Origin of the sequence: Streptomyces sp. NPDC050287 (genome assembly GCF_044459385.1) — a bacterium.
Lineage (GTDB): Bacteria > Actinomycetota > Actinomycetes > Streptomycetales > Streptomycetaceae > Streptomyces.
In genome coordinates this window covers 161,476-276,585 of sequence record NZ_JBITIY010000009.1, presented here as the reverse complement: position 1 = coordinate 276,585, position 115,110 = coordinate 161,476, and the positions used below count along the sequence as shown (strand labels likewise).

At 70.3% G+C, this 115,110-nt stretch carries 98 protein-coding genes, 5 tRNA genes and 2 pseudogenes (1 of these 105 only partly in view); 70 read left to right on the top strand and 35 right to left on the bottom strand.

The genetic code is table 11. The features are described 5' to 3' along the window. The 7 genes from ACIBK3_RS30990 to gatB all read left to right on the top strand — a co-directional run. Positions 1-1,138, top strand: partial view of a putative bifunctional diguanylate cyclase/phosphodiesterase gene (locus ACIBK3_RS30990; RefSeq protein WP_399370714.1) — the 3' portion only. It extends 1,118 nt beyond the left edge of the window; only the last 1,138 of its 2,256 coding nucleotides appear in the window; the start codon falls outside the window, past its left edge; it ends in the stop codon at positions 1,136-1,138. A gap of 607 nt (positions 1,139-1,745) precedes the next feature. Continuing rightward, the gene (locus tag ACIBK3_RS30985) at positions 1,746-2,114 is read left to right on the top strand and encodes a DUF4267 domain-containing protein (protein ID WP_399370713.1); all 369 of its coding nucleotides are present in this window, start codon (positions 1,746-1,748) and stop codon (positions 2,112-2,114) included. A 32-nt stretch (positions 2,115-2,146) separates the two neighbouring features. Next, positions 2,147-2,692 carry a cupin domain-containing protein gene (locus ACIBK3_RS30980; RefSeq protein ID WP_399370712.1) on the top strand — a complete coding sequence of 182 codons (546 nt, stop codon included), beginning with the start codon at positions 2,147-2,149 and terminating at the stop codon, positions 2,690-2,692. A gap of 68 nt (positions 2,693-2,760) precedes the next feature. Next, entirely contained in the window at positions 2,761-3,057 is a 297-nt protein-coding gene (gene gatC / locus ACIBK3_RS30975) for an Asp-tRNA(Asn)/Glu-tRNA(Gln) amidotransferase subunit GatC (protein ID WP_018531282.1), read from the top strand. 5 nt (positions 3,058-3,062) lie between these two features. Continuing rightward, entirely contained in the window at positions 3,063-4,565 is a 1,503-nt protein-coding gene (gatA, locus tag ACIBK3_RS30970) for an Asp-tRNA(Asn)/Glu-tRNA(Gln) amidotransferase subunit GatA (RefSeq protein WP_399370711.1), read from the top strand. Then, positions 4,562-4,801, top strand: coding sequence for a hypothetical protein (locus tag ACIBK3_RS30965; protein ID WP_030667463.1), 240 nt, complete (start codon positions 4,562-4,564; stop codon positions 4,799-4,801). The genes gatA and ACIBK3_RS30965 overlap by 4 nt, the downstream gene beginning before the upstream one ends. A 15-nt stretch (positions 4,802-4,816) precedes the next feature. Then, positions 4,817-6,331 (top strand): Asp-tRNA(Asn)/Glu-tRNA(Gln) amidotransferase subunit GatB, encoded by a 1,515-nt coding sequence (gene gatB, locus ACIBK3_RS30960; RefSeq protein ID WP_399370710.1) that lies wholly within the window; start codon positions 4,817-4,819, stop codon positions 6,329-6,331. 57 nt (positions 6,332-6,388) lie between these two features. Here the strand turns inward: gatB and ACIBK3_RS30955 are convergent, their stop codons facing one another. After that, positions 6,389-7,192: an SAM-dependent methyltransferase gene (locus ACIBK3_RS30955; protein ID WP_399370708.1), complete on the bottom strand. Its 804-nt coding sequence runs from the start codon at positions 7,190-7,192 to the stop codon at positions 6,389-6,391. Between the two features lie 96 nt (positions 7,193-7,288). Here ACIBK3_RS30955 and ACIBK3_RS30950 point away from each other — a divergent pair, with 96 nt between their 5' ends. The 7 genes from ACIBK3_RS30950 to ACIBK3_RS30920 all read left to right on the top strand — a co-directional run bounded on the left by ACIBK3_RS30950 (position 7,289) and on the right by ACIBK3_RS30920 (position 15,371). Beyond that, positions 7,289-7,609 (top strand): hypothetical protein, encoded by a 321-nt coding sequence (locus ACIBK3_RS30950; protein WP_399370707.1) that lies wholly within the window; start codon positions 7,289-7,291, stop codon positions 7,607-7,609. A 244-nt stretch (positions 7,610-7,853) separates the two neighbouring features. Continuing rightward, positions 7,854-10,115: an MMPL family transporter gene (locus tag ACIBK3_RS30945; RefSeq protein WP_399370706.1), complete on the top strand. Its 2,262-nt coding sequence runs from the start codon at positions 7,854-7,856 to the stop codon at positions 10,113-10,115. Next, positions 10,093-10,668, top strand: coding sequence for a GNAT family N-acetyltransferase (locus ACIBK3_RS30940; RefSeq protein WP_399370705.1), 576 nt, complete (start codon positions 10,093-10,095; stop codon positions 10,666-10,668). Before ACIBK3_RS30945 ends, ACIBK3_RS30940 begins: the two co-directional genes overlap by 23 nt. 35 nt (positions 10,669-10,703) lie before the next feature. After that, positions 10,704-11,297, top strand: a complete 594-nt coding sequence (locus ACIBK3_RS30935; RefSeq protein ID WP_399370704.1) for a hypothetical protein — start codon at positions 10,704-10,706, stop codon at positions 11,295-11,297. Positions 11,298-11,525: 228 nt separating this feature from the next. Beyond that, positions 11,526-11,711 (top strand): hypothetical protein, encoded by a 186-nt coding sequence (locus ACIBK3_RS30930; protein ID WP_399370703.1) that lies wholly within the window; start codon positions 11,526-11,528, stop codon positions 11,709-11,711. A gap of 293 nt (positions 11,712-12,004) precedes the next feature. Continuing rightward, positions 12,005-15,121 carry an AAA family ATPase gene (locus ACIBK3_RS30925; protein ID WP_399370775.1) on the top strand — a complete coding sequence of 1,039 codons (3,117 nt, stop codon included), beginning with the start codon at positions 12,005-12,007 and terminating at the stop codon, positions 15,119-15,121. Positions 15,122-15,155: 34 nt separating this feature from the next. Beyond that, complete coding sequence (locus tag ACIBK3_RS30920) at positions 15,156-15,371, top strand: DUF6191 domain-containing protein (protein WP_399370702.1); 216 nt, start codon at positions 15,156-15,158, stop codon at positions 15,369-15,371. 67 nt (positions 15,372-15,438) lie between these two features. Here ACIBK3_RS30920 and ACIBK3_RS30915 read toward each other — a convergent pair whose 3' ends face one another. Together ACIBK3_RS30915 and ACIBK3_RS30910 are read right to left on the bottom strand one after the other, a co-directional pair. After that, positions 15,439-16,656, bottom strand: a complete 1,218-nt coding sequence (locus tag ACIBK3_RS30915) for a PQQ-dependent sugar dehydrogenase (RefSeq protein ID WP_399370701.1) — start codon at positions 16,654-16,656, stop codon at positions 15,439-15,441. A gap of 112 nt (positions 16,657-16,768) precedes the next feature. Beyond that, a complete protein-coding gene (locus ACIBK3_RS30910) occupies positions 16,769-17,767 on the bottom strand; it encodes an aldo/keto reductase (protein ID WP_399370700.1) in 999 nt (332 codons plus the stop codon). 76 nt (positions 17,768-17,843) lie between these two features. Between ACIBK3_RS30910 and ACIBK3_RS30905 the strand changes: the two genes are divergently transcribed. The 6 genes from ACIBK3_RS30905 to serA all read left to right on the top strand — a co-directional run bounded on the left by ACIBK3_RS30905 (position 17,844) and on the right by serA (position 27,872). Next, positions 17,844-18,797 carry a 2-hydroxyacid dehydrogenase gene (locus ACIBK3_RS30905; RefSeq protein ID WP_399370699.1) on the top strand — a complete coding sequence of 318 codons (954 nt, stop codon included), beginning with the start codon at positions 17,844-17,846 and terminating at the stop codon, positions 18,795-18,797. Between the two features lie 464 nt (positions 18,798-19,261). After that, positions 19,262-22,264: a putative bifunctional diguanylate cyclase/phosphodiesterase gene (locus ACIBK3_RS30900; RefSeq protein WP_399370698.1), complete on the top strand. Its 3,003-nt coding sequence runs from the start codon at positions 19,262-19,264 to the stop codon at positions 22,262-22,264. Between the two features lie 279 nt (positions 22,265-22,543). Then, positions 22,544-24,391: an acetolactate synthase large subunit gene (locus ACIBK3_RS30895; RefSeq protein WP_399370697.1), complete on the top strand. Its 1,848-nt coding sequence runs from the start codon at positions 22,544-22,546 to the stop codon at positions 24,389-24,391. Between the two features lie 20 nt (positions 24,392-24,411). Beyond that, positions 24,412-24,936 carry an acetolactate synthase small subunit gene (gene ilvN / locus ACIBK3_RS30890; RefSeq protein WP_399370696.1) on the top strand — a complete coding sequence of 175 codons (525 nt, stop codon included), beginning with the start codon at positions 24,412-24,414 and terminating at the stop codon, positions 24,934-24,936. A 130-nt stretch (positions 24,937-25,066) separates the two neighbouring features. Next, positions 25,067-26,068, top strand: coding sequence for a ketol-acid reductoisomerase (ilvC, locus tag ACIBK3_RS30885; RefSeq protein WP_399370695.1), 1,002 nt, complete (start codon positions 25,067-25,069; stop codon positions 26,066-26,068). 214 nt (positions 26,069-26,282) lie between these two features. Then, positions 26,283-27,872 (top strand): phosphoglycerate dehydrogenase, encoded by a 1,590-nt coding sequence (serA, locus tag ACIBK3_RS30880; protein ID WP_399370694.1) that lies wholly within the window; start codon positions 26,283-26,285, stop codon positions 27,870-27,872. A 55-nt stretch (positions 27,873-27,927) separates the two neighbouring features. On the opposite strand, the gene ACIBK3_RS30875 is transcribed toward serA, so the two are convergent. Next, on the bottom strand, positions 27,928-29,460 hold the full coding sequence (locus ACIBK3_RS30875) for an MFS transporter (protein WP_399370693.1): 1,533 nt from the start codon (positions 29,458-29,460) through the stop codon (positions 27,928-27,930). 98 nt (positions 29,461-29,558) lie between these two features. Here ACIBK3_RS30875 and ACIBK3_RS30870 point away from each other — a divergent pair, with 98 nt between their 5' ends. Continuing rightward, positions 29,559-30,143: a TetR/AcrR family transcriptional regulator gene (locus ACIBK3_RS30870; protein WP_399370692.1), complete on the top strand. Its 585-nt coding sequence runs from the start codon at positions 29,559-29,561 to the stop codon at positions 30,141-30,143. A gap of 19 nt (positions 30,144-30,162) precedes the next feature. On the opposite strand, the gene ACIBK3_RS30865 is transcribed toward ACIBK3_RS30870, so the two are convergent. Next, a complete protein-coding gene (locus ACIBK3_RS30865) occupies positions 30,163-31,416 on the bottom strand; it encodes a PucR family transcriptional regulator (RefSeq protein ID WP_399370774.1) in 1,254 nt (417 codons plus the stop codon). A gap of 162 nt (positions 31,417-31,578) precedes the next feature. Here ACIBK3_RS30865 and ACIBK3_RS30860 point away from each other — a divergent pair, with 162 nt between their 5' ends. Both ACIBK3_RS30860 and pruA read left to right on the top strand, forming a co-directional pair. After that, on the top strand, positions 31,579-32,505 hold the full coding sequence (locus ACIBK3_RS30860; protein ID WP_399370691.1) for a proline dehydrogenase family protein: 927 nt from the start codon (positions 31,579-31,581) through the stop codon (positions 32,503-32,505). 38 nt (positions 32,506-32,543) lie between these two features. Then, positions 32,544-34,175 (top strand): L-glutamate gamma-semialdehyde dehydrogenase, encoded by a 1,632-nt coding sequence (gene pruA / locus ACIBK3_RS30855; RefSeq protein ID WP_399370690.1) that lies wholly within the window; start codon positions 32,544-32,546, stop codon positions 34,173-34,175. Between the two features lie 63 nt (positions 34,176-34,238). Here the strand turns inward: pruA and ACIBK3_RS30850 are convergent, their stop codons facing one another. After that, positions 34,239-36,167: a glycoside hydrolase family 97 catalytic domain-containing protein gene (locus tag ACIBK3_RS30850; protein WP_399370689.1), complete on the bottom strand. Its 1,929-nt coding sequence runs from the start codon at positions 36,165-36,167 to the stop codon at positions 34,239-34,241. Between the two features lie 337 nt (positions 36,168-36,504). Here ACIBK3_RS30850 and ACIBK3_RS30845 point away from each other — a divergent pair, with 337 nt between their 5' ends. Further along, on the top strand, positions 36,505-36,636 hold the full coding sequence (locus ACIBK3_RS30845; RefSeq protein WP_107056436.1) for a hypothetical protein: 132 nt from the start codon (positions 36,505-36,507) through the stop codon (positions 36,634-36,636). A 60-nt stretch (positions 36,637-36,696) separates the two neighbouring features. Here the strand turns inward: ACIBK3_RS30845 and ACIBK3_RS30840 are convergent, their stop codons facing one another. Beyond that, a complete protein-coding gene (locus ACIBK3_RS30840; RefSeq protein WP_399370688.1) occupies positions 36,697-38,268 on the bottom strand; it encodes a purple acid phosphatase family protein in 1,572 nt (523 codons plus the stop codon). A gap of 142 nt (positions 38,269-38,410) precedes the next feature. On the opposite strand from ACIBK3_RS30840, the gene ACIBK3_RS30835 reads away from it, so the two are divergent. From ACIBK3_RS30835 to cimA, 4 genes are all read left to right on the top strand, one after another. Continuing rightward, on the top strand, positions 38,411-39,454 hold the full coding sequence (locus ACIBK3_RS30835) for a 3-isopropylmalate dehydrogenase (RefSeq protein WP_399370687.1): 1,044 nt from the start codon (positions 38,411-38,413) through the stop codon (positions 39,452-39,454). Between the two features lie 240 nt (positions 39,455-39,694). Next, complete coding sequence (locus ACIBK3_RS30830) at positions 39,695-40,786, top strand: branched-chain amino acid aminotransferase (protein WP_399370686.1); 1,092 nt, start codon at positions 39,695-39,697, stop codon at positions 40,784-40,786. 288 nt (positions 40,787-41,074) lie between these two features. Continuing rightward, positions 41,075-42,346 (top strand): TolB family protein, encoded by a 1,272-nt coding sequence (locus ACIBK3_RS30825; RefSeq protein ID WP_399370685.1) that lies wholly within the window; start codon positions 41,075-41,077, stop codon positions 42,344-42,346. Positions 42,347-42,694: 348 nt separating this feature from the next. Further along, a complete protein-coding gene (gene cimA / locus ACIBK3_RS30820; RefSeq protein ID WP_399370684.1) occupies positions 42,695-44,302 on the top strand; it encodes a citramalate synthase in 1,608 nt (535 codons plus the stop codon). 19 nt (positions 44,303-44,321) lie between these two features. On the opposite strand, the gene ACIBK3_RS30815 is transcribed toward cimA, so the two are convergent. The 3 genes from ACIBK3_RS30815 to ACIBK3_RS30805 all read right to left on the bottom strand — a co-directional run bounded on the left by ACIBK3_RS30815 (position 44,322) and on the right by ACIBK3_RS30805 (position 47,041). After that, entirely contained in the window at positions 44,322-44,501 is a 180-nt protein-coding gene (locus ACIBK3_RS30815) for a DUF397 domain-containing protein (RefSeq protein WP_399370773.1), read from the bottom strand. An 18-nt stretch (positions 44,502-44,519) separates the two neighbouring features. Then, complete coding sequence (locus tag ACIBK3_RS30810) at positions 44,520-44,786, bottom strand: metal-sensitive transcriptional regulator (RefSeq protein WP_327731253.1); 267 nt, start codon at positions 44,784-44,786, stop codon at positions 44,520-44,522. A gap of 98 nt (positions 44,787-44,884) precedes the next feature. Then, a complete protein-coding gene (locus tag ACIBK3_RS30805) occupies positions 44,885-47,041 on the bottom strand; it encodes an MMPL family transporter (RefSeq protein ID WP_399370683.1) in 2,157 nt (718 codons plus the stop codon). 107 nt (positions 47,042-47,148) lie between these two features. On the opposite strand from ACIBK3_RS30805, the gene ACIBK3_RS30800 reads away from it, so the two are divergent. From ACIBK3_RS30800 to ACIBK3_RS30790, 3 genes are all read left to right on the top strand, one after another. Further along, complete coding sequence (locus ACIBK3_RS30800) at positions 47,149-47,535, top strand: DUF302 domain-containing protein (RefSeq protein ID WP_399370682.1); 387 nt, start codon at positions 47,149-47,151, stop codon at positions 47,533-47,535. A gap of 104 nt (positions 47,536-47,639) precedes the next feature. Next, on the top strand, positions 47,640-47,915 hold the full coding sequence (locus ACIBK3_RS30795; protein WP_399370681.1) for a hypothetical protein: 276 nt from the start codon (positions 47,640-47,642) through the stop codon (positions 47,913-47,915). A gap of 9 nt (positions 47,916-47,924) precedes the next feature. Continuing rightward, complete coding sequence (locus ACIBK3_RS30790; protein ID WP_399370680.1) at positions 47,925-49,307, top strand: hypothetical protein; 1,383 nt, start codon at positions 47,925-47,927, stop codon at positions 49,305-49,307. Between the two features lie 118 nt (positions 49,308-49,425). Here ACIBK3_RS30790 and ACIBK3_RS30785 read toward each other — a convergent pair whose 3' ends face one another. Both ACIBK3_RS30785 and ACIBK3_RS30780 read right to left on the bottom strand, forming a co-directional pair. Continuing rightward, complete coding sequence (locus ACIBK3_RS30785; RefSeq protein ID WP_399370772.1) at positions 49,426-50,208, bottom strand: serine protease; 783 nt, start codon at positions 50,206-50,208, stop codon at positions 49,426-49,428. A 360-nt stretch (positions 50,209-50,568) separates the two neighbouring features. Next, on the bottom strand, positions 50,569-51,174 hold the full coding sequence (locus ACIBK3_RS30780) for a YceI family protein (RefSeq protein WP_399370679.1): 606 nt from the start codon (positions 51,172-51,174) through the stop codon (positions 50,569-50,571). A 164-nt stretch (positions 51,175-51,338) separates the two neighbouring features. Between ACIBK3_RS30780 and ACIBK3_RS30775 the strand changes: the two genes are divergently transcribed. Next, the gene (locus ACIBK3_RS30775) at positions 51,339-51,572 is read left to right on the top strand and encodes a hypothetical protein (RefSeq protein ID WP_399370678.1); all 234 of its coding nucleotides are present in this window, start codon (positions 51,339-51,341) and stop codon (positions 51,570-51,572) included. Between the two features lie 123 nt (positions 51,573-51,695). Here ACIBK3_RS30775 and tnpA read toward each other — a convergent pair. Continuing rightward, positions 51,696-52,025: pseudogene (tnpA, locus tag ACIBK3_RS30770) on the bottom strand (IS200/IS605 family transposase); the annotation flags it as partial. Between tnpA and ACIBK3_RS30765 the strand changes: the two are divergent. The 3 genes and pseudogenes from ACIBK3_RS30765 to ACIBK3_RS30755 all read left to right on the top strand — a co-directional run. Beyond that, a pseudogene (locus ACIBK3_RS30765) lies at positions 51,937-52,664 on the top strand (RNA-guided endonuclease InsQ/TnpB family protein); the annotation flags it as partial. The pseudogenes tnpA and ACIBK3_RS30765 sit on opposite strands and share 89 nt — an antisense overlap. 398 nt (positions 52,665-53,062) lie before the next feature. After that, positions 53,063-54,670, top strand: coding sequence for an acyl-CoA carboxylase subunit beta (locus ACIBK3_RS30760; protein WP_399370677.1), 1,608 nt, complete (start codon positions 53,063-53,065; stop codon positions 54,668-54,670). A gap of 57 nt (positions 54,671-54,727) precedes the next feature. Further along, positions 54,728-54,919 (top strand): acyl-CoA carboxylase subunit epsilon, encoded by a 192-nt coding sequence (locus ACIBK3_RS30755; protein ID WP_399370676.1) that lies wholly within the window; start codon positions 54,728-54,730, stop codon positions 54,917-54,919. A 98-nt stretch (positions 54,920-55,017) separates the two neighbouring features. Here the strand turns inward: ACIBK3_RS30755 and ACIBK3_RS30750 are convergent, their stop codons facing one another. The 8 genes from ACIBK3_RS30750 to ACIBK3_RS30715 form a co-directional block, all read right to left on the bottom strand. Next, entirely contained in the window at positions 55,018-55,599 is a 582-nt protein-coding gene (locus ACIBK3_RS30750) for an ATP/GTP-binding protein (protein WP_043432136.1), read from the bottom strand. Further along, entirely contained in the window at positions 55,580-56,173 is a 594-nt protein-coding gene (locus ACIBK3_RS30745) for a DUF742 domain-containing protein (protein WP_399370675.1), read from the bottom strand. The genes ACIBK3_RS30750 and ACIBK3_RS30745 overlap by 20 nt, the downstream gene beginning before the upstream one ends. A gap of 96 nt (positions 56,174-56,269) precedes the next feature. Continuing rightward, complete coding sequence (locus tag ACIBK3_RS30740) at positions 56,270-56,683, bottom strand: roadblock/LC7 domain-containing protein (RefSeq protein ID WP_004983065.1); 414 nt, start codon at positions 56,681-56,683, stop codon at positions 56,270-56,272. Positions 56,684-56,693: 10 nt separating this feature from the next. Continuing rightward, positions 56,694-60,002 (bottom strand): nitrate- and nitrite sensing domain-containing protein, encoded by a 3,309-nt coding sequence (locus ACIBK3_RS30735; RefSeq protein ID WP_399370674.1) that lies wholly within the window; start codon positions 60,000-60,002, stop codon positions 56,694-56,696. Between the two features lie 377 nt (positions 60,003-60,379). Then, on the bottom strand, positions 60,380-60,955 hold the full coding sequence (locus ACIBK3_RS30730) for an ATP/GTP-binding protein (protein WP_030667332.1): 576 nt from the start codon (positions 60,953-60,955) through the stop codon (positions 60,380-60,382). Next, the gene (locus ACIBK3_RS30725; protein ID WP_399370673.1) at positions 60,936-61,331 is read right to left on the bottom strand and encodes a DUF742 domain-containing protein; all 396 of its coding nucleotides are present in this window, start codon (positions 61,329-61,331) and stop codon (positions 60,936-60,938) included. The genes ACIBK3_RS30730 and ACIBK3_RS30725 overlap by 20 nt, the downstream gene beginning before the upstream one ends. 112 nt (positions 61,332-61,443) lie before the next feature. After that, the gene (locus ACIBK3_RS30720) at positions 61,444-61,857 is read right to left on the bottom strand and encodes a roadblock/LC7 domain-containing protein (RefSeq protein ID WP_030667329.1); all 414 of its coding nucleotides are present in this window, start codon (positions 61,855-61,857) and stop codon (positions 61,444-61,446) included. 9 nt (positions 61,858-61,866) lie between these two features. After that, on the bottom strand, positions 61,867-65,724 hold the full coding sequence (locus ACIBK3_RS30715; protein ID WP_399370672.1) for a nitrate- and nitrite sensing domain-containing protein: 3,858 nt from the start codon (positions 65,722-65,724) through the stop codon (positions 61,867-61,869). 600 nt (positions 65,725-66,324) lie between these two features. On the opposite strand from ACIBK3_RS30715, the gene ACIBK3_RS30710 reads away from it, so the two are divergent. The 3 genes from ACIBK3_RS30710 to gltX all read left to right on the top strand — a co-directional run bounded on the left by ACIBK3_RS30710 (position 66,325) and on the right by gltX (position 69,017). Then, positions 66,325-66,516: a hypothetical protein gene (locus ACIBK3_RS30710; protein WP_399370671.1), complete on the top strand. Its 192-nt coding sequence runs from the start codon at positions 66,325-66,327 to the stop codon at positions 66,514-66,516. Between the two features lie 187 nt (positions 66,517-66,703). Then, positions 66,704-67,498 (top strand): fumarylacetoacetate hydrolase family protein, encoded by a 795-nt coding sequence (locus tag ACIBK3_RS30705; RefSeq protein ID WP_399370670.1) that lies wholly within the window; start codon positions 66,704-66,706, stop codon positions 67,496-67,498. After that, positions 67,491-69,017: a glutamate--tRNA ligase gene (gene gltX, locus ACIBK3_RS30700; protein WP_399370669.1), complete on the top strand. Its 1,527-nt coding sequence runs from the start codon at positions 67,491-67,493 to the stop codon at positions 69,015-69,017. The genes ACIBK3_RS30705 and gltX overlap by 8 nt, the downstream gene beginning before the upstream one ends. Positions 69,018-69,082: 65 nt before the next feature. Here gltX and ACIBK3_RS30695 read toward each other — a convergent pair whose 3' ends face one another. From ACIBK3_RS30695 to ACIBK3_RS30685, 3 genes are all read right to left on the bottom strand, one after another. Beyond that, the gene (locus ACIBK3_RS30695; RefSeq protein ID WP_399370668.1) at positions 69,083-70,021 is read right to left on the bottom strand and encodes a DUF3800 domain-containing protein; all 939 of its coding nucleotides are present in this window, start codon (positions 70,019-70,021) and stop codon (positions 69,083-69,085) included. A 163-nt stretch (positions 70,022-70,184) separates the two neighbouring features. Continuing rightward, positions 70,185-70,385 (bottom strand): DUF397 domain-containing protein, encoded by a 201-nt coding sequence (locus ACIBK3_RS30690; RefSeq protein ID WP_399370667.1) that lies wholly within the window; start codon positions 70,383-70,385, stop codon positions 70,185-70,187. After that, positions 70,382-71,227 carry a Scr1 family TA system antitoxin-like transcriptional regulator gene (locus ACIBK3_RS30685; RefSeq protein WP_399370666.1) on the bottom strand — a complete coding sequence of 282 codons (846 nt, stop codon included), beginning with the start codon at positions 71,225-71,227 and terminating at the stop codon, positions 70,382-70,384. The genes ACIBK3_RS30690 and ACIBK3_RS30685 overlap by 4 nt, the downstream gene beginning before the upstream one ends. A gap of 189 nt (positions 71,228-71,416) precedes the next feature. Between ACIBK3_RS30685 and ACIBK3_RS30680 the strand changes: the two genes are divergently transcribed. From ACIBK3_RS30680 to ACIBK3_RS30635, 10 genes are all read left to right on the top strand, one after another. Then, positions 71,417-71,815, top strand: a complete 399-nt coding sequence (locus tag ACIBK3_RS30680) for an ATP-binding protein (protein WP_399370665.1) — start codon at positions 71,417-71,419, stop codon at positions 71,813-71,815. Positions 71,816-71,884: 69 nt separating this feature from the next. Then, positions 71,885-73,405, top strand: coding sequence for an N-6 DNA methylase (locus ACIBK3_RS30675; protein WP_399370664.1), 1,521 nt, complete (start codon positions 71,885-71,887; stop codon positions 73,403-73,405). Continuing rightward, positions 73,402-74,619: a restriction endonuclease subunit S gene (locus ACIBK3_RS30670; protein WP_399370663.1), complete on the top strand. Its 1,218-nt coding sequence runs from the start codon at positions 73,402-73,404 to the stop codon at positions 74,617-74,619. Before ACIBK3_RS30675 ends, ACIBK3_RS30670 begins: the two co-directional genes overlap by 4 nt. A gap of 202 nt (positions 74,620-74,821) precedes the next feature. Continuing rightward, positions 74,822-78,427, top strand: coding sequence for a DEAD/DEAH box helicase family protein (locus ACIBK3_RS30665; protein ID WP_399370662.1), 3,606 nt, complete (start codon positions 74,822-74,824; stop codon positions 78,425-78,427). A gap of 10 nt (positions 78,428-78,437) precedes the next feature. Continuing rightward, positions 78,438-79,169: an HAD family hydrolase gene (locus ACIBK3_RS30660; protein WP_399370661.1), complete on the top strand. Its 732-nt coding sequence runs from the start codon at positions 78,438-78,440 to the stop codon at positions 79,167-79,169. Positions 79,170-79,259: 90 nt separating this feature from the next. Beyond that, positions 79,260-79,331 (top strand) — tRNA-Gln (locus tag ACIBK3_RS30655). 42 nt (positions 79,332-79,373) lie between these two features. Continuing rightward, a tRNA-Glu gene (locus ACIBK3_RS30650) sits at positions 79,374-79,446 on the top strand. 64 nt (positions 79,447-79,510) lie between these two features. Further along, positions 79,511-79,583: transfer RNA gene (locus ACIBK3_RS30645), tRNA-Glu, on the top strand. Positions 79,584-79,603: 20 nt separating this feature from the next. Then, positions 79,604-79,675: transfer RNA gene (locus tag ACIBK3_RS30640), tRNA-Gln, on the top strand. Positions 79,676-79,703: 28 nt separating this feature from the next. Then, positions 79,704-79,776 (top strand) — tRNA-Glu (locus ACIBK3_RS30635). Positions 79,777-79,838: 62 nt separating this feature from the next. Here the strand turns inward: ACIBK3_RS30635 and ACIBK3_RS30630 are convergent. Continuing rightward, positions 79,839-80,486: a MerR family transcriptional regulator gene (locus ACIBK3_RS30630; protein ID WP_399370660.1), complete on the bottom strand. Its 648-nt coding sequence runs from the start codon at positions 80,484-80,486 to the stop codon at positions 79,839-79,841. A gap of 113 nt (positions 80,487-80,599) precedes the next feature. On the opposite strand from ACIBK3_RS30630, the gene ACIBK3_RS30625 reads away from it, so the two are divergent. Beyond that, positions 80,600-81,085 carry a DUF4188 domain-containing protein gene (locus ACIBK3_RS30625; RefSeq protein ID WP_399370659.1) on the top strand — a complete coding sequence of 162 codons (486 nt, stop codon included), beginning with the start codon at positions 80,600-80,602 and terminating at the stop codon, positions 81,083-81,085. A 120-nt stretch (positions 81,086-81,205) separates the two neighbouring features. On the opposite strand, the gene ndgR is transcribed toward ACIBK3_RS30625, so the two are convergent. Further along, positions 81,206-81,922 carry an IclR family transcriptional regulator NdgR gene (gene ndgR, locus ACIBK3_RS30620; RefSeq protein ID WP_007384919.1) on the bottom strand — a complete coding sequence of 239 codons (717 nt, stop codon included), beginning with the start codon at positions 81,920-81,922 and terminating at the stop codon, positions 81,206-81,208. Between the two features lie 187 nt (positions 81,923-82,109). Between ndgR and leuC the strand changes: the two genes are divergently transcribed. From leuC to ACIBK3_RS30600, 4 genes are all read left to right on the top strand, one after another. Next, a complete protein-coding gene (leuC, locus tag ACIBK3_RS30615; RefSeq protein ID WP_399370658.1) occupies positions 82,110-83,543 on the top strand; it encodes a 3-isopropylmalate dehydratase large subunit in 1,434 nt (477 codons plus the stop codon). 2 nt (positions 83,544-83,545) lie between these two features. Next, on the top strand, positions 83,546-84,139 hold the full coding sequence (gene leuD, locus ACIBK3_RS30610; protein ID WP_399370657.1) for a 3-isopropylmalate dehydratase small subunit: 594 nt from the start codon (positions 83,546-83,548) through the stop codon (positions 84,137-84,139). A gap of 335 nt (positions 84,140-84,474) precedes the next feature. Then, positions 84,475-84,705 (top strand): hypothetical protein, encoded by a 231-nt coding sequence (locus ACIBK3_RS30605; RefSeq protein ID WP_399370656.1) that lies wholly within the window; start codon positions 84,475-84,477, stop codon positions 84,703-84,705. A 136-nt stretch (positions 84,706-84,841) separates the two neighbouring features. Continuing rightward, complete coding sequence (locus ACIBK3_RS30600) at positions 84,842-85,483, top strand: HU family DNA-binding protein (RefSeq protein WP_399370655.1); 642 nt, start codon at positions 84,842-84,844, stop codon at positions 85,481-85,483. 277 nt (positions 85,484-85,760) lie between these two features. Here the strand turns inward: ACIBK3_RS30600 and ACIBK3_RS30595 are convergent, their stop codons facing one another. Both ACIBK3_RS30595 and cofC read right to left on the bottom strand, forming a co-directional pair. Further along, on the bottom strand, positions 85,761-85,964 hold the full coding sequence (locus ACIBK3_RS30595; RefSeq protein ID WP_390820748.1) for a hypothetical protein: 204 nt from the start codon (positions 85,962-85,964) through the stop codon (positions 85,761-85,763). A 9-nt stretch (positions 85,965-85,973) separates the two neighbouring features. Next, a complete protein-coding gene (gene cofC / locus ACIBK3_RS30590) occupies positions 85,974-86,612 on the bottom strand; it encodes a 2-phospho-L-lactate guanylyltransferase (RefSeq protein WP_399370654.1) in 639 nt (212 codons plus the stop codon). A gap of 153 nt (positions 86,613-86,765) precedes the next feature. Between cofC and ACIBK3_RS30585 the strand changes: the two genes are divergently transcribed. From ACIBK3_RS30585 to ACIBK3_RS30575, 3 genes are all read left to right on the top strand, one after another. Continuing rightward, the gene (locus ACIBK3_RS30585) at positions 86,766-87,596 is read left to right on the top strand and encodes a lysophospholipid acyltransferase family protein (protein WP_399370653.1); all 831 of its coding nucleotides are present in this window, start codon (positions 86,766-86,768) and stop codon (positions 87,594-87,596) included. Then, positions 87,593-88,603 carry an NAD(P)H-dependent glycerol-3-phosphate dehydrogenase gene (locus ACIBK3_RS30580; RefSeq protein WP_399370652.1) on the top strand — a complete coding sequence of 337 codons (1,011 nt, stop codon included), beginning with the start codon at positions 87,593-87,595 and terminating at the stop codon, positions 88,601-88,603. The genes ACIBK3_RS30585 and ACIBK3_RS30580 overlap by 4 nt, the downstream gene beginning before the upstream one ends. 69 nt (positions 88,604-88,672) lie before the next feature. Beyond that, positions 88,673-89,830, top strand: a complete 1,158-nt coding sequence (locus ACIBK3_RS30575) for a D-alanine--D-alanine ligase family protein (RefSeq protein ID WP_399370651.1) — start codon at positions 88,673-88,675, stop codon at positions 89,828-89,830. A 31-nt stretch (positions 89,831-89,861) separates the two neighbouring features. Here the strand turns inward: ACIBK3_RS30575 and ACIBK3_RS30570 are convergent, their stop codons facing one another. Both ACIBK3_RS30570 and ACIBK3_RS30565 read right to left on the bottom strand, forming a co-directional pair. Then, positions 89,862-90,368 (bottom strand): DUF3515 domain-containing protein, encoded by a 507-nt coding sequence (locus ACIBK3_RS30570; protein WP_399370650.1) that lies wholly within the window; start codon positions 90,366-90,368, stop codon positions 89,862-89,864. 20 nt (positions 90,369-90,388) lie between these two features. Further along, a complete protein-coding gene (locus ACIBK3_RS30565) occupies positions 90,389-90,622 on the bottom strand; it encodes an Lrp/AsnC family transcriptional regulator (RefSeq protein ID WP_003997603.1) in 234 nt (77 codons plus the stop codon). Positions 90,623-90,828: 206 nt separating this feature from the next. Between ACIBK3_RS30565 and ACIBK3_RS30560 the strand changes: the two genes are divergently transcribed. Beyond that, positions 90,829-91,794 carry a thiamine-phosphate kinase gene (locus tag ACIBK3_RS30560; protein WP_399370649.1) on the top strand — a complete coding sequence of 322 codons (966 nt, stop codon included), beginning with the start codon at positions 90,829-90,831 and terminating at the stop codon, positions 91,792-91,794. After that, positions 91,791-92,651 carry a bifunctional hydroxymethylpyrimidine kinase/phosphomethylpyrimidine kinase gene (gene thiD, locus ACIBK3_RS30555; RefSeq protein ID WP_399370648.1) on the top strand — a complete coding sequence of 287 codons (861 nt, stop codon included), beginning with the start codon at positions 91,791-91,793 and terminating at the stop codon, positions 92,649-92,651. Before ACIBK3_RS30560 ends, thiD begins: the two co-directional genes overlap by 4 nt. A gap of 193 nt (positions 92,652-92,844) precedes the next feature. Here thiD and rpmB read toward each other — a convergent pair whose 3' ends face one another. Continuing rightward, the gene (gene rpmB, locus ACIBK3_RS30550; protein WP_004924906.1) at positions 92,845-93,030 is read right to left on the bottom strand and encodes a 50S ribosomal protein L28; all 186 of its coding nucleotides are present in this window, start codon (positions 93,028-93,030) and stop codon (positions 92,845-92,847) included. Between the two features lie 260 nt (positions 93,031-93,290). Between rpmB and ACIBK3_RS30545 the strand changes: the two genes are divergently transcribed. Next, on the top strand, positions 93,291-95,042 hold the full coding sequence (locus tag ACIBK3_RS30545; protein WP_399370646.1) for a DAK2 domain-containing protein: 1,752 nt from the start codon (positions 93,291-93,293) through the stop codon (positions 95,040-95,042). Positions 95,043-95,267: 225 nt separating this feature from the next. Here ACIBK3_RS30545 and ACIBK3_RS30540 read toward each other — a convergent pair whose 3' ends face one another. Both ACIBK3_RS30540 and ACIBK3_RS30535 read right to left on the bottom strand, forming a co-directional pair. After that, complete coding sequence (locus tag ACIBK3_RS30540; protein ID WP_399370645.1) at positions 95,268-98,621, bottom strand: tetratricopeptide repeat protein; 3,354 nt, start codon at positions 98,619-98,621, stop codon at positions 95,268-95,270. Then, on the bottom strand, positions 98,618-100,447 hold the full coding sequence (locus ACIBK3_RS30535) for an HSP90 family protein (RefSeq protein WP_399370644.1): 1,830 nt from the start codon (positions 100,445-100,447) through the stop codon (positions 98,618-98,620). The genes ACIBK3_RS30540 and ACIBK3_RS30535 overlap by 4 nt, the downstream gene beginning before the upstream one ends. Positions 100,448-100,617: 170 nt before the next feature. Here ACIBK3_RS30535 and recG point away from each other — a divergent pair, with 170 nt between their 5' ends. The 8 genes from recG (at position 100,618) to mutM (ending at position 107,964) form a co-directional block, all read left to right on the top strand. Beyond that, complete coding sequence (gene recG / locus ACIBK3_RS30530) at positions 100,618-102,852, top strand: ATP-dependent DNA helicase RecG (RefSeq protein ID WP_399370643.1); 2,235 nt, start codon at positions 100,618-100,620, stop codon at positions 102,850-102,852. A 97-nt stretch (positions 102,853-102,949) separates the two neighbouring features. Next, positions 102,950-103,534, top strand: coding sequence for a 16S rRNA (guanine(966)-N(2))-methyltransferase RsmD (rsmD, locus tag ACIBK3_RS30525; RefSeq protein WP_399370642.1), 585 nt, complete (start codon positions 102,950-102,952; stop codon positions 103,532-103,534). A 26-nt stretch (positions 103,535-103,560) separates the two neighbouring features. Beyond that, positions 103,561-104,040, top strand: coding sequence for a pantetheine-phosphate adenylyltransferase (gene coaD, locus ACIBK3_RS30520; protein WP_399370641.1), 480 nt, complete (start codon positions 103,561-103,563; stop codon positions 104,038-104,040). Between the two features lie 57 nt (positions 104,041-104,097). After that, complete coding sequence (locus ACIBK3_RS30515; protein ID WP_399370640.1) at positions 104,098-105,210, top strand: cell division initiation protein; 1,113 nt, start codon at positions 104,098-104,100, stop codon at positions 105,208-105,210. Between the two features lie 152 nt (positions 105,211-105,362). Continuing rightward, positions 105,363-106,007: a YceD family protein gene (locus tag ACIBK3_RS30510; RefSeq protein WP_399370639.1), complete on the top strand. Its 645-nt coding sequence runs from the start codon at positions 105,363-105,365 to the stop codon at positions 106,005-106,007. A gap of 2 nt (positions 106,008-106,009) precedes the next feature. Beyond that, a complete protein-coding gene (gene rpmF, locus ACIBK3_RS30505; protein WP_003951102.1) occupies positions 106,010-106,183 on the top strand; it encodes a 50S ribosomal protein L32 in 174 nt (57 codons plus the stop codon). A gap of 7 nt (positions 106,184-106,190) precedes the next feature. Then, positions 106,191-107,018, top strand: a complete 828-nt coding sequence (gene rnc, locus ACIBK3_RS30500; protein ID WP_399370638.1) for a ribonuclease III — start codon at positions 106,191-106,193, stop codon at positions 107,016-107,018. An 85-nt stretch (positions 107,019-107,103) separates the two neighbouring features. Then, positions 107,104-107,964, top strand: a complete 861-nt coding sequence (gene mutM / locus ACIBK3_RS30495; protein WP_399370637.1) for a bifunctional DNA-formamidopyrimidine glycosylase/DNA-(apurinic or apyrimidinic site) lyase — start codon at positions 107,104-107,106, stop codon at positions 107,962-107,964. Here the strand turns inward: mutM and ACIBK3_RS30490 are convergent. Beyond that, on the bottom strand, positions 107,937-108,338 hold the full coding sequence (locus ACIBK3_RS30490) for a winged helix-turn-helix transcriptional regulator (protein WP_399370636.1): 402 nt from the start codon (positions 108,336-108,338) through the stop codon (positions 107,937-107,939). The two genes, mutM and ACIBK3_RS30490, sit on opposite strands and share 28 nt — an antisense overlap. A 123-nt stretch (positions 108,339-108,461) precedes the next feature. Further along, entirely contained in the window at positions 108,462-109,682 is a 1,221-nt protein-coding gene (locus ACIBK3_RS30485; protein ID WP_399370635.1) for a CAP domain-containing protein, read from the bottom strand. Positions 109,683-109,850: 168 nt separating this feature from the next. On the opposite strand from ACIBK3_RS30485, the gene ACIBK3_RS30480 reads away from it, so the two are divergent. The 3 genes from ACIBK3_RS30480 (at position 109,851) to ACIBK3_RS30470 (ending at position 115,043) form a co-directional block, all read left to right on the top strand. Continuing rightward, the gene (locus ACIBK3_RS30480; RefSeq protein WP_399370634.1) at positions 109,851-110,132 is read left to right on the top strand and encodes an acylphosphatase; all 282 of its coding nucleotides are present in this window, start codon (positions 109,851-109,853) and stop codon (positions 110,130-110,132) included. Between the two features lie 381 nt (positions 110,133-110,513). Further along, positions 110,514-110,717 carry a hypothetical protein gene (locus ACIBK3_RS30475; protein ID WP_030667279.1) on the top strand — a complete coding sequence of 68 codons (204 nt, stop codon included), beginning with the start codon at positions 110,514-110,516 and terminating at the stop codon, positions 110,715-110,717. Between the two features lie 261 nt (positions 110,718-110,978). Further along, a complete protein-coding gene (locus ACIBK3_RS30470) occupies positions 110,979-115,043 on the top strand; it encodes an AAA family ATPase (protein ID WP_399370633.1) in 4,065 nt (1,354 codons plus the stop codon). Positions 115,044-115,110: the final 67 nt, after the last annotated feature.

Genomic DNA, 115,110 nt, shown 5'->3' with positions numbered 1-115,110 from the left:
GATAGCCGACCGGCTCCGACTGGCCCTGCCTCGCGGTGCGGAGGCCGCCCGGCTCGGGGGCGACGAGTTCGCCGTCTTACTGCCGGTCGCCGACTCCACGACCTCCGCGACCCGGGTCGCCCGCGGCCTCGTCGCCGCCCTCAGCTCCCCGCTCGACCTCGACGGCCTCACCCTCGTGCTGGAGGCCAGCGCCGGAGTCGCCGTCTTCCCGGACCACGCCCTCGACGCCGAGGGCCTGCTGCGCCGCGCGGACGTGGCGATGTACCAGGCGAAGCGGGACCGTACCGGCGTCGAGGTCTACGAGTCCAAGCGGGACTCCAACACTCCTGACCGGCTGGGCCTGCTCGGCGATCTGCGCCGGGCGCTGGACGCGCACGAGGTCCAGTTGCACTACCAGCCCAAGGTCCGCTTCGACGGCCAGGTCGCCGGCCTGGAGGCCCTGGTCCGCTGGGTGCACCCCGAACGCGGCAAGGTCCCGCCGGACGAGTTCATCGCCATCGCCGAGTCGTCCGGGCTGATGCCCCATCTCACCGAGTACGTCCTGGACACCGCTCTCGCCCAGGTCGCCCGGTGGCGCGCGCAGGGGCTGTTCGTGCCGGTGGCCGTCAATGTCTCCCCGCGCGACGTCCACACCCCCGGGTTCGCGGGCTCGGTCGCCGCCCGGCTGGCCCGGCACGGAGTCCCCGCGGGAGCGCTCCAACTGGAGATAACGGAACACGTCCTCCTGGAGGACCCGCAGCGCGCCGCCGACACCCTCGCCGGACTGACCGGACACGGCGTGAAGATGTCCCTGGACGACTTCGGCACCGGCTACTCCTCGCTGGTGCACCTGCGGCGGCTCCCGGTGAGTGAGCTGAAGATCGACCGCTCCTTCGTGGCCCGGCTGGCCGTCGACACCGAGGACGCGGAGATCGTGCGCTGCACGGTCGACCTCGCCCACTCCCTCGGCCTGCTCGTGGTCGCGGAGGGGGTCGAGGACGACGAGACCTGGGAGCGGCTGCGGGACCTGGGCTGTGACGCCGTACAGGGCTGGCTGGTCGCCGCCGCGATGCCCCCGGAGGAGACCACGGCATGGCTCCTGGCACGCGGCTCGCGAGGCTGGCAGCGCCCCCGGGCGGCTCTCCCCGCCGCCGAGTGACTCCCGCCGGCCCCACCCGTTGGGTCTCCGGTCCCACCCACCCGTTGGGTCTCCGGTCCCACCCACCCGTTGGGTCTCCGGTCCCACCCACCCGTTGGGTCTCCGGCCCCGCCCACCCGTTGGGTCTCCGGCCCCGCCCACCCGTTCGGTATTCGGCCCTCCCCGGCGCCCTGAACCCGTCGTAGAGGCCCTGCCCCCTAGGCCGGCATCGCACGCGCGCCGGCCGCACGGGGACCGGTCCCCGCTGCCCCTTCCGTCGCTGCCCTGTGCGCCGCCGCCAACTCCGTGGCCCGTTCCGCGCAGCCGTCCACCGCCACCGCCGCCATGATCGCGTCCTTGCCCTAGAAGTGGCTGTAGAGGAACCCGGCCGGCTGTACTCCATCCCGGCGGCAGCGAGTCGGCCGGCCGCCCTATGGTGACCGCGTCCCAGCCCACCGGCCTCCGAACGGCTCCCGCGCGGCCGTGACGATCAGCCGCTCGCGTTCCGCTTGTTCCCACCCCCGCGCCTCTGGATCGGTATGCAGAAATGCTAGCGCCGCTAGCTAACATGTCGTTGCTCTGCTAGCTTGGTTCCCGTCCCTAGCGCTGCTAGAAAAAGGAGCCCGGCATGACTGCCACCGCGTACACCCTCGCCGTTCTGCTCAACCTGTTCATCCTGTTCATCGGGGCGCGCTTCCTGCTCCAGCCCCGCCCCGCCGCCGCCGGCTACGGCGTGCCGGCCAAGCCGGACGGTGACGCCGCCTACCTCGCGATCAAGGGGCTGCGTGACGCCACCTTCGGTGTCCTCGGCCTGGCCCTCCTGCTGTTCGTCGGCGCGCGGGCCGAGGCCTGGTACATGCTCGTCGTGGCGCTGACCCCGCTCGGCGACACCCTGATAGTGCTGCGGCACGGCGGCACCAGGGCCGTGGCGTTCGGGATCCACTTCGCCACGGCGGTCGTTGTACTGATCAGTGCCGCGCTGCTCTTCCTCGTCTGATCAGGTCCGTACCGCAACAAGGGGGTTCAGGAATGTCGCTGTTCGTACCGAAGTTCGACCGGTCCGTGATCGTCCGCGATGCCGAGGCCGAGGTGGTCGGGCGCGCTCCCACGACGGTGAAGCTGCTTGCCGACAGCAGTGCGACGGCAGGGGCGCTGTCCACCCAGCGCGTCACCCTCGCCGACGGAGCCGACGGTGCGCGCCCGCACCGGCACAACAACTCCGCAGAGATGTTCTTCGTGCTCGACGGCGCCGCCGAGCTCCTGTCCGGAGAGGACGTCGTCACCGCCGGGCGGGGCGACCTCGTCATCGTCCCGCCCGGCCGCCCGCACGCCTTCGCGGCCGTCCCGGGCAGCGACGCCGACCTGCTCATCGTCATCACCCCGGGCGTCGAACGCTTCGAGTACTTCCGCCACCTCCAGCGCGTCGCGCTCGGCGAGGTCACCCCGGAAAGCCTCCTCGAGGTGCAGGAGCTGTACGACAACCACTTCCTGAGGAGCGAGGCGTGGGAGCGGCGCAAGGAGCACGGCGGGGGAGCGGCGGAACCGAAGAGTGAGGACCCCCGCGAATCCGTTTAACGGCCACGGCCCCCCGCCCCATAGGATTGGCCCTCACACCACACGCACTCACCCCAGAGGATCGCTGCATGCCTGGCATCACGCGCGAGGAGGTCGCCCACCTCGCACGGCTGGCGCGTCTGGAGCTGAAGCCCGAAGAGCTCGACCACTTCGCGGGACAGCTGGACGACATCATCGGCGCGGTCGCACGCGTCAGTGAGGTCGCCGACCAAGACGTACCGCCGACCTCGCACCCGCTCCCGCTGACGAACGTCATGCGGGCGGACGAGGTCCGTCCGTCGCTCACCCCCGAGCAGGCGCTCTCCGGCGCCCCGGCCCAGGAGCAGCAGCGTTTCAAGGTGCCGCAGATCCTGGGGGAGGACTAACCGCCATGACGGACAACGTCGCCATCATCAAGCTCACCGCGGCCGAGACCGCCGCGAAGATCGCCTCCGGCGAGCTCACGGCCGTCGAGGTCACCGAGGCCCACCTGGCCCGTATCGAGGCCGTCGACGAGAAGGTGCACGCCTTCCTCCACGTCGACCGCGAGGGCGCTCTCGCCCAGGCCCGTGCCGTCGACGAGAAGCGGTCCAAGGGCGAGAAGCTCGGACCTCTCGCCGGCGTCCCGCTCGCGCTCAAGGACATCTTCACCACCGAGGGCGTCCCGACGACCGTCGGCTCGAAGATCCTCGAGGGCTGGATCCCGCCGTACGACGCGACCGTCACCAGGAAGCTGAAGGCCGCCGACGTCGTCATCCTCGGCAAGACCAACATGGACGAGTTCGCCATGGGGTCCAGCACCGAGAACAGCGCGTACGGGCCGACCGGCAACCCCTGGGACCTCACCAAGATCCCCGGCGGCTCCGGCGGCGGTTCCTCCGCCGCGCTCGCCTCCTTCCAGGCGCCCCTCGCCATCGGCACCGACACCGGCGGCTCCATCCGCCAGCCGGCCGCCGTCACCGGCACGGTCGGCGTGAAGCCGACGTACGGGGCCGTCTCCCGGTACGGCATGGTCGCCTTCTCGTCCTCCCTCGACCAGGGCGGGCCCTGCGCCCGTACGGTCCTGGACGCGGCGCTCCTGCACGAGGTCATCGCCGGGCACGACCCGCTGGACTCCACGTCCATCGACGCGCCCGTCCCGCCGGTCGTCGAGGCCGCACGCAACGGCAGCGTCGCGGGCATGCGGGTCGGCGTGGTCAAGCAGTTCCGCGGCGAGGGCTACCAGGCCGGCGTCATCCAGCGCTTCGACGAGTCCGTCGCCCTCCTCAGGGAGCTGGGTGCCGAGATCGTCGAGCTGGACTGCCCGTCCTTCGACCTCGCCCTGTCGGCGTACTACCTGATCGCCCCGTCCGAGTGCTCCTCCAACCTCGCCCGCTTCGACGGCCTGCGCTACGGCCTGCGGACCGGCGACGACGGCACCCACTCGGCCGAGGAGGTCACCTCCCTGACCCGTGAGGCGGGCTTCGGCCCCGAGGTCAAGCGCCGCATCATGCTCGGTACGTACGCCCTGTCGAGCGGCTACTACGACGCGTACTACGGCAGCGCCCAGAAGGTCCGTACGCTCATCACCCGCGACTTCGAGAAGGCGTTCGAGCAGGTGGACGTCATCGTCTCGCCGACGACGCCGACCACCGCCTTCCCGATCGGCGAGCGCGCCGACGACCCGATGGCGATGTACCTCGCGGACCTGTGCACCATCCCGACCAACCTGGCGGGCAACGCGGCCATGTCGCTGCCCTGCGGTCTCGCCCCGGAGGACAACCTCCCGGTCGGCCTGCAGATCATCGCCCCGGCGCTGAAGGACGACCGGCTGTACAAGGTCGGAGCCGCCGTGGAGGCCGCCTTCGTGGAAAAGTGGGGACACCCGCTGATCGAGGAGGCTCCGTCGCTGTGAGCGCACTGACCAAGGCCAAGGGCTTCAAGAAGTCCAAGTCCGGCACGTACCTGTCCATCGCCGGGACCGCGTTCGGCGCTTTCGGCGTCGCCAAGCGGCTCAAGAAGGCCCGCGCCGAGAAGGACACGCTCGTCCTGATCGACGCCACCGTGTCCGCCGTCGCCATCGTCACCGGCCTCGCCATCCTCTACCGCGAGCTGAAGCGGCTGGGCGACGACGACGTCCTGCTGGGCTGAGAGGGAAGTTTCACCGTGACCACCACGACCGACCTGGTGTCGTACGAGGACGCGCTGGCGTCGTACGACCCCGTCATGGGCCTCGAGGTCCATGTGGAACTCGGCACCAAGACCAAGATGTTCTGCGGGTGTTCGACCGAGCTGGGCGCCGAGCCCAACTCGCAGACCTGCCCGACCTGCCTCGGCATGCCCGGCTCGCTCCCGGTCGTCAACGCGACCGGCGTGGAGTCGGCGATCAAGATCGGTCTCGCGCTGAACTGCGAGATCGCCGAGTGGTGCCGCTTCGCCCGGAAGAACTACTTCTATCCGGACATGCCGAAGAACTTCCAGACCTCCCAGTACGACGAGCCGATCGCCTTCAACGGCTACCTCGACGTCCAGCTGGAGGACGGGGAGACCTTCCGGGTGCAGATCGAGCGCGCCCACATGGAGGAGGACACCGGCAAGTCGACGCACGTCGGTGGCGCCACCGGTCGTATCCACGGGGCCTCGCACTCGCTCCTCGACTACAACCGCGCCGGCATCCCGCTCATCGAGATCGTCACCAAGCCGATCGAGGGCGCGGGCGAGCGGGCCCCCGAGGTGGCGAAGGCGTACGTCCGTGAGCTGCGCGAGGTCATCAAGGCGCTCGGCGTCTCCGAGGCCCGGATGGAGATGGGCCAGATGCGCTGCGACGTGAACCTGTCGCTGCGCCCGCACGGACGTGAGAAGTTCGGCACGCGCTCGGAGACCAAGAACGTCAACTCGCTGCGGTCCGTGGAACGCGCGGCCCGTTTCGAGATCCAGCGCCACGCGGCCGTACTGAGCAGCGGTGGGACGATCATCCAGGAGACCCGGCACTTCCACGAGGACACCGGGTCGACGACCTCGGGCCGCGTGAAGGAGGAGGCCGAGGACTACCGGTACTTCCCGGAGCCGGACCTGGTGCCGGTGGCTCCGACGCGCGAGTGGGTCGAGGAGATCCGTTCCGCGCTGCCCGAGCTGCCGCTGGTCCGCCGCAACCGGCTGCGCGAGGAGTGGGGGATCTCCGCCACCGACATGCAGGCGATCCTCAACGCCGGTGCGCTGGAGCCGATCGTCGCCACGATCGCCGCCGGTGCCGACGCGGCCTCCGCCCGCAAGTGGTGGATGGGCGAACTGGCCCGCAGCGCCAACGAGTCGGGCAGGACGCTGGACGAGCTGGCGATCACTCCGGAGCAGGTGGCCCGGGTGAGCAAGCTGGTCGCCTCCGGCGATCTGAACGACAAGCTGGCCCGCCAGGTCATCGAGGGCGTCCTCGCGGGCGAGGGCACTCCGGACGAGGTCGTCGACAAGCGCGGACTGAAGGTCGTCTCCGACGAGGGCGCGCTCACCGCCGCCGTCGACGAGGCCATCGCCGGCAACCCGGGCGTCGCGGACAAGATCCGCGGCGGCAAGGTGGCCGCGGCAGGCGCCCTGGTCGGCGCGGTCATGAAGGCCACCCGCGGCCAGGCGGACGCGGCCCGCGTCAAGGAGCTGATCCTGCAGAAGCTGGGCGTCGGCGAGGGCTGAGCACGCGACCCGGGGGGCTGTGTCGGCGTACCGACGCGGCCCCCGAGTCATGTCATCTCACAGACGGCGGCCGACGGCCCGTACGAAGCCCAGCGCGCGGCCCTCGTCGGCGCGGACCATCTCGCCGACCTGACGGGCCATGTGCCGGTGGAACTCCTCCGGACTCTCCTCGGCGACCACCTCGCACCACAGCAGCCAGTCCTTCCAGCCGTCCGGCAGCCAGTCGGCCGCCTCGACCTCGACGGCCCCACTGCGGGTCCAGTGGCGCCGCCACCAGTCGGCGGTGTGGAAGCACCAGAAGTCGGGCTCCCACCACGGCGTGAGATGCTGCGGCGGCTCGGTGCCCACCGGCTCCTCCCGCAGTGCGGGGACGACCACCCCGATCCGACCCCCGGGCTTCAGCAGCCGGGTCAGGGTGGGCAGATAGAGATCGTTCGTGCCGAAGTACTGGTACGCGTCGATCGACACGATCGCGTCGAAGCTTCCCTCGCCGAACGGCAGGTCGTGCGCCTCGGCGAAGACGGGCAGCACCTTGTCGGCGACGCCCGCCTCGGCGACGCGTACGGCGTTGTCGTCGGGCTTCACCCACAGGTCGGCGGCGACGACCTGGACGTCGTACTCCTTGGCGAGGAAGACGGAGGTCATCGCGCGGCCGCAGCCGAGGTCGAGGACGCGGGCGCCGGGGCGCAGCGAGTCGAGACCGAGGGCGGGGGCCAGCCACTCCAGCAGCCACAGGGCGTGCGGGCCCATCTGGTTGTCGATGGTCCAGCGGGCGTCGTAGCGGCTGCTGCGCGGATGGCGCGGATGGGTCAGACGCTCGGCGAGGTTTTCAGCCGGGGTCTTCGATGTGTCGTCGGACATCGGTGAACGGGCTCCTTGTGTCCTTCGTAGGGGAAAGAGATGCGTAGGAGCTCGGTCGGACCTTCATTCAATGCACCTGCTTCGGTCGGCGGCGATGTGCCTCGGACGACGGACGCCGGGACGCTAGCAGCGCCCACCCCCGCACCGCACCCGGATTCCCCGTCGACGGGGCGGGAGGCGCGGCGGGCCCGGTGGACGGCTGCCGGGACCGGGGTCCTGCTGGCCCTGGCCGGCGTGGCCGCGGCGACGCTCCGGCTCACCCGCTCCGCGCCGGCCCTCGTCCCGGCCGCCTACGCCGTCGGCGCCGCCGTGTGCGCGCTGGCCTCGGTCCTCGGCTCCCGGGGGCGTACCCGGCGGTCCCTGTGGCTGCTGGTCGCGGGGGCGATGGTGATGGCGTGGGGCGACCAGTTCGACTGAGCGGGGCTGTCAGATCCCCAGAGGTTACAGAGCCGCCGTTACTGTCCTGTGATCTGGCTCCCAATCCTGTGGTCCGGCCCACGAAAGCCATAAATGATCACTTCTTGCTGCGAGAGTGGTCCACACATTGCTCATGCGTTCTTTGCGGGCCGTTCACCTCATGAGTTGTCATGAACTGTTATGAGGTGTCATGAACGACTGTTCCCGGTCAAAGATCCCCACATAGTCACCTGGGAGCTCGTTCGTGGCAGCCCTCGCGCGCTGGTGTGTCCGGCACCGTCCGGTCGTCGTCCTGCTGTGGCTCCTCACCCTCGTCGGGGTCGGCACCGCCGCCGTCGTCACCGGAACCGCGTACTCGAACGACTACGAGGTCCCCGGCACCGAGTCGGGCCGCGCCACCCAGCTGCTGCGCGACGGCTTCCCAGGCCTCGGCGGCGACAGCGACACCGTCGTCTGGCACACCACGTCGGGCACCGTCCGGTCCGCCGACGTCGAACAGACCATGACCCGCACCCTCGACCGGATCGGGGACCTGCCCGGGGTCGCCGCCGTCGCCGGGCCCTACGACGGACAGGGCGCCGCCCGGATCAGCGCCGACGGGCACACGGCGTACGCCACGGTCACCTTCGACAAGCCGGCCGAGGACCTCGACCCGGCCCGGACACGCGCTGTGGTGAAGGCGGCCAAGGACGCCGCGGCCGACGGCCTGAGCGTGGAGCTCGGCGGCAGTGCCATAGGCCTCACCGAATCGTCCGGCGGGCACCTGGTCGAGGCGGTCGGCGTGGTCGTCGCCGCGATCGTGCTGTTCCTCGCCTTCGGCTCGCTCGCCGCCTCGCTGCTGCCCATCGCCACCGCGCTGGTGAGCGTCGGCGCCGCGTACGCCGGGATCGTGCTGCTCGGACACGTCATGACCGTCGCCGACTTCGCGCCCATGCTCGGCATGCTGATCGGGCTCGGCGTCGGCATCGACTACGCCCTCTTCATCGTCACCAGACACCGGCGCGGGTTGAAGCGGGGCCTGACCGTCACCGAGGCGGTCACCAACGCCGTCGCCACCACCGGGCGGGCGGTCGTCTTCGCGGGTGCCACCGTTTGCATCGCCCTGCTGGGAATGCTGATCCTGCGGCTCGGCTTCCTCAACGGCGTAGCGATCGCCGCCTCGCTGACCGTCGTCCTCACCGTCGCGGCCTCCGTCACCCTGCTGCCCGCCCTGCTGTCCCTGATCGGAGCCCGTGCCCTGAGCCGGCGCGAGCGGCAGCACCTTGTGGCGCACGGGCCGCAACCCGAAGTGCCGACCGGGTACGCCGCCCGCTGGTCCGCGTTCGTGGAACGCCACCCCAAGCTGCTCGGCGGCCTCGCCCTGATCGTCATCACCGTCCTGGCCCTGCCCACGCTCTCCCTCCACCTGGGCACCTCCGACCAGGGCAACAACCCGCGGGCGTCCACCACCCGGCAGGCCTACGACCTCCTCGCGGACGGTTTCGGCCCCGGGGTGAACGGCCCGCTCACCCTGGTCACCCACGTCGACGGGGCCGAGGACAGGCTCCTCCTCGACAACCTCGACGCGACCATCCGCACCACCGACGGCGTCGCGTCGGTGACCCCGGTGACGTACGACACCGGCGGCGACACGGCGTACTTCACGATCGTCCCCGAGTCGTCGCCGCAGTCCCAGAAGACCAGCGACCTCGTCGACCGACTGCGCACCGAGGTGCTGCCGCGCGCCGAGACCGGCACCTCCCTCGACATCCAGGTCGGCGGGGTGACGGCCGGCTACGACGACTTCGCCGACATCATCGTCGGCAAGCTGCCCGTGTTCGTCGGCGTGGTCATCGGCCTGGGCTGTCTGCTGCTCCTGCTCGCCTTCCGGTCCGTCGGCATCCCGCTGAAGGCCGCCGCGATGAACGTGGCCGCCGTCGCCGCCGCTTTCGGAGTCGTCGTCGCGATCTTCCAGTGGGGCTGGGGGAGCGAACTGCTGGGCCTCGGCCGCGCGGGCCCGATCGAGCCCTTCCTCCCCGTGATCATGGTGTCCGTGCTCTTCGGGCTCTCCATGGACTACCAGGTGTTCCTGGTCAGCCGGATGTACGAGGAGTGGCTGGAGACCGGCGACAACCGGCGGGCCGTCCGGGTCGGCCTCGCCGAGACCAGCCGGGTGATCAACTCCGCCGCGGTCATCATGATCTCCGTCTTCCTCGCCTTCGTCCTCAGCGGCGACCGCGTGATCGCCATGTTCGGCACAGGGCTGGCCGCCGCCGTCGCCCTCGACGCCTTCGTGCTCCGGACGCTGCTCGTGCCGGCCCTGATGCATCTGCTCGGCGGCGCCAACTGGTGGCTGCCGCACTGGCTGGACCGCCGTATGCCCCGCATCAGCATCGAGCCGCCCGAGGCCCGCGCCGCCCATGAGAGGCTGGCCGCCGCGACGGACGCCGAGGCGGCGGACGTACTGACGGCGGACGTACCGGCGAAGGGGCGGGAAGAACAGGATGTACGCGATATCCCTGGGTGACGACGGCGCCGAACTGCGGCCACTGGAGCCGTGGCACGCCGAGGAGTTCCTCGCGCATCTGGACCGGGGCCGGGAGTTCATCGGGCAGTTCATCGCCTTCGGGTCGAAGGAGACCGACGTGGCCTCCGCCCGTGCCATGCTCCAGAGGTACGCCGACCAGCGCGCCGCGGACACGGCCTCCCTGCACGGACTGTGGCTCGACGGCAAGCTCGTCGGCGGCGTGCTCTTCCTGAACTTCGACGCGGAGAAGGGCAACTGCGAGGTCGGCTGCTGGCTGGAACCCGCCGGCACCGGACGCGGTCTGGTCACCCGGGCGATGCGCGTCCTGCTCGACTTCGCCGTCGAGCAGCGCGGCATCCACCGGGTCGAGTGGATCGCGGCCGCGGAAAACCAGGCCAGCCTGAACGTGGCCCGGCGCCTGGGGATGACCCGGGAAGGGGTGCGGCGCGAGAGCCACCCGCATCACGGCGTACGACTCGACCTCGAGGTGTGGTCGATCCTCGCCCCCGAATGGCGCGCGGTACGGGCGCGTGCCGCTCACAGCGATCATTAAGAAACTTCTCAGACAGGATCCGTACGGTGCGCACCATGGGAACCAAGACAGCTGACGAGACCGGCGCCACGACGGGCGCCGAGACCACGACCGACGAGGAGAAGGTGAACGTCACCAAGACCGACGAGGTGCCTGAGGCCGAAGAGACCTCGGGGGAGGGCACCGCCGCCGACGAGCTCGACGCCGAGGACGGGGACGAGCTGCCCGAGGCGGCCAAGGAGGAGGCCCCCTCCGGGATCGGCCAGGGCGCGGGCGCCGTGGTCTCCGCCGCGCTCGGATTCGTCTCGCTCTCCGGCAGCTGGGTCGGCACCGTGGCCTCCGCGCGTCAGTCGCTCATCGGCCAGCTGCACGCGCAGACCTCGTCCTCCGGCAACGTCTCCAAGCTCCTGAAGGAGGGCTACGGCGACGCCTGGCAGGCCACCGCCTTGTGGAGCGGGATCTTCGCGCTGGTCGCGCTCGTCGTCGGCGTCGTCGTCCTGGCCCGGCCCGCGTTCGGCGCGCCCGGCAGGCCGCAGGCCGCGTGGATCAAGTCGGTCGCCTGGGGCGGTGTCGCGCTCGGCGTGATCGGCCTGTTCCTGGCCGTCCTCAAGTACACCGACGTCCTGCTGGGACTGCCGTCCGCCGGCTGACCCGCCGAGCAGCGTCACCGCAGGTCCTGAGGGGCCTTAGGCATCCGTGAGTACCTCGCGAGTCCTTCGTGAGTACCTTACGGATCGTCTGAGGCCCCTCAGGCACGTCTAAGGCCCCCTCCCGCGCGGAAGATGCGGAACTCTCCCGATGTGGCGCACCCCCCTGGGAGACGAAGGTTGAGGCATCGCAACGAGCGAAGCCGAAACCGACCTCACGAGGGACCCGCCATGTACGAGTACGAGCTCCAGCAACTCCGTTCCGCCGACCTCATCCGCCGGGCCGACCAGGAGCGCATCGCCCGCCAGGCAGCCCGCGGCACCCGCGCCGCCCGCCGCGAAGCCGCACGACGCACGGTGGGGGCCGACCCCCATACCGACCGCCCACGCCGGCACCGGTTCGCCCGCACGGCGTGAGCGGCGGGGTCCGGGCGGACGACCCCACGGGTCCGTTCGCCCCCACGGGTCCGCTCGCCCGCACGGCGAGGGACGCCCGCACGGCGAGTGCCGTCGGGGCGGCCCTCTCGGGGAACGGCGTCGCGGCGCGGGACGCCGAGGTCGTAGGCACTGCGCACCGGGGCACGGCGGCCGTGGCGCCTGCCGCTGCTGCTGCCCACCGCCCGAAACCCGCGGCGGCCGTTCCCGCCAGGACGGTCGTCGCAGGCGGTCCCGCCGGAAAAACCGGTGCCGTGGTGTCGGACCCGCGTGCGATGCTCGGGCGCGTGGAGACCAGGTCCGTCAGTCCCGTGTTCGTCGGCCGCGGCGACGAGTTGGAGATGTTGAACGACGCGCTCGCCCGTGCCGCCGCGGGTGAGCCGCAGGCGTTGCTGCTCGGCGGCGAGGCCGGGGTCGGCAAGACCCGCCTGGTCGAGGAGTTCGCCACCGCCGCCTGCCGCGGCGGAGCCGTCGTCGCACTGGGCGGCTGCGTCGAGATCGGCGCCGACGGACTGCCGTTCGCCCCCTTCTCCACCGCCCTGCGCGCCCTGCGCCGCGAACTTCCCGGGGAACTCGCCGCCGCGGCCGCCGGTCAGGAGGAGGAACTGGCCCGGCTGCTGCCCGAACTCGGCGAGGCGTCCCTCGGCCGGCACGAAGAGGAAGGCATGGCCCGCCTCTTCGAACTCACCGCCCGGCTGCTGGAACGCGTCGCCGCGGACCGTACGGTCGTCCTCGTCCTGGAGGACCTGCACTGGGCCGACGCCTCCACCCGTCACCTCCTCTCCTACCTGTTCCGAACCCTGCGCACCGGCCGTCTGGTCGTCCTCGCCACCTACCGCGCCGACGACATCCACCGCCGCCACCCGCTGCGCCCCCTGCTCGCCGAACTCGACCGGCTGCGCACCATCCGCCGCATCGAACTCGGCCGCTTCAGCCGCGCCGAGGTCGGCCGGCAGATCGCCGGCATCCTCGCCGCCGAACCCGACCCGGCCCAGGTCGACGACATCTTCGAACGCTCCGACGGCAACGCCTTCTTCGTCGAGGAACTCGCCGTCGCCGCCCACGAGGGCTGCCGCACCGGCCTCACCGACTCCCTCCGCGACCTGCTGCTGGTCCGCGTCGAGGGGCTCCCGGAGAGCGCCCAGCGGGTCGCCCGGATCGTGGCCGAGGGCGGCTCGACCGTCGAGTACCGGCTGCTCGCCGCCGTCGCCGGGCTCGCCGAGGACGACCTCATCGAGGCCCTGCGCGCGGCAGTCGGCGCCAACATCCTGCTCGCCGCGCCCGCCGGCGACGGCTATCGCTTCCGTCACTCGCTGGTCCGCGAGGCCGTCAGCGACGACCTGCTGCCCGGCGAACGCTCCCGCCTCAACCGTCACTTCGCCGAAGCCCTGGAGGCCGACCCCACGCTGGTCCCCGCCGGCGAACGCGTGATGCGCCTGGCCAGCTACTGGTACCACGCCCACGACCCCGCCAAGGCCCTGCCCGCGGTCCTGGACGCCTCCGTCACCGCCCGCCGCCGGCACGCCCTCTCCGAGCAACTGCGGCTGCTGGAACGCGCGATGGAGCTGTGGGACACCGCCCCGGAGGACGTGCGCGCCCGACTGCGCCCCGTCGACTGCATCGAGGTCTACCCGCCCTGCGGCGGCTGTGACCCCGCCACCACCCCGCTGCGCTACCTCGACCTGATGGCCGAGGCCGCCGTCGCCGGCCGGCTGTGCGGGGAACGCGAACGCGCCCTGAAGATCATCAAACGGGCGCTGCGGCTGCTGGAGGACGAGGGTGACCCGCTGCGCGCCGCCTGGTTCTGGGTCCAGCGCTCCCGCCTGGTCCAGGCCCAGGCCCGGGGCGACGGCTGGCAGGAGCTGGCCACCGCCCAGGACCTGGTCCGCGGACTGCCGCCGTCCGAGGTGCACGCCGAGGTGCTGTCCACCGTGGCCAACTGGGCGATGCTGCACGAACCCGGCCCCGAGGCCTTCTCGGCGGCCGAGCGGGCCGTCGAGTACGCGCGCATGGTCGGCGCCCGCGAGATCGAGCTGAACGCGCGCCTGACCCTCGGCTGCCTGATGGTCGACGCCGGCGACGTCGAGGCCGGGCTGGCCGAACTGCACGAGGTCAAGGAGCGGGCCGTCGAGGAGGGCATGACCTACGTGGCCAGTCGCGCCCACGTCAATCTGCCCTCGGAACTGGAGGCCGTCGGCCGCTCCCGGGAGGCGGTGCCGATCCTGGAAGCGGGCATCGCCCACGCCCGCAAGTGCGGCCTGTTGGACTCCGAGGCGTGGGTGTGGGGCAACCTGTCCGACTCGCTGTACTCGCTCGGCCGCTGGGACGACGCCGCCGAGGCCGCCCAGAACGCGATGCGGGTCGGTCACAGCGCCAAGCCCCAGGGCTACGGCGCGCTGCGCCTGGCCAACCTCGCCCTCGTCCAGGGCGATCTGGCCGGTGCGGCCGCCCATCTGACCACCGCCCGCGCCTACTACGGCACCCACGACCCCACGCCGCAGCAGGCCCTGCCCCTCGCCCGGATCGAGATCGGGGTGGCCGCGGGGCAGGGCCGCCTGCCCGACGCCCGCGCCGAACTGGAACGGGTCCTGGAGGCAGGCTTCCCGCCCGGCACCCAGCGTTACGGCTGGGCGGTGCTGCTGGCCGCCGCCACGGCCGAGACCGACGCCCGCGACCTGCCCGCCGCCGAACCGGGCCGGGCCGCCGCCCTCGACCGCGTCCTCGGCGCCGCCAAGAAGATCACCACGGGCGCGCCCGTATGGCTCGCCGTCGAGAAGTGGGTACGCGCCGAGGTCCGCCGCACGAAGGGGGAGGACACCCCCGAGCTGTGGTCGGAGGTGGTCACCGCCTTCGAAACCCTGGAGCACCCCTACGACCTCGCCCGCGTCCGCCACCGACTGGCCGAGGCCCTGCTCGCGGGCGGCGGAGAGCCCGAGCGGGCCCGGGCCGCGGAACTGCTCCGCCTCGCCCACACCGTCGCCGGACACCTCGGCGCCCGTCCCCTCGCCGACTCCACCGCCCGCCTCGCCCAGCGCGCCCGCCTCACCCTGACCGGCACCCTCGCCCTGAACGGCGGCCGGACGGGGACCGGCGGCGGGGCGGGCCCGGGCGGAACCGGAACCGGCACCCCGACCGGAACCGGCACTGCGGACGACCCGGCCCGTGCCCTCGGCCTCACCGGCCGGGAACGCGATGTCCTGCGCCTGGTCTCCGCCGGCCGCACCAACCGCCAGATAGCCGAGGAACTGTTCATCTCCCCGAAGACGGCCAGCGTCCACGTCTCGAACATCCTGGCCAAGCTCGGTGTCTCCGGCCGGGGCGAGGCGGCCGCGGTGGCCCATCGGCTGGAACTGTTCGCCGCCGACGCTTCCCAGGTGCCGACGCCGGGTTGAGGCGTACGCTGCAAGAGACCGGCAGGGAGGCGCCGTGTTCAATATGTTCGAGGAGCTGTTCGCACCCGGCCGCAAGCACACCCGCGACGAACAGAACCGGCTGGAGCTGACCCGCGAGGACGTCGGCGACGGCGATCCCGGACGCGGCCCGATAGACCTCGCGTCCGGCAAGGTCGTCGTCGTACGGCCGCAGACGCCGGACGAGGAGGACTCCCCGGCGGACCCCGCGGGGGACTCCCCGGCGGAGTGAGTGCCCGGGAGCAGGTGCGCGGGAGCGAGCCCCCTGGCCGGCACGCCGCCCCTGGGCGACGAGGCCCCTAGCTCACCTGTATCTCCAGGATCCGGTCGTCCCCGGTCTTCGGGTTGCCCCGGCCGTCCGTGTTGCTGGTCACCAGCCACAGCTTGTCGCCGCCCGCCGCGAGCACTGTGCGCAGCCGGCCGTACTCGCCCCGGAGAGAGGCCTGCGGGTCGGCCGAGGCCGCAGTGCCCTTGAGGGGGATGCGCCACAGGCGCTGGCCCTTGAGCCCCGCCATCCAGACGGAGCCCTTGGCGTAGGCGATACCGCTGGGGGAGGCGTCGTCCGTGCGCCACTGGGCAATCGGGTTGCGGTAGGCGGAGTTGTCGGACCTGCCCTCGGCGTCCGGCCAGCCGTAGTTGCCGCCCGGCTTGATCGCGTTCAGCTCGTCCCAGGTGTCCTGGCCGAACTCCGAGGCGAACAGGCGCTGTTTGGAGTCCCAGGCCAGACCCTGCACATTGCGGTGGCCGAACGAATACACCGGGGAGTCCGGGAACGGGTTGCCCGGCGCCGGATCGCCCTCCGGGGTCAGCCGGAGGATCTTGCCGCCCAGGGACTTGGTGTCCTGGGACAGACCGGTGTCACCACTCTCGCCCGTGCCCGCGTACAGCATCCGGTCCGGGCCGAAGGCGATCCGGCCGCCGTTGTGGATCACGCCCTTGGGGATGCCCTTGAAGATCGTGTCGGGCGCGCCCAGCTGCTCGCCGGACGGCTTCTTCTCGTCGTACAGCATCCGGACGACGCGGTTGTCCGAGGCCGAGGTGAAGTACGCGTAGACCATGTGGTCCGCGGCGTAGTCCGGGGAGAGCGCGATGCCCAGCAGGCCGCCCTCGCCCGCCGGGGAGACGCCGGTCACCTCGCCCAGCTCGGTCTTCCTGCCCGACTGCGTGTCGACCCGGGTGATCGTGCCCTTGTCACGGGAGGAGACCAGCAGATCGCCGTCCGGCAGCGGGGCCACGCCCCACGGGGTGTTCAGGCCCTCGGCGACGGTGCGCGCGACCTTCGCCGAGCCCTTGGCGGGGGGAGTGGGCTCGGCGGCCTGGCCGGAGGGCGAGGAACCTCCCGCCGCCGTACGACTCGGTGAGGTGGTGCCACCGCCGTCCGACGATCCCCCTCCGCCGTCGGAGGAGCAGCCGGACGTCAGCAGGAGCGCGGCCGCGGCCAACACGGCCGACACAGCTCGACGTTGCACGATCTTGGTCCCTTCGACGGGGGTCTCGCGGCAGGTTCTCCTGTTCATACACCGCTCGCGCCTCGCAGGTTCCCGATCACCGCGACCCGATGTGCGCCCGCGCCGCCCGTCACTCGCAGGTTCCCGATCACCGCGACCCGATGCGCGCCCGCGCCGCCCGTCATTCCCAGGATCCCCGCGCCCTCGGCAGTCCCGCCACCTCCGCCAGGTCCCGCGTGGTCAGTCGCAGGGCCGCCGACCCGGCGTTCTCCGTCACCCAGCGCTCCCGTTTCGTGCCGGGTACCGGGACCACATGACGCCCCTGGGCCAGGATCCACGCCAGGGCCACCTGGGCCGGTGTGACGTCCTCGCCGTGGCGCCCGGCGATCCGGCGCAGGCCGGCCACGATCGGCTGGTTCGCGGCCATCATCTCCGCGGTGAAGCGGGGGTGGCGGGCGCGGACGTCGTCCGGTTCGAAACCCTCGCCGGGGGTGAGGGTGCCGGTCAGGAAGCCGTTGCCGAGGGGCATCGCGGCGAGGAAACCGATGCCGCGGCTCTCGCACCAGGGCAGCAGTGCCTGAGTGGCCTCCGGAGACCACACCGACAGCTCCGCCTCCACCGCGCTCACCGGGAAGACCTGCTGCACCCGGCGCAGCTGCCGGATCGTCGCGTCGTGCAGCCCGCTCCCGGACCGGCGGCCGCCCCGCGCCCCCACCGCGCACAGCCCCAGGGACCGTACCTTTCCGGCCTGGACGAGCTCCGCCATCGCACCCCAGGTCTCCTCGACCGGAACCTCCGGGTCCGCCCGGTGCAGCTGGTACAGGTCGATGACGTCGGTCTGCAGCCGCCGCAGGGAAGCGTCGCAGGCCCTTTTCACATAGCCGGGGCGTCCGTTGGCCACGATGTGCTGCTCGCCCACCAGCAGGCCGACCTTGGTCGAGACGAAGGCGTCCCGGCGCCGTTCCTTCAGCGCCCGTCCGATCAGCAGCTCGTTGGTGAACGGGCCGTACATGTCGGCCGTGTCCAGGAGCGTGGAGCCCAGGTCCAGCGCCCGGTGCACGGCCCTGAGCGACTCCTCGCCGCGCTGCCGCGAACCGCTGTACGCCCAGCTCATCGGCATGCATCCGAGTCCGACGGCTCCCACCGCGAGCGCCGCCGCGCCGATCGTCCTGCGCTCCACCTGCTCGTTACCCTCCCTGTCCAGGTCCCCCAACCTAACCTCTGCGCTGCCGCGTCCCTGACATAGCCTCCTGACCATGACTGCTGCTGATGTGTGGCTCCCCGTACCGCCGGAGGAGATCGACGGGCTCCCCGAGGGACTCAACTACCGCTTCTGGAACGGCGGGGAGGAGTTTCCCGCCGATCCCGCCGACTGTGCCTGCTACGTCGTCCCCTACATGAAGCCCGTCGACGTCGTGCTGCGGCCGCTGCCGATGCTGAGCTCCGTGCAGGTCGTGCAGACGCTGACCGCGGGCACCGACGCCGTGGAGACGGGCCTGAAGTACCTGCGCCCCGGTGTGCGGCTGTGCAATGCGCGCGGGGTGCACGAGGCGAGCACGGCCGAACTGGCGCTCACGCTGATCCTCGCCTCGCTGCGGGGCGTACCGGACTTCGTCCGCGCTCAGGACCGGGGGGAGTGGCGCGGCGGGTTCCGGCCGGCGCTGGCCGACCGGAACGTGCTCATCGTGGGGTACGGCTCGATCGGATCCGCGATCGAGGACCGGCTCGTTCCGTTCGAAGTAGCGCGGGTGGCGCGCGTCGCGCGCTCCAAGCGCACCACGGCGCGCGGACCGGTGCACCCACTCACCGACCTGCACACCCTGCTGCCGGACGCGGACGTCGTCGTCCTGGTCACACCGCTCACCGAGACCACCCGCCACGTGGTGAACGCCGATTTCCTCGCCCGCATGAAGGACGGCGCGCTGCTGGTCAACGTGGCCCGCGGCCCGATCGTCGACACCAAGGCGCTGCTCGCGGAGCTGGAGAGCGGCCGCCTGACCGCCGCCCTCGACGTCACCGACCCCGAGCCGCTGCCCCCGGGCCACCCCCTGTGGCAGGCGCCCGGCGTGCTCATCAGCCCGCATGTCGGCGGCCCCACGTCCGCGTTTCTGCCGCGCGCCAAGCGGCTCCTGGTGGACCAGTTGAACCGTTTCGTGAACCGGGAGCCGCTGCGCAACGTGATCCTTACGACAGGCACAACCGGCGTCTGACCCCCGCGGGTTGAGCCGTACGCGCGCGATCCGCGCGACGGGCGCAACAGGGGCACGATCCGCTTCCGGCACCCTCCGCAACCTCCCGGACGCGGTCCGTGCTCGTGTCGCCGCTGGTCGTCACGGAGCGTAGAGGAACTATGTCCCTGAGTGACGAGACTGGTGTATCGTCCCGACAGGGGCTGCGCCGTGCACCGTTCGGCGCCGGGGATGGATTTCAGACTGTGAGGGGGGCGACGGGCGATGCACGGCCTATGGACGAACGATCCGACGCGGCGGAGCCGCCGCCGGCGACCCTGGCACACGGCCGCGCGCAGCCGCGGTCACCACAGCGGTCATGCCGGACACCACAGCCATCACCACCACAGCCGCCATCACCGCAGGCACAGCAGCCGCAAAGGGCATGTGCAGCCGCCGCACCGGGGCCCGAGGGACCTCGGTTCGGCCCGGACCGGGAGGGCCCGGTGAGTTCGCCCCCGCCTTCCACGACCACTCTCGACGCGGTGGTGCGGGTCCAGCCCGCGCCGGGGCCGGCACCGACCCGCCCTCCGGCCGCCGACAGCGGATCCACCATGGTCCGCCAACTCGTTCTGGCCCTGGTGTGCGCGGGATACGCCGTCGGTTCCGCGGTCGGCTGGGGCTCGGACGAAGTCGCGTTGATCATGGGCGATTTCGGGCTGAGCGCAGCGGCGGGCGCCGGGGCCGTCTCCTGCTTCCTCTACGCCCGCAACCGCCGGATCCGCTTTCGACCCGCCTGGCTGCTGTTCGCCCTGTCCTCGACGATGGCGGCCTTGGGCAACCTGGTCTGGGGGTGGTACGAGGTCGTCCTCGACACCGCCGTCCCCAGCCCCAGCTACGCCGACCTGTTCTTCCTGTGCTTCGCGCCGCCCGCGATCGTGGGCCTGCTGGTGCTCGCCAAGCGCCCGGTGACCAAGGCGGGTTGGGTCTGTCTCGGCCTGGACGCCTGGCTGATCGGCGGCTCCCTGCTCACGTTGTCCTGGAGCCTCGCCCTGGCGCAGGCGGCGAAATCCGAGGGCCCGAGCGTGGCGCACGCCGCGCTGTCCCTCGCGTACCCGCTGCTGGACATCGTCCTGCTCAGCATGGTGCTCGCGCTGCACTTCAGGCGCTCGTCGGTGAACCGTACAGCGGTCAACACCGCCATCGGCGCACTCGCCCTGACCGTGATGTGCGACGGCCTGTTCACCTCACCGCTGCTCCACGACGCCTACCGCTCGGGCCAGTTGCTCGACGCGGGCTGGTTCGCCGGGTCACTGCTGCTCGCGTACGCCCCCTGGGCCGCCCCGCGTTCCACGGGCGACGCCGGTCGGCCGCATCGGCCGGGGCCCGCCCGCGTGGTGCGCGAGCACCTGCCGGGACAGCGCACCGGTCCCCACCACCCGCCCGCGCCGGGAGGTGATCACAGCCGGTACCCGGCGACCCGGCCCATCGCCGGCTCCCTGGCCGCGCTCACGCCCTATCTGGCCGCCGCCGTCTGCACCCTGGGGATCCTCTACAACGTCCTCAACGGCCGCAGCGTCGACCACGTCGTGCTCATCACCGGCGGCACGGTGGTGCTCGCCCTGGTGATGCGCCAGGGCATCATGCTGCTCGACAACATCACCCTGACCCAGGAACTGGCGCAGAAGGAGAACCACTTCCGCTCCCTGGTGCAGGGCTCCAGCGACGTCATCATGATCGCCGCGCCGAACGGCGTCCTCCGCTACGTCTCCCCGGCCGCCGCCGGGGTGTACGGCCGCTCCGCGGAGGAACTCGTCGGCACGGAACTGGCCGGACTCATCCACCCGGAGGACCTGGGCTGCGTGGTGCACGAGGTGCGCCGCTTCCTCGCCGCCAGCCCTCTCGAGGAACCCACCACCCGCATCGAGTGCCGCTTCCGTTCCGGCGCCGGCGGCTGGCTCAACGTCGAGTCCACCGTCAACCGCCACCAAGGCGGCCTCATCTTCAACAGCCGGGACGTCACCGAGAGGGTGCGCCTGCAGGCGCAGCTCCAGCACAACGCCGAGCACGACCCGCTGACCGACCTGCCCAATCGCGCCCTGTTCACCCGGCGCGTCCAGCAGGCCCTGTCCGGCCGCCGCTCCTCCGACCGGGGCGCCGCCCTGCGCGGCACGGCCGTCCTCTTCATCGACCTCGACGGCTTCAAGGCCGTCAACGACACGATCGGACACCAGGCCGGGGACGAGCTGCTCGTCCAGGCCGCCCGCAGACTCCAGGACGCCGTCCGCCAGGGCGACACCGCCTCCCGGCTCGGCGGCGACGAGTTCGCGGCCCTGATCGTCGGCGACGGATCCCAGGACCGGACCGCCCGCGAACGCCACATACTGGAGCTCGCCGACCGCCTCAGGACCACCCTCTCGCAGCCCTATCTCATCGACGGAAACGATGTCCGGGTCAACGCCTCGATCGGCGTGGCCTTCGCCGAACCGGGCCTCGGTGCGGGCGAGCTGCTGCGCAACGCCGACCTCGCCATGTACCGCGCCAAGGCGGCCGGCAAGGGCCGGGTCGAGCTGTACGCCCCACAGATGCAGCAGGACGTCGTACGGAAGGCGGAGCTGGCCACGCGGCTGCGGGCCGCACTGCACGACGGCGAGTTCACGCTGCTGCACCAGCCGGTCGTGAGTCTGCAGGACGGCCGGATCGCGTCGGTGTCCGCGCAGGCGCGCTGGCGCTCCTCACAGGGGGTGCTGTTCACGCCCGCCGAGTTCCTGCGGGTGGCCGAGGACAGCGACAAGACCGCCGAGCTGGGCCGCTGGATGCTGGAGGAAGCCGTCGAGCAGGCGGCCGAGCGGGCCACGACCGGACTGAACGTGCCGGTGGCGGTCCGGCTGGGCGCCCGCCGGCTGCTGGACCGCTCGATGCCGCTCGGCTCGATAGAGGCCCTGCTGACCCGGCACGGGCTGCCCTCGGGCTCCCTGGTGATCGAGCTGTCGGACATCGACCCCCGGGTCTCCCTGGACGAGCTGGAGCGCCGGCTGAGCGCCCTGCGCAGACTGGGCGTGCGGATCGCCCTGGACGGCTTCGGGAGTGGCTACGCGGCCATCACGGCCCTGCGGCGGCTCCCCGTCGACGTACTGAAACTCGACCGCGGTCTGGTCGAGGGTGTCGTCGAGTCCGCGCGGCTGCACAAGATCACCAGTGGGCTGCTGCGGATCGCGGGCGATCTCGGGCTGCAGTCCGTGGCGGACGGCGTGGACCTGCCGGAGCAGGTCGTGGCGCTGCGGGCCATGGGCTGCACGCACGGACAGGGCATGGCCTTCTCGGGCCCGCTGGACGAGTACCGGCTGCGCCGGGCGCTGGGCAGCGGCCGCTATCCGGTGCCGCACGGGCCGGTCGAACCCGCGTTCGCGGGAGGTGGCGGAGGGGTGTACACCGGAGGTGTGGCCGCGGTGCTCGGTGGCGGTACGGCGCTGCGCTCACATAATGAGACTCCCGTCCCACCCACTTGACAGTGAGTGCGTGCCGGGGGGAGGGTCAGTGCCATGCGCACCCGAATTCTCGTACTTGGAAAGCGCGTCGGCTGAAGCTGGTGACGTCCGGACGGACCCGGAACTCCCAGCGACCCCACCCGGCGCGCTCCCCTCGCTTGCCTTATGGCACGAGGGGTTTTTTGTTGCACAGGAACTGTTCGTGCGGTAGCCGAACACCGTACAAACTTCGCGTAACCCCCAGCACGAAACCGAAGCACAACCCCAGCACAAACCCTCAGCATCGAGAAGAGAATGCCGATGACCGAGCAGGCCACCGGGGCCCATCACCCGCAGCCGCGGCCCCGATCCGGAGGACAGTCCGCCCCCGAGCACGTCACGGGTGCGCAGTCCCTCATCCGCTCTCTCGAGGAGGTCGGGGCCGAAACGGTATTCGGCATTCCCGGCGGTACGATCCTTCCGGCCTACGACCCGCTGATGGACTCCACCAAGGTGCGCCACGTCCTGGTCCGGCACGAGCAGGGAGCCGGCCACGCGGCCACCGGTTACGCGCAGGCCACCGGCAAGGTCGGCGTCTGCATGGCGACGTCCGGCCCCGGCGCGACCAACCTGGTGACACCGATCGCGGACGCCCACATGGACTCGGTGCCGCTCGTGGCGATCACCGGGCAGGTGGCCTCCAAGGCGATCGGCACGGACGCCTTCCAGGAGGCGGACATCGTCGGCATCACCATGCCGATCACCAAGCACAGCTTCCTCGTCACCAAGGCCGAGGACATCCCGCGCGCCATCGCGCAGGCGTTCCACATCGCCTCCACCGGCCGCCCGGGACCGGTCCTGGTCGACATCCCCAAGGACATCCTCCAGGCGAAGACCACCTTCACCTGGCCGCCGGCCATGGACCTGCCCGGCTACCGGCCCGTCACCAAGCCGCACGCCAAGCAGATCCGTGAGGCCGCGAAGCTGATCACCGCCGCCAAGCGGCCCGTCCTGTACGTCGGCGGCGGTGTCCTCAAGGCCGGCGCGACCGCCGAACTGAAGGTGCTGGCCGAGCTGACCGGCGCGCCCGTCACCACCACCCTGATGGCGCTCGGCGCGTTCCCCGACGGCCACCCGCAGCACCTGGGCATGCCCGGTATGCACGGTTCCGTGGCCGCCGTCACGGGACTCCAGAAGGCCGACCTGATCGTCGCCCTCGGCGCCCGTTTCGACGACCGGGTCACCGGCAAGCTGGACAGCTTCGCGCCGTTCGCCAAGATCGTGCACGCGGACATCGACCCGGCGGAGATCGGCAAGAACCGCGCTGCCGACGTGCCGATCGTCGGGGACGCCCGCGAGGTCATCGCCGACCTGATCCAGGCCGTGCAGAAGGAGCACAGCGAGGGTGGCCACGGTGACTACACCGCCTGGTGGAAGGACCTCAACCGCTGGCGTGAGACCTACCCGCTCGGCTACGACCAGCCGGCCGACGGCTCGCTCTCCCCACAGCAGGTCATCGAGCGCATCGGCCAACTCGCGCCCGATGGCACGATCTTCACCGCGGGCGTCGGCCAGCACCAGATGTGGGCCGCCCACTACATCCAGTACGACAAGCCGGCGACCTGGCTGAACTCCGGCGGCGCCGGAACCATGGGGTACGCCGTCCCGGCCGCGATGGGCGCCAAGGCCGGTGTCCCGGACCGGACGGTCTGGGCGATCGACGGCGACGGCTGCTTCCAGATGACGAATCAGGAGCTCACCACCTGCGCCCTGAACAACATCCCGATCAAGGTCGCCATCATCAACAACGGCGCCCTCGGGATGGTCCGCCAGTGGCAGACCCTCTTCTACAACCAGCGCTACTCCAACACCGTGCTGCACTCCGGTCCGGAGGCGGACGGCAAGCAGCCGAGCGCCGGCACCCGCGTCCCCGACTTCGTGAAGCTGTCGGAGGCCATGGGCTGTTACGCGATCCGCTGCGAGTCCGTGGACGACCTCGACAAGGTCATCGAGGAGGCGAACTCGATCAACGACCGTCCCGTCGTCGTCGACTTCATCGTCCACGAGGACGCGATGGTGTGGCCGATGGTCGCCGCCGGCACCTCCAACGACGAGATCATGGCCGCCCGGGACGTCCGCCCCGACTTCGGCGACAACGAAGACGACTGAGCGAGAGAGACCCCAGAGAAATGTCCAAGCACACGCTCTCCGTCCTGGTCGAGAACAAGCCCGGTGTCCTCGCCCGGATCACCGCCCTGTTCTCCCGCCGCGGCTTCAACATCGACTCGCTCGCCGTCGGTGTCACCGAGCACCCCGACATCTCCCGCATCACCATCGTGGTGAGTGTCGACGATCTGCCGCTGGAGCAGGTGACGAAGCAGCTCAACAAGCTGGTCAACGTGCTCAAGATCGTCGAGCTGGAGGCCGGATCGGCCGTTCAGCGCGAACTCGTTCTGGTGAAGGTGCGCGCCGACAACGAGACGCGTTCCCAGATCGTCGAGATCGTCCAGTTGTTCCGCGCCAAGACGGTCGACGTCTCCCCGGAGGCCGTCACCGTCGAGGCCACCGGCTCCAGCGACAAGCTGGAGGCGATGCTGAAGATGCTCGAGCCGTACGGCATCAAGGAACTGGTGCAGTCCGGCACGATCGCGATCGGACGCGGTGCCCGTTCGATCACGGACCGGTCGCTGCGCGCCCTGGACCGGTCGGCATAACGATGGACTCGGGCGGCCGGAGGACACCGGCCGCCCGTGTACCGCCCGTATACCGAGACCCCGAAACTTCCCTTCCGCCCTCCGTCATACGGTGGGACGCAACACCTGCACACCAAGGAGAGAACCCAAAGTGGCCGAGCTGTTCTACGACGCCGACGCCGACCTGTCCATCATCCAGGGCCGCAAGGTCGCGGTCATCGGTTACGGCAGCCAGGGCCACGCCCACGCGCTGTCGCTCCGTGACTCGGGTGTCGACGTGCGTGTGGGTCTGCACGAGGGCTCCAAGTCCAAGGCGAAGGCCGAGGAGCAGGGCCTGCGCGTGGTGAGCCCGGCGGAGGCCGCCGCCGAGGCCGACGTCATCATGATCCTCGTCCCGGACCCGATCCAGGCCCAGGTCTACGAGGAGCACATCGCCCCGAACCTGAACGACGGTGACGCGCTGTTCTTCGGTCACGGCCTGAACATCCGCTACGGCTTCATCAAGCCCCCGGCCGGCGTGGACGTCTGCATGGTCGCCCCGAAGGGTCCGGGCCACCTGGTGCGCCGTCAGTACGAGGAGGGCCGCGGCGTTCCGTGTATCGCGGCGGTCGAGCAGGACGCCACCGGCAACGGCTTCGAGCTGGCGCTGTCGTACGCGAAGGGCATCGGCGGCACCCGGGCCGGCGTCATCAAGACGACGTTCACCGAGGAGACCGAGACCGACCTGTTCGGTGAGCAGGCCGTCCTCTGCGGTGGTACGGCCGCGCTGGTCAAGGCGGGCTTCGAGACGCTGACCGAGGCCGGCTACCAGCCGGAGATCGCCTACTTCGAGTGCCTGCACGAGCTGAAGCTGATCGTCGACCTCATGTACGAGGGCGGCCTGGAGAAGATGCGCTGGTCGATCTCGGAGACCGCCGAGTGGGGCGACTACGTCACCGGCCCGCGGATCATCACCGACGCCACCAAGGCCGAGATGAAGAAGGTTCTCGCCGAGATCCAGGACGGCAGCTTCGCGCAGGCCTGGATGGACGAGTACCACGGCGGTCTGAAGAAGTACAACGAGTACAAGAAGCAGGACGCCGAGTCCCTGCTGGAGACCACCGGCAAGGAGCTGCGCAAGCTCATGAGCTGGGTCAACGACGAGGACGCCTGACGTCGTGGTCCGGCCGCGGCGCCCGCCGCGGCCGGACCTCTCCCGTCCGGGTGATCCTTCCGCCAAGGCGTAAGACGCCACCCGCCGCGCCACTACACTGCCGTACTACATACGCGTCAGGCCCACAGCGTCGTGCGTCTTCCACGCGGCTAGCACCCCTCCACCGCATGCGGCCGTCGGGACGGCCGTCCGCATTGGACATGTGAGGACTCACGTGAGCTCGAAACCCGTCGTACTCATCGCTGAAGAGCTGTCGCCCGCGACTGTGGACGCGCTTGGCCCCGACTTCGAGATCCGGCACTGCAACGGCGCCGACCGCGCCGAACTGCTTCCGGCCATCGCCGATGTCGACGCGATCCTGATCCGTTCGGCCACCAAGGTCGACGCGGAGGCCGTGGCCGCCGCGAACAAGCTGAAGGTCGTCGCACGAGCCGGCGTCGGCCTGGACAACGTCGACGTCTCCGCGGCCACCAAGGCCGGCGTGATGGTCGTCAACGCCCCCACCTCCAACATCGTGACCGCGGCCGAGCTGGCCTGCGGTCTCATCCTCGCCACCGCCCGCAACATCCCGCAGGCCAACGCCGCCCTCAAGAACGGCGAGTGGAAGCGGAGCAAGTACACGGGCGTGGAGCTCGCCGAGAAGACCCTCGGTGTCGTGGGCCTCGGCCGCATCGGCGCGCTCGTCGCCCAGCGCATGTCCGGCTTCGGCATGAAGGTCGTCGCCTACGACCCCTACGTACAGCCCGCGCGAGCCGCGCAGATGGGCGTCAAGGTGCTGTCGCTGGACGAGCTGCTCGAGGTCTCCGACTTCATCACCGTCCACCTTCCCAAGACCCCCGAGACCCTCGGCCTGATCGGCGACGAGGCGCTGCGCAAGGTCAAGCCGAGCGTGCGCATCGTCAACGCCGCGCGCGGCGGGATCGTCGACGAGGAGGCGCTGTACTCGGCGCTGAAGGAGGGCCGCGTCGCCGGCGCCGGTCTCGACGTGTACAGCAAGGAGCCCTGCACGGACTCCCCGCTCTTCGAGTTCGACCAGGTCGTGGCCACCCCGCACCTCGGTGCCTCCACCGACGAGGCACAGGAGAAGGCCGGTATCGCCGTCGCCAAGTCGGTGCGCCTCGCGCTCGCCGGTGAGCTGGTCCCGGACGCGGTGAACGTCCAGGGCGGCGTCATCGCCGAGGACGTCAAGCCGGGTCTGCCGCTCGCCGAGCGCCTCGGCCGTATCTTCACCGCGCTCGCCGGTGAGGTCGCGGTCCGCCTCGACGTCGAGGTGTACGGCGAGATCACCCAGCACGACGTGAAGGTGCTGGAGCTGTCCGCCCTCAAGGGTGTCTTCGAGGACGTCGTCGACGAGACGGTGTCGTACGTCAACGCGCCGCTGTTCGCCCAGGAGCGCGGCGTCGAGGTGCGGCTGACCACCAGTTCGGAGTCGGCCGAGCACCGCAACGTCATCACGGTGCGCGGCACGCTCAGCAGCGGCGAGGAGGTCTCGGTCTCCGGCACGCTGGCCGGGCCGAAGCACCTGCAGAAGATCGTCGCGGTAGGCGACTACGACGTCGACCTCGCGCTCGCCGACCACATGGTCGTCCTGCGGTACGAGGACCGTCCCGGCGTCGTCGGCACGGTCGGCCGGGTCTTCGGCGAGGCGGGCATCAACATCGCCGGTATGCAGGTGTCGCGCTCCGTCGCCGGCGGTGAGGCGCTGGCCGTGCTGACCGTCGACGACGCGGTGCCGGCCGGGACGCTGGCCGAGGTCGCGGAGGAGATCGGGGCGACGTCCGCTCGCGCGGTGAACCTGGTCTGACGCTTGACGGCAAGAAGCCGGGTGAGCCGAGAATCCTCGGCTCACCCGGCTTCTGTCATGCCGGGACCTTGTCCGGCTCCTGGGTCACCCCCCGCACCTGCACACGCCGCAGCGTCACCGCCGCCAGCACCGCTGCCCCCGCCAGCACGATCGCCCCCGCAATCGAGGCCGCCTGCATTCCACTGGTGAACGCCTCACGCGCCGTCGTCGCCAGGCCCGGCACCCGGTCGGCCACGGCGAGCGCCCCGCCCAGCGTCTCGCGGGCCGGAGCGGGGGCCGAGGCCGGCATGTCGTGGCGGTAGACCGCCGTGCCGATCGCGCCCAGGACGGCCATGCTGAGGGCGCCGCCGAACTCGGTGCCGGTCTCCAGGAGCGACGAGGCCGCGCCCGCCTTCTCGACCGGGGCCGTGCTCATGGCCAGGTCGGTCAGCTGGGACATCACGGCGACGGCGCCGGACGCCAGGACGCCGCACGCGGCCAGCAGCAGCCAGAGGGAGTCCGTGTCCGCCAGGGCCAGCAGCGCGTAGCCGCCCGCACTGACCGCGAAGCCTCCGGCGACGAGGTGGGCGCGGTGCACGCCCCGCTGCGCGAGCTGGGCCGTGAGCGGCCCGGCGACGCCGATGAGCACGGAAGGCAGCAGGCTCCACAGCGCGGCCTCCAGGGCGCTCTTGCCGAGAACCGACTGGAGGTACTGCGTGGTGAAGTAGGCCGACCCCATCATCCCGAAGGCGGACACGAGGTTGAGGGCGACCGCCGGCGTGAAGCCCGGGTTGCGGAACAGCGCCGGAGAGATGAGCGGGGAGGCCGTGGTGCGCTGGCGGTGGACGAACAGCGCGGCGAAGAGCAGGCCGACGGTCACCGACACGACGTACCGCACGTTCCAGCCCTCGGACGGGATCTCCTTCAGGCCGTAGATCACGGGCAGGACCGCTGCCAGGGAGAGCGGGACGCTCAGCAGGTCGAAGCGTCCGGGGTTCGGGTTCTTCGACTCGGGCAGCAGGATCGGGCCGAGGACCAGCAGCAGAGCCATCGCGGGCAGGTTGACCAGGAAGACCGAACCCCACCAGAAGTGCTCGACGAGCACGCCGCTCATCACCGAGCCCAGGGCGATCCCCGCCGTCATCACGCCGGACCACAGGCCGACCGCCTTCGCGCGCTGCGTCGGGTCGGCGAACATCGCGCGGACCAGCGCCATCGTCGACGGCATCAGGGTCGCGCCGCCGATGCCGAGCACCGCGCGGGCCGCGATCAGGGTCTCGGCGCTGGTGGCGTACGCCGCCACCAGTGAGGCGGTGCCGAAGGCGGCGGCGCCCATCAGCAGCAGCTTGCGGCGGCCGATGCGGTCGCCCAGGGAGCCCATCGTCATCAGCAGGCCCGCCAGGACGAAACCGTAGATGTCGAAGATCCACAGTTGCTGGGTGCCGCTCGGCTCCAGGTCGGCGCTGATCGCCGGGATGGCGAAGTAGAGGACGGAGACGTCCATCGAGACCAGCAGCAGCGGCAGCATCAGCACGCCGAGGGCGGTCCATTCGCGGCGGCCGGCGAGGGCACCGGGGGAGGCTGTCGTGCTCGTCGGGTTCGTCGTCATGACGGTGACTGTACGGGCGTCTTAAACGCTTGTCTAGAACGGTCGTATAAGTCATTCGTATAGGACGCTTGTATGGATCGAAGGGTAGGCTGGTCCGCATGGGACACCGCGAAGATCTGCTCGAAGGCGCGAAGCGCTGCCTGCTGGAGAAGGGGTTCGCGCGCACGACGGCGCGCGACATCGTCAAGGAGTCGGGGACCAACCTCGCCTCGATCGGCTACCACTACGGGTCGAAGGACGCGCTGCTGGCGCAGGCGTATGTGTCGCTGGTCGAGGGGATGGGTGACGCGTTCGAAGGCGACGTGACCGCCGGAAGCGCCGCGAAGCCCGGATCTCTCGATCGGTTCCAGGAGGTGTGGTCGAACATCGTCGACACCATGCGGGAGCCCGGCGGTCTCTGGCGGCTCAGCGTGGAGATCGTGGCGATGGGTGACCAGATGCCCGAGGTGCGAGAGCACTTGGCGCGGGCTCAGCGGGAGGGGGCGCGCGGCATCGTCCCGCTGTTCATGGGCGGGCGGGAGGAGGACGTCGCGGACGAGACCGTGAACACCCTCGGCAACTTCTATCTCGTCCTGATGCTGGGCCTGGCGATGCAGTGGACCTTCGACCCGAAGGGCGCCCCCGAGGCGGACCAGCTCACCGAGGGGTTGCGCCGTGTGATCGCGGAGGCCACGAAGGGCTGACGAGCGCCGTTGTGCTGCTTCACCACCCCTGGGCCCACAGCCGCGCCGCCTTCAACGCCATGTGCAGCAACAACCGGTCCTCCCCGTCGTCCAGGTCCAGCCCCGTGAGCTTCTCCACCCGGGACAGGCGGTAGTACAGCGTCTGGCGGTGGATGCCCAGTTCCGCCGCCGTACGGCCGGCCTGGCCCGCGCAGTCCAGGTAGGTCTCGGCGGTGTGGGCGAGTTCGCGGTGGGTGGGGGAGAGCAGGGGGCGTACGGCGGGGTCGTGGGCCGACTGCGGGGGGAGCGAGGTCAGCAGACGGTACGGGCCGATGGACATCCACTCCGCGACCGGCCCGAACCGGGGTTCCGCCAGGGCGGCCCGGGCCGCCGCGGACGCCTCCTGCCAGGCCGCGCCCAGTGCGGCCAGCCCGGCACGAGCGGCCGCGACCCCCGCGGCGGCCGATGCGGCCCCCGTGTCCCCGCCCGCCGTCCCGCCGCGGGCCCGCTCCAGCAGCCGTCCCGCCGCCGATGTGGCCGGTGTCAGGACGTCCGCCGAGCGGAGCCGTACCAGCAGGGCGAGGGCGTGGGCGGTCGTCCCCCACGGGATCGTGCACAGGGCCGTCGCTCCCGGCACCGTGCGCACCGAGGGCGCGTCCTCCGGGTCTGCCGAGGGCCAGGGGGCGACGCAGACCACCGTGTGGAGGGTGTCGGCGCGGGGGCCGAGGGCCGTTCGGAGTTCGGCGACCGCCATGTCGCGCTGCCAGTCCCGCTCGGCGGTGAGGACCGCCCGCAGTTCCCGGGTGAGGTCCGCCCCGTGCTGGGCCTCGTCCGCGAGCAGTGCGCCGATGCGGACCGTCACCTCCATCGCGGCCGTCAGCTGCCGTTCCGTCGGGCCGGGGTCGTCGTCCAGGAGCCAGACGTAACCGAGGACGACACCGCGATGGCGTACGGGCAGACAGATCCGCCCCCGGTACACCCCCGCCTCCGGGGTGGGCGGGATGCGGACCGGGGTGGTCGCGCGGGTGATGCCGAAGCTCTCGAACCACGTCCGGACGGCCGCCGTCGAACGGCGGGTCAGGATCGAGCGGGCACGGACCGGATCCAGTGCCGACGCGTCGAGCTCGCCCTCGCTGTCGTAGGCCCCGAAGGCGATCAGCTCGAAGTCGCGGTTCTCCAGAGTCGCGGGGGCGCCGAGCAGCTCGGAGATCTCGTCGACCAGCTCCTGGTAGTCGCCCGTGTGGTCCTTGTGGTCCTTGTACTCCGGCGTCGTCACGTGGGCATTCTCCCGTATTTCGCGTGGCCTTCATACATCTGTCTGAGATCTGGGGCACGGATGCGTGACAGCTGTCGATGGCCGACGATCGGAGGGATCCTTAGGTTTCACGGTGGTTCCCCGTGCCGTTCCCGAATCGTCGGGTGCGGCCTCATCCGGGTTGGTATGTGGAGGTGCCCCGTGCTGGGTCCCGTGATTCTCGCAGCGTCGCGCAGCGACCGGATCCGACGTCTGGTCTCGGCGGCCCCGGGGACCAGGCAGGTCGTCGACCGCTTCATCCCGGGGGAGACGGTGGACGAGATCGTCCCGGTCATCCGGGAGCTCACCGACCGGGGCCTGGAGCTGACGATGGACGTCGTCGGCGAGGACATCACCACGCCCGAGCAGGCCGCCACCGCCCGGGACGCCTACCTGGAGCTCGTGGACCGCCTGAAGCAGCTGGAGCTGGGCACCCGAGCCGAGCTGTCCGTGAAGCTGTCGATGTTCGGACAAGCTCTTCCCGGCGGGCACGCGCTGGCCCTCGCCAACGTCCGGCCCGTCGTCGAGGCCGCCGCCGCGACCGGTACGACCGTCACGCTGGACGCGGAGGACCACACCACCCTCGACTCGATGTTCGCCATCCACGAGGAGTTGCGCACGGACTTCCCGCAGACCGGCTGCGTCATCCAGGCCTACCTGTTCCGCACCGAGGCCGACGCCCGCCGTCTCGCGGAGAGCGGGAGCCGGGTGCGGCTCGTGAAGGGGGCGTACAAGGAGCCCGCCGAGGTCGCGTACCAGCGCAAACACGAGATCGACAAGGCGTACGTGCGGATCCTGAAGGTCCTGATGCAGGGCGAGGGGTATCCGATGATCGGGTCCCACGACCCGCGTCTCATCTCCATCGCCCAGGAACTCGCCCACCGCGCCGGCCGCAAGCTCGACGAGTACGAGTTCCAGATGCTCTACGGCATCCGCGGCGACGAACACCTGCGGCTCGCCGCCGAGGGACACCGGATGCGCGTGTACACCGCCTACGGCACCGACTGGTACGGCTACTTCATGCGAAGGCTCGCGGAGAAGCCGGCCAACCTGCGCTTCTTCGCCCGCAGCATGATCACCAAGGGCTGAGCCCGCAACACCCGCTCAATTCAAGGAGTTACGGATTCATGGACGCTGTGACCCAGGTCCCCACCCCCGTCAACGAGCCGGTGCACGGCTACGCCCCCGGCTCGCCCGAGCGGGCCCGGCTGGAGGCCAAGCTGAAAGAGCTGGCCGACAACCCTATCGACCTGCCCTGCACCATCGGCGGCGTCAAGCGGCTGGGCGGCGGCGAGCGCTTCGACGTCGTACAGCCGCACAACCACAAGGCCCGCCTCGGCACGTACGGCAACGCGACCCAGCAGGACGCGCAGGACGCCGTCGACGCGGCTCTCGCCGCCGCGCCGGCCTGGCGCGCGATGTCCTTCGACGACCGAGCCGCGATCATCCTGCGCGCCGCCGAACTGCTGGCCGGCCCCTGGCGGGAGACGCTGGCCGCCTCCACCATGCTCGGCCAGTCCAAGACCGCCCAGCAGGCCGAGATCGACTGCCCCTGCGAGCTGGTCGACTTCTGGCGCTTCAACGTCAAGTACGCCCGTGACCTGCTCGCCGAGCAGCCGCCGGCCAACGCCCCCGGTGTCTGGAACCGCCTGGACCACCGCCCGCTGGAGGGCTTCGTCTACGCGATCACGCCGTTCAACTTCACCGCGATCGCGGGCAACCTGCCCACCGCGCCCGCGCTGATGGGCAACGTGGTGGTCTGGAAGCCGAGCCCGACCCAGACCCACGCCGCCGTGCTCCTCATGCGTCTCCTCGAAGAGGCCGGTCTGCCCAAGGGCGTCATCAACCTGGTCACGGGCGACGGTCTCGCCGTCTCCGAGGTGGCGCTGAACCACCCGGAACTCGCCGGTATCCACTTCACCGGTTCGACCAAGACCTTCCAGCACCTGTGGAAGACGGTCGGCAACAACATCGAGAAGTACCGCGGCTATCCGCGCATCGTCGGCGAGACGGGCGGCAAGGACTTCGTCGTCGCGCACCCGAGCGCCGACCGTGCCGTCCTGAAGACCGCCCTGACCCGGGGTGCCTTCGAATACCAGGGCCAGAAGTGCTCGGCGACCTCCCGGGCGTACATCCCGGCGTCGATCTGGAACTCCGGGTTCAAGGAGGAGTTCGCCGCCGAGGTCGACGGCATCGCCATGGGGGACGTCACCGACCTGTCCCACTTCATCGGCGCCGTCATCGACGAGCGCGCCTTCGCCAAGAACAAGGCCGCGATCGACCGGGCCGCGGCGGACTCGTCCTGCACGATCGTCGCCGGTGGCACGTACGACGACTCGGTCGGCTGGTTCGTCCGTCCGACGGTCGTCGAGTGCACGGACCCCGCGAACGAGGTCTTCACGACCGAGTACTTCGGCCCGTTCCTCGCCGTGCATGTCTACGAGGACGACCAGTACGACGCGATGCTGGAGCAGATGGAGAAGGTGTCGGCGTACGCCCTGACCGGCTCGGTCATCGCGAACGACCGCGCGGCGGCGGCGTACACGATGGACAAGCTCCGCTACGCGGCCGGCAACTTCTACATCAACGACAAGTCGACCGGCGCCGTCGTCGGCCAGCAGCCCTTCGGCGGCGGCCGCGCCTCCGGCACCAACGACAAGGCCGGCGCCCCGCAGAACCTGATGCGCTGGACCCTGACCCGCGCCATCAAGGAGACCCTGGCACCGCCGACCGACTACACGTACCCGCACATGGGCTGAGGCCCGCCGACACACGCCGGGCCAGGAAGCCGTCCGTCAGGACGGCGACCTGGCCCGCGTGCGTCAGCTCTCGCAGGTCGTACGGCCCGCGTGCCACCGGCAGGCGATCGCCGCGAAGCCGCCGTCCGCGACCACCGGCACGGCGAGGGTGCCGCCGTCGCGCACCACGTGCGGAGTGCGGACGAGGCCCGACGGGCCGTCCGTGACCGTCTCCACCAGCCAGCGGCCCGCACCGAGACGTACCGGTACGTCCACGGTCTGTGCCGCGCCCGCGAACGTGCCGCCGATGAACCAGCGGCCGTCCGGCGCCTGCCGGGCGAGGACCGCGGCGCGGCCGGGGTCGCCGGTCAGCAGCCGGGTCCGCTCCCAGCGTGCGGGCAGTTGCTCCAGGTAGCGGCGGGCCTCGGGGCGGGCGTCGTACGACTCGGGGGTTCCGGCGAGGTTCTGGATGCCGGACTCGTACAGCACCGTCAGGCCCAACTCACCCGCGTCGGAGGCCACGTTGGGACGGTACGGGCGGTGGAAGGCGCCCGGGGTGAAGTCCATCGAGCCGATGACGTTGCGGGTGAAGGGCAGGGACGCGAGGTGTTCGGCCGTGTTGGTGCGCTTCTCCTCACCGCCGACGCCCTCGAAGGTGAGTACCTGCGGCCAGGTGCGCTGCATGCCCTTCGGGATGGTCGAGCCGTGGAAGTTGACCATCAGGTGGTGGCGGGCGGTGGCCTCCAGGACGTCGTCGTACCAGCGCATCCGCTCCTGGGACTCCGAGTCCATGAAGTCGATCTTGACGCCCGCCACGCCCCAGCGTTCCAGCGTGGACAGCCACTTCTCACGCTCGACGGGGTCCGTGAGCAGTGTGTAGTGCAGCCAGACCTGGATCTTTACGCCCTTGGCCGCCCCGTACCGCACCAGCTCGGGCATCCAGTTCTTGGTCTGCCAGTCGGGGTCGATGACCTCCCACTCGCCGGGCTTGAAGTACCAGCCCGCGTCCACGACCTCGTACGGCCAGCCGCGCTCGGCCGCGTAGTCGACGTACTTCTTCTGCGCGTCGAGGCTCTGCCCGGCCTCCTTGCCGCCCGCGAGCCAGGTCCACAGCGCCGGGCCCGGCTTGATCCAGGAGGTGTCGCGGACGCGGGAGGGCGGGGCGAGGTCGTCGACGAAGGTCGACTGGGTGACGGTCGCGAGGTCGCCGGTGATGACCGCCCGCCAGGGGGTGGTGAGTCCGGAGCCCTCCTTGACCTGAACGGGTTCGTCGTTCCAGAGGCCGACCCGGTACGTCGAGGAGCCCGCCTCGTGCGTCAAGTGGGCGCCGGAGTAGGTGCCGTTGAGGTCCGACTCGGCGATCAGGGCCTGTCCGCCCGGGGTGTTGAAGAGGGCCTGCATCGAGTACGGGCCCGTCGGCGGCTCCGTGGCGGACGCGTACCGGACGAAGGGCAGCTCGTTGTCGGCGCGGTACTTGCCGATGACCGCGTCCGAGCCCGCGGGGAGCGTGAACGCGGAGGTCTCGCGCAGGACGTCGCCCTGGTCGCGGGGGAGGACGTAGCGGTAGGCGACGCCGTCTCGGGCCACCCGGGTCAGCAGGTCGACGCGGGCTCCGGACGCGGTACGGAAACGGAAGCGGGACTCGGTCATCCGGACCACGCGGCGCTCGGACTTGCCGGTCGTGCTGGTGTAACTCCCGGCCACCGTGCGGTCGGTGCGGCCGGTGAAGGTCAAGTCCTTGGAGAAATCGGCTTTTTCGGTGACCAGGCCGACGGGCGAGGGCTCCAGGACCGTACGGTCGCCGCGTCTGACGGCGAGGGTGGGGTGGCCGTCCGCCGGGTCGAGCGCCACCACGGCCGTGGGCGAGCCGGGCGGACCCGCCACCTTCCAGGACCGTCCCTGGTCCGTCGGGTCGGCGAGGGCGGACGGGGCGCCCACCGCGGTGGCGAGCAGGGCGGAGCAGAGTGTCAGGACGAGGGGGCGCGGCCTCAACAGGGCCGGTATGGCGGGCATGCGGCTCTCCCTGTGGACAGTCATCGGATGACTGTGAGGGTGGAGGTCGTGAATGGGGCTGTCAAGAAGGCATGCAGCACGACGCCACCAAATACATCGGACAACTGGACGGAACGGCCGGCTCCGCCGTCTCAGATAGTAGGAAGTCCGAGTAATTGTGGAGACAGACAGGACACCCTCCCTTAACTTTGTAGAAGCCGAACGTCTCGCTCGATCCAGCGAATGGCGGTCGTGAGCCGGGCCGTATACGCAGGCGATCCCTGTGGCACCGCTCCCCGCCCTCCGGCGTCTCGTAACCCCTGTCCGCACTCCGTGATCTCGAAGGAGTCGATTCCCCATGGCCGAGACGACCGCCCGCCGTCGAGTCCGTCACATCTCCCGTACGAGCGAGTCCGACCGCAAGAACGCCGCTGCGGCGCTCCAGCGCGCCCTCGACCGCCGCGACAACGGCGGCTCGACCGGCCACTGAGCCCCGAGCAGCCCGCACGCACAGACCGGGAGCCGCACCCGTGCGAGGTGCGGCGCGGACTCACGCGCCGCGCCGCACCTCGAAATGGTCGATGCGCTCCCCGCTCTGCGCCAGCGCCGACACCGTGAGCCTGGGCCGCGCGCCGCTCTCCGCCTCCACCGAGAGGAAGGAGAACCCGCGGTAGCGCACCCGGGACCACTCCACGGTCTCCTTCCTGGACTGCTGCGCCTTCGTCCACTGGAAGGACTCCACGGACTCGCGGTCCTTGACGTGCCCCTCGTAGCTCTCCTTCACGCCTGCCGGGAAGCCGTACAGGTCACGGCCGCCACCGCCCGCCGTGACGTACACGATCCCGTCGCGGGTCGGGTCCGTCGAGGCGCCGATCGGGACCGGCCGGCCCACCTCGCCGTTCCTGATGGCGTCCGTGCGTTCGTAGACATGGTTGTGGCCGTTGATCACCAGGTCCACCTGGTGCTTCGCGAACAGCGGCAGCCACGCGGCGCGTACGCCCCCGTCGGAGGCGTGCGAGGAGGTCGAGTAGGCGCAGTGGTGGAAGAAGACCACGACGAAGTCGACCGAGGCGTCCGCCCGCAACTCGGCCAGCTTCCTGTCCAGCCAGGCCGTCTGCCGGCCGTCCGTGTAGCCGAGGTTGGCCGGGATCTCGTACGACACGTCGTTCGCGTCCAGCGCCACACAGGCGACGTTGCCGTACGTGAACGCGTACACGCCCGGTGCCGTGCGCGGGTCGAAGCCGTTGTCCGGGAGGGACCAGCGGGCCAGTTGGCCGCCGTAGCCGTCGGGGGAGTACCAGGCCTCCATGTCGTGGTTGCCGGTCGTCACCATCCACGGGACCGACTTCGCGACCTGCTCGTTCTGCTTGAGGAACAGGTCCCAGTAGCCGGGGTCGTAGCCGTCCGTCCTCTCGCCGTGTCCGGTGCCGTCGGCGTAGCAGATGTCGCCCGCGTGGAGGTGGAAGGCGGGCTTCTGGCGCAGCAGGACATGGTCGTTGGCGGCGGCCGCCCGGCTGACTCCCTGGTCGCCGAAGGCCGTGAACACGAACCGCTCCGGGGCCGAGGGGGCCGTACGGAACGAGCCGATCGTCGAGCGGTGGGCGGGCGCGGCCGGGTCGAAGCCGTCGTGGCCGACGCCGTAGTAGTACGTCGTGCCCGGGAGCAGGCCGTCCAGGGCCGCGTGCACATAGAACTGGTCCAGCGCCGACCGCACCCCGGTCACCCCGGGCGTGTGCAGATCGCGCACCTCGGCCTCGATCTTGTGGCTCAGCTCGTCGGGCCGGGTGCCGACGCGGACATACGGCTGGTGGACGGCGGCCGGCACCTGCCAGGAGATCCGCATCCGGGTCTTCGGGTCGGCGCCGAACGCGAGATGGCGGCCGAAGGGCAGGGCGGCCGAGCCGGGTACCCGGGACGCGGTCGAAGCGGCGGCGGCCGACGGTCCGGTGGCCGTGCTCCTGGGACCATCGCCCGAACACCCCGTCAGCAGACCACCCGCCACCGCGCCCGCCGTCACCAGCGCGCGGCGCCGGGGCAGCCGGGTGCGCAGGTACTCGTGCTGCTCGGCCATGCTCATCCGGCGCGCGAGCTCGGGCGGAATGCCGCAGTCGGGTGTCTCCATGGGGGAGACGTTCCCGGCGAACCCCAACGACGGTCCTGCGTACGGGTGAATAGGCGGCAAAGGGTTGACGTGAGCCCACTCCGGCGTGTCCGTATCGCGGACGTGTCGTGTCATCCCATGGGACAAGGAGTACGGTGCCGACATGTCTCGCAGCATCAATCTCGCAGTGATCCCCGGTGACGGCATCGGCCAGGAAGTCGTGGCCGAAGGCCTGAAGGTCCTCTCGGCCGTCCTTCCGCAGGATGTGAAGCTGGAGACCAAGGACTACGACTTCGGCGCCACGCGTTACCACGCGACCGGTGAGACCCTCACCGACGCCGACCTCGACGCCCTGAAGCAGCACGACGCCATCCTGCTCGGCGCGATCGGCGACCCGAGTGTCCCCTCCGGCGTCCTGGAGCGCGGCTTCCTGCTCAAGCTCCGCTTCGCCTTCGACCACCACGTCAACCTGCGTCCCTCGAAGCTCCTGCCGGGTGTCGCCACCCCGCTGGCCGGCGAGCCGCAGATCGACTTCGTGGTCGTCCGCGAGGGCACCGAGGGCCCGTACACCGGCAACGGCGGCACCATCCGCAAGGGCACCGAGCACGAGGTCGCCACCGAGGTCTCCGTCAACACGGCCTTCGGTGTCGAACGCGTGGTCCGGGACGCGTTCGCCCGTGCGCAGGCCCGCCCGCGCAAGAAGCTGGCGCTGATCCACAAGAACAACGTGCTGACCTTCGCGGGTCACCTGTGGACCGACGTCTTCAACCGGGTGGCCGCGGAGTTCCCCGACGTCACCACCGAGTACATGCACGTGGACGCGGCGACCATCTACCTGGTCACGCAGCCCGAGCGCTTCGACGTGATCGTCACCGACAACCTCTTCGGCGACATCATCACCGACCTCGCCGCGGCCGTCTCCGGCGGCATCGGCGTCGCCGCGAGCGGGAACATCAACCCGTCCGGCGAGTTCCCCTCGATGTTCGAGCCCGTGCACGGCTCGGCCCCGGACATCGCCGGCCAGGGCAAGGCCGACCCCACCGCCACGGTCCTGTCCGTCGCCCTGCTGCTGCGTCACCTCGGCTACGAGGCGGAGGCCGCCCGTATCGACGAGGCGGTCTCCGTGGACCTCGCGGAGCGCACCGGCAAGCCGGCCCGCAGCACCTCCGAGATCGGCGACGCGCTCGCCGTACGCGTAGCCGGCTGACCCGCCGCGCTTTCCGCGAGCCGCCGGGTCACTCCGTACCCGGCGGCTTTCGCATGTCCCCGCCGGGTGCCACCATCATCCCCTGGGCCGCATTCACGCTGTTTTCGTCCATGGCTCCCCGCAAGTGATAATCGAACGCGGAGCCGCGGAATGAGGGAATGCTCGGACGTCCTGACACTGGCCACTGGCAGTACGGGCGTGAGCGCGGCCCGTCACTACAACCGGTGAAGGACACCACTCATGACGACGCCCACGACGATCGAGCTCAAGCCCTCCGCCAGCCCGCTCTCCGCCGCCGAGCGCGAGACGATCCTGGCCAACCCCGGGTTCGGCCGCCACTTCACCGACCACATGGTGACGATCAAGTGGACCGAGGGGCGGGGCTGGCACGACGCGCAGCTCGTCCCGTACGGGCCGATCTCCCTCGACCCCTCGACGCACGTCCTGCACTACGGCCAGGAGATCTTCGAGGGCCTCAAGGCGTACCGCCAGGCCGACGGCTCGGTCGCGGTCTTCCGCCCCGAGGCCAACGCCCGGCGCTTCCGCAACTCCGCCCGCCGCATCGCCATGGCCGAGCTGCCCGAGGAGCTGTTCATCGCGGCCCTCGACGCGCTGCTCGGCCAGGACGCCGACTGGGTGCCGCCGCACGGCGGCGAGGAGTCCCTGTACCTGCGCCCGTTCATGTTCGCCACGGAGGCCGCGCTCGGCGTGCACCCCGCGAACGAGTACCTGTTCATGCTGATCGCCTCCCCCTCCGGCGCCTACTTCGCCGGCGGCGTCAAGCCGGTCACCATCTGGGTCTCCGAGGACTACGTGCGCGCCGTCCCGGGCGGCACCGGCCACGCCAAGACCGGCGGCAACTACGCGGCCTCCCTGCTGCCGCAGGCCGAGGCCGCGGCCAACGGCTGCGACCAGGTCGTCTACCTCGACGCGGTGACCCGCACCAAGGTCGAGGAGTCCGGCTCCATGAACATCGCCTTCGTCTACGGCGACCGCATCGTCACCCCGGAGCTGACCGGCTCCATCCTGGAGGGCATCACCCGCGACTCCCTCCTCCAGGTCGCCCGCGACCTCGGCTACAAGGCGGAGGACGGCGTCGTCACCCTCGACCAGTGGCGCGCCGACGCCGCCTCCGGCGACCTCACCGAGGTCTTCGCCTGCGGCACCGCGGCCGTGGTCACCCCCATCGGCCACGTCAAGACCAGGTCCGACGCCTGGACCCACGGCGACGGCACCCCCGGCCCGGTCACCGTCCGCCTGCGCGAGGCCCTGCTGGGCATCCAGCGTGGCGTGCGGGAGGACAAGCACGGCTGGATGCACAAGCTGGGCTGACCGCCCCGCAGTTGACGACGCGGCCCGTCCCGGTCCCGGGGCGGGCCGCGTCGTGCAACACGGGGGCAGCATCGCGCCGCCGCGCGTGAGCGGGGGCAACTTTTCGGCCACGTACGGGAGTTCCGGTACGAGGGCCGCCTCGCGGACGCCCGAGGGTGCGCCCGGGTTGTACTCAATTCGAGGGATTGACCCCGTACTTGGTGATGCGTTTGCCTCGTGGGGAGCCCTCGGCGCGGGGCCGGGGGAGAAGCGCTTGCGGGGAAACTGGGGGAAGAGATGTTCAGAACCATGCGGGGGGCGTCCGTCGCGGTGATCGCGGGGGCGATGGTCGCACTGTCGGTGACATCGGCGGCGTCGGCGCCGGCACCGAAGCCGGCGATCGAGCGGGTCACGCTGTCGGCGACGGGGGAGCAGGCCGACAACGACGCGTACGGGCCGCAGTTCAGCGCCGACGGCCGGTTCGCTGCCTTCACGGCGGACGCGTCCAACCTGGTGCCCGGCGACACCAACGGGCATTCGGACGCCTTCGTGCGCGACCTGCGCAAGGGGACGGTCGAGCGGGTCAGCGTCGGCTCGGACGGCGCGCAGGCCGACAGTTCGTCGTCCGCGCTGGAGATCAGCGCGGACGGGCGGTACGTCCTGTTCCGCTCCAACGCCAGGAACCTGGTCCACTGGGAGAACCCGCCCACGAACGAGGCGGCCTACGACATCTACCTGCGCGACCGGCGCACCGGCACCACGAAGCGGATCAGCGTCGCCCTCGACAAGGGCTCCGCCCTCGCGGCCGGCGCCACCATGTCGGCCGACGCCCGCTACATCGCCTTCAACGCCAAGGCCGACCGGATGGAGAACAGTCCCGGTGACCTCTTCGGCGTCGTGTACGTCTTCGACCGCCGCACCGGCACCACCGAGCGGATCACCAACCGGGACCGCCCCACCACCCCCGCGCTCCTGCAGGGACTGAGCGCCGACGGCCGCTATGTGGCGTACACGCAGCTGGTGCCGCGCAGTTCGGTCGGGTGGACATGGGTGCACGACCGGCGTACCGGCACCGAGGAACAGGTCAACGTCAAGCCGGACGGCACCCCGGCGGAGCGTTACGCGCTGCCCGCCTCCCTCTCCGCGGACGGCCGGACGATCGCCTTCGACTACTGGGGCCCGGACGAACTCGTCCCGGGTGACTCCGGGGACGACTCCACCGTCTACGTCCGCGATCTGCGCAGGGACGTCACCCGGCGGATCCATGCCGGTCCCGCCGGCGAGAACAGGGTCCGCCAGCCCGTTCTCAGCCCGGACGGCCGGTACGTGGCCTACCAGGCGGATCCGCGGCTGGCGGACGGACAGCTCGGTCCGGACAACGTCTACCTCCGCGACCTGCGCACCGGCAGCACCCGTCTGGTCGGCGAGTCCGTCACCGGCGGACCCGTGACGGACGCCGTGGTGTCGCTGTACTCGGTGAGCGCGGGCGCCCGGCGCATCGGCCTCGGCAGCCGCTCCGGCCAGCTCGTCCCCGGCGACACCAACGGCCACTACGACGGCTTCGTCCGCCGGCTCCGCTGAGCCCGCCGGGCCCCGGCCGAGAGATCAGGGCCCCTGGTCGGAGAGATCAGGGGCTCGCATGCTGAGACGGACGGTGAGCGCGGGGGCGCGTTGTGCCAGACTGCCTCCGTGCTCTCGTTCGCCATGATTATTGGCAGCAGGCGCGCCGGTCCGCAGTGACCGCCACGTACGACCAGGTACGGGCGGACACCGTCGTCCTCGACCCGCGCGCAGACCTCTCGCACCCGCGAGAGGTTTTTCGCATTTCTGGCCCACCCGAAGCCGGAGGCGAGAGCGCGTGGGACCAAGTGGGGACGGTGGAGCCGGTCATTCCGGTAGACCGAGATCCAACACAGGAGCCTTGACACCATGACCGAAACCAGCGAACTCGACGACTCGTTCCACGTCTTCGACACCACCCTGCGCGACGGCGCCCAGCGGGAGGGCATCAACCTCACCGTCTCGGACAAGCTGGCCATCGCGCGGCACCTGGACGACTTCGGCGTGGGGTTCATCGAGGGCGGCTGGCCCGGCGCCAACCCGCGCGACACCGAGTTCTTCGCCCGCGCCCAGCAGGAGATCGACTTCCGGCACGCCCAGTTGGTCGCCTTCGGCGCGACCCGGCGGCCCGGTGCCAAGGCGTCAGAGGACCCGCAGGTCAGAGCGCTGCTCGAGTCGGGCGCCCCGGTGGTCACCCTGGTGGCGAAGTCGCACGACCGTCATGTCGAGCTCGCCCTGCGCACCACGCTGGACGAGAACCTGGAGATGGTCCGCGACACCGTCTCCTTCCTGCGCGAGCAGGGCCGCCGCGTCTTCGTCGACTGCGAGCACTTCTTCGACGGCTACCGCGCCAACCCGGAGTACGCGAAGGCCGTCGTACGGGCCGCCTCGGAGGCCGGCGCGTCCGTCGTGATCCTCTGCGACACCAACGGCGGCATGCTCCCGGCGCAGGTCCAGGCGGTCGTCTCCACGGTCCTGGCCGACACCGGCGCCCGGCTCGGCATGCACGCCCAGGACGACACGGGCTGCGCGGTCGCCAACACCCTGGCCGCCGTGGACGCGGGCGCCACCCACGTCCAGTGCACGGCGAACGGCTACGGCGAGCGGGTCGGCAACGCCAACCTGTTCCCGGTCGTCGCCGCCCTCGAACTCAAGTACGGCAAGAAGGTCCTCCCCGACGGCAGGCTCCGCGAGATGACGCGCATCTCCCACGCCATCGCCGAGGTCGTCAACCTCACCCCGTCCACCCACCAGCCCTACGTCGGCGTCTCCGCCTTCGCCCACAAGGCCGGCCTGCACGCCTCGGCCATCAAGGTCGACCCGGACCTGTACCAGCACATCGACCCCGAGCAGGTCGGCAACACCATGCGGATGCTGGTCTCCGACATGGCGGGCCGCGCCTCGGTCGAACTCAAGGGCAAGGAACTCGGCGTCGACCTCGGCGACGACCGCGAACTGGTCGGCCGGGTGGTGGACCGGGTCAAGGAGCGCGAACTCCGCGGCTACACGTACGAGGCGGCGGACGCGTCCTTCGAACTCCTCCTGCGCGCCGAGATCGAGGGCAAGCCCCTCAAGTACTTCGAGGTCGAGTCCTGGCGCGCGATCGTCGAGGACCGCCCCGACGGCACCCACGCCAACGAGGGCACGGTCAAGCTCTACGCCAAGGGCGAGCGCATCGTCGCCACGGCGGAGGGCAACGGCCCCGTCAACGCCCTCGACCGCGCCCTCAGGGTGGCCCTGGAGAAGATCTACCCCCAGCTCGCCAAGCTCGACCTCGTCGACTACAAGGTCCGCATCCTGGAAGGCGTCCACGGCACCCAGTCCACCACCCGCGTCCTGATCTCCACGTCCGACGGAGCGGGCGAGTGGTCGACGGTGGGCGTCGCGGAGAACGTGATCGCCGCGTCGTGGCAGGCGCTGGAGGACGCGTACGCGTACGGGTTGCTGCGGGCGGGGGTGGAGCCGGCCGCCGAATAGGGCATCGTCCGGCCGCCGCTCAGGCCTCTTGTCCCACTCCTTGACGAACGCGGCCACGTGCCGGGTATACGGCGAGCACCGGACCGGTGTTCTCGGTGTCCCCGACGTGGACGGCGGAGGGCTGAGCGGCGACCTCGACGCGGTCGCCGCCTTCGCTGCCGCTGTAGCCGGACTTGATCCACTGGGGCGCCGGGCGCATCACGCCGCGGCGGGTGTGTCAGGCGAGGGCGAGGAAGAGTTTTTCGAGTTCGGCCTCGCTCATCGGGGGTGCGTCCTCGTCGGCGGCGGTCATGCACTGGCGCATGCCACTGGCGACGATTTTGAAGCCGGCGCGGTCCAGGGCGCGGGAGACCGCGGCGAGCTGAGTGACGACGTCCTTGCAGTCGCGGCCGGCCTCGATCATGGCGATGACACCGGCGAGCTGCCCCTGGGCGCGACGGAGGCGGTTGAGAACGGCGGTGCTGGCTTCCTCGTCGACCTTCACGGACGGCTCCTCCTAGTGGGTTCCTTATGGGGTCGATCGTACCCCCTGGGGTATCGGTGGAACCCCGGCCGGGACCGGGGCCACCGAGGCGGGGTCGCTCAGTCGTGGGAGAAACGGATGTCGGGCAGGACCCTGCGCAGCCACGCGGGACTCCACCACGCGGCACGGCCGGTGACGCGGAGCAGGGCGGGGAGCAGAACGAGTCGGATGAGGAAGGCGTCGAGGAGAACGGCGGTGCCGAGAACGATGCCCATCTCCTTGGGCGGGAGCGGCTTCGCGAGGGCGAAGGTGAAGAAGACGGCGACCATGACGCCCGCCGCCGCGAAGATGACGCGGCCGGAGTGAGCGAGGGCGGCGGTCATGGCCTTACGGGGGTCGCCCGTGCGCTCGAAGTGCTCCTTGGCGGAGGAGAGCAGGAAGACGGTGTAGTCCATGGCGATGGCGAAGATCATCGCGAAGAAGAACACCGGACCCCAGCCGTCCAGGAACCCCTGCGGGTCGAAGCCGAGCAGCCCGGAGCCGTGGCCGTCCTGGAAGATCAGCCGGGCGACGCCGAAGGCGGCGCCGGTGGCGAGGAGATTGGTGAGCACCCCGAGGGCCGCGATCAGCGGGGCCTTAAGGGCGATGAGCAGCAGGACGAAACCGAGGGCCAGGATGACGCCGATGACCAGCGGGGCCTTGTCGTCCAGGGCCTGCTTGAGGTCGAGGTTCTCCACGGCCGCGCCGCCGACCGACGCCTGGCTCGGGAGTTCGGCCCGGAGGGTCGTGACGGTGTTCCTCAGTGACGCGTCGGAGGGGTCGGCCGATGGCATGGCCTGGATCAGGCTCCAGTGAGAGCCGTCGGTGGCCGACTGGGCGGGCAGGACGGCGGCGATGCCGTCGGTGGTGGCGAGGGTGCGGGCGGTGGCCTGTGCCTGGGCGGTGGGCGTGACGATCTGGAGCATGCCGGGGGCGCCCTTGCCGAGGGCCTGCTGCACCATCTCGTAACCCTGCCGTGAGCTGTCGGCGGCGGGGACGACGGCGATGGACGGCATCGCGGTCCTCAGCCCGGTCACCGGGGCGGCGAGCGCGACCAGGACCAGCACCGCGGGCACCCCGTAGCGCAGCGGGTGACGCCACAGCCGCTCGCCCCAGGCGCCGAAGAGCGGGGAGACGACCTGGTCGGTGCGGGTCCGGGGCAGGGCGAGCCGGTTGACGCGCGGGCCCAGCTTGCCGAGGACGGCGGGCAGCAGGGTCAAGGTCGCGGCGAGCACGAAGGCGACGGAGAGCATGATGCCGACGGCCATGGTGCGGACCGCCGGGGCGGGCACGAGCATCACGGCGGACAGGCTGACGAGCACGGTGAGTGCGGACAGCAGGACGGCCTTGCCCGCGGTGTCCATGGTCTCCTCCACCGCGCGGCGTGGGTCGCCGTGGCGGGCGAGTGCGCCGCGGAAGCGGATGACGAGGAAGAGCGCGTAGTCGATACCGAGCGCCAGGGCGAACATCAGGGCGAAGTCCATGGCCCAGACGGAGATCGGCGTGACATGGCTGATCAGGACCAAGGAGCCCACGGAGGCGGCCAGCCCGGCCATGGTGAGCAGCAGGGGCAGGCCGGCGGCGACGAGCGAGCCGAAGGCGACCACGAGGACGACCAGGGTGACCGGCCAGGACAGGATCTCGGCGTGGATCATCGCGTCCAGGTTGGCGGTGTTGAAGTCGCTCCACATGACGGACGCGCCGGTGGCCCGCACGGCGATGCCGTCGGTGGACAGCGCGCGCAGCGGATCCTTGAGGTCGTCGGAGGCCCGCACCATGTCGTCCGGGTCGGCCTTGGCGCCGCCCAGCAGCACGGCGGTCCGGCCGTCCCGGCTGATCGTCACCCCGGCCCGGGGCTGGACGACCTCGGAGATCCGGTCGTCGGCGGTCAGCAGCTCGGTCGCCTTGGCGAGCACGGTCCGCACGGCGGGGTCGGTGACCGGCCGGTCGGCGTGGACGACGACCTGGATCGCGGTGGAGCCGGTGCCGCCGAAGTGCTGCTGGGTCAGCTCACGGACCGCGACGGACTCCGATCCGTTGCTCTGCCAGCCCGCACCGGACAGCGCGGTGGTCACCTGCGGCGCGAAGACACCGAGCACGGCGACGACGATCACCCACCCCGCCAGGACGGTCCTGAAATGGCTCGCTGTCCAGTCGCCGAGGCGCCCCAGCGGGCCGGGTGAGGAAGGTGGGGAGAGTGGGGCTTTGGTCTTCGGTGCGTGGTCGACGCTCGTCATGGAATCCTCCTGAGATACCCCGGGGGGTAATGGTCGGATGAGCGTACACGATACCCGGGGGGGTATCATCGGGTCATTCGCATGCTTGCCCATCACTGGAGAAACCCGTGAGCTACGACCGCACCGTCAGCCTGACCAGCGACTTCGCCACCACGGTCGACGCCGTACGCGAAGCCCTCGCCGCCCAGGGCTTCGGCGTCCTCACCGAGATCGACGTCGCAGCCACCCTCAAGGCCAAGCTCGGCCACGACATGGAGGACTACCTGATTCTCGGCGCCTGCAACCCGCCGCTGGCCCACCGTGCCATCGAAGTCGACCGTGCCATCGGCCTGCTGCTGCCCTGCAACGTCGTCGTGCGCCGAGAGGGCGACCACACGATCGTCCAGGCCCTGGACCCGAACACGATGGTCTCTCTTACGGGTCTGTCCGCCCTGCAGCCCGTCGCGCAGGAGGCCGCCGCGCGCCTGGACGCGGCCCTCGCCTCCCTCAGCTGACCGCCGGTCAGATCCCTCCGCGCCAGGCGTGACCTGACGCGCCCCTGTGGATGGCCGCCGGGCACGGGCGGCCACTCGCGGCCGCCTGGCTCTAGGTGGGGATCGTGCGCGGGCGTGGGCCCGCGTCGGCGGCCCGAGCCGCGGGTGCCAAGGCGCATGCCGGCCGTCCGTCGGACGGGTTCGGTGAGTGGGGCCGGCGTCTGAGGCGTCCGTTCGTCGTACGGCTGCTGCGCCCGCCGGACGGCTTCGAGCCGGCCGGCGTCCTGGCGTCCTGGTGCGAGGGCGACGGCGTGGCCGACGTCCGCTCCGGCAGCACCGGCCGGACCGTGTTCGTCCGGGCTGACGCGGCCACCACTGGCCATTCGCTGGAGGAACGGTAGGTTCGAGGTATGAAGGCCGCGACACTTCCCCGAGGCCCCGTCGGACTGCTGATCGCTCTGGCGCTCGTCGCCCTGACCGCCCTTGCGGCCCTGACGGCGGGCGCCCCGCGCGCCTCCGCGGCCACCGGCGTCCCGGCGATCGCCGAAGCGCTCCGCGAGAACCCGGTCTACGTCGATCCGGCCGCGCGCGCACAGCTCTCGTCGGCGGACGCCGAAGCGCTCGCCAGGCAGATCAAGAACGCGGACAAGCCGCTGTTCCTCGCCGTGCTGCCCGCCGGCTACCCCACCCAGGGCCTCTTCACGAAGCTGCGCACCGCCACCGGGATCACCGGCCTGTACGGGGTCCGCCTCGGCGACCGCTTCGACGCCCGCGCCGACTCCGCCGTCCTGCCCCGGGCCGCCGTGCAGAACCTCGTCACCACCGTCGCGGGCGAGGGCGCCAGGGCCCAGCTGAACGACTTCACCGACAGCGCCCTCACCAACATGGGCGGCTCGGCCCCCTCCACCTGGAACTCCTCCGGCGACAACGGCAGCGGCGTGCCCACCACCGGCCTGATCACCACCGGGATCGTCCTGGCCGTCGTCGGCGCGGGCGCCTACACGCTGGTCCGGCGCAACCGGCGCCGGCACGTTCAGGAGCAGCGGGCCGCGATGGAGAAGCTGCGGGTGGTCGTCGACGAGGACATCACCGCGTTCGGCGAGGAACTGGACCGGCTCGACTTCCATCCGGCGGAGGCGGGCGCGGACGACACCATGCGCGCGGACTACGAGCGGGCGCTGGACGCCTACGACCGGGCGAAGTCGGCCATGGCGGAGGCCGGGAAACCGGAGGACGTACGGGCCGTCACCCAGGCCCTGGAGGACGGCCGCTTCTCGCTCGCCACACTGGCCGCCCGCCGTGAGGGCCGGCCGCTGCCCGACCGCCGGCCGCCCTGCTTCTTCGACCCGCGCCACGGCCCGTCGGTCGCCGACATGACCTGGACGCCTCCGGGCGGCGCGACCCGCGAGGTCCCGGTCTGCGCGGCCGACCGGACCCGGCTGGCCGACGGCCGCGACCCGGTGGTCCGCGAGGTCGACACCGAGTACGGCCGCCGCCCGTACTGGGAGGCGGGCCCCGCCTACGGCCCCTGGGCAGGCGGCTACTTCGGCGGCGGCATCCTGCCCGGCCTGCTCGTCGGCACCCTGCTCGGCAGCGTGATGGCCGGCCCGGCGTACGCGGCCGACTACGGCTCCGGTTACGGCGACTTCGGCTCGGGCGGCTACGAGGGCGGCGACCTGTCGGGCGCCGACTTCAACTCCGACGACTTCAGCGGGGGATTCGGCGGGGGAGGGGACTTCGGCGGCGGCGGGGACTTCGGCGGGGGCGGCGGGGACTTCGGCGGCGGGTTCTGACCCGCCGGACCGGGTGTGCGGACGCGGGCACGGGCCCGGCGCGGGGCAGCGCCGGGCCCGTGGACGTCGTACGGGATGCGGGATGCGGGATGAGAAGACGTACGAGAAGCGGCGCGCGTCAGAGTGAGGACGCCGCCGAGGCGATGGCGGAGGCGAAGGTGGAGACCTCCGAGTAGACGCCGGGGGCGTTGGGACGGGCGCAGCCCTGGCCCCAGCTGACGATGCCGACCTGGATCCAGGCGTTCGCGGAGTCACGGCGGAACATCGGGCCGCCGGAGTCGCCCTGGCAGGTGTCGACGCCGCCGGCCGCGTAGCCGGCGCATATCTCGTCGCTCGGAACCAGACCGCTGTAGCCGCTGTAGGAGCGGCAGGTGGCGTCGCTGATGAACGGCACGGTGGCCTTGAGCAGGTAGCGCTGCTGGGCACCGCCCTCGGTGGCCGCGCCCCAGCCGGCGACCGTGAAGGGGCCGGTGTTGTACTGCGTGGTCGTGGCGATCTTCAAGGTCGGCAGGTTGATCGGCTGCGCGAGCTTGATGAGCGCCCAGTCCTTGCCGTTGCCGTTGTAGCCGGGGGCCCGGTAGACGTAGGTGGACTTGACCTGGACGCGGCCGGTGGTGGACTGCAGGTCCACGACGCCGGCGGTGGCGGTGATGCCGGTGTTGGCGCCGGTGCCGCTGACGCAGTGCGCGGCGGTGAGCACGATCTGCTGGGTGTAGAGCGCGCCGCCACAGCCCATCGAAAGCCGGACCATGAACGGGAACTCGCCCTGCGTGGCGCGGGTTCCGCCGATGACGGGCGAGGGGGCGGCCTGGGCGGCCGAGACGGGCTGGAGACTGGCGACCGCGAGGGCGACGGCACCGGCGGCCGCGCATCTCTTGAGGGCCGTGAGGAGCTTCTTCAACGTGGTGCCCTTCTGTGGGGGGTTGAGCTGCGGATCCGAGCAACCGGAACACAGAGCTGACGTGCGCATGTCATCAATGGCGGCAAAGAATTGCCCATCGAGTGGCATGGGCAGGACAAAATCTGATGTTGGATTATGAGAACGCCGTGACCGCTCACACAAGGGGCGGGATTCGGCCACCGCGTGCTGTGCGCGGGGGAGCGGTGGCGCTCGGAACACGAGACGCCTGACGCGTGACGGCGTACACCTGCGTGCGCGGGGCCGCGTACCGCGGGGTTACATACGCGAGCGCCCGCCTCCCCGTGCGGAACGAGGGGCGGGCGCGCTCAGGGGCGCGGTCGGCAGACCGGCGCCGACGGCTCACGCGTTCTTGATCGCCGAGATGTCGAAGTTGAGCTTGATCTTGTCGGAGACCAGCATGCCGCCCGTCTCCAGTGCCGCGTTCCAGGTCAGGCCCCACTCGGAGCGCAGGATCTCCGCCTTGCCCTCGAAGCCGACGCGCTCGTTGCCGAAGGGGTCCTTCGCGGCGCCGTTGAACTCCAGGTCGATGGTGATCGGCTTGGTGGTGCCGAGGATCTCCAGGTCACCGGTGATGCGGTAGTCGTCGCCGCCCAGGGCCTCCGCGGACGTGGAGCGGAAGGTCATGGTCGGGAACTCGTCCGTCTTGAAGAAGTCCGCGCTCTTGAGGTGACCGTCGCGGTCCGCGGATCCCGTGTCGATGCTGTCCATCTTGACGTCGAGGGAAGCCGTGGACGCGGACGGGTCGGTGCCGTCCAGGTGCAGCGTGCCGGTGAAGTCGAGGAACTTGCCCTTGACGTTGGTGACCATGGCGTGCCGGGCCACGAAGCCCAGCGAGGAGTGGGACGGGTCGATGGTGTAGTCGCCGGTCAGGGCGGCGAGGTCGGGGTTCACCGCGGCGGGCGCCGCGGTGGTGTTGGTGCTGTCCTTGCGGCCGAAGATGCCCATGATGTGCTCCCGGGGAGAGGATGTTGAATCTTCAACGAGGTGAACGGAAACGACGGTAGACCTATTCCGGGCGCGCGGCAACGTCATCGGCGAAATGTTGGCGTGCGGACGCGGAGGTGGTAGGCGACGTGGTCATGACTCCCGACCGGCGAGCCCTGTCCCCCATGAGGTCCACCCGCAGAGCGCTCCTGCTCACGGCCGCGTTGATGGCGACGACGGCCGCGGCGGCCCCCGGATTCCGAGCCGACGGCGATCCCCGGCACCCCTCCGAGGCCGCACCGGGCACCGAGGCCGCACCGGACCCGTACGCCGTCCTGCGCCGCCGCTGGCTCGACATCTGCCTCGGCATCGGCTACCGGAATTCATTCGCAGTGCATTGGCCTTCAGGCCGGTGGTGAAGCGAATCTGGTGGTGGCGACGCCAAGCGTCGCGGATTCAGGTCCGGCGGAGCCGGACATCGCAGTTCTTTTCTTGCGGCGCGGAGCGTCGTGAGGGCTGGTCCCGGCGGAGCCGGGTGGTGCTCACACGGGCCGGTTCCGCTGTTCGATGTACTGCATGACCACGGAGAGCGGGGCGCCGCCGACGGTGCCGGCGAAGTAGGACCCGGACCAGAGCTTGTTGGCCCGCCAGTAGTGGCGTACCAGGTCGGGGAACTCCTGGCGCAGCCGACGGGAGGAGACGCCCTTGAGGGAGTTGACCAGCTTGGTCACGGCGACCTTGGGCGGGAAGTTCACCAGCAGGTGGACGTGGTTGTCCTCGCCGTTGAACTCCACCAGGTCGCACTCGAAGTCCGTACACACCGACCGCATGATCTCCTCCAAGGACGCCCGGCAGTCGATCCGGTTCACCGCCAACGCCCGCTGGAGCATCACCGGCAGCGGCCGTCTGAACCTGCCGAAGATCGGCGCGGTGAAGGTGAAGTGGTCCCGCATGCTGCCCGCCACTCCCACCTCCGTCACCGTCATCAAGGACGCCGCGGGCAGGTTCTTCGCCTCCTTTGTCCTTGACACCGACCCCGCCGCCGACGCGACCCGGATGCCCGACACCGACCGCACCCTGGGCATCGATCTCGGCCTGACACACTTCGCGGTCCTCTCCGACGGCACGAAGATCGACTCCCCGCGCTTTTTGCGGCGCGCGGAGAAGAAACCGTGCACGATGCCGGATGGGCATCGTTCATCAGCATGCTGGCGTACAAAGCGGAACGGTACGGCCGCACCCTGGTGAAAATCGGCCGGTTCGAGCCGACCTCCCAGACCTGCTCCACCTGCGGCGTCAAGGACGAGCCCAAACCCCTGAACGTCCGGGAATGGACCTGTACCGCCTGCGGTACCGTCCACGACCGGGACACCAACGCCGCGATCAACGTGAAAACGGCCGCCGGACTGGCGGTATCGGCCTGCGGAGCGCCGGTAAGACCAGGAGCAATCCCGGCACAGCGCGAAGAAACAGGAAGCCACGGATTCCCGACCGAACCCCGTGCCGCGTAGCGGCACAGCAACAAGTCGAGAAGGCCAGAATCCTCGCCCTTCAGGGTGAGGAGCTAGTCAACCTCTGCGTGAGCGAGCCCGTACGGGCGCACCCCTGCGGATCACCTGGGACCACCCCGTGCGCGAGGTGATCCGGGCGGACGACACGGTCGAGGTGCTGCCCTCGCCAGACGGCCGACTGGACCTGACTGTCACTCCGGGGAGGGCATGTGCCACCCATGAATGTGAGGTGACTCTCAGCTGACGACTTTGTGCGACCTCTACAAGCCCGATCCCCTCTGAGCAGTCGGAAAGCCTGCATGCGCCCGCGGTTCTGTTCGGTGGTACCAGGAAAACGGTCCGGAGACTGTACGGAGTCGACGGCGAGCTTTTCTTGGTGGTGTTCGTAAGGTCGCTACATGACCGTTTTGGATGAGGCGCCGGGTGAGTCGACGGACGAGCTGACGGGTGAGCCGACCGACGCGCGCGGGCGGGTCGCCGAGCTGCACGTGATCCGTGAGCAGGCACTGGCCGGTCCCAGCGAGAAGGCGACCGAGGCGCAGCACGCCAAGGGCAAGCTGACCGCGCGGGAGCGTATCGAGCTGCTCCTGGACCCGGGTTCCTTCCGGGAGGTCGAGCAGCTGCGCCGGCACCGGGCGACCGGGTTCGGCCTGGAGGCCAAGAAGCCGTACACGGACGGTGTCATCACCGGCTGGGGCACGGTGGAGGGCCGGACGGTCTTCGTCTACGCCCACGACTTCCGGATCTTCGGCGGTGCGCTGGGCGAGGCCCACGCCACCAAGATCCACAAGATCATGGACATGGCCATCGCGGCCGGGGCGCCCCTGGTGTCCCTGAACGACGGCGCGGGCGCCCGCATCCAGGAGGGCGTCTCCGCCCTCGCCGGCTACGGCGGCATCTTCCAGCGCAACACCAAGGCGTCCGGGGTCATCCCGCAGATCAGCGTGATGCTCGGCCCGTGCGCGGGCGGCGCGGCCTACAGCCCCGCTCTCACCGACTTCGTGTTCATGGTCCGCGAGACCTCCCAGATGTTCATCACGGGCCCGGACGTTGTCAAGGCCGTGACCGGCGAGGAGATCACCCAGAACGGCCTGGGCGGCGCCGACGTGCACGCCGAGACCTCGGGCGTGTGCCACTTCGCCTACGACGACGAGGAGACGTGCCTCGCCGAGGTGCGCTACCTCCTGTCGCTGCTCCCGCAGAACAACCGCGAGAACCCGCCGCGGGTGGAGTCGACGGACGCGCCGGACCGCCGCTCGGACGTCCTGCTGGACCTGGTCCCGGCCGACGGCAACCGCCCGTACGACATGACCAAGGTCATCGAGGAGATCGTCGACGACGGCGACTACCTGGAGGTCCACGAGCGCTGGGCCCGCAACATCATCTGCGCGCTGGCCCGCCTGGACGGCCAGGTGGTGGGCATCGTGGCCAACCAGCCGCAGTCCCTGGCCGGCGTCCTGGACATCGAGGCGTCGGAAAAAGCTGCGCGCTTTGTCCAGATGTGTGACGCTTTCAATATCCCGATCGTCACGTTCCTGGACGTCCCCGGGTTCCTCCCGGGCGTCGACCAGGAGCACGGCGGAATCATCCGCCACGGCGCGAAGCTGCTCTACGCCTACTGCAACGCGACGGTGCCGCGGATCTCCCTGATCCTGCGCAAGGCCTACGGAGGTGCGTACATCGTCATGGACAGCCAGTCCATCGGTGCGGACCTGACGTACGCCTGGCCGACGAACGAGATCGCCGTGATGGGCGCGGAGGGTGCCGCCAACGTCATCTTCCGCCGCCAGATCGCTGAGGCGGAGGACCCCGAGGCCATGCGGGCCCGCATGGTCAAGGAGTACAAGTCCGAGCTCATGCATCCGTACTACGCGGCGGAGCGCGGTCTGGTCGACGACGTCATCGACCCGGCGGAGACCCGCGAGATCCTCATCCAGTCCCTGGCGATGCTGCACACCAAGCACGCCGACCTGCCGTCCCGCAAGCACGGCAACCCCCCGCAGTAACCCAGCGGAACATCCGCGGTACCCCCGCGGAAACCTCTCTCACGGAGACTGAGACCTATGAGCACCCCTGACATTCGTGTCGAGAAGGGCCACGCGGAGCCCGAGGAAGTCGCCGCCATCACGGCCGTCCTCCTGGCTCGCGCGGCGGCCGCCCCGTCCGCCGCCCCGACCCACCGAGGCCGCCGCAAGGCAGGCTGGCGCCGCCTGGAGCGCGAACCCGGCTTCCGCGCCCCGCACAGCTGGCACTGAGCCACAGGCACGACGTCACAGAAGAAGGGCCCCTCCTGCGAGGGGCCCTTCTTCATGCCGTGCGCCCCCGAAGGGGCGCGGGAACCGCGTCCGTGCGCCTACCGCAGGCGGGCCATCAGCGCGTGCTCGACCAACGTGATCAGCGCGGACTTGGCGTCAGCGCGATGGCGGGCGTCAGTGGTGATGATCGGGGTGTCCGGGCCGATCTGGAGCGCCTCGCGGACCTCGTCGGGGTTGTACGGCTGCTGGCCGTCGAAGCCGTTGAGGGCGATGACGAACGGCAGGCCGCTGTTCTCGAAGTAGTCGACGGCCGGGAAGCAGTCGGCGAGGCGGCGGGTGTCCACCAGGACGACGGCGCCGATCGCGCCGCGCACCAGGTCGTCCCACATGAACCAGAAGCGGTCCTGGCCCGGCGTACCGAAGAGGTACAGGATCAGGTCCTGGTCGAGCGTGATGCGGCCGAAGTCCATGGCGACCGTGGTGGTCGTCTTGTCCCCGGTGTGGGTCAGGTCGTCGATGCCCGCGCTCGCGGACGTCATCACGGCCTCGGTGCGCAGCGGGTTGATCTCCGAGACGGCGCCGACGAACGTGGTCTTGCCCACGCCGAAGCCGCCAGCCACCACGATCTTCGCGGACGTGGTGGAGCGGGAAGGCCCTCCGCTAGAGCTTGCGAAGTCCACTGAGCACCCTTTCGAGCAAAGTCACGTCTGGCTGGCCGCCGGCGCTCTCGTCGCCGCCGGGCTGATGGATGGCGACCAGGCCCGCCTCCGCCAAGTCGGCGACGAGGATCCTGGCCACGCCGAGAGGAATTGTCAGGAGGGCCGAGATCTCGGCTACCGACTTGATCTCACGGCAGAGGTGGCAGATCCGCTGATGCTCGGGCAGCTGGCCCTGCATCTGGTGCGGCTGCGCGGTGGTGTGCACCAGCGCCTCGATGGCGAGCTGGTAACGCGGGCGGGTCCGGCCACCGGTCATGGCGTACGGACGCACCAGCGGGTTGTTCGACGCCCCTGCGGGCGCGGGCTCAGGGGTGCGTCGCTGCGGCTGCACGGGCTGGATGCGCGGCGCCGGCGGCTGGTCGTACGGCGAGGGCCCAGGACCTTGGGGGTGCTGGTGCGCGTACGGCTGCTGACGCCGCTGGCTCGGGGTGGAGGGGAAGTTGTAACGGTTGGGGTTCTGGGAACCGTCGCCCTGACCCTGGCCAGGGCCGTACGACCAGTTACCCGAAGGTGAACCGCCTGGGGGTGTTGCCACTCTCTCTCCTCCTCCGACTGTGCCGGGGCACCCAACGCTGTGGAGCCGCGTCCCGAAACCTTATGGCTCGGGACGCCAAAACGCACCGTCTGTCTGTCAGTTGAGCAGGCTCCCCTGGAGCTCCGCACGCAGATCGGGCGTCAAGACCGTACCGGCACGGTCCACCAGGAGCGCCATCTCGTACCCGATGAGGCCGATGTCCGCCTCCGGGTGTGCGAGAACCGCGAGCGACGAACCGTCGGAGATGGACATGATGAAGAGGAATCCCCGCTCCATCTCCACAACCGTCTGGTTCACGCTGCCGCCCTCGAAGATGCGGGAGGCGCCTGCCGTCAGAGACGTCAGACCGGAGGCGACGGCCGCGAGCTGGTCGGCACGGTCGCGCGGAAAGCCTTCGGACATCGCCAGAAGGAGTCCGTCGGCGGAGACCACCACCGTGTGGGACACCCCCGGGGTGTTGTCCACGAAGTTGGTGATCAACCAGTTCAGGTTCTGCGCCGCCTGGCTCATCGGGCTCACACTAACGCTCCTGGTTGTAGGTGCTGTCAGGACCACTGTGCTGATTACTGGTGGCCTGGCCGTTCGTTTCACTGCCTGCGTTACGTCCCCGCTGGACCCCTCGGCGCAGGTTGCTCAACCTGCCCCGGACGTCCTCGGGAGCGCGGGAGACCTGTGGGCCTCCCTGAGGGGTCGCTTCGGCGGCTCCCTCGACCAGGTTGGCCTTGGGCACCCGCCGCGGCAGACCGGAGGAGGTCACCCCGCCCGCCTTGGGCTTCCGGAGCTGCGAGGCCTGCTGCCAGCGCGCGTCGTTGGCCGAGCGCCAGGAGTCGGTGCCGTTGCTCTCCGGCGCGGGAGCCGACGGTTCCTGGGTCGTGTGCCGCGCGCCGCCCGAGCCGTTCACGCCGCTCGCGGTGGATCCGCGGCGGGGGAGCCCGGCATCGGTCAGCTCGTGGGCGACGGAGGGGGTCGGTCCCGGACGATCGAAGCCTACGCTTTCCCGCTCGCTCACGTCAGCGGCCTGCGCGGATTCCGCTTCCGGAGCGTACTGGTCCGGGTATCCGTTGCGGTAGCCGTCGCTCTGCGGCCAGTCGTCCTGGTAGGCCTGCTCGCCGAAGCCGGCGAAGCTCTCCGGGGCGGCGGCGCGGGCCGACGCGGGCTCCTCCTGGACCGGCTCGGGATACGCGGGCTCCGGATAGCCGCCGTTCGACGAGAAGCCGTCGCTCTGCGGCAGGGAGCCGTTCGGCGCGTAGTAGGGCTCGTCGTACGAGGGACCCTGCTGCTGCCCGTACGAGCGCTGCGGCTCCTCGTACGTCGGCTGCTGCTCCTCGTACGACTGCTGACGCTGCTCCTCGTACGTCGGCTGACGGTCGAAGGCGTTCGGCTGCTGCTCCGGGAAGGCGCTCTGGCCGGTGTCGTAGCCGGACGGGGCGTCGAAGGACTCCGGGTACGCAGGGGTCTGCTGAGTCTGCGAGCCGGGCTCCTGGTCCTGCGACTGGGACTCCAGGGCCGCCCGGCGCTCCTCGCGCATCAGGGAGCGGCCCACCGGGTCCAGCTCCCGGATGTCGTCCGGGACCTCGGTGTAGCGGCTGTCGTCGAAGCCGAGCTCCGCGGCCGTACGCATCGGCAGGCCGTTGTTGAAGTTCTCGCCGCCGAAGTTCTGCTCCGGGATGATCTGCGAGACCGTGAACTCGTCACGGTCCGGCTGGTGCTCGCCGCCGCCGCCGTGGGTGATCGCGTCCGGCAGCATGACCAGCGAGGTGGTGCCGGCCTGCTCGCCGGAAGGGCGCAGCTGGACGCGGATGCCGTGCCGGTCGGACAGCCGGCCGACCACGAACAGGCCCATGCGCTGGGAGATCGCGGCGTCCACGGTCGGCGGGTTGGCCAGCTTGTGGTTGATGTCCGCGAAGTCCTCGGCGGTCAGACCGATGCCCTTGTCGTGGATCTCGATCATGATGCGGCCGTCGGGCAGCCGGGTCGCGGTGACGCGGACCTTGGTCTGCGGCGAGGAGAACGTGGTGGCGTTCTCCAGCAGCTCGGCGAGCAGGTGCACGAGGTCGGTGACCGCGCGGCCGTGGATCTCGGCCTCCGGGACGCCGGACAGCTCGATGCGCTCGTACTGCTCCACCTCGGAGGAGGCGGCGCGCAGCACGTCGACCAGCGGGACCGGCTGGTCCCAGCGGCGGCCGGGCTCCTCGCCGGCGAGGACCAGGAGGTTCTCGCCGTTGCGGCGCATACGGGTCGCGAGGTGGTCCAGCTTGAAGAGGTTCTCCAGCTGGTCCGGGTCGGCCTCGTTGTTCTCCAGTTCGGTGATCAGGGTCAGCTGGCCCTCGATCAGCGACTGGTTGCGGCGCGAGAGGTTGGTGAAGATCGCGTTGATGTTGCCCCGCAGCAGGGCCTGCTCGGCGGCCAGCCGGACGGCCTCGCGGTGAACCTGGTCGAAGGCGCGGGCGACCTCGCCGATCTCGTCCCGGGTGGTGATCGGGATCGGCTGGACGCGGGTGTCCACGCGGCCCGGGTCGGTGCGCGAGAGCTGGTCGACCAGCATCGGCAGGCGCTGCTCGGCGATGCCGAAGGCGGCGTTGCGCAGCTGGCGCATCGAGCGGCTCATCTGCCGGGCCACGGCGCCGGCCAGGATGAACGCGAGGAGCAGGGCGACCACGACGGCGGCACCGGTGATGAGGGCGTCACGCTTGGCGCTGTCGGCGATGTCCGAGGCCTCGGCCACGGCCCTGTCGGCCAGGTCCGACTCGATCTGCCGGTAGGCGTTGTACTTGAGGGTGTTGACCGCCCACCAGTTGCTCGCGGTGATGCCCTTCTGGGCGAGCAGGTCCCGCGCGGCGGGGTCGGTGGTCTGGAGCGTCGAGATGGCCCTGACCATGTCGGTCGGGTCGGACGGCGGCGGCACGTAGGTCGGGTCCTTGGCCTTGGCCTCCTGGGCCAGCGCCGCGCCGTCCGTCTTGATCTTCGTCTCGGCGTCGGTGAGTTTCTGCGCGTCCGCCTCGGTGCCACCGCCGATGTACTCCTCGACGGCGATGCCCTCCAGATACGCGTACGAGGACAGCGCGACCCGCTGGGCGCCCAGGTCGGACACCTTGGGGCCCGGGTTGATCAGCAGGTGCATGCCGATGGAGCGCTCCAGCGACAGGGCGGCCTTGGTGAGCGAGATCGCGTAGACCGTCCGGCCGTAGCTGGTGATGTTTCCGGTGCCCAGACCGAGTTCGTTGGAGAACTCCATCAGGGGGTGGGCGATCTCGACGTAGCCCTCTTCGGTCTGCACGCCGGTGCGCTTGCTCGTGTACGCGGTCGACCGCAGCGCCTGGAGCTTGGGCTCCTCGTTACGGAAGATCTGCAGGCGGCGCAGCAGGCCGGCCTTCTGCGGCATGTTCTGCGCGGCCTCGTCGAAAGCGTCCGCGGCCTGGTCCGTCTGGGAGCGGACCTGGGTGACCGTCGCCTTGTCCCGGGCGGTCTGGCTCTTGCCCTTGAGCAGCGGCGCGGCGGTGATGTCCCGCTCGTTGTACAGCGCGTCCGCGTAGGTGAGGGACGCCCGGACCAGGACCGCGGTGTTCTCCGCGTCCTCCGCCTGCTGCCAGGTGTCGATCGAGCTCTTGACCTGGAAGCCGCCCATGACGAGGCCGACCACCACGGGTATGAGCAGGATCGCGTTCAGCCGGGTCGGCACCCGCCAGTTGCGCGGGGAGAAACGGCTGCCGCCTGGCGCCGGCACGGCCGTTGGCTCCGATCCGGGCACAGGGGCGGGCGCCGCTCCGCGCGGCGGCGGGGTGAAGTTGCCCCGGGCCGACGGCTCGGGACCGTTCTTGCTTCGCCTCACTCGACCAACAACCTCTCGGCGGCGGGCACCAACGTTGTGCCGCAGTGTCTCAGAGCCCAGTGCGCCATCGACTGGTGAGTACGTCTTTGACTATTGGGCAGTTCAGGCATTCCAGCACGCCGTCCTGCGCACTTCCAAACAGTGCGGAGCGAGCATTCGGAGTGATGTAAGCCCCAGATAAAACGGTCATAAAGAACGAGCCCCGCCAAAAGACGGGGCTTTCGTGCGCGCAGCGAGACCGGTTGACCGCGACGCGTGGCCATACCACCGGATTCCTCTGCCGAAACGTTATGAACACCGGGGCCGGCCGTGTCAAAGGACACAGCCGGCTCCGGCATGTCTACGACAACTGCCGTATGACACGGACGATTTGGACGCTACCGCAGACGTGCCATCAAAGCGTGCTCGACCAGCGTGATCAGAGCACCCTTGGCATCGGAGCGGTGGCGGGCGTCAGTGGTGATGATCGGGGTGTCCGGTCCGATCTGCAGGGCCTCGCGGACCTCCTCGGGCTGGTACGGCTGATGCCCGTCGAAGCCGTTGAGCGCCACGACGAACGGCAGGCCGCTGTTCTCGAAGTAGTCGACGGCCGGGAAGCAGTCGGCGAGGCGGCGGGTGTCCACCAGGACGACGGCGCCGATCGCGCCGCGCACCAGGTCGTCCCACATGAACCAGAAGCGGTCCTGGCCCGGCGTACCGAAGAGGTACAGGATCAGGTCCTGGTCGAGCGTGATGCGGCCGAAGTCCATGGCGACCGTGGTGGTCGTCTTGTCCCCGGTGTGGGTCAGGTCGTCGATGCCCGCGCTCGCGGACGTCATCACGGCCTCGGTGCGCAGCGGGTTGATCTCGGAGACGGCGCCGACGAACGTGGTCTTGCCCACGCCGAAGCCACCCGCCACCACGATCTTCGCGGAGGTGGTCGCCCGCCCTCCGTCAGAGCTTGCGTAGTCCACTGAGCACCCTTTCGAGCAGTGTCACGTCCGGAGCGCCGGTGCTCTCGTCGCCGCCCGGCTGATGGATGGCGACGAGTCCTGCCTCCGCGAGGTCCGCGACAAGGATCCGGGCCACGCCCAGAGGCATGGCCAGCAGCGCCGAGACCTCGGCGACCGACTTCACTTCCCGGCACAGGTGGCAGATCCGCTGGTGCTCGGGGAGCAGCCCCATGAGCGCCGTCGGGTCGGCCGTGGTGCTGATCAGGGCTTCGATGGCGAGCTGGTAGCGCGGCCGGGTCCGGCCGCCGGTCATCGCGTAGGGGCGTACCAGCGGCTGGTCGCCCTCATCCTCGTACGGCTCCGCGTACGGATCATGAGAGGCGGTGGGCGGGGTCATGAGTCCTCCGGGCGGGACAGCAAGATCGATCGGTCATGCCGTCTGAAGTGGCCGGTGGGGGGATTGTGACGGCCGGACGGTGATGTGGTGAGACGGGTGGATCCAGTGCGGGTCAGTGGAGCAGACTGCCTTGGAGCTCGGCGCGCAGGTCGGGCGTGAGCACCGCGCCCGCGCGGTCGACCAGGAGCGCCATCTCGTAACCGACGAGGCCGATGTCGCAGTCGGGGTGAGCGAGTACGGCCAGCGACGAGCCGTCGGAGACGGACATCAGGAACAGGAATCCCCGCTCCATCTCGACGACCGTCTGTGCCACGTCGCCGCCCTCGAAGATCCGGGAGGCGCCGGCCGTGAGTGAGGTGAGTCCGGACGCGACGGCCGCCAGCTGATCGGCACGGTCACGTGGGAAACCCTCGGACATGGCCAGCAGGAGACCGTCGGCGGACACGACGACGGTGTGGGACACCCCGGGGGTGTTGTCCACGAAGTTGGTGATCAACCAGTTCAGGTTCTGTGCCGCCTGGCTCATCGGGCTCAACTAACGCTCCTGCTGGTGAGTGGGGCTCGGGAAGCTCCCGGTCTGGCCGGTACCGGCCTGTCGACCTTGAGCGATGCCCCGACGGAGATTGGTCAGCCGGCCGCGTACGTCGTCAGGCGCACGCGAGACCTGCGGACCGGCTTGGTGCTGTTGCTGCTGAGCCGTGCCCGGGACGAGGTTCGCCCGGGGCACCCTGCGCGGCAGACCGGAGGTGGTGACGCCGCCCGCGGCCGGCTGCCGGACGCGCTCTGCCTGCCGGACGAGTTCGTCGTTCGGCGAGCTGCGCCAGGAGCTGGCGACGGGACGTTGGGGGGCAGCCGGAGCCTCCGGCTGCGGAGGGGCCGCCGGAGCGGGAGCCGAGCCGTTGCCCTGCTGCCCGTTCTGCTGGCCGCTTTGCTGACCGTGGAACCAGTTGGTCTCGAGCGTGTCGTACAGCGGTGTACGGCCGTCACCGGGACCCGCGGGCGGCAGCGCCTCGGGCTCCGGACGGACCGGCCGCTGCTGCGGACGCTGCGGGGCCGGCGGACGCGGAGCGCCGAAGTCGGCGCCCTGCGCGCCGCTGACCTGCGGACGCTCGAACTGGCCAGTGGAGCCACCGTCGTACCCGGGCCGGGCGAACTGGCCACTGGCGCCGCCGAACCCGGGCTGCGGGAACTGTCCGGTCGCGCTGCTGTCGTACGCCTGCGGGGAGGCGAACTGACCCGTGGTCGACGAACTCGCAGGATCGTTCCGGCCGCCCGGGGCGCCGAAGACGTCGGAGCGGACGAACGAGCCGTCGGCGTTCTGGTCCGGCCGGTCGCTGCGGCCGTTCTGCCCGCCGCTCGTGCCCGGGCGGGGGAACTGCCCGGTGTGCTGCGGGGAGCCCGGCGCCGGGGCCTCGAAGTCCGGACGAGGGAACGCAGAGGTGGACGCGGGACCCTGACGGCTCTCGAGCCGCGGGATCGCCGGCATCTCCGCCGTCGCGCCCGGGCCCTGCCGGTCGTCGATCCGCGGCATCCGGGAGGTCTGCGCCGGGTCCTGCTCGTCATGGCCGCGCGGGGTGTCCAGCGAGGCCCGCGGCACCGGCGGCTGCGCGTTCTCGTCGCTCCAGCTGGGCGTACGGGGCTGGTTGCCGCCGGGCAGCTCGGCGCGCGGACCACCGCGCCCGGGCAGCTGCGGCCGACGACGCCGGCCCTGCGGCTCCGAGTCCTTCTTCGAGGGCGGCGACTGCGGGGGTACGGCACCCCGGGCGCCGCCGAAGGAGTCCTGACCGCTCCCGAAGGCGTCCTGGCTGCCGCCGAAGGAGTCCTGACCGCCTCCGAAGGCGTCCTGACCGCCGCCGAACGGGGCCTGGCCCTGCGGACCGCCGGTGCCCGCCGCCTGCAGGCCCTGCGGCGCGCCCGGAGCCGGAGCGCCGAAGCCGGCACCCGCGCCGGCCGGAGCCGGCCGGCCCTGCTGGGGCGCACCCGGACCCTGCGGCCCGCGCGCCGCGCCCGGACGACCGCCCGAGTCCCGCCCGGGCAGCGCGGCCCGCGGTCCCTGACCGGGGTTGAGGCGTCCGCCCGTGGGGGCACCGCCACCCAGCGCGCCGGCGCCGGCTCCGGCGCCGAGGGCACCGCCCGGCTGGCCGGTGCCGCGCCGCGCCGCCGCCACGCCGGCCGCCGCCGCGGCCACGCCGCCACCGGCACCGGCGCCCTGACCGGGCTTCGGCTGGGGCTTCTTGCCGCCCTGGGCGACATCGACGGGCAGCATGACCAGCGCGGTGGTACCGCCGGAGTCGGACGGACGAAGCTGGATGCGGATGCCGTGGCGCTGCGACAGCCGGCCGACGACGAACAGACCCATGCGGCGGGAGACGGAGACGTCCACGGTGGGCGGCGAGGCGAGCCGCTCGTTGATCGCGGCGAGGTCCTCGGGGGAGAGGCCGATGCCGGTGTCGTGGATCTCGATCAGCACCCGGCCGTCGGGCAGCGCGTGACCGGTGACCTTGACCTTGGTCTGCGGGGAGGAGAACGAGGTCGCGTTCTCCAGCAGCTCTGCGAGCAGGTGCACGAGGTCGTTGACGACCCGGCCGGCCACTTCGGTGGTCGGTACGGAGGCCAGCTCGATGCGCTCGTACTGCTCCACCTCGGACGCGGCGGCGCGGAGCACGTCGACCAGCGGGACCGGACGGGTCCAGCGGCGGCCGGGCTCCTCACCCGCGAGGACGAGGAGGTTCTCACCGTTACGGCGCATACGGGTCGCGAGGTGGTCGAGCTTGAACAGCGAGGACAGCTGGTCCGGGTCGGCCTCGCGGGACTCGAGCTCGGAGATGAGCGAGAGCTGACGCTGGATGAGGCCCTGGGAGCGGCGCGAGAGGTTGGTGAACATCGCGTTGACGTTGCCCCGCAGCAGGGCCTGCTCGGCGGCGAGGCGGACCGCCTCGCGGTGCACGTCGTCGAAGGCCGCGGCCACCTGGCCGATCTCGTCCCGGGAGTGCACACCGACCGACTCCACGGACGTGTCGACGTCCTGCGGGTCGGACTCGGACAGCTGCTTGACCAGCTCGGGCAGCCGGTCCTGGGCGACCTTGGTGGCGGTCTCCTGGAGCCGGCGCAGTGAGCGGATCATGGAGCGGGCGACGACGAAGGCGCCGACCAGCGAGATACCGAGGACGAGCAGGATCAGGACACCGGAGATGATCGCGTCGCGCTCGGACTCGTTGCGCAGCTCGCGGGCCTTCTGCTCCATGTCCTCGAGCAGCGTGTGCTCGATGTTGCCCATCTGCTCGATCTTGATCGAGCTGTCGTCCACCCAGTCCTTGTAGGACCGCTTGTCCACCTGCTGCAGACCGCCCGCCTGACCGAAGGCGCGCACGGCGTACTGGTCGGTGGCCCGGATGGTGGGGTTGCCGTCCTCGACGGGCTTGAGGAGCTCGGTGGCGCGGTCCGTGCCGTAGATGCTGCGGAAGGTGGCGAGGTCGGAGTCCTCGCTCTCCTGGGCGCCGTCGGCGTACAGCCGGTCGTTCTCGGTGAGGTTGCCGAAGACGTTGTTGTTGGCGGGCAGTGCCGCCGCGAGGACCGCGCGCTGGACGGACGCGTATTCCTTGGCGGAGGAGAAGGCCGCCAGGGCGCGCGTGCGCGAGATCATCTCCGGGTTGCTGGTGGCCTCCGCCATGTCCTGCGAGAGGTCGAGCAGGTGGGTGATGAGGCGGTGGTAGCCCTCGACGGTCTGCGAGGCGTTGTTCTTGGTCTCGTAGGCCGAGTTGCGGATCTTGGACAGGCCGCTCAGGTCACGGACGAGGCCGACGAGGCTCTCGCGGACGCCCTGGAGGTCGGCGGAGTCGATGTCCTCCGCGGCGTTCGTGAACGACTGCACGGCCCGGTCGGTCTTGGTGCGGTAGCCCTTGACCGTGTAGTCGGTGGCCGCTCCGTGCGCCAGCGGGCCGGCCGACTGGTCGCGCTCCTCCTGGAGCGCGGCGGCGAGCTCGGTGGCCTGCTTGGTCATCTCGGTCAGCAGCTTCATGTTGTCGAGCTGCTGGATGTCGTCCATGGACTGGTTGATGCGCAGGGCACCCAACGAGGTGGCCGCGACCACGGGGAGCGTGAGCAGCGCCACCAGACGCGTGGAGATGCGCCAGTTGCGCAGGGCTATTCGCGAGCCGGGCCCGGACTGACCCCTCGGCGGCTTCACCGGTGGCGTGATCGGAGCGGACGGGCCGGACGCCGTGGACGCACCGGGGCGCCCGGTGCGGCCGGAGCGGTCACCGCCGTTGCCGACCGCGGCCGGGCCCGGGTTCTGGGCGTGCTGGGGCGAGGAGCTGCCGGCCGTCGGGCCAGTCCCGCCATGCGGCTCCGGCTCCGCCGAAGCACTGCCATCCCTCTTGAAACGTCCCTGCACTAGCGTCGCAACCTCTGGACCAGGCGCCCTTCCGCGCGAACGGAAGGACGGTGTCGGCGTCGTAGGGGGCGTCCTGAAAACGCACCCTGATGGTCGTGAGTGACCGGCGCTGGCTCCCCCGTTCTCGCCGCCACTCGGCGCTTCTCTGCGCCCCCTGTGCGCCGGCTCGATCCTGCGGCGGTCCGTGGAATTCCAGCACAGTGCCGGATCTCCAACAAGGCCGTGAGCCGAGCCGTGACCTACATGACAGCACGTGAGTGCGAAGTCACCGGGTGTGCCATGCGATCTCCCTCATAACGGACTTAAGCCCGCGAGTCCCCCGGAGGTAAGGGGTGTCCCAGTCGAGATGATCAGGAGCGGAATGATGGCTTCAGGGGGTCAATGTCCGTTTCGCAAAGGCGTGTCACCCGTCCACTATGACCCTTTTGCCGGTACCTCCGTGAGCAAACTCACACGCAGGCCGGTGGGTGTTCGCGGCTTCGGCGGGGAATGGCGTGTTTAGCCTGACGCTTTACAGGGATGGCACATCCGACAACCCGCGTCGGCCGCGGGGCCCTTCGGCCCGCCCGGCGCACGTACAGGACAGGTCTCGTAAGAACCGTGAAGACGACGATGATGTTCCACAAGATCGCCAACCCGCGGCGCACGACGCTGGCGCACCTGAAGGACGCCGACGAACTGCGGACCCCGGACCAGCCGGAGCACTCCGTCGACCTCCCCGGGCAGACCGCCAACCCCAAGCGTACGGTCCTGATGGAGGTCCCCGCCGCCCGGTCCACCGTCTCGGAGTAGGCGCCGTGGCAGCCGGCCGCGACGAGGCTCTCCGGGAGACCGGGGAGCCTCTTTTGTGCAGCGCCTCCCGCGGAGGTCCCGATGATCATGCCCTGCGACCGGTTAGCCTGGATCGTCCAGCGTCGGCTCGCGGGCACGCCGGTGGCCGACACGCACACCAGTTCTCAGTGAGGGGCGCAAGGATCCCGTGCGCATCGCCAGATTCTCCATCGACGGGAACGTCGCCTTCGGCGCGGTAGAGGGCGACAGGCCGGACGAGCTCGTCCTCGACATCATCAAGGGCATCCCGTTCACGGACTTCGAGCTCTCCGGTACGAAGGTCCCGCTGGCATCTTCCGATTCGGGGACCAGGGTGCGGCTGCTGCCCCCGGTGCTCCCCAACAAGGTCGTGGCCTTCGGCCGCAACTACGCGGACCACGCGCGCGAGCTGGGCAACGAGGTGCCAGACGCCCCCTTCGCCTTCTTCAAGCCGTCCACCTCGGTGATCGGCCCCGGCGACGAGATCCAGTACCCGCCCTTCTCCGAGGACCTGCACCACGAGGCCGAACTGGCCGTCGTCATCGGCCGCATGTGCCGAGAGGTCCCGCGCGAGCGCGTCAAGGACGTCATCTTCGGCTACACCTGCGCCAACGACATCACCGCGCGCGACGTCCAGAAGCGCGAGAAGCAGTGGGCCCGGGCCAAGGGCTTCGACACCTCCTGCCCGCTGGGTCCCTGGGTGGAGACCGACCTGGACCCGTCCGACCTGACCATCCAGCTCACCGTCAACGGCGAGCAGCGTCAGCTCGGCCGCACCGGCGAGATGATCCACTCCATCGAGGATCTGATCGTGAACATCACCGAGGCCATGACGCTGCTCCCCGGCGACGTGATCCTCACGGGCACCCCGGCAGGCGTCGGACCCCTCACCGTCGGCGACGAGGTCGCCGTCACCATCGAAGGCATCGGCACTCTCACCAACAAGGTTGTCAAGCGTGGCTAGCGCACCCTCCCCCAAGCTCTCGGCTTCGCTCGAGCAGGGGGTACCCCCAGCCGCCGTCCGAGTACGGTTCTGCCCCTCGCCCACCGGTAACCCGCACGTGGGCCTGGTCCGCACCGCCCTGTTCAACTGGGCGTTCGCCAAGCACCACAAGGGCACGCTGGTCTTCCGCATCGAGGACACCGACGCGGCCCGCGACTCCGAGGAGTCCTACACCCAGCTCCTCGACTCGATGCGCTGGCTCGGCTTCGACTGGGACGAGGGCCCCGAGGTCGGCGGCCCGCACGCGCCCTACCGCCAGTCGCAGCGCATGGACCTCTACAAGGAGGTCGCGGGCAAGCTCCTGGACGCCGGCCACGCCTACCACTGCTACTGCTCCCAGGAGGAGCTGGACACCCGCCGCGAGGCCGCCCGCGCGGCCGGCAGGCCCTCCGGCTACGACGGCCACTGCCGCGACCTGAGTGCCGAGCAGGTCGAGGAGTACGTGGCCCAGGGCCGCACGCCCATCGTCCGCTTCCGCATGCCCGACGAGACGATCACCTTCACCGACCTGGTCCGCGGCGAGATCACGTACCTCCCGGAGAACGTTCCGGACTACGGGATCGTACGAGCCAACGGCGCGCCCCTCTACACGCTCGTCAACCCGGTCGACGACGCCCTGATGGAGATCACCCACGTCCTGCGCGGCGAGGACCTGCTCTCCTCCACCCCGCGCCAGATCGCCCTGTACAAGGCGCTGATCGGGCTGGGCATCGCCAAGCGGATCCCGCAGTTCGGCCACCTGCCCTACGTCATGGGCGAGGGCAACAAGAAGCTGTCGAAGCGCGACCCGCAGTCGTCGCTCAACCTCTACCGCGAGCGCGGCTTCCTGCCCGAAGGCCTGCTCAACTACCTCTCGCTGCTGGGCTGGTCGCTCTCCGCGGACCAGGACATCTTCACGATGGACGAGATGGTCGCGGCCTTCGACATCGCGGACGTGAACCCCAACCCGGCCCGCTTCGACCTGAAGAAGTGCGAGGCGATCAACGCCGACCACATCCGCCTGCTGGACGTGAAGGACTTCACGGAGCGCTGCGCCCCCTGGCTGAAGGCCCCGTTCGCCCCCTGGGCCCCGGAGGACTTCGACGAGGCCAAGTGGCACGCGATCGCCCCGCACGCCCAGACCCGGCTCAAGGTCCTCTCGGAGATCACCGACAACGTCGACTTCCTGTTCCTGCCGGAGCCGGTCTTCGACGAGCCGAGCTGGACCAAGGCGATGAAGGAGGGCAGCGACGCCCTCCTGCGAACGGCCCGCGAGAAGCTTCAGGTCGCGGACTGGACCTCCCCGGAGTCCCTGAAGGAGGCCGTACTGGCCGCCGGCGAGACCCACGGCCTCAAGCTCGGCAAGGCCCAGGCCCCGGTCCGCGTCGCCGTCACCGGCCGCACCGTCGGCCTGCCCCTCTTCGAGTCCCTGGAGGTCCTGGGCAAGGAGAAGACGCTGGCCCGCATCGACGCGGCGCTGGCGAGGCTGACCGAGGCGTAGGTGCCGCCTGACCCGCACAAGGGCGGCCGCTGTGGAAGCTGCCGCCCTTGTCGTATGCCGCCCGACTACGGCACGAGAGGCAAACCGCCGTCCGGCTCAGTTTCGGGCCGCTCGGGGACCGGCGCTCCTGGCTGGCCCGGGATCGCGGGAGCCGGCACGGTGATGGCCTTCGTGGGCCCGAACATCAGACTGGACGACTGCCGAGTCCTCCGGTCCGATACGACGATCCCGCCCCGCCACTTGCCCAGGGGATCCTGATACCGGAACTGCAACTTCTTGAGCCGCTCTCCGAACTGCTCCCGGAGGGGCTGGTAGGCGTCGTCGCAGTGCACGTTCCAGGTTACGTCGTTGAGGTAGGCGTTACAGGCGATGGGAAACAGCAGCGACGAGACCACTAGGTCCGCGAGCTGGAGAAGCGCATGCGTGTCACTGTGTCCGAAAACCGGTGACTCGATGACTCCGCGCAGACTGTCGCCGCCCGTGCGGTACTTGCGGGTGGTCACACAGTGCACATTGGGTGCGTTCTTGACCTTCGTACGGCTGTCGAGGACCATCATGCCGCGGGAGTGCTCGTGGGCGAGCTGAGCCTGGAAGGTCTCGTTCAGCGCGGCGACGGAGGCCGGGTAAACGCCGGATTCGTCGAACGCCAGCCCTTCCTCCTTGATCCACACACGGGCGAGGATGCGGGTTTCGTGCGCCTCAAGTATGCCGAGCACCGAAGCCACCAGCTCCATGGCTGCGCGCTGCCAGTTGTGGTTGCCGGCTCGGAGGTTCTTGCGGACGTCCGCGCCCTTGATCTCGTGCTGGATCACTTCGGAAAGCTGCTCCGCGTTCCGTAACTGCGGGCGGTACCGCTTCTTGACATCGAGAAAAGCCCAGGTGAGGGACTTGAGCTGAGCCCTGGGTACGGTGAAGCCGCCGACGACGAGAACCGGAGGGGCGTCAGGTCTCGCGGGGTCGAGCGTCTGCCCGTTGCCCGCCTCGTCGATGTAACACAGATGCACCGAACCTCCCGGAAACACGTCTGTGGCCGCCCCCGAAGGGACGGCCACAGGGTCTGCGCAGCCATATGCGCGGTGTTTTGCTTGCTAGGCCCGATCCTGCCAAGGCGGCTACGGACGGTCAAGGCAGGGATCACGCGGGGTTGACTTCGGGGTCGGGTTTCGGTCAGTCCAGGCGGGCCAGGCAGAGGAAGGCGGACCAGGTCGCGGGGTGCACGGTGAGGGTGCCGTGGGCGGGGGCCTTGGAGTCGCGGATGTGGACGGTGGCGGAGGTGGGGGCGATCTCGATGCACTCGCCGCCTTCGCCGCTGCTGTGGCTGCTCTTGATCCAGCGGAGGGACTGGGCTTCGGACCGCTTGATGCTCATAGCTCTCCTTGCAGCAACTTCTCGATGTGGCGCAGCGAATGGGCAGGAGACAGCGCCTGGGCTCGCAGGATTCCATACCGGATGGCCATGCCACGTACGGATTCCCGATCAGTGATCACCTGCCCACGGTCCTGGCTCTCGATGTACGCGGCCTGATCTCCGCCTTCCGGCGTCATCAAGGTGAACGGACCGGCCGCGCCAGGGTGGTCAGTGGTCCGGGTCGGCATCACCTGAATCTCCACGTTGGGGTTTTCTCCGACGAGACGCAAGTGTTCGAGCTGACCTCGGAGCACGTCGACGTTGCCGTATGGGCGTTCCAGCACGGACTCTTCGATCACGAAGCTCAGTGTCGGAGCGGGAGCGCGGTCGAAGATCTTGTGCCTGGCCATCCGTGCGGACACCATTTGCTCGATCTCCATTTGGTTGCGACGCGGGCGCCTCACCGTGAACATGGTCTTCGCGTACTCCTCGGTCTGCAGTAGACCCGGGACCGCGAGGACGGCGTACGCGTGGAACTCGACTGCCTCTTCCTCGATCCGCGCCGCGTCGCGGAAGAAGGCGGGGTAACGGGTCAGCGCCATGGGCCGCTTCATGGCGAGCAGCATGCCTCCGGCTTCCAGCAGCTGATCGAGCTTGTCGATGGTGTTGGGCCGCGGAATGCGCCTTCCTTGCTCAATGGCCGCGACCTGCGCCTCGCTGTATCCGAGGAGCTGCCCCAAGGCGGCCTGGGTATGCCCGGCACGCTCCCGGAGGATCTTGATCTGCCTACCGAACGACCGCAGCAACTCGTCGGCGGGATCCTCACTCCGTCGCACGACGACTTGTTCCGGGACTTGCGTCATGGTCTTCCCTCCAGCACCTGGCTCACCATCACCCCGACAGAACACCCACCGCAGCGGTACAGCCACGCTGTGTAGGGATGTCGTTGCTGGTCAAGGTACGCGCGTCGGCTCACGCTCGTGCCTATGACTGCAGAAACGCACTCTTCCGGGAACACCTGCCGAGTTCCGCTGCCAGTACGGGAGTTCCGCATGTCGTTTGCGTCGACGCCGCGCGGCGCCAGGCTGGCCCGCAGGCTCACCGCTCACCGTCTCGACACCTGGGGCTACCCGTACGAATCCGAGTTGAACACCACGGTGACTTTGATCGTGGGTGAGCTCGCCGCGAACGCGGTGACGCACGGGCGCGTACCCGGACGGGACTTCAGGCTCTGCCTGTGGCTGGATCAGCCGATGAGGCTCGTACGGGTGGAGGTCACTGACACGCGGGGCGACCGCATGCCGCCGGTACCGCTCCCGATGTCGCCCGGGTTGGAGGTGGAGTCGGGCCGAGGCCTATGCCTGGTCTCGGCGCTGGCGAGTCGCTGCGCGGTGGTGCCGCGTGCGGATGGAGGGCCGGGGAAGACCGTGTGCGCGGAGGTCGACGTCTGAGGTGCAAGGTGGTGGTATCTCTCCTTTGAGTCAGGCCACTGCGGGGCGCGGGGGCCGTAAGATCCCTGTGTGATTACGGGCGAACTGAAGAGCAAGGTGGGGCGCGTCTGGGACGCGTTCTGGTCGGGCGGTATCTCGAACCCGCTGGAGGTGATGGAGCAGATCACGTACCTGCTCTTCATCAAGCGGTTGGACGAGATCCAGACCCGCAAGGACCGCAAGGCGACGGCAACGGGCAAGCCCGACCCGGACCCCTTCTTCTCGGAAGACCAGCAGGATCTGCGTTGGCAGAACTTCAAGGTCAAGGACCCCGAGATCATGTACGGGATCGTCGCCGACGGCGTCTTCCCCTATCTGCGCCGCATGGGCGGGGACGAATCGACGTACTCCCACCACATGAAGGACGCCCGGTTCACGATTCCGGGGCCCAACCTGCTGGCGAAGGTCGTTGACCTGCTCGACGACATCTCCATGGACAGCAGCGACACCAAGGGCGACATCTACGAGTACCTGCTCGCGAAGATCGCCACGGCCGGCCAGAACGGCCAGTTCCGTACGCCGCGCCACATCATCGACCTGATGGTCGAGATGACCCAGCCGGGGCCGCGTGACGAGATCTGCGACCCGGCGTGCGGCACGGCCGGTTTCCTGGTGCAGGCGGCGTCGTATGTGCAGCGGGTGCACCGCGACGCACTGCTCGGCGTGGAGCAGCGGAAACACTTCAACGAGTCGATGTTCCACGGCTTCGACTTCGACTCCACGATGCTCCGCATCGGCTCGATGAACATGCTGCTCCACGGCATCGAGAACCCGGACATCCGGTACCGTGACTCGCTCGCGGAGAGCGCGGCCGGCGAGGCCGAGCGCTACTCCCTGATCCTGGCGAACCCGCCCTTCGCGGGAAATCTGGACTACGAGTCCACGGCGGTGGACCTCCAGCGCATCGTCAAAACGAGGAAGACGGAACTGCTGTTCCTGGCCCTGTTCTTGAGGCTGCTGAAGCCCGGTGGCAGGGCTGCCGTCATTGTCCCGGACGGGGTGCTGTTCGGCTCGACCAAGGCGCACAAGGAACTGCGCCGGATGCTGGTGGAAGAGCAGCAACTTCAGGCGGTGGTCAAGCTACCGAGCGGGGTCTTCAAGCCGTACGCCGGCGTCTCTACGGCGATTCTGTTCTTCACGAAGACTGAATCGGGCGGCACGGACCATGTCTGGTTCTACGACGTGCAGGCAGACGGCCTGAGCCTGGACGACAAGCGCAACCCACTGCTTCCGGAGGAGCGCTTGGGCGTCCGTCCGCAGGGCGACCCGCTGACGGCGGACGAGTTCCTGAAGAACAACCTCCCGGACGTCCTGACCCGCTGGCAGGAACGGGACGGCGCGGAGAGGGACCGGGCGCGGACCGAGCAGAGTTTCTGCGTACCCAAGGCGGACATTGCGGCCCAGGACTACGACCTCTCCCTGAACCGATACAAGGAGATCATCCACGAGGAGATTGTGACGCGGACGCCGGTGGAGATTTTGGGGGATCTGGAGCTGTTGAACGAGGAGATCGTCAAGAGTACGGAGGAGCTGAAGGGGATGCTGGCGTGAGCGTCGAATCAGCTCGTCTCGGAGATGTCGCCTCATTCATTCGAGGAATTACTTTCAAGCCGGAAGACGTGGTACCCCTCGGGACTGATGGTTCGATTTGGTGCCTTCGAACAAAGAATGTTCAGTCAGAGCTTGACCTGTCCGACGTGTGGGCTATTGATGCAGACTTCGTAAAACGCGCTGAGCAACACCTGCAAGAAGGTGACGTGCTCGTATCAAGTGCCAACAGCTGGAATCTTGTTGGGAAATGCTCCTGGGTCCCCGAGTTGGATTCCGAAACGACTTTTGGCGGATTCGTCACAGCACTTCGTGGAGACCTGGATTTTGTGGATCGGCGATACCTGTACCACTGGTTCTCGAGCCCCCGAACGCAAACAGTGGTGCGCAGTTTCAGTCGCCAGACGACGAATATTGCCAATCTCGACCTCCGCCGGTGCTCCGAGCTTGCCATCCCGCTGCCATCTCTTGCCGAGCAGAAGCGCATTGCTGCGGTCCTCGACCGGGTGGACACTCTCCGCGTCAAGCGCCGTGAGGCCATCACCCTCCTCGACGACCTCGCCCAGTCCATCTTCCTCGACATGTTCGGCGACCCTGCTTCGCGTAGTACCCAGTGGGATCGAAAAACGATCGGCGAGCTCGGTGCAGTCGTCACAGGGAACACACCGCCACGGGCCAAGTCGGAGAACTACGGTAACGGCATCGAGTGGATCAAGACGGACAACATCAGGCCCCCTGAACTGAACCCCAGCCAGGCGGCTGAGTACCTCACCACGGTGGGGGAGAAGGTCAGCAGAGTTGTCCCGGCCGAAGCGATTCTGGTGACATGCATCGCGGGCAGTCCCGCAAGCATCGGGAATGCCGCTCTGGCGGGACGTCGAGTCGCCATCAATCAACAGATTAACGCTTTCATTCCTGAGGGGGCACTGCCGCGATTCATGCTGGAGCAGATCCGCGTAGGTAAGGTCCTGATTCAGCGGAAATCGACCGGAGCTATGACAGGCTTGGTTAATAAATCACAGTTCTCGTCGATTTCTCTTCTGGTGCCACCCGTGGCCCGGCAACAGGAATTCGTGCGCCGAGTGGAACGTGTGGACAGTGCGCGAGCCCGGAACGTCCGACACCTCGCCACCCTCGACGAACTCTTCAATTCCCTACAACACCGTGCCTTCTCCGGCACCCTCTGGGATCATGAAGCCCCCGGCGAAGCCGCGTAAGCCGCTTCCGCCGTACCCGGTGTCCAGCACCGACCGCACCACAAGCACCACCGCATGCCACCCGCACGGCCGGGCAGGGGAGCCCGGCCCCCGGGTGGTCCTGCCGTAGGAGACGGACCGACACGTCGGCCTCGTACGGGCGGCCGGGATGCCCGGGGCCCATAGGCAAGGCCGCAACAGGGGAGAGGGACACCGCACCGGCATGGGTAGTGACCAGAACGACCAGAGCGGCCAGAACAGCCAGAGCGACGACGGCCACAGCCAGGCCGGCCACGACAAACCCGTCCGCGACCGCGCCGCCGCCGACAACGTCGGTCGCGCCGTCAGCGGCAATTTCGCCTTCCTGCGTGCCGAGTGGCCTGCCCTCTATGACGAGGCGACCCGCGCCGAGCGGCTGATCCACCACGACCCCCGTACCGCCTGCTTCTACGCCCGCCGCGCCATCGAGATCACGGCCCGGTGGATGTACGACAAGGACAGCAGCCTCAGCGAGCCGTACAAGAAGGACCTTGCGGCGATGCTTCACGAGCCGAGCTTCCGGCAGCTCGTTGGGCCGACGGTCAACGCGAAGATGGACCTCATCCGCCGGCATGGGAACAACGCCGTGCACAAGGCCGCTCCGGTCGCGAAGACCGTAGCCGAGGCCAGCGTCAAGGAGTTGTTCCACTCCCTGTACTGGTTCGCCCGGACCTACACCCGCCAGCCCACCGCCCTGCCGCCCGCCGGGCTGGAGTTCGACACCAGCGTCGTACCGCGCCCCCTCTCCACCCAGGCTCGCATGCTGAAGCAGGCCGAGCTCAAGGCCAAGGAAGCGGAGGACGAGGCACGCTTCAAGGAGCAGGCCGAGCAGCTCGCGGCCGAGCGCGCCCAGAACGCGGACCTCGCCCGGCAACTGGAGGAACTCAAGGCGCAGGTCGCCGCCGCGAAGGCCGCCAACCAGTTGGTGCAGGACACCCACGACTACGACGAGCAGGCGACCCGCGACGCCTTCATAGACCTGCTCCTCAAGGAAGCGGGCTGGGACCTCCTCACCCCGGGCAAAGACACCGAGTACCCGATCGCCTCCGGGATGCCCACAAAGACGGGCAAGGGACGCGTCGACTACGTCCTCTGGGGAGATGACGGCAAGCCCCTCGCCGTCATCGAGGCCAAGCGGACCCGGAGTGACGCCCGTGACGGGCAGCAGCAGGCGAAACTGTACGCCGACGCGCTCCAGAAGCAGTTCAACCGGCGTCCGGTGATCTTCTACACCAACGGGTACGAGACCTACCTCTGGGACGACGGTCTCGGCTACCCGCCCCGCCAGGTGCAGGGCTTCTTCACCAAGGACGAGCTGCACTGGCACATCCGCCAGCGCGCCGGACGCCTCTCCCTGACAGCCACGCCGGTGAACGAGAAGATCGCCGGACGCCCGTACCAGCTCCGCGCGATCAAGCGGGTGGGGGAGACCTTCGAGCGGGACCTGGGTCGTGAGGCGCTGCTCGTCATGGCGACCGGTACCGGCAAGACCCGCACCACCGTGGCTCTCGTGGACCAGCTGATGAAGGCCGGGTGGGCGCAGCGGGTGCTGTTTCTCGCCGACCGGCAGGCGCTGGTCACCCAGGCTATGAAGGCGTTCAAGGAGAACCTGCCGAACACCCCCGCGGCCAGCCTCCTCGACGACAAGGCGGCTGCGGCCCGCGTCTATCTCTCCACGTACCAGACGATGATGAAGCAGATCGACGTGACGGACGGCACGGGCCGCCGCCGCTTCGGGCCGGGCTACTTCGACCTGATCGTCATCGACGAGGCTCACCGGTCCGTGTATGCCAAGTACGGCGAACTGTTCCGCTACTTCGACTCACTGCTGCTCGGCCTGACCGCCACGCCCAAGGACGAGATCGACCACAACACGTACAAGCTCTTCGCCATGGAGGACGGCGTCCCGACCGACTCCTACGACCTCCACGAGGCTGCTGCCGAGGGCTATCTGGTACTCCCGAAGGCGGTGAAGGTGCCGCTGAAGTTCATGGAGCGCGGCATCCGGTATGCCGACCTCTCGGAGGAGGAGAAGGCCGAGTGGGACGCCAAGGAGTGGACCGAGGACGGTGACATACCCGATGCGGTCGGCCGCCATGAGATGAACAAGTACCTCTTCAACGAGGACACCGTGGACAAGATGCTGGAGACGCTGATGACGCGCGGCCACCGCGTCGAGGGCGGCGACCGGCTCGGCAAGACCATCATCTTCGCGAAGAACAACGACCACGCCCGGTACATCGAAGAGCGGTACAACGCCAACTACCCGCAGAGCGCCGGCCATGCGGCGCGGGTGATCACGTACAAGGAGACGTACGCCCAGTCCCTCATCGACGACTTCGCCAACCCGAAGAACCCGCCGAACGCCCCCGACATCGCCATCTCGGTCGACATGCTCGACACCGGTATCGACGTGCCGGAGGTGGTGAACCTGGTCTTCGCCAAACCGGTCTTCTCGAAGACCAAGTTCTGGCAGATGATCGGCCGCGGCACCCGCTTGCGCCCCGCCCTCTACGGCCCCGACCCGGACAACCCCGATCACAGCAAGCGGAACTTCTACGTCTTCGACTTCTGCGGAAACATCGACTTCTTCAACAGTCAGCTCGACCGGTCGGAGGGGCGCAGGGCAGTCACCCTCACCGAGCAGCTCCTTCAGCGCCAGCTCGACCTTGTACGGGTACTGGACAAGCGGCAGCAGCCCGACCCGGCACGGGACGCCGGCTCTGACGCGATCGCCACCGAGGCCGAGATCCGCTGGTCGTTGGCGCATCGGCTGCATCGGACCGTCACGGGCATGAACCTGGACAACTTCCTGGTCCGCCCGCACCGCCGGGAGATCGAGGTGTTCAGCGACTTCGGCAGCTGGCATCGGGTGGACGACGACGCGGACACCGCGATCCGTGACCACCTGCTCGGGCTGCCCAGCGAGTTCCGTCTCGACGACGAGGAGACGGGCGAGGAGGCCAAGCGGTTCGACCTGATGGCGTACGGTCTCCAGCTCGCCGCGCTGGAAGGCGGCAAGGAGTTCGCGAAGCTGCGTACGAAGATCCAGGAAATCGCCTCCAATCTGCTCACCAAGACCAACATCCCGGCGGTCGGCGAGCAGGCCGAGCTTCTGGAAGCGGTGGCCGACGAGGAGTGGTGGGACGGCGTCACCCTCCCGCTGCTGGAGGACATGCGGCGCCGTATGCGTCGGCTGGCACGGCTCACCGACCCCAAAGTCAAGCGGAACGTCGTCTACACCGACTTCGTCGACGAGCTCGGAGATATCACCGAGGCCGAGATCCAGGGGATGCCTCAGGGCACGGACGAGCAGCGCTTCAAGCAGAAGGCCCGTGCATATCTCCTCCGCCACGAGGACCAGCCAGTGGTGCGCAAACTGCGTACCAACGAGCAGATCACCGAATTCGATCTGACAAGCCTGGAGGAGATCTTCCTCACAGAAGCCATAGCCTCACCCGAAGACCTTGACGAGGTGCGTTCCGCCGGTGGCCTCGGTCTGTTCGTGCGTGGGCTGTGCGGGCTGGACCGGCAGGCCGCACAGAAGGCGTTCGAGGTCTTCATCGCCGGTAAACAGCTCAGCTCCCGCCAGATCGACTTCCTGACACTCATCATCGACACGGTGGCCAAGCGCGGAATCCTGGGCCTGGGCGACCTCTACGAGGGCTCGTTCGCTGATCTTGCCCCTGGCGGTCCGGACGACTTGTTCACGGGTGAGGAACTGGAACACCTCAAGGTCATCTTCAAAGAGTTGGAGCGTACGGCCAAGCCCGCGGCTCTGGCTGCTTAGGCTGGGTGTCATGCCGATACATGCCGTGGTCTGGGACGTCGACGACACCCTCTTCGACTACACCGCGGCCGACCGTGTCGGCATGCGCGAACACCTCACCGCCGAAGGGCTGCTCGACTCGTACGACAGTGTCGAGCAGGCCATCGCACGGTGGCGCGAGATCACCGACCGGCAGTGGGCCCGCTTCTCGGCCGGGGCAACGTCCTTCGAGGGACAGCGCCGGGACCGCGTACGGGTCTTCCTGGGCGAGGAGCTGACCGACGACGAGGCCGACGCCTGGTTCAGCCGTTACCTGCGTCATTACGAGACCGCCTGGTCCCTCTTCCCGGACGTCCTGCCGGCTCTGGACGCCCTCGCCGTCAGCCACCGCCACGCCGTGCTGTCCAACTCCAGCATCCACGTGCAGGACCGCAAGCTGCGCGCCCTGGGCGTGCACGACCGCTTCGAGGTCATCCTGTGCGCGGCGGAACTCGGCGTCTCCAAGCCGGAGGCCGCCGCGTTCCTGGCGGCCTGCGACGCACTGGAGCTGGCCCCGCACCAAGTGGCGTACGTCGGCGACCATCCGGAGATCGACGGACGGGGCGCCGCCGACGCCGGACTGCTGTCCGTGTGGATCGACCGCGGAGGCGTGTACGCGACGGTGGAGCCGCCGGTGGGGCCGCGACGGATCGCCTCCCTCGCCGAACTCCCCGCGATCCTCGGCGCCGATACCCGTTTTGGAGCCCCGTCCACCTTCAGGTAATGTTCTTCCTGCGCCGCCGGGGAGCGGGCCGAAAGGCCGGAGCCGGGGGAGCGAACTAGAACAAGATCCCCTCAGGGGCTTGCGTTCCAGTGGCCTATGGTGTAATTGGCAGCACGACTGATTCTGGTTCAGTTAGTCTTGGTTCGAGTCCAGGTAGGCCAGCTCGCAGAGCTTATCTGCGCCAGTGGAGATCGATTCCACGAAGCCCCCGTTGTGTAGCGGCCTAGCACGCTGCCCTCTCAAGGCAGTAGCGCCGGTTCGAATCCGGTCGGGGGTACAGATCCTTCCCGCGGGAACAGTCCGGGTCGCACCCATTGTTTCTGAGACGCAGGATCGCTAGGGCCCCCGTTGTGTAGCGGCCTAGCACGCCGCCCTCTCAAGGCGGTAGCGCCGGTTCGAATCCGGTCGGGGGTACAAACTGGTCTAAACCACATTGGTCTATGGTGTAATTGGCAGCACGGCTGATTCTGGTTCAGTTAGTCTTGGTTCGAGTCCAGGTAGACCAGCTCGGATCTGCGGAAACGCACGATCCTCGCCCCCGTTGTGTAGCGGCCTAGCACGCCGCCCTCTCAAGGCGGTAGCGCCGGTTCGAATCCGGTCGGGGGTACGCGACTGAAGGGCCCTTCCTCGGGAGGGCCCTTCGGCGTTTTCCGGTTCCCCCGTTGCCCGTCACTTGCCGCCGAACCGCCGGCGCGACTCCTCCGCCTCCGCCAGCCGGCGCAGGCTCAGCAGCACCGGCTCGTACAGCACGGTCAGCGCCACCGCGGCCTCCACCTGCTCCTCCGGCGTCCGGTAGCGCTCCACCAGGTCGAGGTCGGTGACGGCCAGCGACTCCAGCGCGCGGCCGTACGGCTCCAAGTCCTCGGCGGAGCACGGGTATCCGAGCCGGTGGAGGGTGGCGATCGCGGTCACCAGCATCCCGTACGCCGGTGCTGCGGGAGTTTCGCACGCAGGGCCGTAGCTCCAGCCGAGCCGGTTCATGAGGGCGTCGGCGGTGCGCCGGCCCACCTCGGTCGCCGGGTCGTTCTCGTCGGGCGCCGGCCCGTGCGGCAGGGCCCACACGGCGGTGCCCAGCCGCTCGTTCCGGTCGAGGTCCTCGTCCTGCAGGGCGGCGAGCACCTCCCGGGCCGAGGTCACCGGGATCCGTCCCACCTGGATCAGCGCGCGCACCAGACGCAGGCGTCGCAGATGCTCCTCGTCGTACTCGGACTGCGTGGCCGTGATGCGGCGGCCGGGGTGCAGCAGCCCTTCGCGCAGGTAGTACTTGATCGTCGCCGTGGTCACACCGCTGCGCTCGCTCAGCTCCGCCAGTCGCATCCGCCCGCACGCTCTCTTCCTCTTGCGCCCCTCATTGGAGAGTGTCACTATCCAAGCATGGATAGTGCCGCTATCCAATCCTTGGGTCACGACGTGAGTGAGTGGGGGACGCGATGGGTGCCAAGCCGATCGAAGGACGCATGACGGCGGCGAGCCAGGACGAGGTGGTCGTCTTCCTGATCGGAATGCGGATCAACGACTTCGCCGCGCCGCGCAGTTGGCTGCCGGTGGCCAGGGCCATGGGCCCGATGATCGCCGAGCTGTCGCGGGAGAAGGGCAGCGGGCTGCTCGGTCACCAGTTCCTGTTGGGCTTCCCGCGCGTGCTGTACGTGGTGCAGTACTGGGACTCGAAGGAGAAGCTGCTCGCCTACGCGTCGGCGCCGGACGGGAAACACCGGCCGGCGTGGGCCGCCTTCAACCGGCGGTTGCGTGAGGGGAAGGGCAAGGTCGGCTTCTGGCACGAGACATACGTCGTGCCGGCGGGATCGTACGAGTCGATCTACGTCAACATGCCCGAGTTCGGCCTGGGGAAGGCCACCGGCGTCGTTCCGGTCGGCCGACGGGGCGACCGGGCGGCCGACCGGCTCCGGATCTCCTGAGAGTGTTCGCTCGAGGGCGTCTTGTCTGCGTGTGTTCGCTGGTCACCGGCGTGCGTTCGGCCAGGAAGGCCTGCCGCGGCGTTGAGGCCGGCCCTTCCCGGTGTCGCACGGGTCTGGCGGTCAGCCCGTGCGGCGCAGGGCCTCCGAGAGGCGGGCGGCGGCGTCGATGACGGCCTGGGCGTGCATGCGGCCCGGGTGGCGCGTCAGGCGCTCGATGGGGCCGGAGACCGAGACGGCGGCCACCACGCGGTTGGAGGGGCCGCGCACCGGCGCGGAGACGGACGCGACGCCCGGCTCGCGCTCGCCGATCGACTGGGCCCAGCCCCGGCGCCGTACGCCCGACAGGGCCGTGGCCGTGAAGCGGGCGCCCTGGAGGCCGCGGTGCAGGCGCTCCGGCTCCTCCCAGGCCATCAGGATCTGCGCCGAGGAGCCCGCCTTCATCGTGAGCGTCGAGCCGACCGGGACCGTGTCCCGCAGGCCGGACAGGCGCTCCGCCGCGGCGACGCAGATGCGCATGTCGCCCTGGCGGCGGTAGAGCTGCGCGCTCTCCCCGGTGATGTCGCGGAGGTGGGTGAGCACCGGCCCGGCGGTGGCCAGGAGGCGGTCCTCGCCCGCCGCCGCGGCCAGCTCGGCCAGCCGGGGACCGAGAATGAAACGGCCCTGCATGTCGCGCGCCACCATGCGGTGGTGTTCCAGAGCCACGGCCAGCCGGTGGGCCGTGGGTCGTGCCAGCCCGGTCGCCGCGACCAGACCCGCGAGGGTGGCCGGACCGGACTCCAGGGCGCTCAGGACAAGGGCTGCCTTGTCCAGGACGCCGACGCCGCTACTGTTGTCCATGCAACGATACTCGCGTCTCACTCTGTGAAACGCAAGTTCAATTTTCCGTGGAACGCGCCACTCTGGAAGACACAGCGGCCCGCAGAACAGGGGCCCGGCGGCGGATGCCCGGACGCAGGGGCGAGGGCGCCGCTTCCGCACGATCTCTAGTTGGGCCGGCGCAGCATTGCCGGCCGGAGGGAAAGCGATGGGTAGGACACTCGCGGAGAAGGTCTGGGACGACCACGTCGTCCGGCGCGCCGAGGGCGAGCCCGACCTCCTCTTCATCGATCTGCACCTGCTGCACGAGGTGACCAGCCCGCAGGCCTTCGACGGCCTCCGCAAGAGCGGTCGCCAGGTGCGGCGGCTCGACCTGACCATCGCCACCGAGGACCACAACACCCCGACCCTCGACATCGACAAGCCCATCGCCGACCCGGTCTCCCGGGTCCAGCTGGAGACGCTGCGCAAGAACTGCGCCGACTTCGGGGTGCGCCTGCACCCGCTGGGCGACGTCGAGCAGGGTGTCGTGCACGTCGTCGGCCCCCAGCTGGGTCTGACCCAGCCCGGCACGACCGTCGTCTGCGGTGACTCGCACACCTCCACGCACGGCGCCTTCGGCGCGCTGGCGTTCGGCATCGGCACCTCCCAGGTCGAGCACGTGCTGGCCACCCAGACGCTGCCGCTGGCCCGCCCGAAGACCATGGCCATCACGGTCGACGGCGAACTGCCCGACGGCGTCACCGCCAAGGACCTGATCCTGGCGATCATCGCCCGGATCGGCACCGGCGGCGGCCAGGGCTACATCCTGGAGTACCGCGGCTCCGCCATCGAGAAGCTCTCGATGGAGGCCCGGATGACCATCTGCAACATGTCGATCGAGGCCGGCGCCCGCGCGGGCATGATCGCTCCCGACGAGACCACCTTCGCGTACCTCAAGGGCCGCCCGCACGCCCCCGAGGGCGCGGACTGGGACGCGGCCGTCGCGTACTGGAAGACGCTGAAGACGGACGACGACGCCGAGTTCGACGCCGAGGTCGTCATCGAGGCCGCCGAGCTGGCCCCGTTCGTCACCTGGGGCACCAACCCCGGTCAGGGCGCGCCGCTTTCGGCGAGCGTCCCCGACCCTGCTTCGTACGATGACGCTTCGGAGCGCCTCGCTGCCGAAAAGGCCCTGGAATACATGGGGTTGGAGGCAGGACAGCCGCTGCGCACCATCAAGGTGGACACCGTCTTCGTAGGCTCGTGCACCAACGGCCGTATCGAGGACCTGCGCGCCGCCGCCGAGATCGTCAAGGACCGCAAAGTCGCCGACGGCGTACGGATGCTGGTCGTCCCGGGCTCCGCGCGGGTGGGTCTGCAGGCCGTCTCCGAGGGCCTGGACGTGGTCTTCAAGGAGGCCGGCGCCGAATGGCGGCACGCGGGCTGCTCGATGTGTCTGGGCATGAACCCGGACCAGCTCGCCCCGGGTGAGCGCTCCGCGTCCACCTCCAACCGCAACTTCGAGGGCCGGCAGGGCAAGGGCGGTCGTACCCACCTGGTGTCGCCGCAGGTCGCGGCCGCGACCGCGGTCCTGGGCCACCTGGCCTCCCCGGCCGACCTGTCCGACGCCGCAACCCGTACGCCCGCTGGAGTCCGATAGCCATGGAAGCATTCACCACGCACACCGGCCGGGCCGTCCCGCTGCGCCGCTCCAACGTCGACACCGACCAGATCATCCCTGCTCACTGGCTCAAGAAGGTCACACGGGACGGGTTCGAGGACGGGCTGTTCGAGGCCTGGCGCAAGGACCCGGCGTTCATCCTCAACCAGCCCGAGCGCGCGGGCGCCACGGTCCTGGTCGCCGGCCCAGACTTCGGTACCGGCTCCTCCCGTGAGCACGCCGTGTGGGCGCTGCAGAACTACGGCTTCAAGGCCGTGATCTCGTCCCGCTTCGCCGACATCTTCCGCGGCAACTCGCTCAAGAACGGCCTGCTCACGGTGGTGCTGGAGCAGAAGATCGTGGACGCGCTGCAGGAGCTCACGGAGAAGGACCCCACGGCCGAGATCACGGTCGACCTGGAGAGCCGTGAGGTGCGCGCCGAGGGCATCACCGCGCCCTTCGAGCTCGACGAGAACGCCCGTTGGCGGCTGCTGAACGGGCTGGACGACATCTCCATCACCCTCCAGAACGAGGCCGACATCGCCGCGTACGAGGCCAAGCGCCCGTCGCACAAGCCGCAGACGCTCCGGGTCTGATCCGGTAGCCGACCGGAGGCCTCGGACCGCCCCGGACCCCGGAGCGCCCCCCGGATACCCCGGACTCCCTCCGTGGACAACTGAACAGGTCGAGTTTCGGCCACCGCGACACCCCCGCCGTACCCCCGATCAGCCCGATCGGGGGTACAGCTGTGTCCGCACTCGAACGGCCCTGCGCGCCGCTGGGCGGCCAGCCAACTTCCCACGTTAGAAGGGTTGTTGCCGGGGTACGCGTGCTGTGGAGCCGCGGCTCCCACATGTGCCGGGAAGGCCGTTTGAGGCGGCAGTTGCACCCTGAGCAGGCGACAACTCGCCCCAGATGGCACAATCTGTGCATGGAACACGACGGCCAACTCCAGCTCTATGCGGCAGTCGCGGACCAACTCAAGGAAGCGCACGCAAGGGTGCGCGCACTGCAAGTCCCGGAGGGCGTACGGATGGCGCTGACCCGGAAGCTGCTGGTCATTACGGCCGCGGCCAAGCACGATCTCGCCGATGCGGCAAGGCGTCTGGAGGGGTTCGTGGCGGACCTCGAAGCGGGTCGAATCCCCGATGAGGAACGCTGAGCAGTCCAGAACAGCCGAGTTCGTTGCGGCGCACGGGTGATAAGCCCGTTTCGTGTTTGATTTGCGGTATATATCTGCCTAACGTGCGAAAACGCTTGAACACTTTCGTTCTGGCAATGTCTCCGAAGGGGAAGACGTGAACAAGGCGCAGCTCGTAGAAGCGATTGCCGACAAGGTGGGCGGTCGCCAGCAGGCCGCCGACGCTGTCGACGCGGTCCTGGACGCCATCGTCCGCGCGACCGTCGCGGGGGACCGGGTCTCGGTCACCGGCTTCGGTTCGTTCGAGAAGGTCGACCGTCCGGCCCGTTACGCCCGCAACCCCCAGACCGGGGAGCGGGTTCGGGTCAAGAAGACCTCCGTTCCGCGCTTCCGCGCGGGCCAGGGTTTCAAGGACCTGGTGAGCGGCTCGAAGAAGCTCCCGAAGAACGACGTCGCCGTCAAGAAGGCGCCCAAGGGCAGCCTGACCGGCGGGGCTTCCGCGACGGTCAAGAAGGCGGCCGCCAAGAAGGCCGCCCCGGCGAAGAGGGCGACGGCCGCGGCGAAGAAGACCACCGCGAAGAAGACGACGGCCAAGAAGACCACGGCCACCGCGAAGAAGGCCCCGGCCAAGAAGGCGCCCGCCCAGAAGAGCACGACGGCCGCCAAGTCCACCGCGGCGAAGAAGACCGCGGCCACCAACGCACCGGCGAAGAAGGCGACGGCCAAGAAGGCCCCCGCCAGGAAGTCGACGGCTCGCACCACCACCACCGCCAAGAAGGCCACCGCCCGCAAGAGGTAGGGCTACAGGGCACTCACGCGCCGGGCCGGACTCCGTACGGAGCCCGGCCCGCGGCGTGTTCGCTTCCGCGGAAGTCTTCTTCGACCGCCCGCAGAGCGTCCTCAGAGCGCCGCAGAAGTTCCTCAGAACGTCCGCAGAACGTCCTCAGAGAAAAGCGACGCGAGCACGTTCTCAGAGCAACCAAGGAACGGCTCAGAGCGACCACAGAACGAACTCAGAGCAACCGCGGACCTCGAAGCCAGGTGCAGAACAGCTTCTGGGCACCCGCAGATCGCCTTCAGAACGTCTGCAGCGTCACCAGTGTGATCCGGCGGGCCTCGCCCTCGCCCTCCGTCTCGATGCGCACCCGCTGCCCGGGCCGCAGCAGCCTCAGCCCGCCCGCGTCGAAGGCCGGAGCGTCGAAGGGAACCGGCGTGCCGTCGTCCAGCAGCACCTGTCCGCTGCGGCTGTCGGGGTCGTACGTGTACGCGGTGGCCTGCATGACGGCAGCCTACTGCCCGGGGATCAGCAGCCGCGCGGCCTGAGCCGCCGTGCGGGGACCCACCCCGAGGGCCAGCGCGGCCCGCAGGTCGGCGCCGGTGTCCACGTCCTGGCGTACGGAATCCACCGTGTCGAGGGTGAGTTCGACGGCTCCGGAGGCGCGATGGCGGGCCCGGGAATCCGGGCCGAAGGCGGGCCGCAATTCCGCGCCCTCCCGGGCGGCCAGCAGAGTGGTGCCGATTGCGGCGGCGTCCGGGAGAAAGGCCCGGGGGAATTCCGCGGCCGCGTCCAGGACCCGGGCCAATTCCAGGGGGCGTAGCGCCGGCAGATCGGCGTTCAGGGCCGCCACGGCGCTTTCCGGGCGCGTTGCGCGTACGGCGGCCGCCGCGTGCGCCAGAGCCGTGTTGAGGCCGCCGTACGGCTCGTCGGAGACGATATGGGCGCCCAGCGCGCCCAGCTCGCGGCCGGCCCAGGGGTCGTGGGTGACGACTGCCACATCCTTCACCGCCGGGCAGGCCAGCGCCGCCGCCACGGTGTCCTGGGCGAAGGCGAGGGCGAGGCCCGGGCGCAGCGCGTCGGCGGCGGTGTCCGAGAGTCTGCTCTTGGCCCGCGCCAGGGGTTTCACAGGTATGACCAACATCCACTGCACGAGCGCTCCGTCCCTGTCTTGTCGCGGCCATTGTTACTCAGCCGTCACCGGGCCTCCTGGCGGTCACGGAGTCGGGGCGTACGGTGTTCTCGACAGACCGGCGGCCTGGGGCGACACTTGTGCGGCCCCGAGGCCCTAGAGGAAGGTGTCCGCGTGCCCCGCCGCAGAATCGGCTTCTGGTACCGCCTGGCAGCGGTGCTCTGCAAACCGCCGCTGGTGGTTCTGATCAAGCGGGACTGGCGCGGAATGGAGCACATTCCGGCTGATGGCGGATTTATCACCGCGGTGAACCATAATTCGCACATCGATCCCTTCGCATACGCGCACTTTCAGTACAACACCGGCCGCGTTCCGCGATTCCTGGCGAAGAGCGGTCTTTTCAAGAAGGGATTCGTCGGCGCCGCGATGCGCGGTACCGGACAGATCCCCGTCTACCGCGAGAGCACGGACGCGCTGAGCGCCTTCCGGGCCGCCATCGCGGCCGTGGAGCGCGGTGAGTGCGTCGCCTTCTACCCCGAGGGCACCCTCACCCGCGACCCGGACGGCTGGCCCATGACCGCCAAGACCGGTGCCGCGCGCGTCGCCCTGCAGACCAAGTGCCCGGTGATTCCGGTCGCCCAGTGGGGCGCCAACAAGGTGCTGCCGCCGTACGCCAAGAAGCCCGACCTCTTTCCCCGCAAGACCCACCAGGTCCTCGCCGGACCCCCGGTGGACCTGCGGCGTTTCTACGACAAGGAGATGACCCCGGAGCTCCTGAAGGAGGCGACCGAGGTCATCATGGCCGCCGTCACCCGCCAGCTGGAGGAGATCCGCGGCGAGAAGGCACCGGCCAGGCCCTACGACCCGCGCCGCGAGCGGATCGAGCAGCGGCGCCGGACCCGGGCGCAGACGCAGCAGACACCAACCCAGCAGCCACCGCCCCAGCGGACACAGAGCCAGCAGCCCCAGACGCAGAGGAAGCAGGCAGAAGGGCAGGGCACGTGAGCAAGCCGGTCAAGGCGGCGGTCTTCAGCGCCGGTTCGTGGGGTACGGCGTTCGGCATGGTGCTCGCCGACGCGGGGTGCGAGGTCACTCTGTGGGCACGCCGGGCACAGGTCGCGGATGCGATCAACTCCTCCCGCACGAACCCCGACTACTTCCCCGGTGTCGAGTTGCCGGAGAACATGCGGGCCACGACGGACGCGGCCGAGGCCGCCGCCGGCGCCGACTTCACGGTCCTTTCCGTCCCCTCCCAGACACTGCGCGCCAACCTCGCCCAGTGGACGCCGCTGCTCGCGCCGGACACGGTCCTCGTGTCGCTGATGAAGGGCGTCGAACTCGGTTCCGCCATGCGGATGAGCGAGGTCATCGAGGACGTCGCCAAGGTGCCCCAGAACCGCGTCGCCGTGGTCACCGGACCCAACCTCGCCCGCGAGATCGCCGCCCGGATGCCGGCCGCCGCGGTGGTCGCCTGTACCGACGAGAACCTCGCCCAGCGGCTCCAGGCGGCCTGCCACACGCCGTACTTCCGCCCGTACACCAACACCGACGTCGTGGGCTGCGAACTCGGCGGCGCGGTCAAGAACGTCATCGGTCTGGCCGTCGGCATCGCGGACGGCATGGGACTCGGCGACAACGCCAAGGGCTCGCTCATCACGCGCGGGCTGGCGGAGACGACCCGGCTCGGCCTCGCGATGGGTGCCGACCCGCTGACGTTCGCCGGACTCGCCGGGCTCGGCGACCTGGTGGCGACCTGCTCCTCACCGCTGTCCCGCAACCACACCTTCGGCACCAACCTCGGCAAGGGCATGACCCTGCAGGAGACCATCGCGGTCACCCGGCAGACCGCCGAGGGCGTCAAGTCCTGTGAGTCCGTGCTGGATCTGGCCCGGCGGCACGGTGTCGACATGCCCATCACCGAGACGGTCGTGGGAATCGTGCACGAGGGCAAGCCTCCCGTGGTCGCTCTCAAGGAGTTGATGTCGCGCAGCGCGAAGCCCGAACGACGCTGAGCGACGCCGCACGACGCCGCCGGGTGGACGCTGTCTCGCGGCACTACCAACGGGTACTCTCATCGCGATATGAGCACCGATAACCTCCCTCAGAGCCCTGGGCAGCCGCCTCGTAAGCCGCGTGTGGCCGTCGTGTTCGGCGGACGCAGCTCCGAACACGGGATCTCCGTGGTCACCGCCGGAGCCGTCCTCAAGGCCATCGACCGGACGAAGTACGACGTCCTGCCGATCGGCATCACCCCGGACGGCCGGTGGGCGCTCACCGCCGACGAACCGGAGCGCATGGCGATCACCGAACGCCGCACGCCCAGCGTCGGCGAGCTCGCCGACTCGGGCGAGGGAGGCGTGGTGCTCCCCGTCGACCCCACCAACCGCGAAGTCGTCTACGGCGAGCCGGGATCGGTGCCCAAGGTGCTCGGGGAGATCGACGTCGTCTTCCCGGTGCTGCACGGGCCGTACGGCGAGGACGGCACCCTCCAGGGCATGCTGGAGCTGTCCGGTGTGCCGTACGTGGGTTCCGGTGTGCTCGCCTCCGCGGTCGGCCAGGACAAGGAGTACATGAAGCGGGTGTTCACCTCCTTCGGGCTCAAGGTGGGCCCGTACCTGGTGATCCGGCCGCGTGAGTGGGAGCGCGACGAGTCGGCCGCCCGCAAGAAGATCGTCGACTTCGCCGGCGAGCACGGCTGGCCGCTGTTCGTGAAGCCCGCGCGCGCGGGTTCGTCGATCGGCATCACCAAGGTCGACGACCTGTCGGGGATGGACGAGGCGATCGCCGAGGCCCAGCGGCACGACCCGAAGATCCTCGTGGAGGCGGCGCTGCGCGGCCGTGAGATCGAGTGCGGGGTGCTGGAGTTCGAGGACGGCCCGCGTGCCTCCGTCCCCGCGGAGATCCCGCCGCCGGACGCGCACGCGTACTACGACTTCGAGGCCAAGTACATCGACTCGACGCCCGGCATCGTCCCGGCCCCGCTGACGCCCGAGGAGACGGCCGAGGTGCGGAAACTCGCGGTGGACGCCTTCGAGGCGGCCTCCTGCGAGGGCCTGGTCCGCGCGGACTTCTTCCTCACCGAGGACGGCGAGTTCGTCATCAACGAGATCAACACGATGCCCGGCTTCACGCCGATCTCGATGTACCCGCAGATGTGGCAGGCCAGCGGGGTCGAGTACGGCGAGCTGGTGGACCGCCTGATCCAGGCGGCCATGCGCCGCTCGACGGGCCTGCGCTGACCGGCGCGGGGCCCGGGTGCCGTGGAGCGCTCTAGTCGGCGATCCCTTCGGGGATCGCCTTCTTGATCGCCGGTGCGAGATCTATCAGCACACCCGAACTGTCCCGCCCCTCCGGCACCGTCACCTCGACGTACACGCTGCGGTTGGCGGTGGTGAAGCGGTACGCCCCGCCGTCCCGCTTCTCCATCAGCCAGTCGACGCCGTTCACCCCGCCGGCGACCGCGTCCGGGTCGTCGCCTTTCGCCACCGTCGGGTCGGCCATCTTGGGCGGCTGGGTGACACCGCAGCGCAGTATGATCTCCGGGCCTCCCCAGCCCGCGGTCAACGCGGAGGCGGGCTCGGGATCGTGGCGGCTCGCACCGTCCACCCTGGACGGCAGTACCTTGTGCAGATCCCGGCACAGCCGTGCCGCCTTCGCGTCCGGGCTGGGAACCGCCGCCGACGCGCTGTCGTCTGCTGAGGAGCAGCCCGCGATCGTGATCGACAGAGCGAACGCGGGCCCGACGAGGATGCGGCGCCGGTGACGGAAGAAGTTCACCGGTCAAGGGTAGACGGGGGCTACAGATGGACCACCGGGCAGGTCAGGGTGCGGGTGATGCCGTCCACCTGCTGGACCTTGGCGACCACCATGCGGCCGAGATCGTCCACGGTGTCGGCCTGGGCGCGCACGATGACGTCGTACGGTCCTGTCACGTCCTCGGCCTGGATGACTCCAGGGATCTTGCTGATCGTCTCGGCGACGGTCGACGCCTTGCCGACCTCCGTCTGGATCAGGATGTACGCCTGTACCACGGAACCTCCAGGGCGGCCACGAGGATCATGTGGGGAAAAGGAACGCCACGGTATCGCGTCGCCGCTCGCCACGGGGAGACCCGCGGGGGCCGCGACTCGCGCGCCGGAGTGCGGGCACGACAGAAGTGGACGGTCACCTCGACCGTATCGAGGACACTGGTGACGCGCGAGCGGGCACGGACAGGGACAGAAGGGGCGTAAGGGCAATGAAGGGCACTGTTGGTGAGCTCGGTGAGTTCGGGCTCATCAGGGAGCTCACCTCCCGTCTCACCACCACCCCGGCGGTCCGGGTCGGCCCCGGCGACGACGCCGCGGTGGTCGCCGCGCCCGACCGCAGGGTCGTGGCCAGCACCGACATCCTCCTGGAGGGCCGGCACTTCCGCCGCGACTGGTCCACCGCCTACGACGTGGGCCGCAAGGCCGCCGCGCAGAACCTCGCCGACATCGCCGCCATGGGCGCGGTGCCGACCGCGCTGCTGCTCGGCCTGGTCGTCCCCGGCGAACTCCCGGTGACCTGGGCGAGCGAGCTGATGGACGGCCTGCGCGACGAGTGCCAGGTCGCGGGCGCCTCCGTGGTCGGCGGGGACGTCGTACGCGGCGACACCATCATGGTGTCGATCACCGCGCTCGGCGACCTGCGCAACAACGAGCCCGTGACGCGTGGCGGCGCCATGCCCGGCGACCTCGTGGCGGTGACCGGCTGGCTGGGCTGGTCGGCGGCCGGGTACGCGGTGCTCTCCCGCGGCTTCCGCTCGCCGCGTGCCTTCGTGGAGGCCCACCGGCGCCCCGAGCCGCCCTACCACGCGGGTCCGGCCGCCGCCGGGCTCGGGGCGACCGCGATGTGCGACGTCAGCGACGGGCTGATCGCCGACCTCGGGCACATCGCCGAGGCCAGCAAGGTCCGCATCGACATCCGCTCCGGCGCCATCGACATCCCGTCCCAGATGAACGACATCGGGCAGGCCGTCGGCGTCGACCCCATGCAGTGGGTGCTGACCGGGGGCGAGGACCACGCGATCGTGGCGACCTTCCCGCCGGACGTGAAGCTGCCCGCCCGCTGGAAGGTCATCGGCGAGGTGCTCAACCCGTCGGCGCTGCCCCAGGTGACGGTGGACGGGGCGCCGTGGACCAAGAAGGGCGGCTGGGACCACTTCGGGGACATCGAGTCATGAGCGCTCCGCCTCGCGTTCTCACCGTCGCGGGCTCCGACTCCGGCGGGGGCGCCGGCGTCCAGGCCGACCTGAAGACGATGCTCGCGCTCGGCGTGCACGGCATGAGCGTGATCACGGCGGTCACCGCGCAGAACTCCCTGGGCGTGCAGGGGGCTTGGGAACTGCCGGTGGAGGCGGTGCGCTCGCAGTACCGGAGTGTCGTGGACGACATCGGCGTCCAGGCGGTCAAGACCGGGATGCTGGCGTCCGCCGAACTCGTCGAGGCGGTCGCCGAGTTGATCGGCGGGACGGACGCACCGGCCGTCGTCGACCCGGTCGGCGTCTCCAAGCACGGGGATCCCCTGCTGGCCGCGTCCGCGCTGGACTCCGTACGGACGAAGCTGCTGCCGGTGGCCACCGTGGCCACGCCGAACCTGGACGAGGTGGCCCAACTGACCGGCGTGCACGTCGAGTCGGAAGCGGACCTTCGGCGGGCCGCGGCGGCCGTGCTGGCGTACGGCCCGCGCTGGGCGCTGATCAAGGGCGGTCATCTGCCGGGGGGCACAGCTCGGGTGGGCGGGAACCAGGCAGCGACGGTGGGCGGGAATCAGGCGGTCGACCTGCTCACCGACGGCTCCGAGGAGTACTGGCTGCGTGCTCCGCGCCACGACAACCGGCACACGCACGGCACGGGCTGCACCCTCGCCTCGGCCATCGCGTCGCAGCTCGCGAAGGGCCAGTCCGTGCCGGAGGCGGTGGCGGCTGCCAAGGAGTACGTCACCGGGGCGATCGCGGCCGGGTTCGCCCTGGGAGGCGGCATCGGACCGGTGGACCACGGCTGGGTCTTCCGCACTCAGGATCCCGAAGGCGCCGGGTAGTCCCGCAGCCCGATGCCGGCCGCCGCTGTCTCGGTCGGTTTCTTGATCGAGCGGGCTCTTCGAGCGGGTGGGCGTGGGCATGCAAAAAGCCGGGCCCACCAGGGTGGGACCGGCTGTCTGCAGTGAACCAGCAGTGGCCGCGCGCGATGGGGGTCCCCCGCCTCGACCGAAGTCGAGAGGTGGGGGATGTGCGTCAGCGCGAGACCTTGCCGGCCTTGATGCACGAGGTGCAAGCGTTCACGCGCTTCGGCGTCCCGCCCACCACGGTACGCACACGCTGGATGTTCGGGTTCCAGCGACGGGGCGTACGGCGGTGCGAGTGCGAGATGTTGTTGCCGAAGCCCGGCCCCTTGCCGCAGACGTCGCAGTTGGCAGCCACGGGTCACTCCAAAGACTTCAGATGCACTTACGGTGGATCCCGGCATGCCGGGGGATCGAGATCGTAGGATCAGAGATCTGAGTGGCGCTGCCAGGGGGAAAATGCCCGACCGGGATCGGGCAACCGGAGCAGCATACAACGACCGCGCCAGTAGAACGAAACTACCATGGCTGCTCAGAGCTCTGCCCCGGCCCGCTTCCGGTGGACCGCCCCCCGAGGTCTACGCTGCGTCCCACGTCCAGCAGCTCAGGGAGGCGCAGGTGGCGCAGGTGCCGCAGACATTCTTCGATGCTCTCGCGGTGCGCACCTGGTGCGGTCTCGCGCTGACCGCGCTCGGACGGGCGCGCGAGGAGATCGACGCGATCAACGTGTATCCCGTGGCGGACGGGGACACCGGCACCAACCTGTATCTGACCGTGGAGTCCGCCGCAGGGGCCGTGGAGGCGGTGTTCGCCGGTCACGAGGCCGACCGGGCCCCCGGCGAGCCGACCCTCGCCGATGCCGTGCGGGCGATGGCGCACGGGGCGCTGATAGGCGCGCGCGGCAATTCGGGGACGATCCTCGCGCAGTTGCTGCGGGGCATGGCGCAGGTGCTCGCCGCCGACGGTGAGACCGCTCACACCGACGGCCGGGGCCTCACCTCCGCGCTGCGGCACGCGGCCGACTCCGCCCGCCGGGCCGTGGCCCACCCGGTCGAGGGCACGGTCCTCACGGTCGCATCGGCCGCCGCCGACGCGGCCACCGGAGCCGGGGGCGACTGCGCGGCGGTGGCCCGGGCCGCCCACGAGGGAGCCCGCACCGCCCTCGCCGCCACCCCGGGCCAGCTGGCCGTCCTGGAGCGCGCCGGGGTGGTCGACGCGGGCGGACGGGGGCTGGTGGCCGTCCTCGGGGCTCTGGTGGAGACGTTCACGGGGGAGTCGCCGGGCGCGGTGTCCGGTTGCGGGGCGCACGCGCGCGTGGAGGGTGTGGCGGGTGTCGAGCGCGAGGGGCGCGACGATGTGGCGTCCCCCGCGCGCGGGTCCGCGGAGCCGGCGGATCCGCAGGACGCCGCAGCTTGCGGGGACGGGCCGGCGGGGCCGGGGGAGAGCGGGCCGGCCTTCGAGGTGGTCTACCTCCTGGAGGCGGAGGACGAGGCGGTCGAGCGGCTTCGGGCCAGGCTCGACGCCCTCGGGGACTCGCTCGTCGTGGTGGGCGGTGACGGGCTGTGGAACGTTCATGTGCACGTCGACGACGCGGGCGCCGCCGTGGAGGCGGGCGTCGAGGCCGGGCGGCCGTACCGGATCCGGATCACCCACTTCGGGATCGGCGATGTGCACACCACCGGCGCCGAGCGGCCGCCCCGGGAACGGGTCCAGCGTGCCGTCGTGGCCGTCGTCCCCGGTGAGGGACTCGCCGGGCTGTACACCGAGGCCGGCGCGACCACCGTCCTCGCCCGGCCCGGGGAGCCGCCCGCGAGCGGGGAGCTCGTGGAGGCCGTACGACGTGCCCACGCGCGTGAGGTGGTGCTGCTGCCCAACGACGCGGATCTGCGCCACACCGCTGCCGCGGCGGCCGAACAGGCCCGCGCCGAGGGCATCCGCGTGGCCCTCATCCCGACCCGCTCCGCGGTCCAGGGCATCGCCGCGCTCGCCGTGCACGAGCCGGAACGCCGCTTCGACGAGGACGTCGTGACGATGACCTCGGCGGCCGGAGCCACCCGGTACGCCGAAGTGGTCGTCGCTGAACGCCAGTCCTGGACCATGGCGGGCATCTGCCAGGCCGGTGACGTCCTCGGGCTCATCGACGGCGACGTGGCCGTGATCGGCGCGGACGTCCGGGCGACCGCGGAGACGGTCCTCGACCGCATGCTCTCGGCCGGCGGCGAACTGGTCACCCTCGTCCTGGGCGACGAGGCCCCCGAAGCCGTCGCCGACCACCTGGAAGCGCGGGTACGGGAGTCGTACCTCGCCGTCGACACGGTGGTGTACCGGGGCGGACGGCAGGGGGCCGTGCTGCTCATCGGGGTGGAGTAGCCGCGTTTCGGCGGTGGTCGCTGAGGGGGGTGGCGGGGAGCGGTGCGGGTTCGGGTTCGGGTTCGGGCACTGGGTCCTTTGCGGGCTGCCCTCCCCGTCTGCCGCCCGGGGCGGCTGTCCGTCCCCTGCCCTTTGCCCGGCCGGCTGTCCGTCCCCGGGCCGCTGCACTGTCGGCTGTCTGTCTGCCGCCCGGTGTACTGCCGGCTGCCCTTTCCCGCCCGCCGCTCAGCCGGCCGTCTGCTCCTCCGCAACGTCGAGCAGTTGCCGGGCCTCGGACCGGCGTGCCTGCGCCGTCTCGTCCTGGTCGCCGGCGTATGCGGCCAGCACCGCACGCGCGCGTGCGGCCGCGTCCGCGGGACGGCTCAGGTCGGCCTCCAGCCAGCCCGCGGCGAGTTCGGCGCCGGTGCGGCTGGGCAGGGCTTCGGGCCCCAGGGCGGAGAACACGACGATCGCCTCCGCCACCTGGGCCAGGGCCTCCTCCAGGACGGTACGGATCGAGTCGTCCTCGGCGTCCTCGGCGGCGGAACGGGCGAGCAGGTCGCCGAACTGCCGGTGAGTGTGGCCGAGTTCGGCCACCAGGCGCAGCCGTGTCTCCTCGTCGTCCGGGGCCGCGCCCAGCGCCGCCTCGCACTCCCCGACCGCGGCCGCCATCAACTCCCGCGCCGCGTCGGGCCCGCCCTCCGTGCGCAGCGCGAGCCAGGCGCGGGCCCGCAGCGAGCGGACGAGTCCGTGGACGTTGCCCAGGGCCCGCCACAGCTCGCCCGCGCGCGCGTAGGCGCGGTCCGCCTCGGCGGGCAGCCCCGCCTGTCCGAGGGACTCGGCGGCGAGATGGGCGAGCGTCGCGTGGTCGTGCTGCTCCGGCCAGTGCCGGGCGATCTCGGCCGCCTGGAGCCGTCGTTCGGCCGCCTCCCGGTGCTCGCCGAGCTCGCTCAGGCAGTCGCCGAGCCACCACTGCGTCTGCACGATCGCGCCGTCGCCGTGCGTCTCGGCGCTCAGGTCGGGCAGCGCCGACTCCAGCACCTCCGCGGCCTCGGCCCAGCGGCCCTGCCGCAGCAGGAACCCGCCGAGCTGGTGCCGGGCCCAGGTGCCGAGCGTCGGGCCCTGTCCGGCCTCGTCGGCCCAGTGCGCCGCCTCCAGGGCGTGCTCGGCGGCCTCCTCGGCGTCCCCGCGGCCGCCGACGACCTCGGCGAGCTGAAGGTGCAGCTGTGCCCGTCCCGTCGGCTCCAGATGCGGTCCGCCGTGCTCCAGGGCGGACCGCAGCGCCCGTTCCGTCTCGGGCAGGTCGCCGAGGTGGTGCGCGAGCGCGGCGAGCCGGGCCTCGTACTCGACGGCGAACCACGGCAGTCCGGCCCCGACGAAACCCTCCGCCGCCCGCGTGAACAGCTCCGCGGCCGTCTCCGCGTCCCCGGACTGCGCCGCCAGCTCCGCGAGCATGGCCTGCGCCTCGGCGGCCCGTGTGGCCAGCCGGACGTCGTCCCCGATGTGCCCGTCGACCAGGGCCAGCACCTCGCGTGCGGCCATCTCCGCCTCGGCGAGCACCGAGCCGAACGAGGAACTCCCGCCCCTGCCTCCGCCACTCTGGGAGCGGTCGGTTCCGGTCGGATCGTCCAGCAGGCTGTCGGTGCGGGCCGAACCCTCCTCAAGGCTGTGCGTTCGAGCGGGCCCGTCGTCAAGGCCGTGAGTTCCAGCAGGCCCCCCTGGGAGCGGGTCCGTCTCAGCAGGCCCCCCTGGGAGCCGGTCCGTGTCAGCGGGCCCCTCTTCGAGCCCGTCCGCCCCACCAGGCCCCTCTTTGCGCCCCTTAGGCCCAGCAGGCCGCCCTGGGAGCCCGTCCGCCCCACCAGGCCCCTCTACGAGCCCGCCGGTCCCGACCGGGCCCTCCTCGTCCTCCTCAGAACCGCCGCCGACGTCATCCCCCGCCTCGGAGCCGTCGTTCACCACCGCGCCCGCAAGAGGCTCATCGTCCGGGCCGGGCTCCTCAACGGACCCGTCCCCCTCCTGCACCCGCCGCATGAGGATCCGCGCCCGTCCCATCAGCACGGACGCCGTCTGCCGTACGCCTGTCCCGCCCTCGGCGTACAGCGCGAGGATCTCGTCGTAGGGCCCGGCGACCGCCGCGAGCGCCTCGTCCACGTGGCCCGTGAGGGCGTGGACGTAGGCCGCACGTGTGTGGGCCGCCAGGGCCTCACCCGGGTCGCCGGCCTGCGCGTACAGTTCGGCGGCGAGTTCGAAGTCAGGCATGCCCTCCGGGCCGAGGTCCATGGCCCGGTGGTCGGCGATCTCTGCCTGGTCTCGGGCGTCCAGTTCGACGCCCTCCGCGGCGCGCGCGACGGCCGCCCACGCCTCGACGGCGTTCGGCTGCAGGGTGTCCGACAGCCGCCGCGCCTCGGTGAGCAGCGCCGCCAGATCGGGCTCCTCGGGGGCCGCGGTCGCCGGCACCGGCGCGACCGGCGGCACGGGGGCCGTCCGTACCGAACGCACCCCCAGCGGCAGCCGCTCCACCAGTGGCCGTTGCGCCATACGCGCGCGTGCCCGCTCGCTGACGTGCCCGGTGCCGTTGCGTTCGTCGAAGCGGGCGGCCAGCGCGAGGGCCTGCCCGCGCGCGTGGGCGGCGAGTTCGCGGGCGGTCCACGCCCGGCCGGCCGGTCCGGGTACCTGCTGGTCGGCGAGCCCGAGCTCGGTCAGCCGGTCCATGAGCAGCGTCACCACCGCCATGAAGTCCAGCCTGCTGCGGGGATGCCCGTCGTCCGTGAAGTACGCCGGCCGCTCCGCGAGCAGCTCCAGAGCGCGCGCCTCGTTGCCGGTCAGCGCGCAGAACTCCACGTGGTCCGCGTAGGCGCCGCGCATGCTCTCCATGGCCCGTACGAGCCTGAAGCCCCGCAGATGGTGGGCGCGCGCCTCGTCCACGCGGCCCAGCCGCAGCAGGGGCGCCAGGGAGGACGCGAGGACCGTGTGCGGCTCGTGGGCGCAACTGAATTCGCCCTCCAGGACCGGCGCCCACAGCTCCAGCGCCTCGGCGTCCCGCCCCCGCTCTGCCTGCCACCAGCCCTGCCCGTGCAGCTCGCAGGCGTGGCAGTCGGCCATGCTGTCCCGGTCGGCGGCCAGCCACGCGGCGTACGCCCGCTCGGCCCGCGCCACGTCCCCGACGTGCGCGGCCACGCTGAACTCGGCGCTGCGCACGGCCCGTTCGGAGTGACCGGCGAGCCGGTAGCGGTGCTCCATCTCGCCGAGCCACTTCTCGATGGACGCCAGCGGAATGTGCGGCTGGTCGAGCATGCCGGACGACATCCACTTGAAGACCCAGTGCAGCGAGTGCGTCTCGTACTCGTCGAAGTCCCCGGGCCGCTCGTCCCACATGCGCAGCAGACGCGCGAAGGGGACGAACATCTTGTCCTTCTCGGAGCTGTAGTTGTAGACCTTCAGCTGGTGCCCGAGCGCCTCGATCACCGCGAGCGGGATGTTCAGCTTCTCCGCCTCGGCGAGCAGCTGCTCCGCGCGCGCGTTGCGGGCCGGTCCCTCCGGCTGCTCGGAGTTCTCCGCCATCGCCTGACGGAGCGCGTCGAAGTCCGTGATCCCGCTCATCGGTGACCGTCCTCGCTGTGCGTGGCCCACTCCAGGAGGCCGATGAACGCCCGGTTCAACAGCGCGGAGTCCGCCGGCCTCAGCGGCCGCTGCGCCATCAACAGGGCCTGCCCGTACAGGGACTCCGTGGCGGTGCCGATCAGTTCCGGGTCGCCGAGTGAGCTGATCCGGCGGATCAGCGGGTTGAGATGGTTGAGCACCAGCCGCGCGCGCGGGGCGCTGCCCCGCAGCGAGCCCAGGATGCCCGCCCACAGATCGTCGGCCTGCTCCTCGGCCTCCGCCCGGGCCTGCTCGTGCCGGGCCGCCCGGTCGTCCAGGTGCAGCGCGGGCACCGAGAGCGGATGGAAGGCACGCAGGGCGACGTCACAGCCCAGGGGGTCGAGTCTGGCCCGCGCGGCCGCCAGGAAGCCGGACAGCGCGAGCTCCTCGGCCGGATCGACCGCGTCCAGGTGCGCGGTCACGGTGTCGGCGTCCAGCTCGGCGACCACCGTCCCCGGCCGCACCGAGGGCAGCGCCTCGATCAGCTCGCTGTCGTACGTGTAGCCGCCGTTGATCACCCCGACGCCCTGCGCGGACGCGATCGGGGCGACCTGCCGGTACTCCTCGACGGACCGCGTGAAGTGCACCACCGGGTGCCGCTGCGCGAACTCCTCCAGGGACAGCCGTCCGTCGGTCGTCTCGAAGGGCAGCCACGGCAGCATCGTGCGCAGCATCTCCGTGTCGTGCCGCGCGAGGGACTTCACGCCCAGGTGGTGCACCGACAGGAACGCCGCCAGCCGCTCCGGATCCCCGGCCGCCAGGCCCGTCAGCCAGGACCGGATCCGTTCGCCCAGGGCCTCCCGTACGGCCGCCAGCGTCTCGTCCTCGTAGAGCGACTCGCGCGAGGCCGTGGGCCGCAGACTGTCGGTGTCCAGGACGCAGCGCACGAAGAACGCCCAGTCGGGCAGCAGTTGCTCGCCCCGCTCGGTCAGCAGCATGCCCTTCAGGTGCACGCGGTGACCCGCCCGCTGCGCCGGACTGACCGCCGACGGCAGCACGTACGCCACCCCGCGGATCCCGGCGACCGGGACGGCCAGGTCGATCGCGTCCAGCGGGGTGAACCCGAACTGGTCGTGACAGTGCCGGGCCAGCGCCACCCGGCGGCCCGCGGGGCTCGGATACGCCCGGTCCCAGGGCGCGGGCAGGTCGGTCACCGCCTCCTCGCCCACCCGGACGTCGTACGGCAGCAGCGCCCCGAAGTCCCGCGCCAGCGCCAGGACACGCTCCCCGGTGAGCCACTCGCCGGCACCCGCCCGGGCCGTCAGCTGCACGGTGGTGCCCGGTTCGGGCCGGGCCTCGTCCGGCAGCGTCCGCACGGTGTACGAACCGTCGTCGCTCGCCGTCCACTCCACGGGCACCGCGTCCGGCGTACGGGCGCTGCGGCTGACCACCCGGATCCGCTCGGCGACCACGAAACAGGCGAGCAGCCCGATGCCGAACTGCCCGAGGAAGTCCGAACGGGCCTCCTGCAACCCGTCGGCCCGCTTGGAACTGCGCCCGATGGTCGCCAGCAGGGTGTGCACGTCCGCCTCGGTGAGCCCCACGCCGGTGTCCTCGACACGCAGGGATCCGCCCTCGGCGTACAGCCGCACCCGGGCAGGGGCGTCGGACTGCTCCGCCCGCCGGGCGGTGATCGCGTCCACCGCGTTCTGCAGCAGCTCGCGCAGATAGACCTTGGGGCTGGAATAGAGATGATGGGAGAGCAGGTCCACCAGGCCGCGCAGGTCGACCTGGAACGTATGAGGTGGCTGGGAAGCCTGGGATGACTGTGAGGTCTGGGAATCCATCGTCGCAGCGCCGGTGGGGGGACAGGCGACGGCGCGGGGTCGGGCGGTCCCTGTAAGACGGTGACCGCAGAGGTGGCTGGGCCGGGAGCGCGTCATCCTACGGGTCCAACCAGCCGTCTGACCAGGGGTTTCCCTGGACATATACGGCATTGTCAGTGGTGTGGTGTGCAATGGATCTCGTGCCCGCGCTGAAAGAACCACTGAAAGAACCACTGGAACAACCACTGAAGTCAGTGCTCGGCCCCGCCACCGCGAAGGTGATGGCCGAGCATCTCGGCCTGCATACCGTCGGCGACCTCCTGCACCACTATCCGCGCAGGTACGAGGAGCGCGGCCAGCTCACCCACCTCGCCGACCTCCCCATGGACGAGCACGTCACGGTGGTCGCCCAGGTCGCCGACGCCCGCCTGCACACCTTCGCCTCGGCCAAGGCCCCCCGGGGCAAGGGGCAGCGCCTGGAGGTCACGATCACGGACGGCAGCGGCCGACTCCAACTGGTCTTCTTCGGTCACGGAGTTCACAAGCCCCACAAGGAACTCCTGCCGGGCACCCGGGCGATGTTCTCGGGAAAGGTCTCCGTCTTCAACCGCCGCCTCCAACTGGCCCACCCGGCGTACGAGTTGCTGCGCGGCGCCGACGACGAAGCCGCGGAGACCGTCGACACCTGGGCCGGCGCCCTCATCCCGATCTACCCCGCCACCGCCAAACTGGAGTCCTGGAAGATCGGCAAGGCCATCCAGACGGTGCTGCCCAGCGCCCAGGAAGCCGTCGACCCGCTCCCCGACTCCCTGCGCGAGGGCCGCGGCCTGGCCTCCCTCCCCGAGGCCCTCCTGAAGATCCACCGCCCGCACACCAAGGCCGACGTCGAGGACGCCCGCTCCCGCCTCAAATGGGACGAGGCCTTCGTCCTGCAGGTCGCCCTCGCCCGCCGCCGCCACGCCGACGCCCAACTCCCGGCGGTCCCCCGCACACCCAAGCCGGACGGCCTCCTCACGGCCTTCGACGACCGCCTCCCCTTCACCCTCACCGACGGCCAGCGGAAGGTCACCCGGGAGATCTTCGACGACCTGGCGACCGACCACCCGATGCACCGGCTGCTCCAGGGAGAGGTGGGCTCGGGAAAGACGCTGGTGGCCCTGCGCGCCATGCTCACCGTGGTCGACGCCGGTGGCCAGGCCGCCATGCTCGCGCCCACCGAGGTGCTTGCCCAGCAGCATCACCGGTCGGTCGTGGAGATGATGGGGGAGCTGGCCGAGGGCGGGATGCTCGGTGGGACCGAGCAGGCCACCAAGGTGGTGCTGCTGACCGGGTCGATGGGGACGGCCGCGCGCCGGCAGGCGATGCTGGACCTCGCCACCGGGGAGGCCGGGATCGTCATCGGCACGCACGCGTTGATCGAGGACAAGGTGCAGTTCCACGACCTGGGGCTGGTCGTGGTGGACGAGCAGCACCGGTTCGGCGTCGAGCAGCGGGACGCCCTGCGCGGCAAGGGCAAGCAGCCGCCGCACCTGCTCGTCATGACCGCGACTCCCATCCCGCGCACGGTCGCCATGACCGTCTTCGGCGACCTGGAGACCTCGGTCCTCGACCAGCTCCCGGCCGGCCGCTCCCCGATCGCCAGCCACGTCGTCCCGGCCGCCGACAAGCCCCACTTCCTCACCAGGGCGTGGGAGCGGGTGCGCGAGGAGGTCGAGAACGGCCATCAGGCGTACGTCGTCTGCCCCCGTATCGGGGACGAGGAGGACGACCCGAAGAAGCGGAAGAAGTCCGCCGAGGACGAGGCCGAGAAGCGGCCCCCGCTGGCTGTCCTCGACGTGGCCGACCAGCTCACCAAGGGTCCCCTCCAGGGCCTGAAGGTGGAGGTCCTGCACGGCCGTATGCACCCCGACGACAAGGACGCCGTCATGCGTCGCTTCGCCGCCGGCGAGACCGACGTCCTGGTCGCCACCACGGTCATCGAGGTCGGCGTCAACGTGCCCAACGCCACCGCCATGGTGATCATGGACGCCGACCGCTTCGGCGTCTCCCAGCTGCACCAGCTGCGCGGCCGGGTGGGCCGCGGCTCGGCGGCCGGCCTGTGCCTCCTGGTCACCGAGATGCCCGAGGCCGGCGCGGCCCGCCAGCGGCTGAACGCCGTGGCCTCCACCGTCGACGGCTTCGAGCTCTCCCGCATCGACCTGGAACAGCGCCGCGAGGGCGACGTCCTCGGCCAGGCCCAGTCCGGCGCCCGCACGAGCCTGCGGATGCTCGCCGTCATCGAGGACGAGGAGATCATCGCCGAGGCCCGCGAGGAGGCCGCCGCCCTCGTCGCCGCCGACCCGGACCTCACCCGCCTGCCGGGCCTGCGCACGGCCCTGGACGCCCTGCTGGACGAGGAGAGAGAGCGGTACCTCGACAAGGGGTGACAAGGGGTGACAAGGGTGAGCCGCTGCGCACGGCCCACCGGCTGAGACACTGGAACCCCATCGAGTTCCACCGACGTAACGGACAAGGACCGAGGACATGACCCGCGTGATCGCCGGAGCAGCCGGCGGACGCCGCCTGGCCGTCCCGCCGGGGACCGGCACCCGCCCCACCTCCGACCGTGCACGCGAGGGCCTCTTCTCCACCTGGCAGTCCCTGCTCGGCGGCCCCCTGGGCGGCGAACGCGTCCTCGACCTGTACGCGGGCTCCGGCGCCGTCGGCCTGGAGGCTCTCTCCCGCGGTGCGAGCCACACCCTCCTCGTCGAGGCCGACGCCCGAGCCGCCCGCATCATCCGCGAGAACGTCAGGAGCCTCGGCCTGCCCGGCGCCGAGGTCCGCGCCGGCAAGGCCCGGCAGATCATCCAGGAACCGCCGGCCCTGCCGTACGACCTCGTCTTCCTCGACCCCCCGTACGCCGTCTCGGACGACGATCTTCGGGAGATTCTGCTCACACTCCGCACGGAGGGCTGGCTCGCGACCGACGCCCTCGTCACCGTGGAGCGCAGCACCAGAGGCGGCGCGTTCCACTGGCCGGACGGCTTCGAAGCGATCCGGGCCCGTCGCTACGGCGAGGGAACGTTTTGGTACGGTCGCGCCGCCGCTACGTGCGAAGACGCACGATGACCGGACCGGAGAGCGAGGGATCTCAAGTGCGCCGCGCCGTCTGTCCCGGGTCGTTCGACCCGATCACCAACGGACACCTCGACATCATTTCCCGCGCCTCCCGTCTGTACGACGAGGTCTATGTCGCGGTCATGATCAACAAGTCCAAGAGGGGCCTGTTCGACATCGACGAGCGGATCGACCTGATCCGCGAGGTCACCGCCGAGTACGGCAACGTGATCGTCGAGGCCTTCCACGGACTCCTCGTCGACTACTGCAAGCAACGCGACATCCCGGCCATCGTCAAGGGCCTGCGCGCGGTCAGCGACTTCGACTACGAGCTGCAGATGGCCCAGATGAACAACGGCCTGTCGGGCGTGGAGACGCTCTTCGTGCCGACCAACCCGACCTACAGCTTCCTGTCCTCCTCGCTCGTCAAGGAGGTCGCGACCTGGGGCGGAGACGTCTCCCACCTGGTGCCGTCCACGGTTCTCGAGGCTCTGAACGAGCGCCTGCGCAAGGACTGATGGGGCTACAGTCGTCCCGTCCGTCTCCAACACAGCTGTAGAGAGTGGCGAGCACAGGTGGACGTGCAGAAGAAGCTCGACGAGATCGTGGCCACGGTCTCCGGTGCCCGGTCGATGCCCATGTCGGCCTCGTGCGTGGTCAACCGCGCCGACCTGCTCGCGATGCTCGAAGAGGTGCGCCAGGCCCTGCCCGGCTCCCTGGCGCAGGCCCAGGAGCTGATCGGCGACCGGGAGCAGATGGTCGAGCAGGCCCGCCAGGAGGCCGAGCGGATCATCGGCCAGGCGCACGCCGAACGCGGCTCCCTGATCTCCGACACCGAGGTCGCCCGCCGCTCCCAGGCCGAGGCCGACCGCATCCTCACCGAGGCCCGCCAGGAGGCCGAGGAGATCCGCGCGGAGGCCGACGACTACGTCGACTCCAAGCTCGCCAACTTCGAGGTGGTCCTCACCAAGACCCTCGGCTCGGTCGGCCGCGGCCGCGAGAAGCTCCTCGGCACCGGCCCGGGCACCGACGAGCAGGGCTACGAGGACGAGGACGCCCCCGAGCGCAGCCACGACCCGGAGACCCTGCGCCGCACCGCCGACGAGTACGTCGACGTCAAGCTCGGCGCCTTCGAGGCGGTCCTCGCCAAGACCCTGGAGGCCGTCGGCCGCGGCCGCCAGAAACTGCACGGCCGGATCGCCAGCGACGACCTCGGCTCCCTCGCCGACGACGACTCCACCGTCCAGCACTCCAGCGACGCCGACTACCTGGCCGACCTGGTCGCCCTGGCGGAGGCGGACGCCCCGGCGGCCCCGGCCGAGCACCCCGTACCGCAGCACTACGACCAGCAGGCCCCGCAGCCCGCGTACGGCTACCAGCAGCAGGCAGCCGATCCCTACGGCGGCTACCCGCAGCAGTACGCCGCCCAGCAGGACCAGTACGGCTACCAGCAGGCCGACCCTTACTCCCCCACCTCCGGCTACGCTCCGGCGGGAGGTGGCCCCTTCCAGGGCTACGAGGGCCAGCAGCCCGCCTACGACCCGCACCAGGGCCAGCCGGTCCAGCAGGACCACCATGGCTACGTCCCGCAGCAGGCGCACTCCCTCGACGAGACCAGTCTCTTCGACACGGGCATGATCAGCGCGGAGCAGTTGCGGGCCTACGAGCAGGGGCGCGGCAACGGCTGACGACCGGGTCCGGGCGGGCAGCGACCACCGGATTGGGCCGTTCGCGAAAGGTCAAGTATCCTGGCTCTTCGGTCGCGTGCACGTCCGCGATCAACGCTGCCCGGGAACACCGAAGGGCAGCGTCCCCCGAGCTCAGCAGATCGAAAGCAGGAATGGCCCTGAACGCCCGCCTCGACCACCGCAACCCCCTCGTGTTCGACACACACGAGCTGGGTCGGCGGCCCGGTGCGCTGCAGCGCCTGACCCGCACGATCGACGCCCCCAGGGATCTCGGGCTCCAGGGGGTCATCGGAGTGCCGGAAGGCGCCCCGGTGAAGCTCGAACTCCGGCTCGAGTCGGTCATGGAAGGTGTGCTTGTCACCGGCACCGCCCGTGCAACCGCCGAGGGGGAGTGCGTAAGGTGTCTGGAGCCGCTCGAGCTGCAGCTCGAAGCGGACTTCCAGGAGATGTTCTCGTACCCTGACGCCGACGACCGGGGCCGCGTGAAAGCGGAGCCGGCCGACGACGCCGAGGACGACGAGGACAGGCTCTTCATCGAGGACGGCCTGTTCGACCTCGAACCCGTGCTGCGGGACGCGGTGGTGCTCGCACTGCCGATGCAGCCGGTGTGCCAGGAAGACTGCCCAGGTCTGTGCGCCCAGTGCGGCACGCGCCTTGCGGACGACCCGGACCACCACCATGACGCCGTCGACATCCGTTGGGCGGCACTGCAGGGACTCGCCGGTTCACTCGAAGATGGCGAGAAGGACGAGATCAGCGGCGCCGAAGCGGGCGTCGACGAGAAGCAGGAGAAGTAGCCGTGGCTGTTCCGAAGCGGAAGATGTCGCGCAGCAACACGCGCCACCGCCGGTCGCAGTGGAAGGCTGCGGTCCCCACCCTGGTTGCGTGTGAGCGCTGCCACGAGCCCAAGCAGCAGCACATCGCGTGCCCGTCTTGCGGCACCTACAACAAGCGCCAGGTCCTCGAGGTCTGAGCGGCTGGTGAGAGGCACTGTGTCCACGCCTAAGAAGAACGGTGCCCGCGCAGCCGCGGGCGACCCGGCGGACAACACGGCCTCGTCCCACACGCTGTTGGAAGGGCGGCTCGGGTACACACTCGAGTCCGCCCTTCTGGTGCGCGCGCTGACCCACCGTTCCTACGCGTACGAGAACGGCGGCCTGCCGACCAACGAGCGCCTGGAGTTCCTCGGGGACTCCGTCCTCGGCCTCGTGGTCACGGACACGCTGTATCGCACCCACCCCGACCTGCCCGAAGGCCAGCTGGCCAAGTTGCGGGCCGCGGTGGTCAACTCGCGTGCGCTGGCGGAGGTCGGCCGCGGGCTCGACCTGGGTTCCTTCATCCGGCTCGGCCGCGGTGAAGAGGGCACAGGCGGCCGGGACAAGGCATCCATCCTCGCCGACACCCTGGAAGCGGTGATCGGCGCGGTCTATCTCGACCAGGGGCTCGACTCGGCGGCGGAGCTGGTGCACCGCCTGTTCGACCCGCTGATCGAGAAGTCCTCGAACCTCGGAGCCGGCCTGGACTGGAAGACCAGTCTCCAGGAGCTCACCGCGACCGAAGGACTCGGCGTTCCCGAGTACCTGGTCACGGAGACCGGCCCCGACCACGAGAAAACCTTCACTGCTGCCGCCCGCGTCGGAGGCGTCTCGTACGGCACCGGCACCGGCCGCAGCAAGAAGGAGGCGGAGCAGCAGGCCGCGGAATCCGCGTGGCGGTCCATCCGGGCCGCGGCGGACGAGCGCGCCCAGACGGTGGCCGAGAAGGCCGCCCACGAGGACGGCGAAGATCCGTCGTCCGTCTCCGCCTGACCGAACGAGCACAGTCCGAGCGCCCGCCCCCGTGATCCGAGGGCGGGCGCTCGGCTCATACACCGGTTTGTCACGGGGGAGCCCCATGCCCGAGTTGCCCGAGGTCGAGGTCGTCCGGCGCGGTCTGGAGCGGTGGGTCGCCCATCGGACGGTCGCCGAGGCCGAGGTGCTGCACCCGCGTGCGGTACGCCGTCATGTGGCCGGCGCGGACGACTTCGCCCACCGTCTCAAGGGCCACCGCATCGGCACGCCGAGCCGGCGCGGCAAGTACCTGTGGCTGCCGCTCGAGGACACCGGGCAGGCGATCCTGGCCCACCTCGGCATGAGCGGCCAGCTGCTGGTCCAGCCGCACGCGGCGCCGGACGAGAAGCATCTGCGGATCCGGGTGAGGTTCGCGGACGAGGTCGACACCGAGCTCCGCTTCGTCGACCAACGCACCTTCGGCGGCCTGTCGTTGCACGACACGAGCCCCGACGGACTGCCCGACGTGATCGCGCACATCGCCCGCGACCCCCTCGACCCGCTCTTCGACGACGAGGCCTTCCACCAGGCCCTGCGCCGCAAGCGCAGCACCGTCAAACGGGCCCTGCTGGACCAGTCGTTGATCAGCGGCGTCGGCAACATCTACGCGGACGAGGCCCTTTGGCGCTCCCGCATCCACTACGAGCGCCCGACCGCGGACTTCACCCGCCCGCGGACGGCGGAACTCCTGGGCCACATCCGGGACGTGATGAACGAGGCCCTCGCGGTCGGCGGCACCAGCTTCGACAGCCTGTACGTCAACGTCAACGGCGAGTCGGGCTACTTCGACCGCTCGCTCGACGCGTACGGGCGTGAGGGCCTGCCCTGCAAGCGTTGCGCCACCCCGATGCGCCGACGGCCCTGGATGAACCGGTCAAGCTACTTCTGCCCGCGCTGTCAGCGCGCCCCGCGCGTCTCGTCGTAACGCTGCCGGGCCGCGAGCACGTCGTCCATGCGGCCCTCCACGAAGTGGATGAGGCCCAGCAGACGCTCGGCGACCTCGTGGCCGAGGGGGGTCAGTTCGTAGTCCACGCGGGGCGGGTTGGTGGGCTGGGCCTCGCGGTGGACCAGGCCGTCGCGTTCCAGCCCGTGCAGGGTCTGGGACAGCATCTTCTCGCTCACGCCGTCGACCCGGCGGCGCAACTCGTTGAAGCGCAGCGAGCCCTCGTGCAGGGCGCCCAGGGTGAGCGCGCCCCAGCGTCCCGTGACGTGCTCCAGCGTGCCGCGCGAAGGACAGGCCCTGGCGAACACGTTGTACGGGAGGTCCTGCGCCTCCGTGCGCTCCTGCATGGTGTCCATGGCCCAAGCGTACGCGAACACAGCGCTAACCTACAGGTTGCACTAACCATGGGTTAGCGCTCGCTGTGCATGACCTCAGCCGGCCGGGCCGCGGCTGACGCCGGACCGGCGTGATCAGGGCTGCTAGTAGCCGAAGTCCTGCGTCCACCACGGGCCGCCCGCCCCGAACTGCACGCCGACGCCCAGCGTCGTGAAGTCGCAGTTGAGGATGTTGGCCTTGTGGCCGGGGCTGTTCATCCAGGCCTCCATCACCGCGGCCGCGTCGGCCTGGCCCCGGGCTATGTTCTCGCCGCCCAGACCGGTTATCCCGGCCTTCGCCGCACGGTCCCACGGGGTCGCGCCGCTCGGGTCGGTGTGGTCGAAGAAGCCCTGCTCGGCCATGGCCTCGCTGAAGCCCTCGGCCAGACCGGACAGCGCGCTGTTCGCGGCGACCGCGTCGCAGCCAACCTTCGCCCGCTCCTCGTTCACGAGCTTGAGCACCTCGGCCGCGGCCTGGGCCTCGGCGGAGACGGTCACGGCGGGCGCGCTGGGCTCCTCCGGCGCCTTCGTGGCCTGACTGCGCGGAGGCTGCGGGGTGGGCTTCGGCTTCTCGCTGGGCGTGGCCTCCGGCTTCTTCGGCGGTGTCTTGGTCGGCGCCGCCGCCGAAGTCGAGGTCGAGGGGGAGGGCGTGGGGGAGACGGAGCGTTCGGCGCCGCGACTGGTCGAGGCGGAGTCGTCGCGGCCCTCGGCGCTGCCCGAGGTGCCGCCCTGCTCGGCCGGGCTGTTGGTGGGGGTGCCGGCGGCCTGCACGTTGTCGCCGCCGGTCCCGCTGCCCCCGCCGATCTTGTAGTTGTCGAGGCCGGGCACGGCGCCCGTGGCGACCGCCACCGTACCGAGGGCGACCGCCGCGGAGACACCGAGCAGACCGGTCTTCACCGGCGTCGCGGTCCTCTTCTTGCGGCGGCGCGAGCGCCCGCGCCGGGACCCTCCGTCGGGCTTGAAGCCGTCGGCGCCGAAGACCGTGGCGTAGTCCTCCTCCGTCGCGAAGAGGTAGGCGGCACTGCGTGCGGCGGCCGTCTCGTCGTACGCGTCAAGACTCGGGTCGGGGGTCTCGGTGTACGTCTCCGGTGCCGGGGCGGGGGGCTCCGCGTAACCCTCGGGGTTCAGATAGGCGGCGGTGCCCATCGTGGGGCGGTCTCCCGCGTACGAACCCTGCGCGTCGTGAACGTAGGAGCCCCGCGGGTCGTAGTCGAAGCTGTACGAGTCCCGCGGATGGTGGCTCCCCGTGGAAGAGCCGTTGGGTGTGACTCCCGTGGCGCGGCCCGTGGCGGCGCGGCCGGCGGCGGAGCGTCGGTGGCGTCCCATGTCCTTGCCTTTCTCGTCCTGGCGGTCGACGCGTCCCCCCGGCCAACCAAGGTCACAAAACTCACACGATCGAGTGAGTTTCGTATGAGATTCATTGGTGGAGGACGGTACCGCATGGCGCCAGGGGAGGAAGTGTCAGACGAGACATTGCCCGGTTAGGTTGCGTGCATGAGCGAAGATGTACGGCTGGTCGCCTGGGTGCGCGGACACGTCCAAGGTGTGGGTTTCCGCTGGTTCACCCGGGCCAAGGCCCTGGAGATCGGTGGCCTGAGTGGCTTTGCTCTCAATTTGGCCGATGGCAGGGTCCAGGTGGTCGCCGAGGGGCCGCGCCCGGGATGCCAGGGGCTCCTCGACTGGCTCCAGGGAGACGACACGCCCGGGCGCGTGGACGGCGTCACCGAGATCTGGGACACACCTCGCGGGGGCTACGACAGCTTCGCCATCCGCTGAGCCGATTCTGTAAAACGACGCAGGCGGAAGCGGAGGGATCTGCCACGGGCACATGCCTGGAGCAGAAAGGCCCTGGTGGTTGCCAAGAACCCCTTGCAGTGGCAGGCTCCGCAGGTAAGGATGATCGACACGCCCCGAGGGCCCTGTGAGAGCCGTCGCGCCGCCGTTCAAGGCCGCGCCGAACCGGGTTGCCCGCCAATACGGGGCGTGATCGTGTTGACCGTCAAACTTTTTGGTGAGACGCTGAAAGCACCCCGCGCACCTTAGCTGTTTGGCATGGTTGAACGGCAACACAACTCAACAATGCCAAGCACCGCGGGTGCGAATCCCTCACGACCCACACCGCTTCGGTCGGTCACTCAGTGTGGAGGACCATCCATCATGGCAAAGGCGCTTCTCGGTTACGTCGGCGGCTCCGACCCTCGACTCCTCGCCGAGATGCGACGGCTCCAGCAGCGCGTCCAGGACCTGGAATCCGAGCTCGTACGGATCCAGGCCGAAAACGACTCGCTCGCGGCTGCCGCTTCTCACGACAGGATCATGGAGAGCATCGACGCACACCAGGCGGAGCCTGCGCTCACCTGATCTGCTGCATCGCTCCACGACAGCTCACGCAGTGGTTGGGCAGCCCATATCAACCGCTAAGTTGTCAGAGTTGCAAGGGACGCTTCGGCGTCCCTTCTTTCTTGCCCCCGCTCCGCCTTCTCCCTGTTCCCCCGCCCTTTCCCCGCTTTGCTGACCGGCGCATCCTTTCACCGTCTTTAACGTCTGGTGTGCCCTGCACGTTCATCGGTGAAACCGTGGGTTCATGGAGTGAGACACCCCCGGAAGGTAGAGTCCAGCGGCGTGCACCTCAAGGCCCTGACCCTCCGAGGGTTCAAGTCGTTCGCATCGGCGACCACGCTCCGGTTCGAGCCGGGCATCACGTGCGTCGTCGGACCGAACGGCTCGGGCAAGTCCAATGTGGTGGACGCCCTCAGCTGGGTCATGGGCGAACAGGGCGCCAAGTCACTGCGCGGCGGCAAGATGGAGGACGTCATCTTCGCCGGCACCACCGGCCGCCCCCCGCTGGGCCGCGCCGAGGTGTCCCTGACCATCGACAACTCCGACGGGGCCCTGCCCATCGAGTACGCCGAGGTCACCATCACGCGGATCATGTTCCGCAACGGTGGCAGCGAATACCAGATCAACGGCGACACATGCCGGCTGCTCGACATCCAGGAACTCCTGTCCGACTCCGGTATCGGGCGCGAGATGCATGTCATCGTCGGCCAGGGCCAGCTCGACTCCGTCCTGCACGCCGACCCCATGGGCCGCCGCGCCTTCATCGAGGAGGCGGCCGGAGTCCTCAAGCACCGTAAGCGCAAGGAAAAGGCGCTGCGGAAGCTGGACGCGATGCAGGCCAACCTCGCGCGCGTGCAGGACCTGACGGACGAACTCCGGCGCCAGCTCAAGCCGCTCGGCCGGCAGGCGGCGGTCGCCCGCCGAGCCGCCGTGATCCAGGCCGACCTCCGCGACGCGCGCCTGCGCCTGCTCGCCGACGATCTCGTACGACTGCGGGAAGCGCTGAAAGCCGAGATCGCGGACGAGGCCGCACTCAAGGAACGCAAGGAAGCCGCCGAGCTGGAGCTGAAGAAGGCCCTTCAGCGCGAGGCGCTCCTGGAGGACGAGGTACGGCAGCTCACCCCCCGGCTCCAGCGCGCCCAGCAGACCTGGTACGAGCTCTCCCAACTGGCCGAGCGGGTGCGCGGCACGATCTCGCTGGCCGAAGCGCGCGTGAAGAGCGCGACCTCCGTGCCCCCCGAGGAGCGGCGTGGCCGCGACCCCGAGGACATGGAGCGCGAGGCCGCCCGGATCCGTGAGCAGGAGGCCGAGCTCGAAGCGGCTCTGGAGGCGGCCGAGCGTGCCCTGGAGGACACGGTCGCCCACCGCGCCGATCTGGAACGCGAGCTGGCACATGAGGAGCGGCGCCTGAAGGATGTCGCCCGCGCGATTGCCGACCGCCGCGAGGGCCTCGCCCGACTGAACGGCCAGGTCAACGCCGCCCGTTCCCGCGCGTCCTCCGCCCAGGCCGAGATCGATCGCCTGGCCGCCGCCCGCGACGAGGCCCAGGAACGGGCCGTCGCCGCGCAGGAGGAGTACGAGGCGCTCAAGGCCGAGGTCGACGGCCTCGACGCCGGCGACGTCGAACTCGCCGAGCGGCACGACGCCGCCAAGCAGCAACTCGCTGAGGCGGAGGCCGCGTTCACGGCGGCCCGGGAGGCGGCCACCGCGGCGGAACGCAGACGGGCCGCGACCCAGGCCCGCCACGAGGCCCTCGCCCTGGGCCTGCGCCGCAAGGACGGCACGGGTGCGCTGCTCGCCGCGAAGGACCGCCTCAGCGGCATGCTCGGCCCCGCCGCCGAACTCCTGACCGTCACCCCGGGCCACGAGGTCGCCCTGGCCGCCGCCTTCGGCGCCGCCGCCGACGCCCTCGCGGTCACCACCCCGTCCGCCGCCGCCGACGCGATCCGCCTCCTGCGCAAGCAGGACGCGGGCCGGGCGGCGCTGTTGCTGGCGGGGGCGCCGGAGGAGTGGGGCACAGGGCCGCGGACGCGGGCCTCGGCGGGGAACGCCGGGGGCGCGCGGCCGGGGGAGCGCACGGACACCGGGGCCGGGGTCAGCGCGCCGGGCACGTGGCCCCCGGCAGCCGCAGACGCGGCCTCCGGGTCCCCCGAGCACGCGCCTGCCTCCGCAGACGCGGACCCCGGGTCCCCCGAGCACGCACCGGCTGCCTCCGGAGCCCTAGGGTCCGTCGGGCCTGCGCCGGTTGCTTCCGGGGATGTCGGGTCCGTCGGGCCTGTGTCGGTCGACTCCGGAGCCCTAGGGTCCGTCGGCTCTGTGCCGACTGCGTCCGGGGACCCCGGCTTCGCCGAGCACGCGCCGGCTGCGTCCGGGGACCCCGGCTTCGCCGAGCACGCGCCGGCTGCGTCGGGGGACCCCGGCTTCGCCGAGCACGCGCCGGCTGCGTCCGGGGACCCCGGCTTCGCCGAGCACGCGCCGGCTGCGTCCGGGGACCCCGGCTTCGCCGAGCACGCGCCGGCCGCCTCCGGAAACACCCGCCCCGGCGCTCCTCCCTTCGCCGCCGACCTGGTCCGCGCTCCCTCCGACCTCATGCCCGCCGTACGGCGTCTCCTGCGGGGCATCGTCGTCGTCGGCACTCTCGAGGACGCCGAGGATCTCGTCTACGCGCGCCCTGATCTCACCGCCGTGACCGCAGAAGGCGACCTGCTCGGTGCGCACTTCGCGCAGGGCGGGTCCGCCGGGGCGCCGAGCCTGCTCGAAGTGCAGGCGTCCGTGGACGAGGCCGCCGCCCAGTTGGAGGAACTGGCCGTGCGGTGCGAGGAACTCACCGAGGCGCAGCACGCGGCCGTGGAGCGGCGGAAGGAGTGTGCCGCGCTCGTCGAGGAGCTGGGGGAGCGGCGCAGGGCCGCGGACCGGGAGAAGTCGGCTGTGGCGCAGCAGCTCGGGCGGTTGTCCGGGCAGGCGCGCGGGGCCGCGGGGGAGGCGGAACGGTCTGTCGCCGCGGCCGCGCGGGCGCAGGACGCGCTCGACCGGGCTCTGCAGGAGGTCGAGGAACTCGCCGAACGGCTCGCGGTGGCGGAGGAGATGCCGGTCGAGGAGGAGCCCGACACCTCCGTACGGGACCGGCTCGCCGCCGACGGGGCCAACGCCCGGCAGACCGAGATGGAGGCCCGGCTTCAGGTCCGTACGCACGAGGAACGGGTCAAGGGGCTGTCCGGACGGGCCGACGCGCTGGACCGGGCCGCCCGTGCGGAACGCGAGGCACGCGCGCGTGCGGAACAGCGGCGGGCGCGGCTCAGACATGAGGCGGCGGTGGCGGAGGCCGTCGCCTCCGGCGCCCGGCAGCTGCTCGCGCACGTCGAGGTCTCCCTCGCCCGCGCCGACGAGGAGCGCACCGCCGCCGAGGCCGCCAAGGCCCGCCGCGAGCAGGAGCTGACCGCCGCCCGCGCCACTTGCCGCGACCTCAAGGCCGAGCTCGACAAGTTGACGGATTCAGTCCACCGGGGCGAGGTACTCGGCGCCGAGAAACGGCTGCGGATCGAGCAGCTGGAGACCAAGGCGCTGGAGGAACTCGGTGTGGAACCCGCGGGGCTCGTGGCCGAGTACGGCCCGCACCAACTGGTGCCGCCCTCGCCCCCCGCCGAGGGCGAGGAGCTGCCGGAGGATCCGGAGCACCCGCGCAACCAGCCCAGGCAGTTCCACCGGGCCGAGCAGGAGCGGCGGTTGAAGGCCGCCGAGCGGGCGTACCAGCAGCTCGGCAAGGTCAATCCGCTCGCCTTGGAGGAGTTCGCGGCGCTGGAGGAACGTCACAAGTTCCTCAGCGAGCAGCTCGAGGACCTGAAGAAGACCCGCGCCGACCTGCTCCAGGTCGTCAAGGAGGTCGACGAGCGCGTCGAGCAGGTCTTCACCGAGGCGTACCGGGACACGGCCCGTGAGTTCGAGGGCGTGTTCAGCCGGCTGTTCCCGGGCGGGGACGGACGGCTCGTGCTGACCGATCCCGACAACATGCTCACCACGGGCGTGGACGTCGAGGCCCGGCCGCCGGGCAAGAAGGTCAAGCGGCTGTCGCTGCTGTCGGGTGGTGAGCGCTCCCTCACCGCTGTGGCGCTGCTGGTGTCGATCTTCAAGGCGCGGCCCAGCCCGTTCTACGTCATGGACGAGGTCGAGGCGGCGCTCGACGACACCAACCTCCAGCGGCTGATCCGGATCATGCAGGAGCTGCAGGAGGCGTCGCAGCTGATCGTGATCACGCACCAGAAGCGGACGATGGAGGTCGCCGACGCGCTCTACGGCGTCTCCATGCAGGGCGACGGTGTCTCGAAGGTCATCTCGCAGCGACTCCGCTGACCTCCGCCACTTCTGCACCCGCGGTCCTCTCCGCCCGCTCCCCTCACTCCACTTCGATCTCCTTCGT

Coding starts and splice junctions, on each gene's coding strand:
- ACIBK3_RS30985 (WP_399370713.1), top strand. CDS start 1,746: ATGACTGCCACCGCGTACACCCTCGCCGTTCTGCTCAACCTGTTCATC.
- ACIBK3_RS30980 (WP_399370712.1), top strand. CDS start 2,147: ATGTCGCTGTTCGTACCGAAGTTCGACCGGTCCGTGATCGTCCGCGAT.
- gatC (WP_018531282.1), top strand. CDS start 2,761: ATGCCTGGCATCACGCGCGAGGAGGTCGCCCACCTCGCACGGCTGGCG.
- gatA (WP_399370711.1), top strand. CDS start 3,063: ATGACGGACAACGTCGCCATCATCAAGCTCACCGCGGCCGAGACCGCC.
- ACIBK3_RS30955 (WP_399370708.1), bottom strand. CDS start 7,192: ATGTCCGACGACACATCGAAGACCCCGGCTGAAAACCTCGCCGAGCGT.
- ACIBK3_RS30940 (WP_399370705.1), top strand. CDS start 10,093: ATGTACGCGATATCCCTGGGTGACGACGGCGCCGAACTGCGGCCACTG.
- ACIBK3_RS30935 (WP_399370704.1), top strand. CDS start 10,704: ATGGGAACCAAGACAGCTGACGAGACCGGCGCCACGACGGGCGCCGAG.
- ACIBK3_RS30930 (WP_399370703.1), top strand. CDS start 11,526: ATGTACGAGTACGAGCTCCAGCAACTCCGTTCCGCCGACCTCATCCGC.
- ACIBK3_RS30925 (WP_399370775.1), top strand. CDS start 12,005: ATGCTCGGGCGCGTGGAGACCAGGTCCGTCAGTCCCGTGTTCGTCGGC.
- ACIBK3_RS30915 (WP_399370701.1), bottom strand. CDS start 16,656: ATGAACAGGAGAACCTGCCGCGAGACCCCCGTCGAAGGGACCAAGATC.
- ACIBK3_RS30905 (WP_399370699.1), top strand. CDS start 17,844: ATGACTGCTGCTGATGTGTGGCTCCCCGTACCGCCGGAGGAGATCGAC.
- ACIBK3_RS30895 (WP_399370697.1), top strand. CDS start 22,544: ATGACCGAGCAGGCCACCGGGGCCCATCACCCGCAGCCGCGGCCCCGA.
- ilvN (WP_399370696.1), top strand. CDS start 24,412: ATGTCCAAGCACACGCTCTCCGTCCTGGTCGAGAACAAGCCCGGTGTC.
- ACIBK3_RS30875 (WP_399370693.1), bottom strand. CDS start 29,460: ATGACGACGAACCCGACGAGCACGACAGCCTCCCCCGGTGCCCTCGCC.
- ACIBK3_RS30870 (WP_399370692.1), top strand. CDS start 29,559: ATGGGACACCGCGAAGATCTGCTCGAAGGCGCGAAGCGCTGCCTGCTG.
- pruA (WP_399370690.1), top strand. CDS start 32,544: ATGGACGCTGTGACCCAGGTCCCCACCCCCGTCAACGAGCCGGTGCAC.
- ACIBK3_RS30850 (WP_399370689.1), bottom strand. CDS start 36,167: ATGCCCGCCATACCGGCCCTGTTGAGGCCGCGCCCCCTCGTCCTGACA.
- ACIBK3_RS30845 (WP_107056436.1), top strand. CDS start 36,505: ATGGCCGAGACGACCGCCCGCCGTCGAGTCCGTCACATCTCCCGTACG.
- ACIBK3_RS30840 (WP_399370688.1), bottom strand. CDS start 38,268: ATGGAGACACCCGACTGCGGCATTCCGCCCGAGCTCGCGCGCCGGATG.
- ACIBK3_RS30835 (WP_399370687.1), top strand. CDS start 38,411: ATGTCTCGCAGCATCAATCTCGCAGTGATCCCCGGTGACGGCATCGGC.
- ACIBK3_RS30830 (WP_399370686.1), top strand. CDS start 39,695: ATGACGACGCCCACGACGATCGAGCTCAAGCCCTCCGCCAGCCCGCTC.
- ACIBK3_RS30825 (WP_399370685.1), top strand. CDS start 41,075: ATGCGGGGGGCGTCCGTCGCGGTGATCGCGGGGGCGATGGTCGCACTG.
- cimA (WP_399370684.1), top strand. CDS start 42,695: ATGACCGAAACCAGCGAACTCGACGACTCGTTCCACGTCTTCGACACC.
- ACIBK3_RS30815 (WP_399370773.1), bottom strand. CDS start 44,501: ATGCGCCCGGCGCCCCAGTGGATCAAGTCCGGCTACAGCGGCAGCGAA.
- ACIBK3_RS30805 (WP_399370683.1), bottom strand. CDS start 47,041: ATGACGAGCGTCGACCACGCACCGAAGACCAAAGCCCCACTCTCCCCA.
- ACIBK3_RS30790 (WP_399370680.1), top strand. CDS start 47,925: ATGAAGGCCGCGACACTTCCCCGAGGCCCCGTCGGACTGCTGATCGCT.
- ACIBK3_RS30780 (WP_399370679.1), bottom strand. CDS start 51,174: ATGGGCATCTTCGGCCGCAAGGACAGCACCAACACCACCGCGGCGCCC.
- ACIBK3_RS30775 (WP_399370678.1), top strand. CDS start 51,339: ATGAGGTCCACCCGCAGAGCGCTCCTGCTCACGGCCGCGTTGATGGCG.
- ACIBK3_RS30760 (WP_399370677.1), top strand. CDS start 53,063: ATGACCGTTTTGGATGAGGCGCCGGGTGAGTCGACGGACGAGCTGACG.
- ACIBK3_RS30755 (WP_399370676.1), top strand. CDS start 54,728: ATGAGCACCCCTGACATTCGTGTCGAGAAGGGCCACGCGGAGCCCGAG.
- ACIBK3_RS30740 (WP_004983065.1), bottom strand. CDS start 56,683: ATGAGCCAGGCGGCGCAGAACCTGAACTGGTTGATCACCAACTTCGTG.
- ACIBK3_RS30725 (WP_399370673.1), bottom strand. CDS start 61,331: ATGACCCCGCCCACCGCCTCTCATGATCCGTACGCGGAGCCGTACGAG.
- ACIBK3_RS30720 (WP_030667329.1), bottom strand. CDS start 61,857: ATGAGCCAGGCGGCACAGAACCTGAACTGGTTGATCACCAACTTCGTG.
- ACIBK3_RS30690 (WP_399370667.1), bottom strand. CDS start 70,385: ATGAGCATCAAGCGGTCCGAAGCCCAGTCCCTCCGCTGGATCAAGAGC.
- ACIBK3_RS30685 (WP_399370666.1), bottom strand. CDS start 71,227: ATGACGCAAGTCCCGGAACAAGTCGTCGTGCGACGGAGTGAGGATCCC.
- ACIBK3_RS30680 (WP_399370665.1), top strand. CDS start 71,417: ATGTCGTTTGCGTCGACGCCGCGCGGCGCCAGGCTGGCCCGCAGGCTC.
- ACIBK3_RS30665 (WP_399370662.1), top strand. CDS start 74,822: ATGGGTAGTGACCAGAACGACCAGAGCGGCCAGAACAGCCAGAGCGAC.
- ACIBK3_RS30660 (WP_399370661.1), top strand. CDS start 78,438: ATGCCGATACATGCCGTGGTCTGGGACGTCGACGACACCCTCTTCGAC.
- ACIBK3_RS30630 (WP_399370660.1), bottom strand. CDS start 80,486: ATGCGACTGGCGGAGCTGAGCGAGCGCAGCGGTGTGACCACGGCGACG.
- ACIBK3_RS30625 (WP_399370659.1), top strand. CDS start 80,600: ATGGGTGCCAAGCCGATCGAAGGACGCATGACGGCGGCGAGCCAGGAC.
- ndgR (WP_007384919.1), bottom strand. CDS start 81,922: ATGGACAACAGTAGCGGCGTCGGCGTCCTGGACAAGGCAGCCCTTGTC.
- leuC (WP_399370658.1), top strand. CDS start 82,110: ATGGGTAGGACACTCGCGGAGAAGGTCTGGGACGACCACGTCGTCCGG.
- leuD (WP_399370657.1), top strand. CDS start 83,546: ATGGAAGCATTCACCACGCACACCGGCCGGGCCGTCCCGCTGCGCCGC.
- ACIBK3_RS30605 (WP_399370656.1), top strand. CDS start 84,475: ATGGAACACGACGGCCAACTCCAGCTCTATGCGGCAGTCGCGGACCAA.
- ACIBK3_RS30595 (WP_390820748.1), bottom strand. CDS start 85,964: ATGCAGGCCACCGCGTACACGTACGACCCCGACAGCCGCAGCGGACAG.
- ACIBK3_RS30575 (WP_399370651.1), top strand. CDS start 88,673: ATGAGCACCGATAACCTCCCTCAGAGCCCTGGGCAGCCGCCTCGTAAG.
- ACIBK3_RS30560 (WP_399370649.1), top strand. CDS start 90,829: ATGAAGGGCACTGTTGGTGAGCTCGGTGAGTTCGGGCTCATCAGGGAG.
- thiD (WP_399370648.1), top strand. CDS start 91,791: ATGAGCGCTCCGCCTCGCGTTCTCACCGTCGCGGGCTCCGACTCCGGC.
- ACIBK3_RS30540 (WP_399370645.1), bottom strand. CDS start 98,621: ATGAGCGGGATCACGGACTTCGACGCGCTCCGTCAGGCGATGGCGGAG.
- ACIBK3_RS30535 (WP_399370644.1), bottom strand. CDS start 100,447: ATGGATTCCCAGACCTCACAGTCATCCCAGGCTTCCCAGCCACCTCAT.
- recG (WP_399370643.1), top strand. CDS start 100,618: ATGGATCTCGTGCCCGCGCTGAAAGAACCACTGAAAGAACCACTGGAA.
- rsmD (WP_399370642.1), top strand. CDS start 102,950: ATGACCCGCGTGATCGCCGGAGCAGCCGGCGGACGCCGCCTGGCCGTC.
- ACIBK3_RS30510 (WP_399370639.1), top strand. CDS start 105,363: ATGGCCCTGAACGCCCGCCTCGACCACCGCAACCCCCTCGTGTTCGAC.
- mutM (WP_399370637.1), top strand. CDS start 107,104: ATGCCCGAGTTGCCCGAGGTCGAGGTCGTCCGGCGCGGTCTGGAGCGG.
- ACIBK3_RS30490 (WP_399370636.1), bottom strand. CDS start 108,338: ATGGACACCATGCAGGAGCGCACGGAGGCGCAGGACCTCCCGTACAAC.
- ACIBK3_RS30485 (WP_399370635.1), bottom strand. CDS start 109,682: ATGGGACGCCACCGACGCTCCGCCGCCGGCCGCGCCGCCACGGGCCGC.
- ACIBK3_RS30480 (WP_399370634.1), top strand. CDS start 109,851: ATGAGCGAAGATGTACGGCTGGTCGCCTGGGTGCGCGGACACGTCCAA.
- ACIBK3_RS30475 (WP_030667279.1), top strand. CDS start 110,514: ATGGCAAAGGCGCTTCTCGGTTACGTCGGCGGCTCCGACCCTCGACTC.